This is a genomic window from Hymenobacter norwichensis DSM 15439 (assembly GCF_000420705.1).
Taxonomy (GTDB): domain Bacteria; phylum Bacteroidota; class Bacteroidia; order Cytophagales; family Hymenobacteraceae; genus Hymenobacter; species Hymenobacter norwichensis.
Window position 1 is genome coordinate 1 of sequence record NZ_ATVL01000001.1, and the last position, 105,963, is coordinate 105,963.

Below are 105,963 nucleotides of genomic sequence, written 5' to 3' on the forward strand. Positions count from 1 at the left end.
CGAGCTGGCTAGTGGGTTCTGCAACAGCCACGGTCCTTTGTAAAAGGCCAAGCTACCTTCTAAGCGGAGTTTGTATCATTACTTAAACGTCCGTTTAAAAAATGATACAAATCCAAAATTGAGTAGTTTTGCCCTGTCACCTTGTCAATCCCCTACCCCTCTCGCTGACTGATGCCAGACTACGTTGCCTACTACCGCGTGAGCACCGCCCGTCAGGGGCAGTCGGGATTAGGACTTGAAGCCCAACAGGCCGCAGTGCGTACCTTCCTCAAGTCAGAAGAGCAGATCTTGGGCGAGTACATTGAAATCGAGAGCGGCCGCAAGAACACGCGGCCGCAGCTGATCGCCGCCATGCAGGCGGCCAAGGATGCGGGCGCCGTGCTGCTCGTGGCTAAGCTCGACCGGCTGGCGCGCAACCTGGCGTTCCTTACCGCGCTCATGGAAAGTCGCGTCCGCTTCAAGGCCGTCGATATGCCGGCGGCCGATGAGTTTACCATTCACGTGCTCGGCGCCGTGGCCGAGAAAGAAGCCAAGGCCATCTCTACTCGGACCAAGGATGCGCTGACGGCCAAGAAGGCCCGCGGCTTTCAGTTAGGGACACCGGCGAATTTGACCGTGGAGGCGCGGGCCAAGGGGCTAGAGCAACGTCAGATGAACGCGCAGACCCATTTGGCCAACCGGCAAGCCGCCGAGCTGGCTCGCCTGTATCGGAGTATGCAGTGGGACTACCGGCGCATTGCCGCCCAGCTCACCACCTCGGGCTACCGCACCCGGCGGGGCTGTGCGTTTACGGCGGCCGGGGTCCGCCGGCTCCTGCTCGGGCGCTCGTCCGCGGCAACAGCAGTATCAATTTCGTCATAAGGTATTGTTGTACACTACACACCAGCGGTGCTTACTTCATAGAGCCGTAAGCCACCCGTAAAATCACTCACCTGTTCCTATTCGCGGACTTACTCCATCTGCTTCTTTTTTTCAGTAAAGCTGAAGCCACAGGGGAGCTTATATTACGCTTAAAACGGTATAAGAAGTGCTGTTACAAGAATTGTTGTAATCAAATTACCATTTTTGTTAGTTAAATACAACTAAATAAGTTAGCAAACGTTTACTTTGCGGTCCATCAACTGACCGTACTATGCATGATGTTCACGCAATCCGGGTGCCTGAGCCCGGTCCCAATCCTTCTCTGCTACCCCTGTTCAGCTATTTGGTACCAGCAGGTTTTCCCTCCCCAGCATCCGACCATTTGGAAGGATTATTCGATATGAATCGGCTGCTGTTCCGGCATCCTGACGCAACGTACATGTTGCGCGTTGGTGGGGAAAGCATGAGTGGCGCAGAAATTCATACCGGCGATTTACTGGCCGTGGATAAGCACTTAGAAGCCGACCACGGGCACATCGTAGTGGCCGTTGTACAAGGGGAATGCACGGTTAAGCGCCTCGTGCGGAAAGGACAAAGCTGGTGGCTGATGCCAGCCAATCCGGCCTTCAAGCCATACGAGATTACCGATACCGATGAATTGCGCATCTGGGGTGTAGTAACCCATGTTGTCCACGAGTTGCTGCCCGGCCGGCAGCAAGCACTCTTACACAGCATTGATTAGCGCGATGTTCGGACTGCTGGATTGCAACAATTTCTACGTCAGTTGCGAGCGGGTTTTCCAGCCGCGCTACGAGGGGCAGCCGGTGGTGGTGCTCTCAAATAATGATGGCAATTTGATCAGTAGGAGCGCCGAAGCCAAGGCGCTGGGGCTGAAAATGGGCGATCCCTATTTTCAGGTAAAAGATCTGCTGCACCAACACAATGTGAAGGTGTTTAGCTCGAACTATGCGCTCTACGGGGATATGAGCCGCCGCGTGATGTATCACCTGCAGCAAGTAGCACCAGCCGTGGAAATTTACTCGATTGACGAAGCCTTTCTAGACCTGGCGGGGATGGAAACCTATTTAGGAAGCCTGGATACCTACGCCCGCCAAGTTCGGGAGGGGGTGAAGGGCCGAACAGGTATCCCGACCTGCGTTGGAGTTGCGCCCACCAAGACGTTAGCCAAGCTGGCTAACCGCCTGGCCAAGAAAGAGGCGGCGCTGGGCGGGGTGCTCTATCTGGATTCGCCCGAACGACGGGCCTGGGCGCTGCGGCACGTACCAGTGGGGGACGTGTGGGGAGTGGGGCGGCAATATGCGGCGAAGCTGGCGGCGGCCGGGGTGGACTCCGCGGCCGACTTGGCCCGCGTGTCGGATGCCTGGGCGCGGAAGCACTTGGGCGGCGTGGTCGGGGCCCGGCTGGTGCAAGAGCTGCAAGGTCGGCCCTGCGCGGGTCTGCACCCGTCGGAAGATGGAACGCTCAGCCGCCAAAGCATCAGCTGCTCGCGCACCTTCGGCAAGGCCCTATCGGCCTTTGATGATGTACTCGCAGCGGTGGCGGCGTTCCTCTCGCGGGCGGCGGAAAAGCTGCGGGCGCAGGGAGAGATGGCGCATGTGCTGACGGTGTACCTCAGCAAAAACCGCTTTGCTGCGCACATGCTGCCGCCTTTTTCGCGGTCGGCTACGCTGACGCTCCCCATCGGGCCTACGGCGGATACGACGGTGCTGCTCAGCTATGCCCGCCTGCTGCTCGGGCGCCTATGGGAGAAGGGAACAGCTTACACTAAGGCTGGGGTGGTCCTCGATGGATTGGAGCCGCCTGGCACAGGCCAGCAGCTAGACTTGTTTGCGGCGGCCCCGGCAGTTATGCCCGTCGAGAAGCCTGCCCTCGTTACCAAGCGGCCAGCCTTGATGGCCAGCCTGGACACACTGAATCAACGTTTCGGCCGGGGTACAGTGCAAGTTGCTACGGCGGTTCCGGCAATTGGCCACACTGTTGCGATGAAAGGTAAAACCCCGCCTCCCTGGCAAGGGAAGGCACAATGGTGTTCCCCAGCCTTTACTACCCGATTAGAAGATCTGATGGTGGTGCATTAGGGAGCAGTAGCAAAGTCCCACTCAACAAGCAAGAAGTTAGCTGGCTGTAACTCCAACTGTAAGCTAGCTCCACCCCCAAGGCGCCGGCCCCGACTCTGAAGGTAGAACGCACAGAAGAGATTGAATCACAAAAGGGAAGAAAAGACCCGGCTCCAGTCTTTTTTATGGCATTTCAATTCGGCAAACAGAATAGTCTCCCCTTGCCAGCCGACTATATCCCAACAACCCGCGTAGGTGTTGCCGCTGCATCACTGCTTTACCACCCATTGCTGGCTCTGACTATCCTTTATCAGCTTAAAGCCTTGGTCTAGATACACCCTCTGCAAATGCTCCTCGAAAGTAGCATCTGCCGTTTTCTTCTTTTCCACCAACGTTTGGTAGACAGGTTGCAAATCTTCCAGGCGAAACCGAACAGCTTCTTTACCAGACTCAATAATTGCTGGCCGCTGCTGTCGACGCTCCTGCGCCTGCTGATACTCTGTCACCAGATGACGCTTAGTAATTGCCGTGAATATCGAGCCGGCCAAGCTCTTCACTTTACCAAGCCGGTGTTTTTCGCGTTGAACCTTTACAACGAACAGGACATAATCTGAATCTACCTTCCCTTCCTCTAGTAATTCTAGTATAGTAGCCAAGCTACTAGGAGCCAGTCCTACTTGATATAACACCTCCTGCCATCCGCTAAGAGGAGGCATGGCCGCCTCTATTGACAATGGGATCTGCTTGAAAAGAAAGCGGATCTGCGCTACGCTCTTACCCTGGCGAATTAGTTCGTACTCAAATGGTAAATCAGTTCGGCTTAATTCTTCCTGCGCCCGATCTAATACGCGCAACCGAAATAGAGGAAACTGCTTATACTGTCCATCCAGATTTAATAATCCTTTCAATTCCTCAACCCCCATTACCCGATTACCAAACGTAGAATACTCTTTTAGCAGCCAGTATATGCGGTAAGAATGCGGACTTTTTAGCTTTAACAACTGCACTACCTGTGCCTTCGTGAAGTTACGGTGCAATTGCAGCAAATAAGGCATTACTTCATCATTGAACCGCACTCGTAGTGCCCCCTCCTCCCCTCTGTACTTAGCATAAGCCATTAGTGGAATTTTATCGAAGTCAGGTGCCACATTACGGCGCTCTTTACGCTGGGAAAGAGTTGGCCGCTCAATATGTAGGATGCGGCTTACCAGTTGGTCACACATTCCCGCTACCTGCTGGTAATCTTTACTACTTGGTCGCCGACCTGACAGGGCAACAATCTCCGTGAGCGGGATACGCATCTCTCGAAACTCATTATCGTCTCGTCCAATCCTGGAGAGCATAGCCATAAACAGCCGCATTTCTACCGTGCTGAGATCAAACCGAGCATTTACTAGCGCGTTATGCTGGACAACAATCTTACCATTGGGTTCCTCAGGTGGGATGGCATCGAATAGGACAGTTTGCATTATCACGGGCTAGGTAGGAGGCGAAGATGCAAAAGAATAGCATCTATTACAAGCTGCATTTCTTGTAATAGAAAGAGCCTGTATAAAGACTTCGCCCTATACCTTGATTCGTGCTTTGGTAATAGCTATAAGGTATCCTTTATCCCTCACCACAACTCCCTTTTGCCTGTCATCGTGGTTTCTGTAATGGATCGTCGTGGTTTTTGTAATAGGTCTGTCGTGGTTTTTGTAATAGATCGTCGTGGTTTTTGTAATAGATCGTCGTGGTTTTTGTAATAGATGTGCCTTTCAAATCACTGTAATTCAAAAGGTTATGACGCCTGTAAACCTTATAAACCTTATAAAATAAGGAACAACCTCTTTAAAAGGGAACAATAGGTCGTTTTTTTTAAGATGTTAGCTATTAAGGGTAAGGCATAGGAGCCCACCTGTTAGCAACTCTTTATCAGAGAGTTTTGAAGAAGTGTTTAGGTTTAGGTTTTTGCGCGGCGCGGCTGTCGTGGTTTTTGTAATAGATGAATGCGCACTGTAGGCCTTCTTTGGTTGTATACCTATTACAAAAACCACGACACAGGCTACTCCCCTCCCCTCTTTGGCTTGGTTAGCGGGCCATCTATTACAAAAACCACGACAAGCAACATCATAGGCAGCTATAATCAGGTTTCTAGGACTGCATTCCATTGCTCCAGCGATAGCCGTCGTGGTTTTTGTAATAGATGCATTACTGCCTGAGTTAGAAGTGCAGAAAAGAACAAGTCCACTACTGCTAAGACGGCGCAAGTACGGTGTAGGGTTAATTAAACAGAAGCTCAAGCCCTATCAGCGAAAGATCCGTTACGCAAGCGGAAACCCAAAACAGACTATTGTAGCCTTAAACTTCTTTGCTACTAGCATCTGGGGAAGACCTTATTAGTGAGGTGCTATGCCGGACTTTGGTTACTTATCACCCTTTTGGCTGGCTTCCTAATCCTACTCCTACTCTGCCACTGCATGTTCGGAGTTGGTAGCATACTTACCTCATTAGCTAAGAGCGTCCTGATCTTTCTCGCGGTTATACTGATAGAAGAATAACTAATTCGGTTAATTATTTATTAGTAAGGACTTTATGGTGCATTTTATGAATGATTCAAAATTTTGCAATTGGATTAACAGGCAGGCCTTTGGACAGTGTAGTGTCTGTAATATCTGTAGTGCTTGTAGCACTTGTTGTAACGCGTATAATTGTAATGCAAGTAGCTTATGTATTGGAAGTAGTATTTGTAGTAGGTGTGTTATTTGTAGCAGCTGTAGTAAGACAACTACATTGTAATTTAAGTAGCGCATGTAGTATCTGTATTGCTACGTAACAAGTGTAGTAGATGTATTAATAGTAATAACAGTAGTGATAGTAACGGTAGTAACATGAGTACTAGCAGTAACGATAGTAGCAACTGTAGTAGTTGTAGTGAACTTTTATATATTGCAGCTCACAAAGCACACTCTCTGTGTAATCCTTACAATATGTCAACAGCCACTCAGGAGCGCTCTTGTCGCGTGATTGCTATTACCAACAACAAAGGGGGCGTCTGCAAAACGACTACTACGGTTGCAGTAGGCGCTCAGCTCTCTGAAATGGGATACAAGGTTTTGCTCGTCGACCTTGATCCACAAGCCAACCTGACCAAGCATTTAATAGATCCTAACGCTGAATTTGAGATTGTTTTACACACTGGGGATGTACTAGCTGGATCAGCAACTATGCAGGAAGCCATTTTGGCTTATAGCTCCAGTGTGGAACAGGCCGTTGACTATACACTGCATTTTGTACCGGCCTCTTATTTGATGGATACTTACGAGAGCGCGCTTCGAAAAAAGCCAGACATGCCCAATCTACTGCGCAAGGCCTTGCGACAGGTTCGTCCGCATTATGACTTTATCCTGCTCGATTGTCCTCCTCAAATGTCGACTTATACCTATGTCGCTCTTGTGGCTGCTGATGGATTCTTTGTGCCCTCAAAGCCCGCAACCTTTAGCTTTGATGGGATCAAAAATGTGTGTGAGGCGGCGGAAGGAGTACGGGATCAACTCAATCCTGGCCTGCAGTTTTTGGGGGTTGGTATAATGACGTATAATCCCAGAATTGCCAGTAACGCCGAAAAGCTGGCAGTTAGTCGTATTGAAGAGTACGTGAGTACTTCGTATGGGCCCAACTACATGTTAGGCAACGTCAGAGTAGACAAGACAATAGAAGACGCCCAGTCTAAAGGGCGCATCATCTCTGAAACTGGACTCGACACCCGGGTAGGCAGAGACTACCACGAACTGACAACTAAACTACTTGAAGTCCTCAACTAACCTTTTGTACGATGGCATCTGATAATAAGCTTTCCGCTCGCAAACAACCGATGACTCCGGTAGCAACACGTTCGGCTCCTACACGAGTCTTTTTCCCTCCTGTAGAGAAGGAATCAGATGAGCCTGATGCTAGTCAGGAAGCTCCATCACCAGCAGCACCTGCGCCAACCGTCGATAAAAGGGCAGTGGGGAAAACGAAAGAGCCCAAACCAGTTATGGTCCCTCGGGCAATTAGAATATCACCGGAAAACTTAGAAAGGCTGGCTAATATGCTCGATACTGCTCCTCGGCACGTAACCAAACAAGTGTTGATGGACTTCATCTTAACTGACTTCTTTATGAGAAGCCCGGAACTGCCGGAACAGCTTCGTAGAAAGGGTCGCTAACAGATAGGGTAGGGGAGGAGCACCCTCCCCATAGGGCCCACAGTGGATATGACCGCGCTACTTAGCTACGCCCACCTCCTGCTGGAGCGACTGTTAGAGAAGGGCACGGCCTACCAGAAGGCTGGGGTCATACTCGACAGTTTAGAGCCGCCCGGCACGGGTCAGCAGCTAGACTTGTTCGCTGCTGACCCTGCGGTCAAACTTATTGACAACCGGGCCCTCGACGCCTTGAATCAGCGTTTTGGGCGGGGCACGGTGCAGGTTGCCACGGAGGTTCCAGCCCATGTCTACGCCGTTGCGACGTAAGGTAAAACCCAGCCTCTCTGGCAAGAGACAGCCCCCGGCCTTTACTAGCCGATTCGAAGAGTTGATGGTGGTTCATTAGAAAGCATCGGCTGGCAGCGCTTCTTGGCCCTCCCCCGAAATTTCTTTCGTCATCTGCCTCTACCTACTGGTGGATGCATTGCCTCACCTTCTTCTGCCGTGTCAATGTCTACTACCGTCGGATGCCCCGCCGAATCGCTGGTTCCTGAGCTTCCTCTTTGGCTGGTGACGCACTTTGGTCCTTCATCGCTTCAGAGGTTGGTGCTACGGATAAGGCCTGGGGCTGCTTATTACCGCGCAGGCTCTCTTTGAGCTGGTCGTTCCAATCGTTGGCCCGCGGCTTAACCAAGTCCAGCTTCACACTCATGGGGTAGGATAGAATCAGAGCCCGGTTAAAGTACTCCAGCGCCTCCAGCCGTTTCGGAATATGAAACTTATAGCTGTTGTCGGCTTCCTTGGTAGCTAAGATAAACTCGCTTTGCAGCGTGTGAGTGGGCGGGGCCTTCGGGCCGGCCAACTGGTAATACCCCTCGGTCACCTCCTGGTTGTAGTTCTTGGCTTGCTGGTGCAGCTTACTGAAGTATTGCTCTTGGTCAGAGTGGATGCTTACAGTCAGCATACCGGGCAATGTGCGCTCGATGCCCATCGGCGTGGACACGTGGGCAAGCCCCGTAATCAATTTGGTGTCGTATACGTGGCCATCCACGTCATTGTCGAAGCCCAGCTTCACCGACTTTAGATTGTGGTCCGTGATGAGCCGCCGAATCTCGGCCACCTTGTTGTCGGTGAGCTGGCCCGACGTGGACGCATACATCGTATTGTTGGGCTGCTTCAACTGATAGTGCGAAAGGGCATCAATGGCGCTTTCCGTTATCACAAGGGTACTGGTCTTATGCGTGCTGTTCGAAAGCCATAAGGCCGATGAATTCAACGAATCAGCCGCCTGCCCCCGAAAGCCCTGAGCCTTGATTTCCAGCCCAACAATCTTATCGTTGTAAACCTGCGGAAAAGCCGTGTTGACGAACTCATACCGCTGGCCCGTCTTGCTGGTGCCTTCGTGCATGTGGTTCAGTACTCGCCCTTTGAAATAGTGATTTTCCAGTGTTTCATTGCTCAGGCCGCGGGCGTTCAGGTAGCGCGTGTCAGTGAGCGGGGCAGTCTTTCGCAGGAAGTCGGGCACGTACTGATCACCGCGCTGCACCGGGGCAATAGTCTGCTGCAACTGCGGACTAAACTTGCGCTCCTGCTCAGGCATATTCAGGAAGCGGCGGGCGTTGTCGATGACACTGGCCCAGACGCTCTTGCCATTGCTGGCTTGAATCCCCTCAATGCGTGGGTTCTCAATCCGGTTCTTCAGGAAGTCGATTACACTGCCCTTGTCGCGGTCGTCAGCCCGGTTGAAGTACAGGAAGTCGCCGGATGGAGCCTTGTAAATGATCACCTGATCGAGGTTGGCATTGCCCCGATAATCGAACACGTGAAACTTGCCTTTATCGAGCGTAGGCCCGCTTTTCTGGCGGTTGTGCTGATAGCCGAGCGTCAACACCAAATCGACCAGGTTCAAGTCTTTCTTGACCTGGCTGAAGTTCAGTTCGGGTTCACGTGGCGGCTGCATAAAAGAGGGGAATGTTAGCGTACGGCATTATTGCAAGGGTGTGTGTGCGTGGGTACTAAGGGCGGGGTACTCGGAAAAAGAAAATCAGCTTCCGAAGAACTCGGAAACTGATTTTCGTAAAGCTAACAAGATTACATTCTCATTCTGGGCCGGGGAGCTGCAACCTCTTCCTTGGGGGTTGCCTTTATGACTTGCTTAGGCGTCTCGTGAAACTTAGGCTGCTGGGTCAAAATGGTGCGCTTGATGGGATCTAGCTGCATCACCGCATCAAAGCTGCGGTTCTGGTGAACCATGTTCTCAATTCGCACTGGCCGCCCCTCCTGCAACTCTTTGCGCTGCTCAGGCTGAAGCGCCACGCCGTGCAGTATCTTAGGTATCTCCAAACCCTTGCTGGGCACGGCCACCACCTTGTTCATCTCCTTGTCGACTGCCAGATAAGCAGCCTGCCCGTTCGCCCCCTTGGTGAGCACCACGCCGCCTTTCTCCAACTGCTCTTTCATCACCGGCGTAATCTCCTGGCCCTGGATCTGCTTAGGGATTTGCAGCTGGTGCTTCGGTAAGTCGAAGTGCAGACTAGCTACGCCCTGGGTGTCGCGGGTCATCACGAGTTTAGCCGGAAAGGAAACCGGCTCGCCCTCTTGGTTGCGAATCGAGAACGACGGAATCAAGTCGGTTTTCTTTCCATCCAGTAACTTTTGCAACTGACCGGTCTTTTCCAGTTCCGCCGCCTGCACACCCATTTTAGCCAGCAAGTCAAACGGAATATCCTCCCGCACAAAGCGTTTGGGTTGGGCACGATTACGTAGGCTTTGCTCGGCCAACGCCTGGGCCTGAGCCTTCAGTGCGGGGCTCAGCAAGGAAGCTACTTTCTCCTGCACGGCAGGCGTGGGCGTCAGATCGAGAACGGGCTTAGTGGCTGCCGGCGTGCCGGTGGCTGGGGCCACCTGCTGCGCGGGGGCGCTGGGGTGCTGGCTGGGACGGTGCACGTTGCCGGCCGTGTCGGTCAATTCGAGCTGGCCTTTCTTCACCACTTCCCAGCCGTCTGCCGTCTGCTTCATCTGGCCCGGCTCCGCCAATCCAACCTTGGCAATCTTCAGCCCACCGGTCGGCATCTGGTAGTCGAAAAACTTCTCCAGCGACTTCATGCCGTCGCCAATCAAGCGGGCTTGGTTCACCTGGGGGTTTACTCCAAAACGACCATCAGCTGTGATACCCACGTTTAGGGCGTCCATGGGGCTGGCCACCGCCTTGCGCTTTTCAATGACGCCGGTATCAGGCGTGGGGGCGTACTGGGTGAACTGAAGCGCCGGTGCCGGTGCGGGCTTGTCGGCCTGGCTCGACTGCTGCGCCACCGTAACCTGCTGCACCACGGCGGCGGGCTTCTCGGCGGGTGCCTGCACTGCGGCGGCCGGCTGAGCAGCGGGCGCGGGCTGCTGGGCACGAGCAGCGGAAGCGGCCGATTCCAACACGATGCTGGGGTCCCGCTTCTCGACGGGCTTGGCTCCTGCCTTCTGCGCCATGCTGAAGTTCTCAGCAAAGTTGCTGACGAAACTTACCACCACCCCATTGCGAATGGTGATGTTGAGCAGGCCCGCCCCATCCAGGGCTTGGCCGGCCTTCCGTAGGTTCTGGGCCTGCGGCATTTTCTTCAGCTCCGGGTCTTTCTCAATAACATCCCAGATGTTCTTGAGTACGTTGCTTACCGACTCTCCTTTCAGTGCGTCGGGCTGTTGTTGTGGCTGGGTGCCGACGGCTACCCCAATCACTTTGGCCGCCTGCTCGAGCTGCGTGGCCTCCACTATCTTCCCTCGCTTGCGCATGGCATCGGCTACCGGCTGCGCGTTTTTAATGAATTCATCCCGCGTTTCATCGACATTGATCGGGGTACTCTTCTTCGGAGCCGGGGCTAGCCCTACGGCTTGGGGAACTGGCTGTTCTCCAGCACTGGTTTTGGGTTCGGTTTGCTCAGACATATCGCTGTTAGTTAATGAGTTATACCGTCTGCCCCCACCGTGGGGCCAGCTTTAACAAATATAACAATTCACCGACGCGATATTGGTATTTGTAATATTTACTTTAAAAATAACAGATTATCTTACAAAATAATTTTTGTAATGGTTTATCCATCCAACGCTTTTACCATTGCAGTTACCTCTCTATCAATACCTTGTCTAAGGTTATGCACCTGATCAAGCACCGCTTGCATGTCTACGGTTTTTATTTCCTCTCCTAACCGCACCTTCGACAGGTTCTTATTGTCCTCCAAAATGATCCAATGCAGATTGTAGCCCCGGCGGTAGAAGAAAAGCAGATAAGCAATAAAGATCTCGGTACCGCCCGCCCCACTGCGTTCCATTGTACCAACCTGGTTGAGGGTAAGGCCCGTTTCCTCGGCCACCATTGCTATCGTCCACTTCTTCTCCCCGGGGCGGGCCAGCTCGTCCCGCAGGGCGGCCAGCCGCCGACCAATCAGCTCTTTATTCATTTTGCCTTTGCCGTTTAGTTTTGATTAAGTGTTGCAAGTTGGTATCACTCGCAATCCTATCCAATTCCTTCTTGATAATGCCGGCAACGTCAGCCTTGATAGCCTTGTAGTTATCGCGGATAACCTGCTCAGTATTATCCTCTCCGGTCGCTGTATCCACGAAACTGGTGATATCAGGAATATCTTCGTAAGTCGCCTCTTCCTTGGCGGTTTTGGCAATATCCACGACGATTTCAGCGTGAAACACCTTCTGGCTAATCACCTCCCCAAAGTTGTCGGCGACAGCTCCTACGAAGGTGCCTTGCGTCAGACTAGAAATCTTACTGGCTGGAATCATGCTGTCGAGTTGGGTGGAAATGCTGCTGCTCGTGTCGCGGCTGTTGACGCTCAGGCTCTGCCGCTTTTGCAGGATGCGGCCGAATCGCTTGCTTAGCATCTCAGCACTGTCGCCCGTTACCTGCCCCGAAATCACGGTGCCAAATAATTCCTGCAAGGTGGTGGATTCGGCCTTGCCATACTGCTGGTCGAGTTGGGCCTTGGTTTGAATGCCGAGGCAGGTGGAAACCTTATTGCTGCGCGCGGTAGCAATCAGATCCTCTAGGCCCTTGAAATAGATGGTCGGCAACTCATCGACAATAACCGATGATTTAAGCTTGCCTTTCCGGTTGATGAGCTTAATAATGCGAGCATTATAGAGCCCCAGCGCGGCCCCGTAAATACCTTTGCGGTCGGGGTTGTTGGCAACGCACAGCACCTTGGGCGCCTCGGGGTTGTTGAGATCGAGCGTAAAATCACTGCCACTCATCACCCAATACAGGGCCGGGGAAGCCAGGCGGGCCAAGCCGATACGGGCGCTAGCAATCTGCCCTTCCAGCTGGTCCATTGCCCCACCTTCAAAAGCTGACACGAACGGCTTGGCGTAGTTCTCCAACTCGTCATACGACAGCAGAATGGGAAACATCTCTTCGTACTCGCGCCCCAAAAACTCGATGACGTGGGGGAAGGTGCAATACTTGCCCTGCTCGTAGAGCTTAAGAAACCAGATGATGGACGCCACGAAGTTGATTGGCGACTCGACGAAGAAATCCCCCTGTTTCTGAATCCACGTCCGGTTCAGGTTCAGCATGATGGTAGAAGCCGATTCCGTGGCGTCGGCAATATCCGTCATCATAGCGGGCATGAGCGGGTTGCAGCGGTGGCTTTTGCCGGGGTTGTCAAAGTTGATGACGTAGAACTGCACCGGGTTTTTATACTTGTCCTGGTGCTTCATCAATTCGTTATAGGCTAGGCGGCTCAGGTCGGGAAACTTGTAGTCATAGACATACATAGCAAAGCCTTTCGAGAGGTGCTGCTTGATGAACTGGTTGATGACGGCAAACGACTTGCCCGAGCCGGGCGTGCCGTAGACCACCGTGGCCCGAAAGGGATTGACGATGTTGACCCAGCCCTGGCGCTGCTTGCCCTTCAGCTGGTAGCGGGTGGGCAGGTTCACCGAAAACTCGTTTTCCATTTTGCGCTCTTCCTGGGGAAACGTCTCGTTTTCCAGATTGAAAATGTCGCCCATCAGGTTCACCTTCAGCATCCGGCTAATGGAGTTGCCGGCGCTCAGCATCAGCAGAAACCCGACGAAGATGGCCCCACCATACAGGGCCGTGAGCATGGCCAGCGAGTAGGGCAAGTCCAGCAGCAGCGCACTACCAAAGAATAAGGTCAACCCCAGCACCAGACTTACTATAATGGGCGTCCACTTCTGCCCCTCCTTGGGCTTGCCTTTTGTTCCTAAGCACGAAAGCCCTAGGAATACCACTGCTGCTAGCTTCGTCACGTAGGGGGCGTGAAATAGGGCGGTTTTGGTGGTAAACTTGGTCAGTATCTTACCCGACCAGGCCGCTGTCAAGTGCTGCTCGGTAAAGAAGCCGTAGCAGTAGTAATACACGTGCAACAGTAAAAGAAACACGCTGATCAGGCGCATAAAGTCCATAATCTTCTTGAGTCCTCTTTCGTCTTCCATGATGCATTAAGTAAGGGTGGGGGAATGATTTTTATGTAACTGGCGGGCCTTAGAGCCTCGGCCGACGTCGGCGCCGACGTACTTCGTTCTCGTTGCGCTCGGCATCATCGGCGCCGCCACCGAGGTCGGCCGGGCCGCTTTTATCCTGTACACTTATCAGACTTGGTGCACCGTCGCCGGCACTGGCCAGCGCCGGGCCTGCGGCACGGCTACCACCTCGCAGGCCTGCGCCGGGCTGGTCGCTGGTGCGCAGGGCCTCGCGGCCGTAAGGGCTGAAGTGGTCGCGCAGCTGCTTGGCCTTGATACCCACGTCGGTTCCCTTCACGCTGGTTTCCTGATAGCGAAAGCTGGTGCCCACGAGCACGCCCTTGCCATCGCGCTTCAACACCACTTCTATCTGCTGTTCTTTGAGGCGGGCGGTCAGCTGGTCGAGGGACCTAATGTTGCCGTCCTGCATGGCAGCTGTAAGCTGCTCGCGCACATAATTGCGAGTGCCTTCCTTTTGGGGGGCGAGGTCGCGGGTGCTTTGCCGGCGCTCGGGCAAGGGCTTCATGCCCAGCTGCTCCCGAATCTGGCGGGTGGCCTTCACGTTCCGCACGTAGTTCTGATCACTGCGCAGGGCTGCCCCACCGTCAATGGGCACGCGGTTGATGTAGATGTGAATGTGCGGGTGGTCCTTATCCTTGTGCTCATAGACCGCGACCTGGTGGCGCTCGAGGCTGGCGCCCATCAGCTCACAATAGAGCTTGGCCGCCTCGACCTTTTGCACCTTGCTTACCTGCTCACCTGGGGCCCACGATAAGACCGTGTGCCATACCGGCAACTGAATGCGGCTGCTCATCTCGGCCACGGCCCGCATTTCCGCCGCCATCCCGGCCACGTCTTGGCTACCCATGTTAGCTATACTTAGTAGCTCAGCTTGCTTGTTGGTGCGGTCAGAACGCAGGCCCGCCCCGTACTCCAGCGCGCCGCTGAAGTCATTTCCGGTAACCGTTTTGGCTATCATTTGAGCGTTTCTAGTAGCCGGGAAAGCAGTTCGTTCAGCGTCTGCGCGCTGGTGCTAGTGAGTTTGCCCGCGTTGGCTAGGCGGGTGAGTTGGTTCAGATTGCTGCCAGTGGCGGCCAGTATACGCCGGAAATCGGGCGGAATCTTGCTGGTAATCTTGCGGCCCAGCGCGGCCCGACGCATGAACTCGCCGGTCTTTAGCCCCGCTTCCGCCGCCTTTTCCTCCACTAATTTTTTGTCCGCAGTGGAGATGCGGATGTTGATATGCTGGTCCTTTTGGCTTTGATCGTCGCCCTCTGGCGTCAGCCCTGGTAATGCTTCTACTTCCATTTCTGCTTCAGCTTATGGTCGTCTGACAAGACAAAGGGGAAATAGCTTGCGTCAATTTCCCCGGTGTCTTTGTGCGCACTTCCCCGCAGGGATTGTGCGCACAAAGACATGGCTTGCTGAACAACATTGAACATATGGGAAAGCTAATTCTATGAGACAAAGCTCTCTTGGAAAAACAATACTTCTCGACAAGCTAAACAAGTAGCTTAATACCGCTACTTGACCGGATTCCGACTGTACACTACCCCTATTCAAAGTCTGATAGATTGATAGTCTGATAAATATTTAGTCTGATGGATTGATAAATATTTAGTCTGATAGATTGATAAGTGACTAAACAGATAGTTGAACATTCATTTAAATAGTTGCCTAACTACATAGTGCTTTAAACTACTATCATAATATGCATTTACATGTTCAATCATTTCCAAAACTAACAAACGAAACAGATAAATAAATTGACTTTTTTACTTTTAAATAAATTTATATTGGTTTATCCAACCACACTTATAAATTTGTAATCAGCGAAAGAGTTACAAGAGTTCTTTGCTAAGTGCTGCCGGTTGTCGCGTTCCCTCTCCACTACTTTCCTCTCCCTCGTATGAGCACCACCAAGTATATCTCGATCTCATCCCAGAAGGGGGGCGTGGGCAAAACGACCATCAACATCCTGGCCGCCTCTATCTTTCACTTCCTGGGCAAGGAGAAAGTAGCCGTCATCGACTGCGACTATCCGCAGCACTCCTTGGAAGGATTGCGCAATAAGGAATTGGCCCAGCTTCAGGCCGACCCCGTCAAAGCCGCTGAATTTCAGGTCCTCAACATGCAGTCGTACCCTATCGTGGATTGCACGGTAAAAGAGGCCCTGGACGTGGCGAAGGAAATGGACGGGCAATTCGACCTAGTGTTCATCGACACGCCGGGCACTATCAACGTCCCGGGCCTGCTGGAGCTGTGGAAGCAGTTAGACTATGTGTTCATGCCCCTGGAAGCCGACGTGTTAAGTGTCGAGGCTACGATACCCTTTGCCGGGGCCTTGGAAACCTTCGTGATCGGCAAGCCCGGTAGTCGGCTAAAGCAGTACTACGCCTTTTGGAACAAGCACATCAAGAGCGAAAAGCAGGACTTCTACAACAAGACGGAAGAGCTCTTCGCCCAGCAGAACATTCCCTTCCTGAAGAGTCGCCTGGAGCATAGTGTGAACTACAAAAAGGAAGGCATGCGCTCGACCATGTTCCCCCTATCCAAGGAGTTTATGCGCTTGGGTATCACTGGACTGATCCAGGAAATATCGCAGATCATCTTTGCCGATAAAGTTCTGGCAAAGGCTACTGCATCCACCGAGGCAAGCAAGGCCCTTTAATCTTCTACTCCTATGGCCAAGTCTGCTGCCACCGACGTGAATGCCTTTGTGAGCTCGTTTTCGCGTACTCGCCCAACTACCCCAGCTGCTGCTCCTGAAGCCGCCCCTGAAGCTGATTCTTCACCTGAGCCCGAAACTTCTATGCAAGCTCTACCCGCATCCGAACCTGCTACCGAAACACCTCCAGCGGCGCTCAGCCTGAAAGTCGAGCGTACGGAAGAGCCTGTACAAAAGGGAAGAAAAGAGACGGCCCCAGCTGCTCCGGCCGGCCAGATCGACTACGCCGAAACCTTCCTCTATCGGGGACGCGAGAAGAAGATTAAGGCAGTCTATATCACCGAGGATGCCCACCGCACACTAAGCGCTATCATCTCGGCCAGCGACGGTACCGGCCTGGCTGATCTACTCGCCAATATCATTACCCATCACTTTGAAACCTATGGCCCTGACATCCGCAGCTTCATAGCGGAGCAGGAGAGGAAGAATAAGAAGCGCCTGCTGATTTAATCTTTTCCCATTTCCTAAGTCACTGATTCACATATCCCTAAAAAAGGTATGTCGACTACTGCTTTGCCTTATCCTTTCACCCTACACTTAATACCGACATGTTTAAAATGATCACGTGGCCGCAGTACTTAGGTGCCGTGGCGGTCCTGCTCGTCCTGTACTATGCATACGTGGGCGTGGTGTACTACCGGGCAGAATTACTCGGCCTAGTAGCCGGCAAGAAGGGCAAAGCAGTAGCTGGTGACCAGGCTTTCAACCCCGGCCCTACCTCCCTGCTCAATCGCGGGCCCTTGATTCCAAAAGCGGCGGCCGTCGTTATTCCCGCTGCCGCTGCTGCCGCCGCCATCCCAGCTGCGCCGGCAGTAGATACCACCGGCTCAGATGTGGCCACTGATAACGAGGAAGACGAGCAGGAGCAAGCGCCAGGAGAAGAAACCGGTACTGAAGCATCCATTGAAGCCCCCAATGAGGCCGACCAGGAAGCTCAACCAGAAGCCAGCGAAGAAACCGACGAACAACCTGAACCAAACAAAGGAAACAACTTTTGCAACAAAGAAAATTCTTTTGTTGAAAATTCTGTTAATTTTACGGATGCCGAATCAGAGCAAATGAGCCATGGTGTGCAAGATGGGGAACAAGAGTCGGCAGAAGAGTTTGAAGAGGATTTTACGGTCGGGGTTGCTCAGCTCAACAACATCTTTGACCGGGCCGCAGATGGAGAGTTAACGCAAGAACAACTTGTAAAAGAAGTGCCCGAGCTGGAGAACACCGACGTGTTGATGGCATTCTACAAAACCAGCACCAAGAGCGCTCAACAACTAACTGCTGCAACATATGCCCATGTTGCCGAGCCTGCCCTGAACTAACGTTTTTAGTAGCTTTTTTTCAACTTTCCCTTTCACTCATTTTATCCTTTTCCCAAACTTTTACCGCCATGTTTAACAAACGCCAAGCCCTCAAAACTCGTCGTTCCCTGATCAATAAAGCCCAGGCCCTGTGCACGGCGCTGGTCGTACTGGCCACCGCTACCGCTTCGCTCGCTCAGGGCAACGGCGCTGCGGGTATCCAGGAAGCCACCACCCAGGTGACGAGCTACTTTGATCCGGCTACTACTCTCATCTATGCCATCGGGGCCGTTGTCGGTCTGGTGGGTGCCGTGAAAGTGTTCAGCAAGTGGAACTCCGGCGACCAGGACACGCAGAAAACTGCGATGAGCTGGTTCGGCAGCTGCATCTTCCTGGTGGTCGTGGCCACCGTTCTGCGCGCCTTCTTCCTGTAAGGCCATGAGCCACTACCCGCTGAATAAGGGCGTCAACAAGCCCGTCGAATTCAAGGGACTAGTGGGCTCGCGGTACATCTTTATGCTACTCGGTGGACTCGGCGGCGTGTTCTTGGGCTATATCGTCCTGCACGTCGCCGGCGTCAGTTCCTACCTAACGTTGCCGCTGGCCATTGGTAGTGCTTTCTGCTGGGTTACCCGGGTATTCAGTCTGAGTGCCAAATATGGAGAGCACGGGGCCATGAAGCAGCAAGCCAAGGGTCGGCAACCCAAGCGCATTGTAAACCGCAACCCTCGCCTGTTTAAGAACCTGAAACGATGAGCCAGATCCTCCTACCTTCCGCCACTCTCGAAGACAAGCAGCCGATTTACGCGGTCGAGGACGGTTGCATTATCAGCAAGAATGGGGATGTAACCGTCGCTTACCGCCTGGAGCTGCCCGAAATCTTCACGCTGGCCCAGCATGATTACGAGGCGCTGCACTCGGCCGAAGTGAAAGCGCTACGCCTACTGCCCAACCATACAGGAGTGCACAAACAGGATTGGTTTGTTGAGGATAAGTACACGGCCTCCTTTGAGGACGACCGTTCGATGCTCTCGCAGGCCTACGAGCGGCATTTCAACGAGCGGCCGTTTCTCAACCATTACTGCTACCTGTTCATCACCAAGACGCCCAGCAGCCGGGAAAACTGGAATAGCCTGTCTACCCTGCTGTCGCGCTCGAAGATCGTCCCCAAAGAGATGATGGACGAGAAGCTATTGAGCAGCTTCTTCAACGCCGTGGGGCAATTTGTGCGGGTGCTGTCGGATGCCGGCATTGGGTTCACCCAGCTGACGGATGATGATCTGGCCGGCACCGATGAAAAAACCGGGCTGCTGGAAAAGTACCTCTCGCTCAACATGAGCGACGTGGCACCTATGAGCGACCTCGATTTTACCAACGGCCTGAAGGTGGGCAACAAAATGTGCCACTGCTACTCGCTGGGTAACCTCGATGACTTGCCGATGGCCTTAACCACCAGCGCGCGCCACAGCAACCTGAGCACCGACTACACCAACTTCTTTGTGGGCTTTTCCTCGCAAGTCGGCCTGAGCCTCAACTGCAACCACATCTACAATCAGTATGTGTTTATTGATGACCAGGCCAAGACGCTGAAGAACTTCGAGAAGAAGCGCGACAACCTGAATGCGCTGTCGCTCTACTCGCGTCAGAATGCCATCAATAAGGAGTTCTACGACCGCTACCTGAACGAAGCGGTTTCCGAGCAAAAGCTTTCCGTACGGGCTCATGCCAACGTTTTTGCCTGGACGGAGCACGAAGCCGATCTAAAGGAGCTGCGGGAGCAAACGGGTGGGGCTATCAGCAAGATGGGCTGCAAGGCGCGGGAAAACACCGTGGATATCGGGGCGCTGTTCTGGGCGGGCATACCGGGCAACGCCGGCGACTTCCCCAGTGAGGAAACCTTCTACACATTTGCCGAGCCGGCCTGCTGCCTGTGGAATGTGGAAACCAACTACCGCAACTCCAGCAGCCCGTTCGGCATTAAGCTTTCCGACCGCATCACTGGCAAGCCGGTGCACGTGGACATTTCCGATGAGCCGCGCAAAAAGGGCATCATTGCCAACCGTAACAAGTTCGTGCTGGGTGGTTCGGGTTCGGGCAAATCGTTTTTCACCAACGGCATGGTGCGGCAGTACCACGAGCAAGGGTCGCATGTGCTGATTGTCGATACGGGTAATAGCTACAAGGGCCTCTGCGAGCTGCGCAAGGGGGTGTACTTCACTTACGAGGAAAAGAACCCCATCAGCTTCAACCCCTTTTTTGTAGTGGGAGAACCAGACGTGGAAAAGCGTCTGAGCCTGCATAACCTGCTGGTGATGCTCTGGAAGCGGGAAAACGAGAATGTATCCCAATCCGAGTTCGTTTCCATCTCGACGGCCCTTACGCAGTATTACCAGTATTTGGCGGCTGACTCCAGCATTCGGGCCAGCTTCAACACGTTCTACGAATTCCTGCAGGGGCCTTTCACCGCCTATCTGGCCACGGAGAAAGTACGGGAGCAGGACTTTGACATGCTCAACTTCCTGTACGTGCTGAAGCCCTACTACAAAGGGGGCGAATACGATTACCTGCTCAACTCCGACAAGCAGCTCAACCTTACCCAGGAGTCGTTCATCGTTTTTGAAATCGACAACATCAAAGACCACCCGATTCTGTTCCCGGTGGTCACGCTGGTGATCATGGACACCTTCCTGCAGAAGATGCGCACCCTCAAAGGGGTGCGGAAGATGATCCTGATTGAGGAAGCCTGGAAAGCCATTGCGACGCCGGCCATGGCCGAGTACTTGAAGTACCTGTTCAAAACGGTACGTAAGTTTCAGGGGGAAGCTATTGTCGTAACGCAGGAAGTGAAAGATATTCTCGACAACCCGGTGGTCAAGGATACCATTATCACCCAGTCCGATTGCATGATCCTGCTGGATTTGCGCAAGTTCATGGGCAAGTTCAACGAGATTCAAGAGGTGCTGGCCCTGTCGGAAAAGCAAAAGGCGTTGGTGCTCAGCATCAATCAGGATCGGCGCCCCAACGTCCGCTACAACGAGGTCTACATTGGCCTTGGTACTACGATGGCCACGGTGTACGGCGTGGAAGTGTCGAAGGAAGAGTATGTTACTTACACCACGGAAGAAGTCGAGAAGAAGATTCTCTTCAACAAAGTGGAATCGGGTATGAGCATCGAAACCGCTATTCAGGCGTACGCTCAGGAGCTACGCGAAGCTGGGTAACACCAGGCGGCGCAACTATCACTGTCACTAACCACCCCACCCACTATGAAAACGACCGCTTTGTTCCTCCTAGCCAGCCTGGCCCTCTCTTCCTGCGGGGAAGATGCGGCCTCGAAAAAGCTGGCGGCTGATACCGAGGCCCGCGTGACGGCTTCCATTCAGCAGCTGCTCGTGCAGGCCGGCGACAAGGCGGGCACGACTTCCTACGTGCAGGTAGTTCACAACTGGTATCAGAGTGATGTGCCGAACCTGATCAAGCTCAATCCGAAGACGGAAAGCATTTATCAGACGCATGCGACCATCCTGCAGGAAGTAGCCAGCAACGAACCCAAGCTGGTGCAGCATCCGGTGGTGACGCCGGCGCAGGCTGAAGGCATCCGGGCCAAGTACAAGCAGCTGGTCGATGAAAGCGCCGCCCGGGTGCAGGAACTCTCGGCCCTGGCCACGAGTGAAACCACCATGAGCGAGGCCGAACAGCTGAAGTACGTTTCCGACCTGGCCGACAAGCAGACGCATCACCTGGCGTTGGTGCGCTACTACTCCAAGAAAACAGCTTCCACCCTGGCGCGCAAGCAGCAGGATGCGACCAACAAGCGCCTTATACGCAACATGTGGGGGGTTTAGCCCCGTTTCCTAACCAAGTCCACTAAACACTTTTAGGATATGAAAAAGACACAGTTTTTCCTGTGTGTGGCCGCGCTTTGCCTTGTTGGTAAGCCTTCCGCCCAGGCACAAGCCATCGTTTCTGCCCCGGTTCTGGAGGGGACCAACTTCATTCAGACCGGGTTGCAGGCTACGCTAAAGGCCCTCAACACCACCGCGAATAAGCTGGTGAATAATGGAGTAGTCGAGCAGGTGCTGACTAAGGGATTCACCGAGAAGAACATGCTGCTGGCCAAGAATTGGTACGACGGCTTGATGCAAGTCAGCAACACCATCCGCACCTACCGGCGCGTGCAGCACATTTTCGAGCGCCAGACGGCCATCATCACCATCTATTCGAATTACATCGGCAAGTTTCGAGCTGACCCTAACCTGACGCCGGCGCAAGTACAAGGCATGGTGCGGGGCTACACCACTCTGATTCAGGAGTCGGCTTCCTACCTGGATGATCTGACGGCTATTGTTTCGCCGCTGAAGTCGAAAATGACCGATGCCGAACGCATGGAGCTGATTGATGCGCTCGACGACAAGGTGACCCATCAATACGACCTCGTATCCTACTTCACCCGCCGCAACATGGCTATTTCCATGCAGCAGAATAAGGCCCAGAAGGATATGCTGCTCATCAAGCAACTCTACGGCCTAGCCAACTAACGATGAAAAAGCTACTCTGCTTTCTAGCTCTCGGGGGCCTGGCCCTAGTCGCGTTGCCGGCGCGGGCTCAGTTCGTGGTCACCATGCCCATTGCCGAAAAGCAAGCCACTAAGCAGGCGACCCACCAAGGCTTTCTGACCACGCTTCGTGCTTTGGGTAATACCATCGTCAAGAAAGGCACCAACACGCAGGCGGTCATCAAGCAGCTGACCAACCAGACGGCTGAAATGCACGACGAATGGTACAGCAGCCTGCTCAAAATTAACGGGGTAGTGCGCGACTATCGGCGGGTGCAAAACATCTGGACCTACCAAAGCCGGATTATGAGCCTCTACACGCAGAATATGAGCACCCTGCGGCAAAACCAATACCTGACGCCTACCCAGATTCAGGGCATGGTGCGGGGCTACACCGTGCTACTGGCCGACAACGTGGGCCTGCTCGATGATTTGACCGTCATCCTGACTCCTAACGGGGCGAAGATGACCGATGCTCAGCGGCTGAAGTTCATCAACAAGATTTCCGATAAGGTCGAGCATCAGTATGCGCTCGTGGCCTACTTCACCAAGCGCAACCAGGCTATTGCCAGCAAGCAAAGCAGAGAGGCCTTGGATCGTCAACTCCTTAAACAGCTCTACGGGCTCTCCAACTAACTACAGCTATGTCTCTGCTTTCTATTCTACTTCAGGTATCCATTCCGGTTGAATCACTCAACCAGCTGCTCGACAACCTCTACGAGGAAATGTTGCCCCTGTGCTCCGACATGATCAACATTGGCCGCGCGCTGGGGGGCCTGGGCGCCCTGGTATTTATTGCCAGTAAGGTATGGCGTAGCATCGCCGCCGCGGAGCCGATTGATGTATTCCCGCTGCTTCGGCCCTTCGCCATCGGCCTCGTGATTGCCTTGTTCCCCTCGATGCTGCTCATCCTGAATGGCGTGCTGGGGGGCATCTCCAACGCCACCAACTCGGTCGTGCGGGTGCAGAACCAGAACATCATTCAGCTACGGGACCGCAAAGCGGAGCTGCTGGCGGCCCGACCCGAAAACGCGGTCTATGAAAACGATGAAGCATTTGACAAGGAACTGGAAAGCAAAGATGTACTCGACTTCGGCGGGCGGGCAGCGCTCTACTTCGACCGCATGAGCTACGATGTGCAGAAAAACTTCCGCGAGTGGATGCGCAATGCCCTGGAGCTGGCCCACCACTCAGCCGCGCTGGTCATCAACACTATTCGCACCTTCTTTCTGATCATCCTCTCCATTATTGGCCCCATCAGCTTCGGCTTTGCCATCTGGCCCGGCTTCGAGGGCACGCTGACCAACTGGCTTTCGCGCTACATCAACACCTTTTTGTGGTTGCCGGTGGCCAACATCTTCGGGGCTATCATCGCCAAGATTCAGGTGATGATGCTCAACCTAGACATTCAGCAGATTCGCTCAGGGGGCGACCTGGAAGCAGCCGATATGGGCTACATGATCTTCCTCGTCATTGCCATCTGCGGCTACTTCACTGTGCCCTCGGTCGCGGGCTGGATTGTGGCCGCTAGTGGCATGGACAGGATTACCCGCTCTTTCACCAGCGTCGGCGGTGGGGCGGCCTCGGGTGCTGCCAGTCTTGCCGGTGGTGCTGCGGGCCAAGTGGCCGGCCGCGCGGCGAACGTGGCAGGCGCTATGATTTCGGATGCGCGCAACAACACGGTACCGGGCACGGTGGGCAATCAGGGCTACAAAAACACAGCAGCTTAATCTACTACGACTATGTTTCGATCCCTCAAAAACATTGATTCCGCTTACCAGCAAACGAAAACGCTGGCTTTGCTTTTCATGCTGCTGTGCTTCTCAGTGGCCGCCTACGCCGTGTACTCGGCTCGGCAAACGGCTGCTGCTGCCCAGGGCCGCATCTACGTGCTTGACCAAGGCAACCTGCTGGCGGCCGTCTCGCACAACGTGAAGGAAAACCGCCCGGTGGAAGCCAAGGATCACGTCAAGCGCTTTCACGAGTTCTTCTTCACCCTCGACCCCGACGGCAAGGCTATTGAATACAACGTGAGCCAGTCGCTGTTTCTGGCCGATGAGAGCGCCAAGCGGGCGTATGAGAACCTGAAGGAGAGCGGCTACTACAACAACCTGATTCAGGCCAACATCAGCCAGAATATCAAGGTCGATAGTGTAAGCATCAATGCTGCCTCCTATCCCTACTATGCCAAGTGCTACGCGCACCAGCAGATTATTCGGGCCTCGTCGGTTACCAGCCGCCTGCTGATCTCCGAGTGCTACCTGCGCGACGTGTCGCGCTCGAGCAATAACCCGCATGGTTTCCTGATGGAAAAGTGGCGGGTGATCCAAAACAACGACTTGCGCACCGAGCGCCGCTAACCCCTACCGTTATGGCAACCCCTTCCAAACAATCGCAGGAATTCCTCAACAAGCGCCGGTTGATGGCCTTCATTCCAGTACCGGGCGTTATCTGCCTCACCCTGCTTTTCTACCTGGGCGGTGGGGGCAAAGGTGTGGCTTCGGCCACAGCCACGGCGGGGCCGGGTGCTACCGGCATCAACACCACACTTCCCGAGGCGGGCAAAACCGCGCTGTACGAGGATAAGATGGAGGCTTACAAAGCGCCGCATGACAGCACGCAACGTGATAACCGACTCGCCTTTACAACGGTCGGGGAAGTTGCTGAGTCGACGGATGCAGCTGCTGCCGTCGCCCCTGGGGCAGCCAGCACCACGGCCGCACCTGGTGGGCTCAATTACGCGGTGCAACCGGGACAGTCGCCCCAACGCTACGACCCCAACACCGACCCCAATGTGACGGCCGTGCAAAGCCGCATGCAGCACCTTCAGCAGCAGCAGCGGGCACCTCAGCCCTCCTATCGTTCGAGCGGGGGCTATGCCAGCGACGGTGGGTACAGCAGCAGCGGCTACGCCAACCCGACTGCCTACACGCCGGCGTCCTCGAGCAAGGATGTTGAGCTAGACCAAACCATCAAAGAGCTGGATGATTTGCGCAAGCAGTATGAGAAGCGGTTGCAGGCCCTGAGCACGCCCACGGCCACGGTCGCGGCACCAGCTGCGGCGCCGCCATCGGTGGCCACGAGTGCAGCGGCCACCAAGCAGAAAGGCATGAGTGTGGTCACCGAAGTACAGCAGTCGGTGGTTACCAGTCTGGGTAGTCGCGCCGGCATGGGTACGCCCGTAGTGGTAGTGAATTCGGGCAACGCCTTTCACGGCCTGGGGGAAACGACCAACGGCCAGATGAACTCGGTACCGGCCGTCATTCATGATGACGTGATTGTAAGCCAGGGTTCGACGGTGAAGATGCGCCTGCTCTCGGATGTGCAGCTGGAGGGGCGGCTTATCCCGCGCAACAGCTTCCTGTATGGCACCTGCGACGTGTCGGGTAACCGCCTCACTATCGAAGCTACGTCGGTGCAGTTTCAAAACAGTGTGCTACTGCTGAGCCTGAAAGCCTACGATATGGACGGTGGGGAAGGACTGAGCATACCGGGCTCAGTGAATCGGGACGCGGCCAAGCAGGGCATGGCCAACGGAACCAGCTCGGCCGACCTGCTCACCATGTCACCCAGCCTGGGCGCCCAAGCGGCCGGCATTGCCTTGCAGACCGGCAAAGCACTGGCCGGCAAGAAAATTAAGCTGGTGAAAATTCACCTCAAAGCCAACTACAAACTGCTGTTGAAATCATGAGACTGCACCCCACTCTTGTCCGCCTCGGCTTATTCGCCCTGTCGATATCGGCCCTGCCTGCTACGGCCCAAAAGTCTATCGCTACTCGCCGGTCGATGACCTCGGCTCAGCTGCTGGGTAACTTCTCGCCACCGGCACCCAGCGCCCCAGCTGCGGCACCGGCACCCATGCCGAAGATGCTCAGCCTCGGGGAACAGAACTACATCGGCTCGTATCACCTGGGCGTTGGTTTCCAGAAAACCACCCACCTGATTTTCCCTTACGCCGTGACCTACGTTGACCTGGGCAATTCGGGCATTATTGCCGACAAAGCGCAGGGGGCGGAAAACATCGTCAAGCTCAAGGCCAATCGGCAAAGCTTTCCCCAAACCAACATGACGGTGGTAACGGCCGATGGGCGGCTGTATTCCTTCCTGATCGATTATGAGCAAGACCCACGTGTTCTGAACTACAACCTGACCACCGGTGCCGGCGACGCCTCGCCCGTTATGCCGATGGCCATGTTCTCCAATCTGAGCATGACCCAGACCGAGATGGAAAACTACTCGCGTATCGTCCTCAAGAAAAAGAAGATGCTGCGCACCAAAGAGGTGAAGGATGATATTACCCTGGCCCTGCAAGGCATGTACACCAAGGATGATATGTTCTTTCTGCCCCTCTACATGTTCAACAAGTCCAATATTAACTACGACGTGGACTTTGTGAAATTCTACATCCGGGATAAGAAGCTGGCGAAACGCACGGCAATTCAGGAATCGGAGTTGGCCCCGTTGTTCGTTTACAATTCCACCCAGACTACTATTCCCGGCCCGGGTGGCATGGACCAGGTGTACGTACTCCGAAAATTCACTATTCCCGATGACAAGAACCTGGTGGTGGAGATGTTCGAGCGCGGCGGGGGCCGGCACCTCACTTTCAACGTGACCAACGAAGATATTCTGAAGGCCCGCAAACTAAAACGCTAAGCTACTGGCGCCGCGGTGCAACACGTGGTGCTGTAGTTGGGCAAGGGTATAGCACGTTGCTATACCCTTCTTCGTTTCCAGGTGGCACCAATATTGTAGGATTTCGTATGTTAGCTACGAGAATGAAGGCTACTCGTGGCAGCGTTATCTATTCTAGCTTTCGCTTTATCCCTACCACTATGCGCAAGTTCCTGATCATTGTGGCCTTGGCCATCTTTCTTTATAGCCCTTATGGACCCAGCTGGGGACAGTTTGCGGTAAACGCTGCCATCGTGCTGAGCATCTTCAGCTTTCTCGGCAAGCACCAACCCAAGCACCGGTACCACGACGAACACGAAGAGTACCACTAGACCCTTATGTTCTCGACTTTCGACCCTTTGCTATTTGTGCGGATCGTGGGTAGCTCCTTTGTAGGCGGCTACCTGGTTTGCCTGATGTTCAAAGAGATATTCGGCTACAACGTCGGCCGTCGCAAAGGCCCAAAACCTTGATGCAACCGTGCATTTTATTTATACAAAAGCCCCAACGCGCATTGCATTGGGGCTTTTTGTTGATGTAATTCTACATTAAAAACTGTTTACTCAATCTGAAGCCAGGTGCGACAAGTCATGCAGTTGGTGCACCGCATCTTGAGTTCGGTTACGCTGCCGTGAATGCTTAACACTTCTTCATGCGTGTGCAGGGTTTCGTCCTGGCAAGTCACGCAGTTGAGCAGCTCAGCGTTGCTGATCATTTCTTCTAGGAAATCCAGTTGGTCGGCTTGCATAGTGCGGTGGGGTAGCGAGGTAAGCAAGATATCAAATTGGCCAGATATGGGTTCCGCAATGGGTCGCGCCGCCCAGTGCCTTAACTTCTGATTTCCCTCTTTTCCCGTCCTGCCCGCTGGCCTTGCTATTTGGCCGCTGTAGTCTTCGCTCGGGTTGGGGTGTATTCTTTCCCGTTCGGAGGTCTGATCGTTCAATACGTGTCAGCCTTGCGTCAAATTCGCCCGTTCTCGCTTCGTTGGCCCGGCCCATCATCCCTCTAAAAGCTATTTTTTGATTCGCTTCTCTGTGGTCGTAAGAGGGTATTCTTAATCTTCTCCTTTTCTATCTTAGTAGGAGTAGGTGAACGAAAACCTACAAGTGGGGGAATGAAAACCTACACACACAGGGAACGAAAACCTACAGTGGAGAATGAAAACCTACAGCTTGGTGAACCAAAAGATACAGGCGGTGAATAAAAACCTACAGGATGGTGAATGAAAAGATACAGTATATAAAAGCATAAAAAAGACCATCCCGCATATAGCAAAATGGACTTTTTAATACCTTATAAAACAGCCTTGTTGTACTCAGGAATGCAGTTTTTCGGTAAGCTTCAGTACTTGCTGCTGTCCCTGTTGCCGCGCCTGATTCTGCCGCTGTTGCTCGGTGGCTAGGCGCTGCTGCTCGGCCTCCTGCTCACGCTGGCCAGCCTTCTTGGTTAGGATAACTTGGTAGGCTGCTGGGCGCGTACCATCAGGCAGCCGCCGCACGGCGCCAGCATCCACTTTCTCAATACGAGCCGTGAAGGGTATACTGCCCAAAGTACAAACCCGCTCTAAGTATCCCCGTAGCAGGCTGGCGGCTTTCTTGGCCGGCGTCTTAACGAAGCCCGCTATTTCCATCAGCTCCGAAAAGTTCTCGGTGAATTCGTTCTTGCCTTTGTTGTCGGCGCTGCACCACAGGCCCCAGGCATACCGCATGCGCAGATACAGGAAGCGGCCGACGGTCCAGCTGCTGCCCTGCTTGGCATGGTCGGTGCCGGTCGTGCGTAGGCTCACGTAATCCGGGATGGTGATGAGCTGACTCAGGAAGTGATTGTTCTGCACGAAGTCGGGGTTGATTTCCACCGTATAGCGCACAAACGCCCGACTGCTGCGCACAATCTCCAACCCACGGAATACCTTCAGCGAGCTAAGCTTGTAGCGCTCTTGGCGCCGCTGATCGACGACGCGATACTCCTTGTCGGTATACGCAATTGAGTTGGTTGACATACTGAACATCGTCGCATCGAGGATGCAACGGCCGTAGTCTTTGCGCAGCTTTTCTTTGTAGGCAAAGATAGCCTCCCCACCTGGCGTGAGGGGCTTGAGAACACTAGTCCGACGTTGAGCAAACAGCCGATAGAAGTCCGCTGCGTGGAAAGTGATGCTGGGCGCTGGTATCAGCAGATCCAGCCGCTCCCGAAAGTTGGGAACAAACGACTCCTTGGCGGCCCACACAAGCAGGTCAATGGCCAAGCTACCGTAGGGCCCAAATTGCAGGACCTCGTGCGGGTATCTGCATATATTAGAATCCAAGTAGATTTTCTCTACATTTGCCATGCGAATATTATTTCATTAATGGCAAGCTTCGGTTGCACGAAGCCTGCCGTTTCCGACGGGAGCCCTTGGTTGCACAGGGGCTCCCGTTGTGTTTACACTCATGTGAGCAACTAGTTCCGAAAGGTAGCCAATCCCCCCACATTGTTTCTATTTAGGAACAGTATTTTCACCGCAAAGAATAGACTTTATAAGTCAGCCCTACTCCTGAGCCTTGGGCTTACGTGGGGAATACTTGCGGCCGATAACCTGCTCCGGTATCTGATTTAGCTGCTCTATTACTTCTTTATTGCGGCTTACCTCAGCCAACACAATCTTGATCACCTGTTCGACTGGGCGCTTGATCATCTTCGCCACACCCATCATCTCGGCCACAGTCAACAAGGATGGATCAGCCTCTTTACGCTTCAGCACCCCGAAGCCGACGCCCATCACCTTCATGAAGTCTCGGTCAGTGAATTGATCTCTTTCCCTTATCAATTGGCTGAAGGTCTGTGGGGTGTCGTTATTTTTCATCAGTGCTAACATTTCAGGCGAAAGTAGCGGAAGCGCCTCAGCATTAAAACTGCGGGTCGGCCTCGGGCTGTGAAGCCGGCGCCGGGGCCTCACCCAACCACACCACCTCCGGGCGTGGCTCAGGCGAATAATAGAGGCCAAAATTACTGTGCACGTTGGAGACGCCGTTTTTGGCATTGCGCGCGGAAAGCATCGTTTTATACACCTCGTAGCTCAGCTAGGCGGCCTGGCGCTCTAGGTGGCCGTCGATGTAGCCGACGCCCAGGCTGTGGCCCCAGCCGTGCAGCTCGGGCCACACCAGCTTGCGGAAGGGCAGCAAGGTTTCCTCTATCTGCTCCACGTCCACGTTTAGCATCCGCTGCGAGCTATCGAGGCTGGCGGGCAACCGGTCTGTCTGGCCCCAAAGGAAGCGACCGTAAAACTCCAGCGCCTCCGTTACAATGGCGGCATACTTGTCAGAAAGAGTAAGTTGGCAGGGCATTTGGGCTTAGGGAAGAAATTAAAACTAGCTATACCAGATATTTGAGGCTAGTCAGGTAAATACCCATTTAGCAATGATGAATACAGAGAAAAACAAAATTGAAAAAGCAGTAGAAGACGGTTTAAGTAAGCCTGCCTTTGACTTGACACAGGATTATGCCGAACTAGGCTTAGATAGCTTTCTCGATAACCCAGCTCTAAAGGAATTACCTCTTGTGAAATCTATTGTCGGCGTTGTTCGGGGCGGAATGGCAATCCGGGAAATATGGCTGGCAAAAAAGCTACTGACCTTTCTAAGTGAGTTTCACAATGGAAAACTTACAGAGGAAAGGAAGCAGGAATTTCTAACCAAATTCAGGGAAGACACAAAGTATCGAGTCTCAGTAGTCGAGCATGTTGTTGTGCTCAATGACCGCTTTATCAGCGTGGAGAAGTCCAAGATACTAGCCAACTTGTTTCAAGCTCACATTAATGGAAAGTTCGTCTGGGAAGCATTCTGCCAATTATCAGAGTGTTTAGATACCCTGCACACTAGGGCTTTTGCCGTCCTTCACAATTCAGCTAACTCAGATGATCCTTTCCATTTTAAAACTCATGATTACGACGTAGATGGAGGGGGGGTGCTGTTTAGCGCTGGTCTTTGTATCGTTCATGGCAATCATTATAGTGTCAATGCATATGGACAGTACTTGTACTATTATGGCATTAAAGGCGACATTGACTTTACCTTTCCAAAACAAGAATCAAACTAAAGGGAAGAAAAAGGGCGGCACCGGCAAACCCCGGCCACTGCATGAGCAAGGCCGGGGCCGCGGTACTGGCCGCTACTTGCGGGCGCGAAGGGTTACAGGGTCGTACTCCTTGGCTAGTTGCTCCTGTGCGGCTTCTGCTAGGCCAGCGGTAAGCACTTCCCTGTTGAGCAGCCGCACTACCTTGTCTTGATAGTTGTCGAACTCGTAGCTCAGGTTGTAGTGAACCACGACGAACAGCAGCAGCCGCGAAAGCTCGGCTTCGGTGGGCGCTACCTGCATGGCTTGCTCTCGAATCAGCCGCTTTTCCTCGCCATAGGCGTGGGTTTTCTGCTCCGGCTTCTGCCAGCCCCATTCTTTTACCAATGCCGCAAACAAGCGAGGTTCCTCAGCTCCTTGCCGGTTGCGTTGCAGCTGGTCGGCAATCAACTCGGCCAGAAAGATGCGGCGGGCCTCGGCTCCGGCCTCATCGGTCCCACCCAGCAGCGCGGCGGCGCGTTGGGCAATCACGAGCTTGGTTGCTTCGTGGGTCAGGCGCTTGCGGCGGCTCTCCTTGTTCTGCTCCCCCCGGCTCTTTTCGGACTTGGCTGGGCCAATGAGCAAGATTCGCACGGCTTTCCCCTGCTGCGGTCCATCGACGTACACCCCGAACTCAACTCCTTTTTTCTTCTTGGTGAGTTCATAGCGGCCCATTGGCAGGGCACCGGCTGGCGCGTTGTAGGTGCTGCTGGATATGCGGCGGGCGGGCTGCTCCGGCGTACTGTTCTCGGCTAGGGCTTGCTCGGTGCGCAGGGTGAGCTTCTTGCCCCAGCAAGCATTATCTAGGCAGGTATCTTTGGCCGTAACCTCCTGCATAAATAGCAACGACTGGCAGCTGCTGCGCTTGGGGCAAGCAGTGCAGGCCCCGGCGACAGGGTACAACGTGGCATCTTCCAAATCCCACGGCGCACTATTCAGCACCCGCATTTCACTGTTCAGCCAGTTCTTTACCGATAGTTCGGTAATCTGCTGGTACCGGTACTGCTGGGCCTTCTCGGTGTGCATTCGCTGCTGCACCGAATGAGGCCAGCGGGCCAATTCTTCGGCGGCGCTCAGGGTCATTTTATTGCTCCGTAGCGCTTCCATCCACACCGGCAACAACTCGCTAATGGCGCGGCGCTGCGCCACCCACAGCAGAGGCTTGCCTAGTCGGCTGGCAATTTCTTGATAGCTGGCCCCGTTGGCGCTCAGGCGGGCCACGGCCACCGCTTCGTCGGCGGGGTGGGGGTTCTCGCGTTGCAGGTTCTCAATCAGGCGGGCTTCCTCGGCTTGCTGCTCGGACATTTCCCGAACGTTGGCCAGGATGGTAGGCAGCTCGGCCAACTCGTGGGCAGCATAGCGGCGGGCACCGGCCACGAGGGCCAAGTACTTGCCCTCTAGCGGCTCCACCAGCGGGCGCACGGTAATGGGCTGAATCAAGCCCGACTGCTTGATGCTCTCGGCCAACTCGGCCAAGCCCTCGGCACTCATGGCGGTTCGGTAGTTGCCGCCGATGTAAATATGGGCCAGCGGGACGTGGCGCAACTCCACCCCCAGCAGGGGCATAGAATCGGCGGTAAAATCAGGGGAAATAGTGATGGGTTGGGCGCTCATGACAAACAGTAAAAAGAGTGGGGTTGCAGTCTCCTTGTGCTTTGCTGTGCCCTACTGGCACCGGATAGACTGGCCTATCCGGTGCTTTCGGGAAGCCGGGTTAGGCGGCTTTCATGTTCGATTCTTCCAGTTGCGACTGTACCACGGGCTGATCCGTTGGTTCGTTGGGGCTCTGACCTAGTATCAGATTGAGCGCCTTCTGCGCGTGGCTGGCCGCTTTCACCAGCAGCGTTTTATCTCCTTTGAGCTTGCCCAACCAGAATTGCAGGTAAGCGGCTGTATTGTCGTCGGTGGCTTCGGGGCTGATACCTGCGGCACCACAGAGAAAAGCGGCTCCCATTTCGGCGGTCAGTTCCTCGCGGGCGTATCCTTCGGCTCCTTTCACGGCCATGTTTTCGGCTAGGTCGGGGCGGTTCAGGCGGCAGCGGTGGCCGGTGGCGTGGGTCAGTTCGTGAAAAAGCGTCTGGTAATAGAGTTCAGCCGTGCGGAAGCTGCCGAAAGCGGGCATATTCACGGAGTCCGTAGTGGGCACATAGTAGGCGTTCTGGTCCATGTGGGTAATGCGGGGGCGCTCGGCCCAACCCATCACGATAGCCTCAGCCGCTTCTATTGGCTCATGGATGGCGGGGGCGGCTTGCGGCAAAACCAGGTTCACGCCTTCCACATCGGCAATGTTGAACACAGTGGAATAGCTGGCGAACGGTATGCGCTTGGTTTCCCCTTCGGGCGCTTCCTTCTCAATTACATTGTAGAAGATGATGGGAAAGCCCTTCGCGCCTTGGCGAATGTGCCCGCCTAGCTGCTTGGCTTGGCGGAAAGTCATAAACAGCGGCATTCCGTCACAGAGGAAGTGGAGCAAGAAGGCGTTGATGCCGGTGTACACGTGGCCGCTGACGTAGTTGCGGGGTGCGCCGAACGTGTGCCAAGGCTTCTGCCACGGAATCTGCCCGCCTTCCATCTTTTCCAAGATGCGGTCGGTAATGATCTGGTAAGCATCGGCTTTTGCAGTGCCGGTACTTGGGGTGATGTTGCGAATATTTTTCACTGTACTAGGGCTTTAGAAAAGGGCTTTGTTGCTCTTTCTATACCCTAAAGATACCAACTTTGTTTCTAAATAGAAACAAAGTTGGTATCTTTTTTCATCTTTTCTTAACTAAAAACAGTGTTTCTGGCACGATAAAGGTGTTTTTCTTCCCTTTAGTTATTCTCTTCAAGTAACCTATTTAGCATTCTCGCTTTACGTTTTCAAGTTCTTGCTATGAGTGCTTAGCAGTATACATAACCGCAACACTTATTTCTACTCTCCAATAAGATTGGCAGTTGTAAACGGTTATCTATCATAGTTGCTTGTATTCTTATCATAGATTCAGCAATTGCATTCAGAAGTAACCAAAGAGAAAACTGAAAACTGATGGCGATGCTTCTCATTTCCTGCTTTCATTTGATTTCTAGCTAAGCCTACGCCCCTTAAAAGGCTAATGATCTGAGTTTAATCTTTGGCAACACGTTGTCAGAAAAACCAGTCCTTGGTGCGGCCTCGATTCGCCGCGTAAACTCTGTTTACGGGCCGGCCTAACTACGTTTTCTCTACTGTGATAAAGGTACCGGCACCGCACAAACGTCTTAATCTTTAGGATAGTAGCTTCAGTTACTACGTTCGACAGCACATGACCAAGGCCCTCCATTAAAAAGATTTGGAACAGGAGGCATAGTGTCAGGTGGCCTAGCAGCACAGTCAAAGCGGTAGGGTAGTTGTATTAGGTCATACCTTGCTTACATCACCGTTTTCATGATCGCTAGCTAAGCTTCCTCTTATACTATTATCTCTTTATCCTCGGTGACTAATAGAATTCTGGATGGCGATTAGGAACAAGAATAACCCAGCATTAATACGAGTACTATAAAATTAGAATAATTCAATATCACAACAGAAAAATAAGTTAACACATATATCTAAGTATTAGGTTTTGAATATTCATTTACATACCTATGTACTCTTTCCAAGAATTTATATTCTTACTGGGAAGAAAGTATAAAATTTTCACTGCAATATCCTTATTCATATATAATCCTGCTGCGATGAATCTAGATGCGTTGTTAACCTGCTTTAGCAAGCTTCCTTTAACGACCTCGTAAGGCTGCGCCCCTGCTTTGGGGTCAAGTACTTTGCTCTCACCTATTGCTATCAACTGCTCAAGGTAAAGCAAGTGCGCTTCATCTATGAGCAGTAAAGCAACTAGCCTAGTGACTACGAGGGCTACCAGATAATACCTACAGCCTTAGGTCCGGTCCCCCCTGATGCAGGATGCGCTGAGCATCCTTCCCCTTCACTTCCTCTGATCGAGTCCGCGCCACTGACTGCGCTAAGCACCTAGCCCTTAGCAGTTCATGGCCGCACTAGGTTACCGGCACCCCTCACTCGCAGCAAACTCCTAGATACTCACCTTCCATTACCCCAGCAATTTCCACTTTTAACCCCAGTAATTATGCAACACCTTGACTCCTCGCCGGACGTACCCGTCTGCGGCGCCCCCATCGTTATAGTAAGTGCTATTACAGCGCCGCAATGCGTAGTGTCGAGTCGGTTTTGGGCGTTTGCCCGACTGATGGCCATCGTCCTTTTGACGGCGCTGCCTATGCTGGCGCACGCCGAGCACTTTACGGCGCCGATCTCTGACTTTGACCATGTCGGTATGGGAACCTTTACGGGCAACTATACCCAATCTACTACTGACCATCCGTGGTTCATCTTCAATGCCAATGCTGGCAACACGGTAACGATCAACGTCACCTCTTCTTTCACTGGAGGCTTTGGCTCTGGCAGCTACACGTGGCTTTATCGAGCGCCGGATGGATGCGCCGAAATTGGTGACTTCGCTGACAACAACACCTTGCAGCTCGTGCAAACAGCCGGCAATGGTGCCAATAACTATACGTTGACGTACACCGTCCCGGCCACCGGCCAATTTGCCGTCCAGTTGGATTCCTGGCTAGGTGGCAGCGGCGCCTATACGGTGACGCTATCCGGTTCCACGGCGACCACGGTGCTTTGTTCGACGCTCATACCTACCTTATCTACTTCTCCCCTGGCTACGGGTCCGTTTTGTGCCGGTCAAGCTTTGGCCGTTCCGTTTACCGTGAGCGGCCCGTTTGCGGCGGGTAACGTCTTCTCGGCGCAACTTTCCAACGCGGCGGGCAGCTTTGCCTCGCCGGTGACCATCGGCACGCTGACTGGAACGGGTTCGGGCACTATTGCCGCTACGATTCCGGCAGGCACGCCAGCAGGTACTGGCTATCGCATCCGAGTAGTAGGCAGTACCCCTGCCGTAACGGGTACTGATAACGGAAGTAATCTAACCATCAACGCGGCCCCGGTGCTGACGCTGCCCGCCAGTCAGACGGTGGCAGCCACCACAGGACAATGTAGCGCCAGCGTGGCTTTTGCCGCCTCGGCCACTAATCAGGCTTCGATCGTTTACACGCTGGGCGGCACACCCATCACTTCCCCCTACACTTTCCCAGTAGGCACCTCTACCGTTACCGTTCGGGCCACCAACAACTGCGGCACGGCCACGGGCACCTTCACGGTGACGGTGCAGGATCGGCAGGCCCCGACGGTGCGGGCTGCGGGCTTCCAGACGGCGCTGGTGAACGGCACCCGTACGATTGAGGCCGCCGACGTAGATGGTGGCAGCTTCGACAACTGCGGTATTGTCTCGCTGAGCATCAGCCCGCGCACCTTCACCTGTGCCAACATTGGCCCCAATCAAGTCACGCTCACCGTTACCGACAACTCGGGTAACGTGGCCACGCAGACGGTGACCGTCATCATCGTTGACAACACGGCCCCAGTGGTGTTGGCCGCCGGGTTGCAAATCAACCTGATCAACGGCACGCGCACGATTGAAGCAGCCGATGTTGACTACGGCAGCTATGACGACTGCGGCAGCATCGTGTCGCTCACGCTGAGCAAAACCACCTTTACCTGTGCCAATGTGGGCCCCAACCAGGTCACGCTGACCGTGCGTGACAACTCGGGCAACACGGCCTCGCAAACCGTGACCGTACTAGTAGTCGATAACACGGCCCCAGTGGTAGTGGCCGCGGGCTTCCAAACCACGCTGATCAACGGTACGCGCACCATTGAGGCCGCGGACGTGGACGGGGGTAGCTACGACGATTGTGGCTCGATTGCCTCGTTGAGCATCAGCCCACGCACCTTTACCTGCGCCAACGTCGGCCCTAACCAGGTCACGCTGACCGTACGCGATAATGCCGGTAACGTAGCCACGCAGACCGTGACCGTCATGATCCTGGCCGATGCTACCTGCACCAACAGCGTGGCCAGCCGTAGCAACTCAGCCAGCGCGAACCTGAGCAATGAGAGCCAGCTACAGGCGTACCCGAACCCGATCACCGATCAGGCTATGGTGTCGTTCCGTCCCACGCAGGCCGGCAAAGCGCAAATCAAGGTCTACAACCAGTTGGGAGTAGTAGTGGCCACCCTGTATGATGGAGCAGTGGAAGGCAACCGGCTTTACAGCGTGACCCTGAATGGGCAGCCGCTCGCCAGTGGGGTCTACAACTGCCAGCTCATCACCAACGGCAAGGTGACCAATCAGCGCCTGCTCGTCAGCAAGTAAGTAGCGCGTAGTACCCGTCTTGCTTCGCAACCGCCGGCCCGGTCATTCAGGCTTGAGGGACTTGTCTTACTAAGCGGAAGGTAAAGCCGAGTGCTTTAGCAAGACCCATCTATAATGAACGGGGGACGTAGCTTGGCTACGTCCCCCGTTTGTGCGTTTGTGCATTTGCTCATATAAGCAAAATTTTAGAAGGAGTGGCGTAAAACAGGAGCAAGGTTCTCCCTCAGTTAAAGGCAAAACGATTCTCTATTTCCACACCTGCTGAGCTTAACTCATAAAGAACTTTTGTCGGATAAACTTGGTAAAGGTGATAGCTGGCAATTCTCGGTTGTCGCTACCTTTGCCCGTAATGCGTCTGTCTGCTCTGTTTTTTGCCTTGTACTTCGCGTGCCTCTCGTGCCTAGCCTGTGCCGACGAGGTTCCCGTGTGCCAGGATCAGACGCAAACTACCATCGCCGCCTCGTCGCACTCGGACTGTGGAGCCGATGCCCTAGGTGACTGGTGCTCGCCGCTGTGCCAGTGTCACTGCTGTGGTGGGGCCGTTGTTCCGCTGGCGCCGTTGCCGGTGCTCGCACAAACCCCACCTCACGTATGGGGTTCGGTTAGCCGGCCCGCGCAACTCGTGGTCGCGGCACCAACTCGTGCTCCCGGGGCTATCTGGCAACCGCCGCGGGCCTAACCTTTCCCTTGTTTTCCTGCTGACCACCCCACCGGGCGGCCTGCTTTCCTAGGGAGCAGCCTTGCCCGGTTTGCCAACGCGTGGCGTTGCGCTTAGGGTGCGTCCTGGCCACGCCGTTCCCGCTTGTACCAGCCGGAACCGCCTCGCCGCAGGGTTTTCACGGAAGTGTTAGACCTAACCCCTACCAGCGGATGTTCGACCGGCTGATCTATTTTTCCATTCACAACAAGCTCATCATCGGGCTGCTGACCCTGGCCTTGATTGCCTGGGGCAGCTACTCGCTCAGTCGGCTACCCATTGACGCGGTACCCGACATCACCACCAACCAGGTCGTCGTGTACACGGTGGCCCCCTCGCTGGCCGCCAGCGACATCGAGCGCCTCGTCTCCTTTCCCGTCGAGCAAAGCGTGGCCACCATTCCCGGCCGCGAGGAAGTGCGCTCGTTCTCGCGCTTCGGCCTCTCGGTGGTGACCATCGTCTTCGAGGACAAAATTGACATTTACTGGGCCCGCCAGCAAGTAGGCGAACGCCTACGGGAAGCCGAAAGCCAGATTCCCGCCAGTATTGGCCGGCCGGAAATGGCTCCGGTCAGCACCGGCTTAGGCGAAGTGTATCAGTACCTCGTGCGGGCCAAGCCCGGCTACGAGAAGAAGTATGATGCTCGCGAGCTGCGCACCATTCAGGACTGGATCGTGCGGCGTCAGCTACTCGGCACGCCCGGCGTAGCCGACGTGGCCAGCTTCGGTGGCCAGCTCAAGCAGTACGAAATCCGGCTGGACCCCACCCGCTTACGCTCGCTTGGTATCACCATTGACCAGGTCTACCAGGCCGTCTCGCGCAATAACCAGAATGCGGGCGGCGCTTACCTCGACCAGAAGCCCACCGCCTACTTTATCCGCACCGAAGGCCTAGCCGAGAATGCCGCCGACCTGGGCAACATCGTCGTGCGCAGCACCCAAAGTGGTATGCCCGTGCTGGTACGTGACGTGGCCGACGTGCGCCTGGGCTCGGCCGTGCGCTACGGGGCCATGACCCGCAACGCGGAGGGCGAAGTCACCGGTGGTCTGGTGCTCATGCTCAAGGGCGCTAATGCCAACGAAGTCATTCAAGCCGTGAAGGAGCGCATGGCCACCGTGCGCAAGTCCTTGCCCGAAGGCGTCACTATCGACGTGTACCTGGACCGCTCCGACCTGGTTGGTCGGGCCATTAGCACGGTCACCAAAAACCTGGTCGAAGGAGCGCTGATTGTGATTTTCGTGTTGGTGCTGTTTCTCGGCAATTGGCGGGCCGGGCTGGTCGTAGCCTCGGTCATCCCGTTGGCCATGCTCTTTGCTATCAGCATGATGCGTCTGTTCGGTGTGTCGGGCAACCTGCTCTCACTCGGGGCGATTGACTTCGGGCTCGTCGTGGATGGGGCCGTCATCATCGTCGAGGCCATCGTGCACCGCCTACACGGCGGGCAGTTGCGTGTACCTGGGGGCCACCTCAACACAGCGCAGATGAACGAGGAAACCTATCACGCGGCCAGCAAGATCCGCTCCTCGGCCGCCTTTGGTGAAATCATCATCCTCATCGTGTACCTGCCCCTGCTGGCCCTAGCCGGCATTGAAGGCAAGATGTTCCGGCCCATGGCCGAAACCGTGGCTTTTGCCATCATCGGCGCCTTTATTCTGAGTTTGACCTACGTACCCATGATGTCGGCGCTGGCCTTGAGCCGCGACACCGAAACCAAGCGCACGTTCTCGGACCGGATGATGAGCTGGCTGGAAGCCCGCTACCGGCCGGTGCTGGAATGGGCGCTGCGCCGTAAAACGGTGGTGTTGGTGGCGGCCGTGGCCTTATTGGGGGGCGCACTGCTGCTGTTTCGGACCTTGGGCGGGGAGTTCATTCCGCAACTGGCCGAGGGGGACTTCGCTATCGAGATGCGTACGCTTACGGGCTCGTCGCTGAGCTACACGGTCGACAAAAGCCAGGAAGCAGCCGCCATCCTCACCAAACAGTTTCCGGAAGTCAAGGAGGTGGTGGCCAAAATCGGGGCCGCGGAAATTCCTACCGACCCCATGCCGGTGGAAGCGGCCGACGTAATGGTGATTCTGGAAAAAGACCAGAGCAAATGGACCTCGGCCCGCACGCAGGAGGAGTTGGCCGAGAAGATGGCCGAAGCATTGGAAGTGATTCCCGGCGTCACCTTTGGCTTCCAGCAGCCCATTCAAATGCGCTTCAATGAGCTCATTTCCGGCGCCAAGCAGGACGTGGTGCTTAAAATCTATGGCGAAGACCTGGAGCAGCTGGCTGACTATGCGCAGCGGGCGGCCCGCCTGGTGCGACAGGTGGAAGGCGCCGAGGACGTGTACGTGGAACAGGTGACCGGCCTGCCCCAAATCGTGGTCAAGCTGGATCGTAACCGCTTGGCCCGGTTCGGGCTCAACGCCGACGACGTGAACCGCACCGTACAGACCGCTTTTGCCGGGCAGAGTGCCGGGCAGCTTTTCGAGCAGGAGCGCCGCTTCGACGTGGTGTTACGCCTAGCGCCCGAGCTGCGGCAGAACATCAATCAGGTGCGCCAATTGCTGGTCGCTACGCCGGCCGGTGAGCAGATTCCCTTGGAGCAAGTCGCCACCGTGGACTTGCAGGAAGGCCCCAACCAGATTCAGCGTGATGACGCCAAGCGACGCATTTCGGTGGCCTTCAACGTGCGGGGCCGGGACGTGGAAAGCATCGTGCAGGAGTTGCAAGGCAAGATGGACCAGCAGTTGAAGCTGGCTCCCGGCTACTACACCACCTACGGCGGGCAGTTCGAGAACCTGCGCCAGGCCACCGAGCGTCTGAGCATTGCCGTGCCGGTGGCGCTGCTGCTCATCTTCGTGCTCCTGTTCTTCACCTTTAAGTCGCTGAAGCAATCGATCATGATTTTCACGGCCATTCCGCTTTCGGCCATCGGCGGGGTGCTGGCCCTATGGCTGCGCGGCATGCCGTTTAGCATCTCGGCGGGAGTGGGTTTCATTGCTCTGTTCGGGGTGGCCGTACTCAACGGCATCGTGCTGATTGGCTACTTCAACCAGCTCAAGGAGGAAGGCCACACCGACCTCTACCAACGCATTTTGGAAGGCACGCAGGTGCGGTTACGGCCGGTGCTGATGACGGCCACCGTCGCCTCGTTGGGCTTTTTGCCGATGGCGCTGAGTACCTCGGCCGGAGCGGAAGTGCAGCGGCCCCTGGCCACGGTCGTCATTGGCGGGCTGGTCACGGCCACCCTACTTACGCTGCTCGTGCTGCCGGTGCTTTACGCCCTGTCGGAGCGCGCTGCTACCGCCAAGGGTGAAGATCAGCCCCAACGGACGGCAACCCTGCCGGTTGCCAGTGGGCTGCTCCTGCTACTTGGGGGGCTACTCCTTGCCACCCCGGTCCGGGCGCAGGGCTCCCTGACGGCGACGCAGGCCGTGGGGCAGGCGCTACAAGCCAATGGTACCGTGCAGGCGGCCCGCAGTGCGTTGGAAGCACAGCAGGCCTTACGGCGGACCGCGCGCGATGTAGGTCGCACCACCATCCTGGGGACCTATGGGCAAGTGAATTCCCCTCTGTCCGACAACGTGTTCAGCATTGGGCAAACGCTGGCCTTACCGGGCTACTACAAAGCGCAGGCGGGACTGAGTCAGGCGCAGATTCAGGGTCGCGAGCAGCAACTCGCCCAGGTACAAGCGGAGTTGCGTCGGCAGGTGCGGCTAAGCTATGAGCAGGCCGTGCATGCCCGGCACCGGCTGCGCATGTTGCGGGGCCAGGACAGCATTTACGCCGAGTTTTTGCGCTCGGCGCAGCTGCGCTTCAAAACGGGGGAAGTCGCCCGGCTCGAACCCGCCAACGCCCTGTTGGCGCAGGGCGAAACGCAAACCCTGCTAACTGAGGCCCGAACGGATTATGCCATCGCCCAACGGCAACTGCAAGCCTTGCTGCAAGCCCCGCAACTGGTGGCCATTGCCGACAGCACCTTGCGCCTCTTGCCTTACCCAACTGCCTCCTCGGATACCACGGTGCTGGCTTCCACGCCCCAGGCCCGGGTGCTACAACAGCAAGTAGTGGAGCGACAGGCGCAAACGCGGGTGGAGCAGGCGGCCGGCTTGCCACAGGTGACGGTGGGCTACACCAATCAGTCCCTCCGGGGCACGTACGAAGTGGATGGGCAGGCCACTACCTACGGGACCGGTGACCGGTTCCAGAGCGTGCAGGCCGGCGTGGCCATCCCCCTGCTGCGCGGCCCGCAGAAGGCCCGCGTACAGGCGGCTCGGTTGCAGGAGCAGGCAGCTGCCACTACCTACCAGCGCTACCGGGCGGAAGTAGCCGCCCAACTCGATGAGCTCCGTTTGCGCCTGCAAGAGCAGCAGCGGCGGGTACAGTTCTACGAGCAGACCGGCTTGCCGCAGGCCGAGGTCATTGTCCGGCTTAGCCAGCGCGCTTACAAGGCGGGTGAAACCACCTACTCCGAGCTTCTGCTCAACCTGGAACGCGCCCTACGGGTGCGCACCACTTATCTCGACGCCGTGCTGGCGCACAACCAGACCACCATCGAGTTGGAGTACCTGCTAGGTACCCCGGCGCAGTAACCCTCTCTTTTCGACGTATTTACCATGTATAAGATTGTATCATTCGTGCTGCTGCTGGGCCTGAGCGTGCCCTTTGGCTGCACTTCCGATAAACCAGAAACGGCCGCAGCAGATGCCGAAGGCCGGGAAACCGCCACTCAGGAAGGCGAAGAAGCAGAAGAGGCAACCGACCTGGTTACCCTCTCGCCAGCGCAGCAGCAGGTGGCGGGCATCCAGACCGGTCAGCTGACGAACCGGCCGATGGGCGCGGGCCTGGCCGTCACCGGCACGCTGGACGTGCCGCCGGAAAGCGCCGTCTCCATCACGGCCCCGCTGGGAGGCTTCGTGGACAACACCGAACTGCTGCAAGGTACGCGGGTGCGCAAAGGCGAAGTGCTAGCCACCATCCGCAATCCCGAGTTCGTGACCCTGCAGCAGGAGTACCTGGAAACCCGCGCCCGCCTCGAATACGCCCGAACCGAGCTGGCCCGGCAGAAAGAGCTGTACGAGCAGGAGGTAGCCCCCCAAAAGAACTATCAGCGGGCCCAAGCCGATTACAATGCGTTGCGCGTGCAAACCAACGCGTTGGCGGCCCGGCTGCGCTTGGCGAACCTGCCGGTAGGGGGCAAGCTTGTTACGACGGCCAGCATTCGGGCTCCCCGAGCGGGTTTTGTGCGAACCGTGAACGTAACGGTCGGCCAGGCAGTGACGCCTACGGATGCCCTGTTTGAAATCGTGGACCCCGAGCACTTGCACGTCGAGTTGACCGTCTTCGAGCGCGACGTGGCGCGGGTGCAGAAAAACCAGCTGATTCGCTTCACCCTGGCCAGCGACTCGACCGGCTCCCGCCGCGAGCGGACGGCCCGCGTGTATCTGATTGGGCGGGCTATTGGGCAAGACCGCACGGTACGCGTACACGGCCATTTAGATCAGGAAAACGATCCGGCCCTGTTGCCGGGCCTCTACGTGCGGGCCCTGATTGAAACCGGCCGCACGGAGGTGCCCGCCCTGCCCGATGCGGCGCTGGTGCGCTTCGAGGGTAAGAGCTACGTCTACGCCGTGGAAGCGCCCGGCCGCTACCGCATGGTGCCCGTAACCCTAGGCCGCAGCGAAGACAACTTCACCGAAGTCACGCTGCCCGAAACGGTGCCCGCTACAACCACCTTCGTAACAGGGGCTGCTTACTCGTTGCTGGCCAAGATGAAAAACGCCGAGGAAGAAGAATAGCCGCTTACAGGAAGTTCCTGATTTCCTCAGTTAACAAAAGACCCTCAATGGCTTACCTACAGACCCTAGGTGTATTTGTGTTGGCCGGCCTCTGTGAAATCGGGGGCGGCTATTTGGTGTGGCAGTGGCTGAAGGCGGATCGCCCGGGCTGGATGGGGCTAGCAGGAGCAATCCTGCTCGTGCTCTACGGCTGGGTGGCCACTTGGCAGCCCACTTCCTTCGGCAAAACCTACGCCGTCTACGGGGGCATTTTCGTGGTCATGTCCATTGCCTGGGCCTGGTACTTCGATGGCTTCTGGCCGGATCGGTTTGATGTACTGGGCGGCGCTATCGTGCTGCTTGGACTGGGGGTCGTGCTGTTCTGGCCCCGCGCCTAATTTCTCTAGTCGCTCTCCTTACACCCCTGCGCTTGGCCGTTTACTGGCTCAACCGGGCCTCTGCGCAACCGCTACACTACTCTCATTATGGCTCATCCCCAAGAAGATACGCTTATTGCCAAGCAGATCACGCCCACCGCTATGCGCCTGCTGGTACTGGAAGTGCTGCAACAGCAGCCGGCGGCATTGAGTCTGGCTGACGTGGAGCAACTGCTCGGCCACGCCGACCGCATCACGGTGCACCGCACGCTGAAAACTTTCACCGATAAGGGGCTGGTGCATCGCATTGAGGACGGCAGCGGGGCGGTAAAGTTCGCCTTATGCGAGCCGGGTTGCACGCCGGAGCAGCACCAGGACCTGCACGTACACTTCTTCTGCACCCGGTGCCGCGAAACCAGCTGCCTGCCTACCGTGGCCGTACCGACCATTCCCCTGCCGGGCGCGTTTCAGGTGCAGGAAACCAGTTTAGTGATGAAGGGCCTCTGTGAACGCTGCGCTATCACCTCCTGAAACAATGCAATACCATTGCATCGCCCTACGAGGGAAGTTTGCTTTCTCGTACGAGCGGTGTGTTACCCATCCCTGCCTGCCCATGGTTGAATTGCTTACCGGTGCCCTTGTGCTGAGTTTACTTCACGCGCTCATTCCCAACCACTGGGCGCCCGTACTCGCTATTGCCCGGGCCGAACGGTGGCCGTTGCGGCGAGCGGTGGGGGTTACGCTGGTCGCCGGCATGGCCCACGTGCTAAGCACGGTAGCCCTGGGCCTGGCGCTGGGGTGGCTGGGCTGGCGCCTATCGGCCCGCTTCGAGCAAGTGGCTGGCTGGGCCGCGCCGCTGCTCCTCATTATGGCGGGGCTGCTGTACGCCTTTTCCGGACCCGGTCATGCCCACCCGGACCCCCGACCGATAAGCCGCCGAGGGCCGCGTCGGCGGGTGGTACTCGGCCTGGCCGCTACCATGTTCCTGGCTCCATGTCTAGAAATTCAGACCTTCTTTCTGGCCGCCGGCACCCACGGCCCCGCCGCCTTGGCCCTGCTAATGACTGTATACCTGCTGGTTACAGTTACGGCTATGTGTGCGCTGGTGGCGCTGGCCCATCGCAGCTTACGCCGACTGAATCTGGATGGGCTGGCCGCCCATGAACGCCAGCTGACCGGCGCCGTGCTCGTACTGGTGGGAATGGCTGGCTTTTTCCTGGACTGGTAGCCGCCTGCTACCATTATTCTCTCTTTTCCCTTTGACTTCACTTCTTTGCCTTATGCCTGATCCTTCATCCCCGAACACCAACGAAGAGTTGAACACCGCCAAGCAGGTGCAGCTAGAAAACGTGGGCGCCCTCAGCCGGGAGCAGCTTACGCCCGAAGCCGCGACCGAGCCGCAGGGCCACGACGTGGCTGGGCATGACCATGCTCCAGCAGCGGATACCACCCCGGATGCGCACGCTGGCCATACGCACGCCGAGGGAGAGGACGACGACCACGACCACGGACCGGCGGGGGCCAACCCCTATTTCTGGCCGGGCGTGAGCTTGGCGCTGCTGCTGGGCGGTATTGCACTGGATTACTTCGACGTCGCTTTCTTCACCGGTCCGATCCGTCTGGTTTGGTACGGCCTCGCCTTTCTGCTGGTCGGCTGGAAAGTGATTCGCTCGGCCGTTCAAAGCATTCCTTCAGGCAACATCTTCAATGAGTTCCTGCTCATGAGTTTGGCCACCATTGGGGCCTTTGCTATCGGCGAGTACCCTGAGGGCGTGGCCGTGATGCTGTTTTACACGGTGGGCGAGCTGTTCCAGGATGCGGCCGTGAATCGGGCCAAGCGCAGCATTCGGGCCTTGCTCGAAATTCAAGCCACAGAGGTCACGGTGGTGCGGGATGGGCAAAGCCTGGTGCTCGACCCCAAGCAGGTACAGATCGGGGACGTGATGGAGGTCCGGCCCGGCGAGAAAGTAGCCCTGGACGGGACACTGCAAGCCGCCGCCGCTTCGTTTAACACGGCCGCTCTTACGGGCGAATCGGCTCCGCAAACCAAACAGCCGGGCGAGGCTGTGCTAGCCGGCATGATCAACTTGGAAACCCTGGCCCGCGTCACGGTCACCGCAGCCTTCGCCGATACCAAGCTCTCCAAGATTCTGGCTATGGTGCAGGACGCGGTGGGACGCAAGGCCAAGACCCAGCAGTTCATCACGCGCTTCGCCAAGATTTACACGCCCATCGTGGTGGGTCTGGCGGTACTGCTGGTGCTGGTGCCCTACTTTATGGTAGACGACTACGTATTCCGCACCTGGCTCTACCGGGCTCTGGTCTTTCTGGTGATTTCCTGCCCCTGCGCGCTGGTTATCAGCATTCCGCTGGGCTACTTCGGGGGCATCGGTGCAGCTTCCAAGGCAGGCATCCTGTTCAAAGGCTCCAATTTCCTGGATGTGCTGCGCGAAATCAACACGGTGGTGATGGATAAGACCGGCACGCTCACCCAAGGGGTGTTTGCCGTGCAACAGGTGCAGCCGGCGCCCGGCACTGACCCAGCGCAGTTGCTGCAACTGGTGGGAGCATTGGAAACCAAGTCCACGCACCCCATTGCCAAAGCGGTGGTAACGCATGTTGGAGCGGCCGTAACAGGCGTGCTCGTGGAAGGGGTGGAAGAAATTGCCGGCCACGGCCTGCGCGGCCGGGTAGCGGGCAAAGATGTACTGGCTGGTAATACCAAGCTGCTCACCAAGTTTAACGTGGCCTATCCGGCCGTCGTGGATCAGGTAGCAGACAGCATTGTAGTGGCCGCTATTGATGGCCAGTATGCGGGCTACCTTACGGTAGCGGATGCTCCCAAGGAAGACGCGGCTCGGGCCGTGCAAGAGCTGAAAGCGGATGGCATTACCAAGCTCGTGATGCTCTCGGGCGACAAGGACAGCATTACGCAACGAGTGGCGAAAGAGCTCGGCATCGATGAGGCCCACGGCGGGCTGCTACCCGAAGACAAGGCCCGCTACGTGCAGCAGTACCTCAGTGAAGGGCGCAAACTAGCGTTTGTGGGCGATGGGGTAAATGATGCCCCAGTGGTAGCGCTGGCCGACGTGGGCATTGCCATGGGCGGGCTGGGCTCAGACGCCACCATTGAAACGGCCGACGTCGTCATCCAAACCGACCACCCGAGCAAGATTGCCACCGCCCGCCGTATTGCCCGGGCCACGCATACCGTAGTGTGGCAGAACATCTGGCTGGCCTTCGGGGTGAAAGCCATTGTGTTGGCCTTGGGGGCTGGCGGGCTGGCCACGATGTGGGAAGCGGTGTTTGCCGATGTTGGGGTAGCTCTGCTGGCCATTCTGAACGCGGTACGCATCCAGCGGATGAAGTTTTAAAGGGTTGGGAGGGCTGGTTGGCTCGCTGGTGCTTCCGCTTCTTTTCTCCCGCTGCTAGGCAGTGGTTCCACCACAGCTGGAGCCACTGCCGGCCGTGCAGCCGTAGCAGTGTTGGTTGATGACCACTGCCCGCTGGGCGAGTGCGGCGGCATCGAAGTCACGGATATGCTGCACGGGACTAGCCACGTTGAGCTCCAGCATCTGGTTGAAGTCGCAGTCGTAGAGCAAGCCGTCCCAACTCACGGAAATCGTGTTGCGGCACATCACGCCGGCCGCCGCCACGGGGTTGAACGCGTTGACCAGCTTTTCCATGTAGCCCGCGTAGTTGCCCGACTCCAGCAGGAAGTCCAGGTAGCGGCTCACGGGAATGTTGGTGATGGCAAACAACTCATTGAACACAATACCGAAGTCCTTGTGCAGGGCCCGTTTGAATTGGTCCTGCAAGCCTTTCTGCGCGCCGGGCAGAAACGCGCCGTTGGGATTATACACCAAGTTCAACGTCAGCCCCGAGCCTGGCTGCCCGTAGCCCACCGCGTTCAGCATCTTCAGCGCCTTAATGGAATCGTCGAACACACCGTCACCGCGCTGACGATCGGTGGTTTTGGCATTGTAGAAGGGCAAGGAGCTAACCACCTCCACGTTGTGCGCCCGGAAAAACTCGGGCAGGTCGTGGTACTTCTTGTTGGCCACGATGATGGTCAGGTTGCAGCGCACGATGATGTGGCGGCCCAGCGCGTGCAGCTGCGCCACAAACCAGCGGAAATCCGGGTTCATCTCCGGGGCGCCGCCCGTTAAATCCACCGTCGCAATATCAGTTCCCGCCAGCGCGTCGAGGCAGAGCTGCATCGTTTCGCGGGTCATGATTTCCTTCCGGTCGGGCCCGGCATCTACGTGGCAGTGCTTGCAGACCTGGTTGCACATCTTGCCCACGTTGATTTGCAGCACCGTGGCGGCCATGGGGCGCAAAGGAAACAGCCCGGCGGCGCGCATTTTCTCGTGAAACGGCGGCAGATGGGCTCCCTCCGCTTGTTCGGTGCGCAGCACCGTTAGCTGAAAGGCGGCGTCCGCTAGGTGGTGGCCCGTGGCCTTGAGTGATTTCATCAGAGGAGGTAGTGATAGCAGCCAGCGCGTGAACCAGACGTACGGCAATGCGTACCGGCACGGATTAGCTTGGGTGGTTATTCATAGAAGTGACGGAGGCGCCGGATGGTTGTCTGCACAATCCAGTCCCCCAGCCGAGGCAGGTAGGTGTGCACCAGCACAATGAGCTTGCCCAAAGCCGAGATGACGGTGCGCGACCGGCGCCGGCGGATGTGGCCAAGGATCAGATGCGCCACTTCGGTTTGGCTTTTCTGCCAGCGCGGGGGACGGTGCGCGATGGGCACGGGCTCTCCCGTGGCGCTGAGCACCCGCTTTTCGGGGTCGTTTTGGGTGAAGCCGATGTGCACCACCCCGAAGTGAATGCCGGTGTGGGCCAGCTCCATGCGCAGGGTGTGCGCCAGGTTGGCCACGGCCGCTTTGCCCGCGCAGTAGGCCGAACCGCTGGGCATGCCGTTCAGGGCCGAGATGGAGGAAATGAAGGTCACGCTGCCCCGGGTCTGGGTTAGGTGCGGCAGCGCGGCTTTCAGTGGGTACACCGTCCCGTAGACGTTGCTGTCAAGTACCTGGCGGAACACTTCCGGCTGCATGTCGGCAAAATAGGCCCGCTGCGAGATGCTGGCGTTGGTGACCAGAATATCCAGTTGCCCAAAGACTTGGATAGCCGTGGCTACCAGCTGCTCACAAGCGGCGTAGTTGGTCACATCGGCCACGCAGCTGGCCACGGCAAAGCCAGCCGCCTCCAAGTCCCGCCGGGTTTGCTCCAGGCGCTCGGGCTGGCGGCCGTTGAGCACGACGGCCGCTCCTTGCTGGCACAGCGCCCGGGCCGTTTCCCGGCCAATGCCCGATTCGGAGCCCGTTACCAGCGCGACTTTACCAGCAAACGGCCCGTTACCCGGCAGCAGGGGCTGCCGCATCGTCGGTGAAGCAGCAGGCTCCGTCTGGGGCCCGACGAGGGAGGGCTGCGGGGGGGCGTCAAACATAGTGATGGTCTTTAAACCAGTGGAACGCTTCGGTGATGGCCTGTTCAAGCTCGGTTTGGGGCAAACCCAGTTCCGTGCGCGCTTTTTGCACGCTGAAGTAGTGCCCATCACCAGCCACGGCCATCATGGCGGAATTAAGCTGTGCGGGGCGGCCCGTCAGCCGCGCCTGCCCATCGCAAGCGGCACCGTACAGGCGGGCCAGCGGTGCCGGTATGGGCCAGGCGGGCGGGCGCACGCCCATCCGCCTGGCCATTAGCCCGAAGGCTTCCCGGTAGCTTAAGTTCTGGTTGCCGAGAATGTAGGACTCCCCCATGCGGCCTTGGGTTAGCGCGTTGACCGTGGCCACGGCCACATCGCGGACGTGCACGTAGTTTTTGCCCCCCGTCGGATAGCCCGGCAGCTTCTGTTGGTAGAGTTCCAGCAACAGGGCGTTGGAAGTGGGCTTGGCATCGCCGGGTCCCAGCATAAAGGTGGGATGCACCAGCACGGCCGGCAGCTGCCACTCGGTTACGGCCTGCAGCACCCGGTTGGTGGCCGCCCGCTTGCTGTCCATGTAGTCCAGCCCGTAGCGCTGCCCGGCATAGGGCCGGTTTTCGTCGCCGGGGTGCTGGCGGCTGCCGAAGCCAAAAACGTTGGCCGTGCCCACGTACACGAAGCGGTTAACTTCCGCCTGCCGGGCCAGGTGCAGCACGGCCTCTGTACCACCCAGGTTCGCGGCCCACACGGCCGGGTTACGCGCCGGGTTCACTTCCGCCCGGGCCGCGGCGTGCACGATGGCCCCACAGCCCTCAGCCAGCCCCACCAGCGAAGCCGGCTGGCATAAATCACCCGTACGCACCTCGACGCCCAGTGAGGCCAGGGGCGGGAGGGCAGAAGTAACTGCCGCCCGACCGGGCCGCACCAGTGCCCGCACGGCATAGCCTCGGTGCAGCAGTTCCTGCACGAGGTGGCGGCCCAGAAAGCCGCCGGCACCAGTCACCAGGACGGGCTTTTCCATCAGCGGTAGTTGAGCAAGGCCTTGTAAGTGCGGGCAATGCGCGGAGGCGGTACCTTGAGAAAAAACAGCGAAAAGGCCGTCAGATTGGCCAGCTGCACGCGCAGCCAGGAGTTGGTTTCGTACTTGCGGGCCGACACGACCACGTCCTGCGGGACAATCAGAAAACGGGCCCGCTGTCGGATGCGGCGGATGATATCAAAATCCTCCATGATGCAGTAGTGCTCATCAAAGCCCCCGAGCTCGTCGAACAAGTCGCGGGTGATAAACAGCGTTTGGTCGCCCCCGCGGCTCATGATGCCCTCGAAGCGGGTGCCGTAGCTGTTCAGGCGCAGCAGCGGGTGCGATGAGTCGAAGCGGAAGCGGTAGCAGCCGGCCGGGTAACCATCGTGCACGGCCTGCCGGACGGTGGTGGCGTAACCGGGGTGAATGCCCACGTCGGCGTGCACGAAGTAGAGAATGTCGCCCGTAGCGTGGCGGGCGCCGTGGTTCATCTGGCCCGCCCGCCCAGGCTTCGGCGACTGCAGTACCGTGGCCCCCGCGCGGCGGGCGGCCTCGGCGGTGCCGTCCTTGCTGCCGGCGTCGACCACGAGGATTTCCAGGGCGTGGCCCGGATGGTGATGGCGCAACTCCTGCACCAAGCGGCCGATGTTATCGGCTTCGTTGTAGGTTGGAATGATAACGCTCAGCAGCATCGGGTGAGGGGGTAGACGAGAGAATAGTCGAGTTACAAATAAGGAATTTAAAAAGCTTCCCCGATGGTGATGTACAACCCACTGGATTGCCGGCCAAGGCCGTAATCGAGCCGCAGGTTCAGCTGGTCGCGGCGGTTCACCGTGAAGCGTAAGCCCGCTCCGTACGCCGCTTTGGGCGCGTTCAGGCGCAGCACCCGCTGCTCGTCGCCCAGCGCGCCCACCCCGCCAAACACCACCGCCCCCAGCCGCCGGTACACCGGTAGACGCAGCTCGGTTTGCAGCACGGCCGCGTTTTGGTCGCGGTAGCGGCCTTCGTAATAGCCGCGCAGGCGCTTGGTGCCGCCCAGCAGGGAGAGGGCATTAAAGGGCGCAATACCCGCCGTGTAGCTAACAAAGTAATTCACGGCCAGCACCGTGCGTGGGGCCAAGCGGTGATAGGAAGACACATCGGCCGAGAGGCGACTGAAGCGCGTCGTGCCTGCGGACGCGGCCGCGCGGTTGCGGTGCCAGTACGCGACGTCGGCAACCACGCCCCGGGTGGGAAAGAACACCTGGTTGCGGGCGTCAAAAAACAAACCCAGCCCGCCGCCCGTCAGCCGGCTGCCGCGGCCACCCGGCACGGCACCGCTGCTGAGCAGGCCATTGGGCGCGGTGCTGGTCACGTCGTAGTCTTCGAGCTGGTAACGCACGCCGGCGTAGAGCTTGCCGTGTCGCCAGTCCGGGACAATGCGCCGGAAAGCATTGAGGCGGATGCGCGGAAAGTTGACCTGGTAGAGTTCCTTGGGTACGCCTCGTTCTCCCACGCCGAAGAAGTAGTAGCTATAGCGGTAGTAGCCGGCCTCGCCGTAAGCATAGTAGCGGTTATGATCGTAGAACACCTGAAAGGGCAGGTACACGAGCAACTGCCGGTTCTGAGTGTAGGCCACGCCGAAGGTGAGCTGCGAGGGCCGGGCGGTGCTGTCACCCGCGTCGCGGCGAAAGCGCACCGTGGCCGTCGCCGCTGCCCCGAACGCCAGCCGGGTTTCGGGCGTGTAGTAGACCAACGGCAGCGGAAACACCGCCACGCGCTTCGGCAGCACGGTGTCGGGCGGGGACGACCAGCAGGAAAGGCCGAGCAGTGAGGGAATCAGGAGCATACGGCAGGCAAGGTATGTATACCGTACGCACTAGTTGGGGGCGGAAGATTTACCGGGCGTCAATCTTCTTGGCAGCGGCTTGCCGTATATGCCAGCTCAACCGTACCTTTCCCTATGCGCAGAATCTTCCTGGCCGTGTTGCTATTGAGTGCCGTAAGCACGGGAGTGGTGGCCTTTATCGCTCCCAAACCGGGCCCTCTGCGAACCGGGACGGCGGCCCCCGTTGATCACGCTGCCTACGACCGGCTGCTGAAAAAGTACGTCACCGAGAAAGGACTCGTCAATTACAAAGCGTGGAAAACGGACCCGCAGGAGCTGAACCAGTACCTGGACCAGCTGAGCAAGAATCCGCCGGCGGCTAATTGGAGCAAGTCCGAGCAAATGGCGTACTGGATCAACGCCTACAATGCTTACACCATTCGCCTGATTCTCAACCACTACCCAGTCAAGAGCATCAAGGACATCGGCTCCAAAATCAAAATTCCGTTCGTGACCACGCCGTGGGCGGCGGAGTTTTTCAGCATCGGTGGCAAGAAGATGAGCCTGGACGACATCGAGCACGGCACTCTGCGAAAGAAGTACGACGACCCGCGGATTCACTTTGCCTTGGTGTGCGCCTCTATTTCCTGTCCCCGCCTGCGCAACGAAGCCTACACAGCCGACAAACTGGACCGCCAGCTCGACGAGCAGGGCCGCGACTTCCTCAATAATCCGGGCAAAAACAAAGTGAGCCAGCAAAGCGCCCAGCTCTCCAAATACTTTGACTGGTACAAAGGCGACTGGAGTAAGAACGGGCAGTCGGTGGCTAAATGGGTCAACAGGTACTCGGCCACCAAGATGAATCCGGACGCGAAGGTGAGCTACCTCGACTACAACTGGAACCTGAACCAGCAATAAACCGCCCGCTGCCGCGGCCCCACGTTCTTCACTTGCCATGACGATAAGGCCGCGGTGACTACTCTGTTCCCATCACCCGATGCCCGGCGGGCTTGCTGCCTGCCGGGCATTTTGCTACCTAGTATGCGTGCCTTCTGGTTGATCGTCCCCGCATTGCTTGGGAGCAGCTGCCTGCTGCTTGCGCCGGCGTGGGCGCAACGCCCGGCCCCGGTCGAGGTACGTCACTATACTATTGAGGTAGCCGGCCTGCGCGTGGGCTCCATGACGGCTACCCGTCACTCCCTGAATGCTGCCGAGGTGCGCTACACCCTGGTCAGTGACGTGCAGGTCAACTTCCTGGTGTATCACCTGAAGGTGTATTACAAAGTCATCAACCAGGTCCACAGCGGCCAGTTACTGCTTTCCACGGTGGAAGCGCACACCAACCAGGGCGACTTTGCCTCCCGTACGGAGTGGAAGGGGGACCATTACGACATCGTGGCCGACCAGTACAAGCACCACTATCGGGGCACCCTGCGCCAACCCATCCGGTATACGGTAACCGATATGTTCTTTGGGGCACCCGTCGGGCAAGCGCACGCCTACGGCGAATATTTTGGCGACTACTTCACGCTTGGCTCCACATCGGCCAGCACCTACCAAGCCCACCGCGCCGGGCGGGAAGACGAATACCACTATGCCGATGGGCAGCTAACTACCATTATCAAGAAGAACCCACTGAAAAACTTTATCATCCGGCGGCAGCCATAGTTGGGCATTATGCCCGCCAAAAGCCCCGTATCGGCGGGTTAAAGCGGTAAGGACGCTGGCAAAAGCACCCACGACAAGCAAAAAAATCTTCATGTCGTAAACATGCGTCATATTATGCCGTATATTTACGACATGATTCCTGTTGCATCACCACCTGCTATGTCGTACAGCCCAGCTACACCCGTTCATCCCCTATTGCCCATCATCCTGGAACGGGTACTGCGCACGGAATGCTTGGTGCTGGAAGGGCTGCGGCTACAGACCCAGGGCAGTTACAATGGCTTGCCCGGCGGCGGTGGGGAGCAGCGGTTGAAAGCGGCCGAACAACGCGCCTACCAGCGGGCTGAAACCCTGCTCGCTAACTTGTTGGCGGCTACCGGAGTACCGACTGCTACTTCTGACACTCTTTCTTCCCCTGATGACCTACGCTAAAACCGCCGCCTTCACCCAGGAGCAACAGCAATTAGCCCGCGTGGCCAAGGCCCTGGCGCACCCGGCGCGGGTGGCCATCATTCAACTGCTGGCGTCCAAGCAAACCTGCATCTCCGGCGACATTGCGGCCGAACTACCACTCTCGCGCACGACGGTCTTCCAGCATCTGCAGGAGTTGAAAGCCCTGGACTTGATTCGTGGTGAAATCGAAGGGCTCACGGTCTGCTACTGCCTCAATACCGAGTTGCTCCAACAGGTTTACCAGCAGTTCACCGCCTTTTTCATCGAAGCCACGAGCGGGGCCGTCTGCGGCCCGGATGATGCCTGCGCCTGCTAATCTTATTCTCGCTTTACCCCTCACTTTTTCCGAAGCAACGTCATGAAGATTTCTGAAATCAAGCAGGCCCTGACCGAAGTGGAAGCCATCACCTTTCGCTTGCCCACGGGCGAGCACCTGCCGGCTCATTTCCACGTCACGGAGGTAGGGTTGGTAAGCAAGCACTTCATCGATTGTGGGGGCGTGGAGCGCCGGGAAACGGTGGCTAACTTCCAGCTCTGGGAAGCGGGCGACTACGATCACCGCCTGGCGCCCCAGAAATTCCTGCACATCCTTAACCTCTCCGAGAAGATTCTCGGCAGCGAGGACCTGGACATTGAAGTGGAATACCAGCAGGCGACTATCGGCAAGTTCGGCTTGACCCGTGAAGGCAATGACTTCGTGTTGACGGCCAAGCAGACGGCCTGCCTGGCGCAAGACGCGTGTGGCATCCCGGACAAAGAGTTTGCTTTACCCCAGCTGCAAATAGCAGGCTGCACCCCAGGTGGCGGGTGCTGCTAAACCCTGTGTACAACGGCGCCCCCTCTGTGGGAGCGCCGTTTTGCTTGCTGCCTCTCTAACTCTTCTCTCTCGTCCTGATGACCATTGCCTTTTTCTCCGACGTGCACGGTAACCTGCCGGCCCTGGAAGCGGTGCTAACTGATATGGAGCAGCGCCAGCCAGACATGATTTTCTGCTTGGGTGACTTGGTGGGCTATGCCCCCTGGCCCAACGAAGTAGTGAACGAAGTGCGACGTCGGGGTATCCCCACGTTGGCCGGCAACTACGACCAGGGCATTGGCCTGGCCAGTGAGAACTGTGGCTGCGCCTACAAGACGGACGGGGAGAAAGACTTGGGTGCCCAAAGCATTGCCTACACCAATCACATCATGGGAGCCGATGAGCGGCGTTACCTGCGCTACTTACCGAAGCACATGCGCCTGGAGTTTCAGGAGGAGCCCTGCACGCTAAGCTTGCTGATGGTGCACGGCTCACCTCGTAAAATCAACGAGTACCTGTTTGAGGACCGGCCTGAAGCCAGCTTTCTACGGGTGTTGCAGGACGCCAGCGCCGACATTCTGCTCTTTGGCCACACACACAAGCCCTACCACCGCACGTTCGCCTACGAGCACGAAGGCGAAACCCGCTACCGCCACGCGCTCAACATCGGCTCGGTGGGCAAGCCCAAGGATGGCGACCCGCGGGCGGCCTATCAATTGCTGCACTTGGATGAACATACCACGCTGACGGACCCCACCAGCGTACGTTCCGAACTGGTGCGGGTGGCATACGACGTGGAGAAAGCCGCGCGGGCAGTGGAAGCTTCGCCACTGCCTAATGAGTATGCCGACATGCTGCGCAACGCTTACTGAGTACCGTTGACTCTTCCCACGCTGTCATGAAATACCTGCCCTTCCTTGTATTGGTGCTGGCCGGTGCGGCCCTAACGACGCAGTCGGCCGTCAACAACCAGCTACGGGGGAGCCTGCACAGCGTGCTGTGGGCCGTGCTGGCCTCTTACCTGGTGGGCACACTGGCCGCCGCGATGGTGCTGGGTTATAGCCAGACCCCGCCGCCGAGCCTGGCTGCAATGAGCGAGGTGAAATGGTATCAGTGGACAGGTGGGGCGCTGGGGATGGTGTACATCGCCGCCATTGTCTTCTCGCTGCAACGGGTCGGCGCGGCCTCCCTCTTCGCCTTGGTCGTCACCGGGCAACTGCTCACCGCGCTGCTTTTCGACCAACTGGGGCTCTTTGGTCTTACGCGCCATCCGCTCTCCCTAAGCCGGCTGGCCGGGGCTGTGCTATTGGTGGCCGGGGCCTATCTACTCAACCGCAACTAACTTTTTATCTTTTCACCTTTCACTGTTCCGCGCTCATGCCGCTGCAACCTCTAACCGCTGCGCACTGGCCCCACGTGCGTGCTATTTACGAGCAAGGCATTGCCACGGGCAACGCCACCTTCACCACCACGGCCCCGAGTTGGGAAGCGTGGGATGGGAGCCACCTCGCGCACAGTCGGTTGGTGGCAGTAGAAGCTACTGGTGGCCACGACGAGCAGGTGCTGGGCTGGGCGGCTCTCTCTCCCGTATCGAGTCGTTGTGTGTACGGGGGCGTGGCTGAAGTGAGCGTGTACGTGGCTGGCGCAGCCCGTGGACGCGGCGTGGGGCGGCAGTTGCTGGCCGCGCTCGTAGCCGAGTCAGAAGCCAACGGTATCTGGACGTTGCAAGCGGGCATCTTCCCCGAAAACACCACCAGTATCCGTATTCACGTGGGCGCAGGATTTCGGGAGGTCGGTCGGCGCGAGCGGATTGGCCAGTTGCACGGCGTGTGGCGGGATACTCTTCTGCTGGAGCATCGCAGTGCCGTGGTAGGCGTTTCGCCCGCATCGGCTTCTGTTCACCTTCCTGCCCCCACTTCGCTAGATGGCAACAACTAACGCATCCGCCCCGCTCACAGTGCCAGCTCCCGCTGCGCTGGCCGAGAAGAAACTATCGGGCCTGGACCGGGGCCTGACACTCTGGATCTTCCTGGCCATGGCGCTGGGCGTAGCCCTGGGCTACTTCCTGCCGGGCATCAACGACGCGGTGAACTACTTCTCCGTGGGCACCGTGAACGTGCTGCTGGCCGTGGGCCTGATTTTGATGATGTACCCGCCGCTAGCGAAGGTGAAGTACGAGCAGCTGCCCACGGTCTTTCAGAACACGCGCATCATTGGCCTCTCGCTCTTCTTAAACTGGATTCTGGGGCCGCTGCTCATGTTCTTTTTGGCCATCTGGCTCTTGCCTGACAAGCCGGAGTACATGATGGGCCTGATCCTCATTGGTATCGCCCGCTGCATTGCCATGGTGCTGGTCTGGAACGACTTGGCCGATGGCAGTCGTGAGTACGCAGCCGGGCTGGTAGCGCTCAATTCCATCTTTCAGGTGCTGTTTTACTCGGTGCTGGCCTGGCTCTTTATCACGGTGCTGCCGCCCTATTTCGGGCTAAAGGGCTACGCCGTCAACATTGGCATCGGGGACATTGCCCAGAGCGTGCTTATCTACCTGGGCATTCCCTTTGCGGCGGGCTTTCTTTCCCGCACGTTGCTCCGCCGCCTCAAGGGGAACGAGTGGTACGATACGGTTTTCATTCCCGCTATCAGTCCCATCACCCTGATTGCTTTGCTGCTCACGATCGTCGTCATGTTCAGTCTGAAGGGCGAAACCATCGTGCAAGTGCCGCTGGACGTGCTGCGCATTGCCCTGCCGCTGGCCATTTATTTCGCCGTGATGTTCGTGCTCAGCTTTGCCGCCGGCAAATGGCTGGGGGCCGACTACGCCGAGAATGCCAGCATTGCCTTCACGGCGACGGGCAACAATTTCGAGCTGGCTATTGCCGTAGCCATCGGCGTATTCGGGCTGAACTCGGGGCAGGCCTTTGCGGGCGTTATTGGCCCGCTGATCGAAGTGCCCGCCCTCATCGCCCTCGTGAATCTTGCGTTCTGGTTTCGCCGCCGTTGGTACGGTGGCAAGTCAGTGGCTTCAGTTGCCTAACTCTTCCGGACCGGCTGCTTCGGGCAATGCGAACTAGGTAAACTTACCAGGAAGTTTTCATGTGGCGGGAGGTGGTGAGGTTAAAGTAAGGTGAGGGCAACTAGCAGCAGCCGCAGGCACCTTCGCCCTGCTCCTGGATGGGCGGGCATGGCACAGACCCATAGGAGCAGTACACACAGCAGTCACCAGCCAACGGCTTGAGGACGGTATGGCAACTGGTGCAGTCGTAGAAATACTGGCACGCGTCGGTAGGCATCTGTTCTGCTTGCGCGTGGTTACACACTGGGCACGTCAATACAGAGGTGAGCAGAGGGGATTTAGGTTCGAGCGTGCGCATAAGGCAGCGGGAAGTTAGTTTGTGGCCAGCACCCGATAACCGGTGCCATTAATAGCTTGCGCGACCTGAGCAGCGGCGCTTTGAGATGCGTCAAACCGGACCTGCGCCGTACCTTGTGCATAGGAGACGCTTACCGTCTGCACCCCCGGCAACTGCTGCACCGCGTGCTCGACATGTTTGGCGCAGGCGTCGCAGGTCATCCCCCCAATGCGGTAATTGGCGGTTTGCCAGACCGGCACCGCTGTACTCGTGGCCACTGGCGCGGGCGCGGCTGGTGCCGGGTACAACTTCGCCCCGTAGTAAGGAAAGGCCAGCAGTAGCACTGCCAGCATTGTGACCACACCCAGAAACCCTTTGGATTGCAGAAGCGATGGTTTTGCGGCTACCGCGCAACCACAGGCATCGGCGCTTGGCGCGGGTTTGAGCTGTTGATACCACGCAAAGCCAAGCGCGCCCACGGTCAGCGCCACCGAATAGGGCCGCAGGGGTTCGAGCCAGGCGAAAGCCGACGCCACGCCGCCCAGGCCTGCCAGGACGGCCAGCAGCGGCGTAATGCAACACAGTGACGCGGCCAGGGCCGCTACTAGGCCAGCCCCAAGCAGGGATTTGTTGGAAGCAGACGAAGGATTCATAGAGTTGATTGAAGGGAGGGGGTAGCCGTTAAACCCATCAGCAGCGGTTGTAGAACAGGCAAATGCGGTTGACTGAGCGCATAAAACACCGTCTGCCCGACCTTGTGGGCGTGCAGCACGCCCCCATCTTTGAGCTTACGCAGGTGCTGCGAAACGGCAGAAACGGTCATTTGCAGCACGTCGGCGATGTCGCACACACAGAGCTGCTGTTCCTGAGCCAGCAGAAACAAGATTTTTAGCCGCACTTCATTGCCCGCCAAAGCCAGCAGCGAAGCCAAGGACTGAAGGGCAGGTTCGACCTGGACCAAACGCCTCTGACACTGCTCGATATGAGTTGTGTCGGCATACACCCGGATGCAATCAGTTGCTTTTTTAGACATGGTTGGATAAAGGTACTACTTGCGCATTTAAGCAAGTGCTAAAATAAGTTTCAAGGGGAGGCTAACGCGATAGAATGATAAACCATTCGTGGCTGTGTTGCTTTACCGACCGACCAACGAAAAACGCCCAGCAAAGCCGGGCGTTAAACCGAAAAGACAAAAGAGCGCCTTATTTGACTGCGCAACAAGCGGGTGCGCCCACCGTGCAAGCCGCTGTACCAGCTTGTGCGCAATTTTCAATCATAGGGCACGCAGAAGTCCCTTTCATTGAACAGTCACCACCCGTAGGAGCTGGGCTGGTAAAGCTAAACAGCGTGCTGCCGGACAGGAGTGCTGCAGCGCCAAACATCATCATCTTGATTTTCATCGCTATACTGGGTTATGAGAGCTCACTGATACGGCAGTAAGGAAAAACAACTAACCCCGGTCCGTACACCAGGAAGTAAGTTCAGAAAGGACTACGCTTTCTCGGCCTTGAAGCCTGCGTCTTCCACGAGGGCCACCACTTGGTCGTCAGTCAACTCGCCAGTTACGGTCAAAACCTTATTGGGATTGGTCGTATCCACCTGCCAGGACTGAATGGCTTTCTCACCGTTTAAAGTAGGCGTAACCGCTTTGATGCAGCCCCCGCAGTTGATATTGGTTTTAAATTGGAGCGTTTTCATGGAAATCGAAAGTAAAAGCGCCCATTGCGGGCTGATTTAACATACTAACACCCAAAATTAGGCGCCCGTGCACCGCGACGGGTACAGAATTGCGCTAGGGGCTTGCATGATTTCCCAACCACTGAAACGGCAACTGCCCATTGGCACCTATACCAATGGGCAGTTGCCATTAGGTGAAAGCCAGCTAAGCGGTTACCCCCTGGCGGCAGGCCTCTTCACAGCGACGGCACGCCTCGGCGCACGCACGGCAGTGCTCCATGTGCGCGCCATGCTGTTCGCATTCGTCGCCGCAGGCTTTGCAGATCTCGGCGCACTCGCGCAGCAAGTGCTCGGCGTGTTCCGAGCCCCGGGCGACCAGACGGGCCGTCAATGCACAAACATCGGCGCAGTCGCGGTCCAAGCTGATGCAGCGGACCATCATCTTCACGTCGTCTTCCTGCAGGCAGGCAGTTGCACAGTGCTCACAGGCGGCAATACAGGCATTGAGGGCGTCGAGCAGGCTTTGATTTTGCTGGTGCATGGCAAGGGAATTAAGTGAATACTAGGCGAGAAACTTTTCTTAACAGTATACCCTGCTGGCCGACGCTGGTTTTATACCTGAGACGGTAGGATTTGCATCATTTGGCTGCACCCCCTAACGTGCGTCGCCGCTTGCGGTAGGTGGAGGGCGAACAGGCTGCTAGGCGCCGGAATTGCCCGGAAAAGTGCGCTAGGCTGCTGTACCCCAGTTGTCGGGCAATCAGGCCCACCCCAAGCGTGGACGAAGCCAGCAGTTCTTGCGCGTAGGCTTGGCGCTCCCGGACGATGTAGCCCGCCAGTGAGTCGCCCGTCACCAAGTGGGCGTAGGCCGCGCTCAGCTGCGTGACGGGCATCCCCAGTTCCTGGGCCACGGCCGCCGGATAGGCTCGGTGCCGCAATCCTGGGGGCTGGCGTAGCAACTGGTGCACGGTCACCTGCACCCGGCCTAGCAGCGTCTGGTGCACGGATTCCAGCAACGCAAACCCGGCCACCTTTAATGCCGACCGCAGGCGCGGCCAATCAATCTGCTCGGCCGCGGTCGCTACCGTCGCGGCCCCTAACCGCACCTCCAGTACTTTGAAGCCCAATTGCTCCAACTCCTGCCGCACCACTCGCATGCAGCGCGCACAGACGATGTGCTTGATGTAAAGCACAGTGGTTGGCGGCGCAGGTTCAGAAAGCAGCAGCATCAGCCGGCAGACTTAAGGTAGATACCTGCCGGGTTGCCAGCGCTCGGTACAGTCCAGCCTACTATGCAGCAGAAAGTACACGGTCCACACGCATGTACGCGCCAGCAGCAGCAGGTATGTGTACCCCCCAATTGCCCAGCAAAGGTGAAAGGAGTGGAAGTTGATGCTGCAACGCTCCGGATTCTAAAAGGCGTGGCCCACAGCCGATCTAAATTCAGCAGCTGGACCCGGTGCCAGGGGAGCAAATAAAATGCTAGCGCCGCGAGGTTATGCAGAAGGGCGTACCGCATTGCCTAGCGGGTAGGCAGCACCGGATTCAAATCCGAGGGCGGCGTGAGGGGTTGCGCATCCAGCTCCTGCGGGTGCGCATCCAGGCCGGTTTCCTGGTGGGCGGCAAAGTATTGCGCCAAGGCTTTTTCGCCTACCAGCCAGAATACGACGGGCGTGACGATGATGTCCAGAAACGTGGACGAGAGCAGCCCCCCCAGAATCACGGTGGCCACTGGGTAGAGGATTTCCTTGCCCGGCGCATCCTTGGCCAGCGTAAGGGGCACCAAGGCCAGCGCCGCCACCAGCGCTGTCATCAGCACCGGCACCAGACGCTCCAGCGAGCCGCGCACAATCATCTTGGCACCGAACACTTCGCCTTCGTGCTCCACCAAGTGGATGTAGTGGGAAATCATCATGATGCCGTTGCGCGAGGCGATGCCGGTCAGGGTAATGAAGCCCACGAGCGAGGCTATACTGAAGGTGCCGCCCGTCAGTAATACCGCCACCACCGAGCCAATCAGCGCCAGCGGGATGTTGAGCATGATCTGGCCCACCATGTAGCTGGACTTGAAGTGCGAGTACAAGACCAGGAAGATGCCGGCCAGCGAAAACAAACTCAGCCAGAGAATCTTCTGCGAAGCCGACTGCTGGCTCTCGAACTGGCCACCATAGGTCAGGTAATAGCCGGCGGGCAGCTTCACCTGCTGACTGATCTTCTGCTGAATCTCTTTCACCGTGGAGCCCAAATCGCGCTCGGCCACGTTCAGCGAGATGGTAATGCGGCGCTGCGTGTTCTCGTGGTTGACGGTGTTCGGGCCCGGCTCGTAGATGATGTCAGCCACTTCACTGACCGGAATCAGAGCCCCCGAGGACGTTTCAATTCGCGTCTGCCCAATGGCGGCGATGTCGTTACGCTGCTCTTCGGGCAGCTTCACAATCAAGTCGAAGCGCTTCTGCCCGTCGAGCATCTGCGAGACGACGGCCCCTTGAAACAGGGTTTCCAGGTCGCGCACCACTTCGCCCCGCTCCATGCCGTAGGCCCGCAACGCCTGGTCGCGGGGGCGCACCAGCAGCTGGGGAATCTGCACCTGTTTTTCCACTTGCAAGTCCACCACGCCCGGCACCGTAGCCGCCGCACTGCGAATCTCATTGGCATAGCGGCGCAGCTCCAGCAAATCATTGCCGAACACCTTAATGGCGACCTGCGCCCGCACGCCCGAGAGTAAGTGGTCGAGGCGGTGTGAGATGGGCTGCCCAATGTTCACGTTCACCCCGGTAATCAGACTCAGCTTCTCGCGCATATCAGCCAGAATCTCGTCGCGGCTGCGCATGGTCTTGCCTTCCTTCTCCAACTCTTCCTCGGTTTTGAAGGCCACTTCGATTTCCGAGTTGTTGACCGATTCGGCGTGCTCATCGAGTTCGGCGCGGCCCGTACGGCGGGCGGTGTAGGCCACCTCCGGAATCTTAAGCATCTGCTGCTCGCCGAGGGTGCCCAGCCGGTTGCTCTCCGTCAGCGATGTGCCGGCCGGGGCTGAGAAGTTCACGGTCAGCGAGCCCTCGTTGAAGGGCGGCAGAAACTCGGTACCGAAGAAGGGCACCAGGGCGCCCGCCAGCACAAACAGCAGGCCGGTGGTGGCCAGCACCACTTTGGGGTGCCGCAGCCCCCAATCCAGTAACCGCGTGTCCTTGAGCTTCAGCCAGCGCACCAGTGGGCCGTCAGTTTCGGCGTGGTTGATCTGCTTCATCTTGGGCAGCAGGTAGTAGCAGAGTACCGGCGTGACCGTTAACGACACGAACAGCGAGGCCACGATGCTGGTGATGTAAGCAATGCCCAAAGGCGCGAAAATGCGCCCTTCCATGCCTTCCAGCGCAAACAGGGGCAGGAATACCAGCACCACGATGATGGTGGCGTACACGATGGAATTGCGCACCTCCGAGGAGGCCGAGTAGATTACTTGCAGCACGGGCCGGGGCTGGGGCAGGTGCCGGTTTTCCCGTAGTCGCCGGTACACGTTTTCCACGTCCACGATGGCGTCATCAACCAACTCCCCGATGGCAATGGCCAAGCCGCCCAAGGTCATGGTGTTGATGCTGATGCCCGCGACGCGGAACACCAAGGCCGTTACCAGCAAGGACAAGGGAATGGCGACCAGCGAGATAAAGGTAGTGCGCACGTTGAGCAGGAAGGCAAACAGCACAATCACCACCAGAATGGCCCCGTCGCGTAACGCTTCCTCGACGTTGGTAATACTGGATTCGATAAACTCGGACTGCTTGAACAGCCGCGTGTTCACCTGCACGTCCTTGGGCAAGGACGGTTTGAGCTCCACCAGCGCTTTTTCCACGGCTTCGGTCAAACCCACCGTAGCGGCGCCCGGCTGCTTTTCAATGCTCAGAATGACGGCCGGCTGGCCGTTCACACTCCCGTCGCCGCGCTTGAAGCGGGCCCCAAACTCCACCTTGGCAATGTCGGCCACCCGGATGGGGGACTGCTCGCGGTAGCCCACCACGATGTTCTCGATGTCGGCCACCGAGCGCAGCCGGCCCAGGTTGCGGATGAGCACCTCCGAGCCGTTGCGGTCGAAGAAGTTGCCGGTGGTATTCAGGTTGGATTGGCGCAAGGCCTCTTCCACTTGATTCACCGTCAGCCCCGTGGCGTTGAGGCGGGGCATGTCCAGCAGCACCTGGTACTGCAGGTTATCGCCGCCAATGGGAATTACCTGGGCTACGCCGGGAATGGAAAGCAACCGCTGGCGCACGGTGTAGTTGGCCAGGGTGCGTAAATCGGCGGCATTAGTTTGCGGACCACCCGAGAGGCCGACGAGCATGATCTGACCCATCACCGAGGAAATCGGCCCCAGTACTGGGGTAATGCCGGTGGGCAACTGCTCGCCGACGGTTTGCAGCTTCTCACTGACTATCTGGCGAGCCGTGAAAATATCGGTGCCATAGTCGAACTCCACGAACACCATGCCTAGGCCAATAGCCGAGTTCGAGCGCACGGCCGATACGCCGGTGGCCCCGTTCAGGGCCGTTTCAACGGGCAGCGTTACCAGGGCTTCCACTTCCTCGGGGGCCATGCCCGGCGATTCGAGGAACACAGTTACGCGGGGCCGGTCCAGGTCGGGCAGCACGTCCACCGGCAACTGGCGGGCCGTGTAGGTACCGGCAATCAAAAGCCCAACGGCAAAGGTCAGCATCAGCAGGCGGTTTTGCAGGGCAAAGCGAATGATCTTATCAAGCATCGTCGGAAAAGAAAAACAGACGGCGGGCAAGCCGCGGCTGATCAGGTTCTGTTAGTGCCCCAAATAGAAAGCGAGGGCAACGAGAAAAGCACGCATAGCAAGGAGAGCGGCCAAGGTTACTGGTTGAGGTAGATGGACTTGAGTTGGTAGGTCCCCGTGGTTACCACCCGGTCATTTTCGTTGACCTCGCCCTGTAAGAGCACCGTTTGCTCGCCGTTGATGGCGCCCGGCTGCACGTAGCGAATCTTGAAGCGTTCGGGCTCAGTATGCACAAATACCACGGGCTTGCCGTTCAGGTCGGTCACGGCCGAAGACGGCACTACCAGTTGCTTTTCTCCCCTGCCGCTTTCACCCACCACCTGCACGTTCACGGCTTGCCCGGCGCGGTAGGCGGTACTGCCAGCGGCATCGAGTTCCAGAATCAGTTGGCGGGCCTGGTTGACTGGGTTGACTACATTGCTGAAGACGACCAGGCGGGCCGGAGCGCCGGGCTGGCCCTGCAGGCCTTCCACCCGAAACTCGGCACCCGGCGTGATCTTGCTCAGGTCCTGCGCGAACACCTGGGCTTCCACCCGCAGCTTGCCGGGATTGAGCACCCGAAACAGTTCGTCGCCCTGGTTGACTTGCTGGCCCACCGCTAAGTTGAACACGTCCACCGTGCCGCTGATAGGCGAGGTGATGCTGACGCGGCGCTGCTGGGCCTGCCCGTTGTAGATGCTGGCATTCTGGCGGGCCTGCCGCAAGCGCAACTCGGCAGCTACTACGTCCTTGCGGGCGGCGATGTCGGCGATGCTTTGCAGGCGGGCGTAGTCCTGCTGGGCGGCCCGCAGCTCGGCCTGGGCGTTGGCCCGCTCGGTGCTGAGGCCAATCTGCTGGGTGGCATCCAGCGTCTGCTCGATGACGGCCAGCGTCTGCCCGGCTCGCACTGCCTGTCCGACTTGCGCGACGAGGCGCACGATGCGTCCTGTTTGGGGCACTACCACCCGGCCTTCGCCCCCGGCCGCCGCCGAAACGGTGCCGTAGAGCGTCGCCCGGCTGTACGTGGTAGAGTAGGCCGCCAACCGGGTACCTACCTCGAACAGGAACTGACTTTCCTTGGGCAGCAACACCTCATCGGTCAGGGCAACACCCGTGTTGGCTTGGGCGGTGCCCCCGTGGTCTTCGCCCCCGTGGGCCAGCACGGCGGCGGGGGGGGGCAGCAGTACGGCCAGCGTCAGGCCGGCCGCTGCCGTGGCAGCGAGCAGTTTATGCTTGGTTTTCATAGACAACGGGAGTAGGAGTGGAAACGGGCACCGGGGATTGACGACGGCGGCGGAGCAGCAGGGCCGTCAGGGCCACGCCCAGGGCAAAGGCGCCGAGCAGCGCCAGAATGGCTTTCCAGGAAGAAAACAGAGCGGGTGCGGCCGGCGCGGGCGTAGCCGCTACGGGCAGCTTGGCTCCTACCTTGATGCCGTCGAGCAGCAGCAGGTCGGCCTTTTCCCCGGCCACCACATTAAGGGCGAAGCTGTAGGCTTTATTGGCCGGAAACTGCCCTTCCACCAGATACACCCCGGGCTCCTGTTCGGTCACCACCCATTTCAGCGCGGCGTCTTCCGGGTTGGTTAACGTCAGCTTGGCTCCTTTGATCGGCGCGTTGGTGGCGTAATCCGACAAAAACAGGCGCAGGTCGGCCGGCTGGCCGCCTTGTAGCGGCTCGTAGCGCAGCAGCACCTCGAACTGTTCCGAGAGGGCGGCCACCGAGAACGAGGTAGCCCCGGCCGGCGTGGCCGCCTGGGCGCCGTCCCCGTGGTCTTCGCCGCCGTGGGCCCAGGCGGGGACGCTTAGCAGCAGCCCGAGCAGTAGCATTAGTAGCTGTTTCATGTTATTCACCCCGCAGGTAGTTTAGTTCGACCAGTGCCTGCCGGTAATCCCGAATGGTGGTCAGGTAGGTATTCTGAATGGTAAAGGCCTGGTTCAGGCTCTGAATCAAGACCAGGTAGCTGATTTCGCCGGCCCGAAACAAGCGCTGCGACTGGCTGATAATGGCCTGCGCCTGGGGCACGCCGGTTTGTTCGTAGTAGGCCAGCGAGGTGGAAAACTTGCGCGTGTCGGCCAGCGCCTGCTGGTACTGGGTACCCAGTTCCAGGCGCTGGGTTTGCAGTTGGTAACCGGCCGCCTGCGAGCGGGCCGTGGCCGCTTGCAGCTGGGAGCGGTAGGTCCAAAACCAAATGGGTACTGACACGCCGAACTGAAAGCGGTACTTGACAGCCGAGTTCTCAAATGCTTGATTCTGATAGCCCACCGTCAGCGCGGGCGTCCGACGGGCCCGCACCAGGCTGATGCCCGACTGACTCAGCGCCACGTTTTGGGTGGCGTACGCCAGGGTGGGGCTACGCACCAGGGCGGCACTGTCTTCGGCCGGCAAGCTGCCCAGCAGCGCGGCGCCCGTTTGGGCCAGCTCCGGGCCACTCCGGCGCAGGTCCGTGCTGGTAGCCAGCAGGGTCGGGGTACCAAGCAGCAAGCCTAACCGGCGCTGGGCGGTACGCAAGTCCTCGGTGGCTTGCTGTAGTTGCACGGTGACCTGCCGGGCCTCGGCGTCGGTGCTGATGCGCTGCAGGGACGTGACTTCCCCCGCCGCGAACAGCCGTTCGGTGGCTACCCGCAGGGCCTGATATAAGCTGTCCTGGTAGGTAAGCTGCCGCACCTGCGCCTCCGCGAACTGTAAGCTCAAGTACGCCAAGCGAGTGTCGCGCAGCACGCTGGCCCGGCTCACCTCGCGGTTACGCTCGGCCAGTGTGAGCCCGGCCTGGGCCACCTGGCGCTGGCGCCGGTACACGTTGGGTAGGTCAATGGTCTGCACCACGCCCGGCGCCCACATTTCGCCGGTAGGGGCCGAGAACAGGAAATCCGGATTCGCCGGGGCAAAGGAACCCCGCTTCAGGGCCAGCTGCTCGCTGATTTCCTGCTCGGCCTGCCGCAGGCGGGGATGGCGCCGCAGGGCCCGTGCTTCGGCGCTGTCGAGTTCAAGCACCGTCGTTTGGGCCCACGCCGGAGCCGTACTGGCCAGCAGCAGCACGAGCAGCAGCCACCTACTCTTTGCTTTTAGGTCACGATACGTCATACTATCAAGTTAAATCTTGCCCGAAGGGCCATCCCGGTTACCGCCAGGGGCGGCCCGGGGCCAAGCGAGCGGGCCCAGCGGGTACCGGGCCCGCCCAATTGATCGGCACTTAGGTGTTTTTCACGAGCGCCATTCCGCATTTGGGGCAGCTGCCGGGCTTATCACTGGCACTGCCTTCACACTGCATGGAGCAGTTGTAAGCGGCGCCAACCGCTTTGGCGGGCTTCACTTTGCTGGCATCCAGCTTTTCAAAGCGGGCGCTCAGCGACTGGCCTTTGGCTTTCACGCTCACGATGGCCGTGCGCAGCGTCGTGCCGGCGGGGAGCGTCGCTACCAAATGGTCGCCGCTGGGGGTCAGGGTGGCCGTGCTGCTTTTACCAGTACTCGTCAGCAGCATCACGGTGCCTGCCGTCCCCGTTGGGGCAACCGTGGCTTCCTTGGCATCAAGCAGATAGATATGCAGGGCACCGGCCTGCTGCACCAGCTCCAGGTGGTAAGCTCCTGCCGTGCGCACGATGCCCCCGTGCGGGGAGTTATGGGCGTGGTTTTCACCGGCAGCTTGGTGGCCATGAGCGGCACCGGATTTGGCACCATGCTGGTGCTGGGCGGCGAGGGAGAAGGGCGCGGCCAGTAGCGCGGCGGCTAATAAAAGAGAGGAGAATTTCATGGAAGGAAAGCGTTTGTAAGAAAAGAAGAGGGCATAGCCAACCGGCTTACATTTTGTCGCCGTTTTTGGCGTGCCAGTCTTTGAACTGCTGGATTTCTTTCTGCTGGGCGTCGATCATTTGCTGCGCCATCTCTTTGAGCTTGGTGTCCTTGCCGTGGGCTAGTTCCGCCTGGGCCATGTCTACTGCGCTCTGGTGGTGCACCATCATCAACATGTTGAAATTCATATCCGGGTCGGCCACCGGTTTGGGCATGTTTGTCATCATGCTCTCCATCGACGCCTTCATTTTGCTGGTAAAGGGGTCAGCCGGGTCCTGTGGCTTGTAGTTGGTCGGCGCGTTATCGAGGCGGGTTGCCACAGCTTCGAGTTCGGCGATTTCCTTTTGCTGATCCACCTTGATCTTCTCGGCCATTGCCCGCATGGTAGCGTCCTTACCGTCGCGCAGCTCGATGTCGGCCATGGCCACGGCACCCCGGTGGTGCTCCAGCATGTGGTGGGCAAAGTCATGGTCGGTGTTGCCCTTGGGCTTGGACGCCTCCATCTTTTGCATCATCTCGTTCATCGACGTCATCAGCGGCGAGGTACTGGCGGCCCCGGCCGCGTCGTGCCCCATGGCCGAGTGGTCCATGCCCGCCATCTCGTCGGCGCCGGCCGTTTCGGGAGTGGTGGATTCGGTGGCAGTTGCCGTTGACTCCGTGGCTTTATCACTGTTGCAGCTGGCGAGCAGCAGCATACCCGAGCTCAGGGCAGAGAGGAAGAAAGCAGACTTTTTCATGACGATGCTTGAGGTAAAGGAGTACTAGGGAATGCGTGTAGGGGAAGGCTAGGCTTTCACGTTGATGGTGAAGTCGCCAGTGTGGATCTTGCCGTCGTGGTTGAACTGCAGGAACACGCGGTAGAGGCCGGGCTTCTCGAAGTTGGTGTTGAAGCCAATGTTGGGGCCTTTGTCGGCTTGGTCGTTGGGGTGCACGTGCAGGTACTGCTCGGTGTCCTCGCTGATGACGACCACGTGGCCGAGGGCGCCGAGGTAGTTATCAAGGTTGGTGACCGGCTGGCCACCCTTGGTGATGTTGATTTTCATGCCCAGCAGTTGGCCTACCGTCAGCGGCTTGTCGAAGGAAAGGGTCGCTTGGTAGCCATCCTTATCCCACTGCATGTCGTCGTTTTTGAACTTGACGGGCGTGTAGGCCGCGCCCTTTACCGTGAGTGGCTGCCGGCCTAGCTGGTGGCCGGAGCCCGCGGGGGTGTAGTCCTGGAACAGCACGTAGTCGCCCCCTTTGGGGAAGGTATACTGTACTTTATAGTCGCCCTGGGCCGTGTACTCGGGGTGCTCGTGGTAAAACTGACCCAGGTCTTTGCTGACAATGATGAGGTGAATCTTCTTTTCGTGCACGACGGCCAGCGGCACGGGGGCCGACTCGTTGCCCGTTTCGCGGGGGGTGAACGCCAGGGTGGTAGGCTGCCCGGCCGTAACTTCCATCGGGGTGGGCACCAGCTTCATCTCGTAGGTTTTGCCGTTGGCCACCTTATCGTTGTGTTCGAGCTTCATGCCGCACTTGGGACACTTTTCCCCTTCTTTGGTGCTGGTAACCTCGGGGTGCATCGGACAGGCGTAGGTGTGACCGCCACTGTGGTCGGCAGTGCCCTCGGCCGGGCCGTTGGTGGGCGTGGTGACGGTGTTGGTGGCGCTGCTCGATTCGGAGTCCGACGAGCAGCCGGTAGCGGAGAGCATGCCGGCCAGAGCCAGCAGCGAAAGCGGTATGCGGTACATAAGGAGGAAAAAGGGGTGAAGACAGCGGCGCTTAGGAAAGCTGCCGGAGACGAGGATGCTCGCTTAGGCCTGCCACTGCTGCCAGAGCACGAAGCCCAGCGCGGCGACTACCACGGCGTAGAGCAGGTAGGAAAGCAGGCGGCGTAGCGGCCCGCGGGGGGCGGGAGCGCCGGCCTGCTCGCAACAACTCTTCATGGTTGAAAAAGCAAAGCCAAAAAACAAAAGGGAAAAAGAGGGCGACTGAGCGCCAGGCGGACATGCCAAAGCAAAGGCTCGCCCCGGACATAGCGCTGCTATGTCCGGGGCGAGCCTGGAGCACGTCAAATAATCAGACCGTTAAGGACTGAATGAAAATGCGGATGTCCGGAATTTTGGGCGGCAGGTGCTCGCCGGGCACCAGCACGACGGCGTGGGTACGGTCCCACTGACCGGCAGCCGGCCGGAAATAGAAGTCACTGGCAGCGGGCAGCAGAGCCGGCGCGAGCGTCAGCAACTGCTTCTCGGCCGGTGGCGTCAGCGACTTGAGAATAGTTGCTGAGTTATCCTTGCAGCAGTCGTGCTTGCCCGTCGGCTTGGAATCGTGCTTGCCATGGGCGCCCTTGCCTTTGGCAGGGTCCTGCTTGGCTGTCGTCTTGTTGTGGCCGTGGCAGCCGGGGTGGTCGGGCTTCTTACCTACCGAGGCCTTCGCAACTGGTGCTGTCAGTACCGGATTCATGGTCGCGCACCAGCACTGACCGACGAACACATTGACGAAGACGAGCAGGAAGCTCGTCGCCAACAGGCGTCGGAAAGGAAACAGGCTACGGAACATGACAGGTAGTAGGAAAGCGCAAAAGTAGTCTTCTCTCTAAAAAAAAAGGCTACCTCTTTACCTGAATCATGGAAAAAGAGTTTGTAGCAAACACAGTTCTAATCAACAAAACCATTAAAAACAGCTTAATGCGTGTGTCTAAGCTGTTTTTAAATAAAATAGCAAGTATGTGACGCTGTGCACGCCGCAAAATTATGCAAGTCTTAGGCTTGATTTTATAAGTTTTATGGCTGACTAAATGGGAGGAAGGTTAAAGCGGTCGGCACTTAAGTTAAACTGGTCAGCAGCCCACCGGTACTTGCTATAAAAACTAGTGCTCGGTCCTGCGCTCAGTCCATTCACAATGATATTTCGCAAAGAGTCATACTGGATCGAGGCATAACCTTCACCAGAACCGAAATGGATATCATAATCAGTAAAGTAGTCAAGATAATAAACACCTGGGCTCAATTCTTTGCAGCTTTCGGCCAAGTTCAAAACCTCGTCCTCGCCATGTTCCTCGTTGCCCGTAGAAGGGTGTTTTTTCGCTAGATCATACATATCTTGATCAAACTTGATTATCGGGAGTTTTTCGGCCGCTTCGGTTTGATACGCTCGCACAAAAGCTTCCCCGAACATCAATGAACCTTTATGGTACATCTTACCAACTGTAATAGCCCCACGGCATAAAAAGCCATGCCGAATTAGCGTATGGATAGCATATGCGCAGTCGAAGATCATCGCTCTTATCCCTCCTCTCTCTTCGGCTAGGCGAGATATAATCAGACTATCTGATACTTGAATAGTTTGCGTGTCTATCCTCAAAGCTTTTTTGCCTGACTCGCTGTCCCCATCCATAGGATCATTAAACGATTCTTGCAATTCAGTTAAGGCATCATGAATGACGTTGAAGGCCGCTTGGTTAGTATAACTTTCCTGCAACTTGTTTTTAAAGCCTAAGATGTCAATGAAAGCAACGACACGTGTCTCGTAGCGGAATGTGGTATTTAGGTTAGCCAATATTGAAAAGAGAGTGATTTAGAAAAGGTCCTATTGGTGCAAGTGACTAAAGAATACAAAGATAAGGGGCGAGCTTACCGCCGTCAAATTATGCAAGTCTAGAGAAGGATTACGTACTAACTCTGGGCGACTAGGGCCGTTCCTTTGTAGAGTATTTCTAAGCTGTTGCTATCCTGATGAATGGTTCAGAAACAGCGTATTGCATACCCTTCTCATGGAACCAACCACTAAAACCGAGACCCTCGACATCGAAGGCATGACGTGCGCCTCGTGCGCCTCCTTCGTCGAAAAGTCGCTGACCCGCACGCCCGGCGTGCAACGGGCTGTGGTCAACTTTGCGACCGAGAAAGCGACCGTTGACTACGTACCGACCCAAGCCAGCCCGGCCAGTTTGAAAGAAGCCGTGGTCAACGCGGGCTACGGCGTAGTCGAACGCGCCCCCGACACGAGTGCCGCCGACCGCCAAGCGGAAATCGACCAGCAAAAAGCACTGGCCTACCAGAAGCTCAAGCGTCGCTTCTCCGTGGCCGTCGTGCTAGCCCTTATCATCATGCCCCTGAGCATGCTCATGCTCTGGCCGGCGATGATGGCACGCGTAAACATGCAGGCACTTAACTACGTGCTGCTGCTGCTCACGCTGCCGGTGTTGCTCTACAGCGGCCGTGAGTTCTACGTGTCCGCCTGGAACGGCTTCAAGCACCGCGCCGCCAACATGGATACGTTGATTGCCGTGGGTACCGGCGCCGCATTTCTCTACAGCTTGGCTGCCACCGTGGTGCCGGACTTCTTCACCCGGCGCGGGCTCATGCCGGAAGTATACTACGACACCACGGCCACCATCATTGCGCTGATTCTGCTGGGCAAGGTGCTGGAGTTGCGGGCCAAAACCCAAACCTCCGCCGCCATCCGCACTCTGATGGGCTTGCAGGCCAAAACCGCCCGGGTGGTGCGCCCCGGCGGGCAGGAAGTGGACGTGCCCATCGAACAGGTGCAACTCGGTGACCTTATCGTGGTGCGCCCCGGCGAAAAGGTGGCCACCGACGGCCTCATTGAGGCCGGCCACTCCGCCGTGGACGAGGCCATGCTTACGGGCGAAAGCCTACCCGTAGAAAAGAAAGAAGGCGACCCCGTGTTCGGGGCCACGCTCAACAAGACGGGGTCCTTTCGCTTCCGCGTCACCAAAGTGGGCGCCGACACTATGCTTTCGCAGATCGTGAAGCTGGTGGAAGACGCGCAGGGCAGCCGCGCCCCTATTCAGCGGCTGGCCGACAAAGTCAGCGCCATCTTTGTGCCCACGGTGGTTGTCATTGCCATCCTGACGTTCGTGCTCTGGTTTGATCTGGCACCGGTGGAAGCGCGCTTGCCGCTGGCTTTGGTCAATTTCGTGGCCGTGCTCATCATTGCCTGCCCCTGCGCGCTGGGCCTAGCTACCCCGACCGCCATTATGGTCAGCACCGGCAAAGGCGCCGAGCATGGGGTGCTGGTGCGCAACGCAGAAGCCTTGGAGAAGGCCTATCAGGTGAACACGGTGCTGCTCGACAAAACCGGTACCATTACCCGCGGGGAGCCCGCCGTAACCGACTTTATACCCGGGAAAGGGCAGTCCGTGGGGCAATTGCTGCCCGTAGTGGCCGCCGTCGAACGGCAATCCGAACACCCCCTGGCCGAAGCCGTAGTGCGCTACGCCGATGCTCATCAAGCATACAGCTTGCCAGCCACCAACTTTCGAGCAGTGGAGGGAAAAGGGGCCGCCGCTCATGTCAATGGCCAAGTAGTGCTAATTGGTAACTTCCGCCTGCTGGAAGAGGCGGGCGTGAGCCTGGCCCCCACCTTGCGACGTCAGGCCGACGAGTTGCTGGCTCAAGCTAAAACGGTGCTTTACGTTGCCGTGGACGGGCAGGCAGCGGGCGTGCTCGGGGTGGCCGACACCATCCGCGAAACGTCAGCAGCCGCTATTCAGCAGTTGCAACGCCTGGGTATCGAGGTGGTCATGATGACCGGCGACAATCCGCAAACGGCCGCGCAGGTGGCTGGGCAAGTCGGCATCAAGCGGTATTTCGCCGAGGTGCTGCCCCAGGACAAAGCCAGCAAGGTGAAGGAACTGCAGGCGGAGGGCCGGGTAGTGGCCATGGTCGGCGACGGCATCAACGACGCCCCTGCCCTGGCGCAGGCCGACATTGGGCTGGCCATGGGCGGCGGTACCGACGTGGCCATGGAAGCGGCGGGTATCACGCTGATGCGCTCGGATTTGCAGGGCGTGGTGACGGCCATTGCTCTATCCCGCCAAACGATTCGTACCATCAAGCAAAACCTGTTTTTCGCCTTCATCTACAACACGCTCGGCATTCCCGTAGCGGCCGGGCTGCTCTATCCCTTCTTCGGGCTGCTACTATCCCCCATGCTGGCGGCTGGCGCGATGGCTCTGAGCTCGGTGTCGGTGCTCACCAACTCGCTGCGTTTGCGCGGCTTCACTCCCCTTAAGAACTAAATAGTCATGGATACCGCCGAAATCATTGTTACGCTGAGCGGCCTGGGGTTGGCCGCGTTCGTGGTGTGGTACTTTTTCTTTTCCGCCCGGCAAACGGCTAGTGCCGTTTCGTCTTCCAGCGGCGTGCAGGAAGTGGATATCACCGTCAAGGGGGGCTACTCGCCCGACGTGATTGAAGTGGAGCGCGGTAAGCCCGTGCAGCTTAGCTTCTATCGCGACGAGGAGAACAGTTGCTCGGAAGAGTTGCTGATGCCCGACTTCAGTATTCGCCGCGACCTGCCTGCCTTCAAGACCACGCTGGTGGAGCTTCTACCCGACAAGCCGGGCCGGTTTGAGTTTACCTGCGGCATGGGCATGCTGCGCGGCAGTCTGGTCGTCAAATAACAACTTTCGGCAATGATCCACGACGTGAGCCTGACCCACACCCTACCCGCACCCGGCGCCTACCGGTTGCTCATTAAAAATATGGTCTGCCCCCAATGCATCCGGGTGGTCCGGGAAGATCTTGCGGCCCTGGGCTTGCAGGTGCATCACGTCGCGCTGGGGGAAGCGGACGTAACCACCCCTGACGGGACCGCCCCCGATTGGGAAGCGGTGCGCACCCGCTTGCTAGACGCGGGCTTTGCGCTGCTCGAAGACCCGAAGGCACAGTTGGTGGAGCAAATCAAGACCCTGCTGGTGACGCTGATTCACTACCCTCCGCCTGGGCCGCGGCTGCTCAATTACTCCGCTTATCTGGAGGAGCACCTGAGCCGCGATTACCACCACCTCTCGCACCTGTTTTCCTCCCACGAAGGACTGACCATCGAGAAGTTTATCATCCGGCAGAAGGTGGAGCGGGCCAAGGAGTTGATTGGCTACGGCGAGTTGAGTGTCACGGAAGTAGCCGAACAGTTAGGCTACAGCAGCTTAGCGCACCTCTCGCGGCAGTTTCGGCAAGTAACAGGCCTGACGCCCACCGAATTTCAGAAGCTCGGACCGGCCAGCCTCGCCCGGCGGAGCTTGGATTCGTTGATCTGAACCGCAAAGTTATGCAAGTGAAGGGGCCTGCACTGTAAGTCTCATGTTAGGGCTTACTTGTCAGCCCGGTTGTTTTGGTAGCAATCGGGCGCTGCTTATTTCATGGAAATGGCGACCGTTGTAGCTGTTCCCTTAACTGTGAACTTGCAGTCGTCGAAGGTGGGGATCCGAAAGCGTGGCTTCACATTATTGGACAAGGCGAAGGGCTCCGTTGGAATGCCCACCATGTTGCGGTCCACTAGGTCGTTTTCATTCAGATCCTGGGTTAAGGCAATAGCCCACTCCCCGGGCGGCAGCTGAATGGGGTACACCACTTTGGTGCGTCCGGCGGGCTTGACGTACTTGAGCAGGGTGTAGTGGTTGCGGACCAGAAAATTGGCCTTCACGTTGTAAAAGTACAGCTTGAGCGTGGCCTTATCGGACACCAAGTTGGTAACCACCACGTTGACAGCCGTCGTTTCCACCGGGGGTGTACCCGGTGAACTCAAGGGCCAGAAAACGGAGGTTGCAAGCCAGGCTAGCGCAGAAAAGGTCATCGCAAGAAGTTGAAGGTGAGGGCAGGTCGTTACGCAAGGGTGCCTGCTAGGCGGGCATACAGGGGGCCTACCGTTTTAGTTCGGTTAATCCAGTGAGTAAGGAGCCGCCAGCGAAATTATGCAAGGCTGGCACGGCAAGCTGTAAATCCTGGTCTCCAGCCAGCCGTTTTGGTAAACAGTTACTCCACTTCAACTACGACCGATGAACAAGCTTTTTCGCTTTCCCCTGCTGGCGCTCGCGCTGGCCTTTACTACGCTAACTACTTCCTGCGACAAGGATGAGGATGGGCTGGAGCTGCAGGCACACGACGACAACGTGTTTATGCGCCAGATGCACGCGATGATGACGCAGATGCAAGCGATGCCCAAGACTCAGGATCCCGATAACGACTTCGCCATGATGATGAAGATGCACCATCAAGGTGCCATCACCATGAGCCAGGAAGAGCTACGAAGTGGTTCTAATGCGGAGATGAAAGCTATGGCGCAGCAGATTATCGACAAGCAGCAGGCTGAAATCAGGATACTGGATGCCTTCCTGAGCAGACACCCGCCGCAGCAGCCCGCCGTGCCGGCGTTCAACATGAAGCAAATGGAGAGCATGGAGCGTATGATGCAAGCCAATGACTTGCGGCCTCTTACCGGCGACATCGACTTCGATTTTGCGCAGCTCATGGTCGATCACCACCGCAGCGCCATGGAGAACTCGCAGGCCGAAATAGAATACGGCCGCACCACGGCAATGAAAAACCTAGCCCACAGCATCATTGACGAGCAAGGCATGGAAATCCAGATGCTACAGGAGTGGCTGCTAGAACATAAGAAGTACTAATCATTACCTAAATGAACAGAAAAGGCGGCTCGTTGAGCCGCCTTTTCTGTTTTACACCAGACGCTTAGCTCCTGAGAGCACATTGCCTGCACGTTGCACAGTCGTCCGACTATGAACGATACCAAGCAATGCAATAGCGTGAAAAGGGGTTGCCTATCAGCTACCTAATCGTTTCATCGTCTTTGCCAGTACGTAAAGCAGTAGAAGGCATCGGTTTATCAATCAGGCACCACTTGAGTGACACCCAATCCGTAGAGTTACCCAAACTTGGTAGGCGGGATGCTAACTGCAGCCAGCAAGTCACCTTATTGGGCTGCTCTGGATAGCATGTTGCCGCTCGACGGAATAATTCGTCAAGCTCATGGTTGAGCACAGGCATAGTAGAGATGGCTTCAGCTAAGCAGTCAGATACTATGCAATCGTGGTTTTGGAGTTAAAAGGTTGCCTGTCGCATAATTATGCAAGCAGTAGACGTAAGCGTATAAATGCCTACCGTGGTGCTGGCCCGTTTTCCATTTTATGTCCCTACTGCAAGGGTTGGAATCTTCTTTAGCGAGTAGGTTTGCTGTTCATTAGCTCAGCAGACTCGCCATTGGCAAGGATGAGCCATAAAACCGATTACGCTATGAAGCAGCCAAATTGGCGCCGTTGGTGGCAGCCCATTCTGTACGTTCTGCTACCGGTTACGCTGTATGCGACGGGCTTGCATACCGAAGTAATCGGGCGGGTGCAACAACTGGGGCTGGCGACGGGACTGTTTCGGCGCACGGCTTCACTGCCCACCGCCCCCGTACCCAAAGCGGATTATTCCTTGCAGTTGCGCACCCTAGACGGAAATACCGTTTCCTTGGCCCAGCTACAAGGCAAAGTAATTGTGCTAAACCTGTGGGCCACGTGGTGCCCACCCTGCGTAGCCGAAATGACAGGACTGCAGAAGCTATATGGGAAGACGCAGAGCGACAACATTGCGCTGGTGCTCCTCTCCGTAGATGAGAATCCAGAGAAGGTTCGCCGCTTCATTGCCCGCCGGGGATTCACGATGCCCATCTATACTCTAGCAAGTGACCTGCCAGCCGTGTTCGACACGGAGTCTATTCCTACTACCTTCCTTATTGCCCCCAACGGGGACATTATAGACCGCCACGAAGGGCTGGGTGATTACGACAACCCTCAAATGCTGCGCTTTCTACAACGGCTTGCTCGATAGAGCACAGCAAGCCTATCCTATTCATTATTAAAACTTAACGTATTATACATCAATTTTTTATGCACATAAATGCAAAGTTTTCTGTGCAAAAAACTTTGCATTTAACGAGAAGTAATCATCTTTATGGCTGTTATCAGCTCAAATGAATCGCTCTCGAACGTCCCCTACCCAGCTGCGCTTACTCCGGCACCTTCGCCAACAGGCGGCCGGACAGATCGTGCGTTACGAGGATTTCGCGGACCTAGGCTTTTCCGTATCTGCCCTGGCGTCGGCTCTTTCACGCTTAACCCAGTCGGGTCAAGTGCAACGGGTAGGTAAAGGACAGTATCGAGTGGCACCGGCGGGCCGCTTCGGCCCCGTACCTCCCAGCGAGCAACAGTTGGTGCAGTCCAGCCTGCGTCGGACAACCCGCGACAACCAGACCTATCCAACCGGGAATGCGGTTTTCAACCAGTTGGGCTTGACCACGCAGGTGGCGGCAGAAATCGAGATTGCGACTCCGCGCCGCAAAGAGCCCCAGCGCATTGGCCACGTGCGCATTCGCTTTGTACCCAGCCAGGGCGACGTAAAGCCTGATGAAGTAGAAGTGCGCCAGTTGCTTGACGCCTTGCGCCGACTCAAGCGGCTACCAGCCAGTGAGCCAGCTGCCGTACTCCAACAGCTGAGCCGAAAGATAGCTGCGTTGTCGGCCTCTGATAAGCAAAAGCTGGTGCGCGTCGCCAAGCATTATAATCCGGCTACCCGGGCGCTAACCGGCGCCTTGCTGGAAGGGTTGCAAGAGCCCAAACTGGCGGCGCACCTAGCCAAAACCCTGAATTCTTTAACCCGGTACCGCCTCGGCTTATCCGCTCAGGCTTTGCCCAACCGTGACGCGTGGCGAATCCAATGACCTTACACCAAGACCCCGTCGCGTTTCGCGAAGCGGTACTGGGCACTGCCGCCACCTTGGGCTTGCGGCAGGACTTGATTGAGAAAGACTACTGGCCTTGGTTAAAAGTTTGGTACAAAGGTTAAACGGGCGGGGCCGCAGGAGACTCCCAGTCGAAGGCAAAAAGGGCCTCCAAATCGAAGGGGAGTGAATCTTTTAGGGCGTCGTCCGAGAAATCGAACTCGCCGTTCAGATTGATGTGCTGCCAGCTCGCCCGTGAGCTGGCAGTACATCAATCTGCCACGGACTAGCGCTCGGCCGCCGGGGCATGAAGCAGCTACTGGTTGGGACAAAGGCAATTCCAACAGACGATTACGTTCTGCACCAGCCGTTTGCAAGGGCCTGCTTGCGTGGGTGGTCGCATGCCCGCCGTCGCCCGCTCATGGATACTCTCGCGGCCATACCCAGCCAGCGCGGCGAAGAGGCCCAAGACCGCCCGCCCGGCCGGGGTGGCCGTATCGATGCCTAGGTCCAGAGCGACGAAGCGGACCTGCCGGGCGTGCAGAGCGGCCACCACCTACATGATGTGGGTGCTGTTGCGGCCCAGCCGGTTCAGGCGGGCTAAAGTCACCGTGTCCCCGGCACGCAACGTGGCCAGCCGCTCGGTGAGCACCGGGCGCTGTGAGCGTGCCGCTGATTTTTTCCCAAATCAGGCGGTCTACGCCCGCGACCTTTAGTTGTCCATATCAAAATGTCACATCTGCGTACTTTGCCGCCATGTCCGATTTCCGTCTGCGCGTATTTGCCGCTGTGGCCCGGCACCTGAGCCTGACCAAGGCCGGCCAGGAGCTGTTTGTGAGCCAGCCGGCCGTTACCAAGCACATCCGGGAGCTGGAAGCACAGTACGGCCAGCGCCTGCTGGAGCGGCGCGGCAACCGCGTGACCCTCACCGAGGCCGGCCGCCTGCTGCACGCCCACGCCGATGCCGCCGCCGCCGCTCAGCAGCAGCTGGAGGACCAGCTGCTGGCCCTGCGCGACCCCGACGAGGCCGCCGGCCGCCTGCGCCTGGGGGCCAGCACCACGCTGGCCCAGTACGTGCTGCCGGGCCTGCTGCCCGCCTTCCAGGCCCGCTACCCGCAGGTGCAGCTCTCGTTTCTGAACGCCAACTCCGAGCGCATTGCCGAGGCCCTGCTGCGCGGCGAGCTGGACCTAGGCTTCGTGGAGGGCCGCACCAAGAGCCACGACCTGCACTACGAGCTGCTGCTGCCCGACGAGCTGGTGGCCGTGCGCCGCGCCACACCCGGCGGCCCGCCCGCCGCCCCGCTGCCCCTGGCCGAGGCGCTGGCCCACCCGCTGGTGCTGCGCGAGCGGGGCTCGGGCACGCTGGAAATCCTCGAATTTGCCCTGCGGGCGCAGCACATCAAGCTCAGCGCCCTGCCCGTGGCCATTTACCTGGACAATACGGAGGCCATCAAGCGCTACCTCGAAGCCGCGCCCACCGCCCTGGGCTTCGTGTCGCGCCGGGCCCTGGACCGCGAGCTGGCGGCCGGGCTGCTCGAAATCGTGCCCATTGCCGGGCTGCACTTGGCCCGGCAGTTCGAGGCGGTATCGGTGCAGGGACAGGTGCTGGCCCGGCCGGCGCAGCGCTTCCTGAGCTTCGTGCAGGGGCAGCTGAAGGGGGGCAAATAAAAAATGGTGATGCTGGATAACTATTCGGTATCCGCTGAAAGCACCACTTTATGAGCAGCTTACGTACCATTGCAGCGTAGTGCGGACCGGGTGGTTCGCCCATCTTCACCCGACTTACTTATACTCATGGAAAACACTCCGCAGCCCGCCCCAACCGATGCGCAACCCGCCGCCGAACCGGCCGCCCACGATGGCACCCCGCACTACGGCGACTTCGGCCACCCCGCCGACCCCACCGCGCCCCGCCACTACCAGGCCCCGACCAACGACTGCTCGAACGACAACCCCGACGAGTTCAGCGAATTTCGCGGCAAAAATGCCTCAGCCACCGAGCAATACTGCCTACCCGGTGCTATTGCTGACCCAAATTTGCAGCGCGGGCACGTCGAGCAAAACCAGCACCCCGAAGCCATTGCCGCAGCCGAGGGGGGCAGCGACGCCGAAGAGCGCGCCGCCTACGCCCTCGACGACCCGCGCTACGCTGGCGGCGACGTATTCGATTTGAAGGACGAGCAAACCGGCTTCTAAGCCCTCAGGCCAGTAGTTCATCCGTCCAGCGGCCGGCTCGTACACCACGAGCCGGCCGCTGGCGTTTCCAGCCCTCGCGGCGGCCGGCTTGGCCACGCAAAACGGACGCGCCACCCTGGCTCGGCCCGGGCAATCAATAACCTTTGGTTATGCAGGATAATACTATTGGATAATCCAATCGGTGGGCAACGCCGTATATTTGCCTCAGAAACAAACCCCTCCCGCTCATGGCCCTCCCAGTTCAGCCCACGCCGCTTCAAGCTTCCACCCCGCTGCCCGCCCCTGCCCCGGCCGGGGAAACCGCCGCCCCCGAATTCAACGAAACCACCGGCTTCTTCCGCCACCTGCACACGCCCCGGGTGGTGTTCGGGCAGGACTTCACCTTGAAGCAGGTGGTGTTCGTGCTGTTCTTCGTGTTCTGCCTCACGCCCTGGGCCTCGCCGCCCATTGCCCTGGCGCTGGGCCTGCTGCTGGCCCAAACCATCGGCAACCCCTTCACCACGCAAACCAAGCAGGCCACGGCCAAGCTGCTCCAGTTCTCGGTTATCGGGCTGGGCTTTGGCATGAATGCCCACGCGGCGGTGCAGGCCGGCAAGGAGGGCATCATTTTCACGGTGGTGTCCATCTTCGGCACGCTGCTGCTGGGCCTGGTGGTGGGCCGGTGGCTGGGGCTGGGCAAGCACGTGGTGCATTTGATTTCGTGCGGCACCGCTATTTGCGGCGGCTCGGCCATCGCGGCCATCGGACCGGTGCTGCGGGCCAAGGACGAGGAAATGTCGGTGGCGCTGGGCACGGTGTTCGTGCTCAATGCCGTGGCCCTATTCGCCTTCCCGCCCATCGGCCACGCCCTGGCCATGACGCAGAACCAGTTCGGCCTGTGGTGCGCCATTGCCATCCACGACACCTCTTCGGTGGTGGGGGCGGCGGCGGCCTACGGCAACCAGGCCCTGGAAGTGGCCACCACCGTGAAGCTGGCCCGCGCCCTCTGGATTATCCCAATTTCCATCGGCACGGCCATGCTATTCAAGCAGAAGGGCGTGAAGGTGAAAATTCCCTACTTCATCTTTGGTTTCATCGCCGCCATGCTGGTCAACACCTTTATTCCCGCCGCCAAGCCCCTGGGCCCGGTGATGGTGAACCTGGCCAAAATCGGCCTCACGGTGACGCTGTTCTTTATCGGCGCGGGCCTCTCGGCCAAGGTGGTGCGCTCGGTGGGAATAAAGCCCTACGTGCTGGGCATTCTGCTCTGGGTAGTGATTTCGACCGGCTCGCTCTACGTGATTCTGCACACGGTCTAGCCGCCTGAACGGGGCAGAGCGGCCGAATGGTAGCGCTTGCTTTGCCCGATTTAACTAATTGACTGTCTGCATTCCGCAAAACAAGTTGTTTTGCGCGCTGGCTGGCCATTGCCGCCTGTTTCACCTCTCTCCTTGGCCTCATGGAAATCACTCCCGACCCCTCGCCTCGGCTGCAGCCGGAAGACAAGCAGGCCTTCATCAAAATCGCTGGCCTGCTGACCTGGGTGATTGCCCTGATGGTGCTGGTAGTAGCCGTGACGGCCTACATCGTCGTCTTCAACCCCAAAACGCCCGACCTGCTGGCCGATGCCCCGGCCACGACGGCCGCCGCTGCGAGTGGGCCTGCGGCGGGCTTGCCTGACGTTGCCGGGGGGGCTGTGGGGAGCAAAACCAACTTCTTCCAGCCCGCCCGCTTCGTGCTCGACAGCGTGAAGCCCGACCCGGAGGGCCAGCTCATCCGCTACGGCCACGAGCTGATTGCCCACACCGCCCACTACCTCGGCCCGCAAGTGGCCAACCCGGCCCTGCGGCTGGCCGGCAGCAACCTGGCCTGCCAGAACTGCCACCTGCAGGCCGGCCAGAAGGCGTTTTCGGCCCCCTACGTGGGCATCTGGGGCATTTACCCCACCTACAAAGGGCGCGAGGATGCCATCAGCACCCTGGAGGACCGCATCAATGGGTGCATGACGCGCAGCCTCAACGGCCGGCCCCTGCCGGTGGACGGCAAGGAGATGAAGGCCATCATCACCTACATGAAATGGCTGGGCCGCCAGGTGCCAGTGGGGGAGAAGGTGAAGGGCCAGGGTTTTGTTAAGTTCACCATGCCCAACCGCGAGGCGAATCTCGGGCAGGGCAAAATCGTCTTCGCCCAGCAGTGCACCAGCTGCCACGGAGCCAATGGCCAGGGCCGCCTCAACGGCACGCTGGCCGCCGATGGCTACCAGTACCCGCCGCTGTGGGGGCCCGACAGCTACAACGACGGGGCCGGCATGCACCGCCTGCAAACGGCGGCCCGCTTTATCAAGGCCAACATGCCTTTCGGCGCCACGGCCGAGCACAGCATCCTCACCGATGACGCCGCCTACGACGTGGCGGCCTACATCAACTCGCTGCCCCGCCCGCGCATGGCCCACCTGGAAAAGGACTACCCCAACCTGAAAAAGAAGCCCGCCGACTGCCCTTACCCGCCTTACGCCGACCGGTTTACGCAGCACCAGCACCAGTTTGGTCCCTACGCGGCGATGGAAGCGGGCAAAAAGGGCGGCGAGTAGCCCCGCACCGATTTCCAGTTTCACCCCTTTCGTTTTCACCGCGCTGCTTCGGTGGTGCCCTTTCCCCAGTTGCCATGAAACACCTGCTGCTGACCGCCGCGCTGCTCGCCGGCCTCACCCTCTCGGCCCGCGCCCAGACGCCCGCCACCCGCAACGCCACCGCCATGCATGACCGCGAAGCTTTTCAAAAAGGTGCCTTCCAAGGGGCCACGGCCGACCAGGCCCAGTACCATGTCATCTACCAGCTCGACAGCGACGACCCCAAGCTCATCCAGCAGACGCTGCGTAACATCGGCAACGCGCTGGAGGACAGCCGGCTTAAAGGCAAGCTCACCGTGGAGCTGATTGCCTTCGGCGGGGGCACCACGCTCTACCGCAAGGACCAGCCCTACGAGGCCCAGCTCACGGCCCTCAAGCAGAAAGGCGTGATTCTGGCCCAGTGCCTGAACACGCTGAAGGAAAGGAAAATGAGCAAGGACGAGCTGCTGCCGCTGATTTCCTACGTGCCCAGCGGCAACGGCGAGCTTATTATCCGGCAGGCCCAGGGCTGGTCGCTGGTGCATCCGTAGCGCCGGGCTCTCCGCTGCTTTTGTGCTTTTCTCCGCTTTCCTTACCCAACCCCATGAAACCCCTTCCGCACCTGCTGCTGGCGCTGGCACTGGCCGCCCCGGCCGCCCTTTTCGCCCAGACCATGCCTATCCAAAAGCCCACGCCGCCCGAGCCGGCCCACCGCTTTGACCCGCCCTGGAACGCGCCGTTTCAGGCTGGAGTGCCCTTCACGGTGCCGGGCATCGACAACGCGCCCGACCTCTACGGCGACGTGGTGGACCCGCAGTTGGTGGTGTTTTTCGGGGGCAACCAGTTCATGGTGCTCGATGATTTGCTGAAGGAGTTCCGCAAGGCCCACCCCGAGTACGTGCGCATTTTCGTGGAAACGCTGCCGCCCGGCATCCTGGCTAAGCAGATTACGCAGGGCAGCCTGGTAGTAGGCAACCTGCGCATCGAGCTGAAGCCCGACGTGTACGCGGCCGGCAAAAACCGCATGGATATGACGCCGGAGTGGTTTGCCCGCACCACCAGCTACGCCCAGAACCGGCTGGCCATCCTCGTGCGCCAGGGCAACCCCAAGAAGGTGACCAGCCTGCGCGATTTGGGCCGGCCCGAGGTGCGCGTGAGCATGCCTAACCCCGAATGGGAAGGCATCGGCAAGCGCATCGAGGAATCGTACGAGAAGGCCGGGGGCGCGGCCTTGAAAACGGCCGTGATGACGACCAAAGTGAAAGCCGGCAGCACTTACCTGACCCAGATTCACCACCGCCAGTCGCCCCTGCGGGTGCTCTACGACCAGTCCGACGCGGCCCCGGTGTGGTACACGGAGGCCTTTTATCAGAAAATGCTGGGCCACCCGGTGGAAAGCGTGGCCATCCCGGCCAAGGAAAACATCATGGCCAACTACGTGGCCGGGGTGATGAAAGCCGCGCCCCACGCCAAGGCCGCCGAAGACTTTGTGGCCTTCCTTAACAGCCCAGACGGGCAGGCCGTGTACCAGAAATACGGCTTTTTGCCGCCCGTTAAGTAACGCGCTAATACCCATGAAAACATCCCCGCTTACCCGGCTCCGCCGCTTCGCTCTATTGCTCATGTCTCCTGCTCTGCTCGCGGCCGCGCCGGCCGCCGCCCAAACCCTGCACGTGTACGGCCCCGGCGGCCCGGCCACGGCCATGAAGGAATGCGCCGCCGCCTTCACCAAACAAACCGGCCTGGACGTGGCCGTCACGGCCGGCCCCGAGCCCAAGTGGCTGGCCCAGGCGCAGCAGGACGCCGACCTGGTGTACGGCGGGGCCGAGTACATGCTCACCCAAACGGCGCTGGCCCACCCCGGCTTTATCGACGAAGCCAGCCGCACCAGCCTCTACGCCCGGGAGTCGGCGGTGCTGGTGCGCCCCGGCAACCCGCTGCACATCAAGCGGCTCGAAGACCTGGCCCGGCCCGGCGTGCGCCTGCTCGACGTGAACGGGGCCGGCCAGATGGGCATGACCGAGGACATGGCCCGCAGCAGCGCCCTCATCAGCAACCTGCAGCACAACACCAAAACGTCGGTCAAAACCAGCGCCGAGGCCGTGGACCTCTGGCAGCAAAAGCCCCAGGACTACGACGCCTGGATAACCTATGCCTCCTGGCAGCCGCGCCTGCCCGGCTCGGCCCTCGTGCGCCTGCCCCGCGACCAGCGCGTGAGTCGGGGCACGCCCATTGCCCTCACCCAGCGCACCACGCAGGCCGCCGCGGCCCGGCAGTTCGTGGCCTTTCTGCAGTCGGCCGACGGGCACGCCATTTTCCGCCGCAACGGCTGGGAATAGGCCGGGCGTTGGCGGCCGGAAAGCAAACACGAAGAACGTCCTGCTTCGGCTGCGCTCAGCAGGACGGGCAAATGGCTCTTGGTTTTCACTATTCCACCTTGCTTTCCCGCATTCGCATGGCTATTCCTTCGCTTCCGATGCCGGTGCCTAGCACCCCGTTGCCCGCCGCCCCCCCGGCCGACCACGAAACGCCGCACTGGCTGTTTCGCTACGTATTCAGCCAGGACCCCAAGACCATTGCCAAACAGTACCTGCTTACGGGCATGGCCTGGGCTCTGGTGGCGGGCACGCTTTCCACGCTGTTTCGCTTGCAGCTGGGCTAACAAAGCAAGTTTGAAAATACGGGCCGCCGTACCTGCGGCAACCGCTTCTCCATCATCCAAACCCCATGACCCGTCTCGCTCAACTCCCCGGCCTGCTCGCCCTGACCGGCCTGCTGCTCACCGCCATCAACCCACCGGGTCACGGCCAGGAAGGCGGCAAAATGCTCAAAAAAGAAGGCAAAACCGACGACAAGTTGCTGCGCGAAAACCGCCGCATGATGCGCGACGGCCGCGTGAACCACGGCCAAAGCCTGAGCAAAGAGCCCAAGCTCGTTCGGGAGGAAGACCGGCTGGACCATCGCCAGGCCCCCGCCCCGCGCAAAACCCGGCGGGCGGGCGGTTCGCCGCGCTAGCCGATGGCCCAGTCTTCGTCCCACGCACCGCCCCTGGCCTACACTGAAGTAGCGGGCCAGAGCCTGCGCCGCATCGAGTCACTCAGCGACGGCGTGTTTTCCATCGCCATGACCCTGCTCGTGCTCAACCTGCGGGTGCCGGCCGCCGCCCTCGTGCGCACCGAGGCCGACGTGGGACCGGCCCTGCGGGCGCTGCTGCCCAGCATCGGGGGCTACGTGCTGGGGTTTCTCTCGCTGGGCATTTTCTGGGTGTGCCAGAGCACGCAGTTCACCTACCTGGCGCGCAGCGACCGCCGGCTGGCCTGGTGGCACATTGCCTTTCTGCTGGTGGTGGGGCTGCTGCCCTTTTCCACGGCGTTTCTCACCACCCATTTTCCCCTGCGCGGGGCCGTGCTGGTGTACTGGGCCAACCTGCTGCTGCTGGGCGGGGCGTTGCTGGGCAGCTACCGCTACGCCCAGCGCCACGGACTGCTGCGGCCCGAGCACGCGGCCGTGGGCCGGGCCCTGGTGCGCCGCCTGGGCCTGATGCAGGTGCAGTACGCGGCAGCGGCGGGCCTGTGCTTGCTCAGCGTGCCGGCCGGGGCGGGGCTGCTGCTGCTGGTGCAGCTTAACTACGCGTTGGGCCTGGTGGCCGACCGCTGGCTGGGCGACTGAAGAACCCATCGGGGCCAAATGGTGCCGCGTGGGTGGCCGTATACTCCCCCATTGCCTGTCCTATTTCCTTTCTGCTCCCTCCCATGAAAAAACACCCCCGCCTGTACCTGGGCCTGCTGGCCGGCGTGGTCGCCATCACCGCCAATACTCTGGGGCTGAAAGCGGCCCCGCTGATGGCCGTCAACGCCGAAAGCGGTGGCCTGCTCAAGCTTGTACTGCTGCATACCACGCCGGTGTTGCCGGCCGGGGGGCTGCCCGAGGGCTTCAAGCTGCTGTTTCATTACCTCACGGGGCTGGGCATGGTGGGGCTGTACGTGCTGGTGTTCGAACCCCGGCTGCCGGACAATGGCTGGGTAAAAGGCGGCCTGTTTTCGCTGCTGCCCTGGGTCCTCAACGGCTTCGTGGTGCTGCCGCTGCTGGGGCAGGGCTTGGCGGGCGGGCACGTGCTGACGGCCGGCGGCATGGCGTACTTTTTTGTTGCCAACGCGGTGTTCGGGCTGGTGCTGGGCGGGCTGTATGCGTACCTGCGCCAGCAGCAGGAGGCGGCAGGGGTCTAGCAGCGCTGGTTTCCGTAAGCGTTTGCTAGTTAAATTTCCGCTCTTCTCGGCGCGCATTTCCGTCCTGCCCCACTATTTAAGTCTGGTCATGAAAATCACCAAGTACATCCATTCCTGCCTGCTGTTTGAGCTGGATGGCCAACAAATTCTCTTCGACCCCGGCAAGTTTTCCTTCAACGAAGGCCTGGTGCAACCGGAGGTTTTTAAGGACGTCTCGGTCGTCCTCATTACCCACGACCACCCCGACCACCTTGATGTGGTGGCGCTAAAGAAAATCGTGGCCCTGCACCAGGCCGTCATCATTTCCAATCGTGAAGTGGCGGCCGAATTGAAAAAGCACGGCCTGGCCGTGCAAATCCACGAGGAAGGCCCCCTGGAGTTGGGCGCGTTTCAGCTGCACGCCCTGCCGGTGCAGCACGAGGCCATTCTCGACAGCCCCTTGCCACAGATGACAGCCTGGCTGGTGAATGGCAAGGTGCTGAACCCGGCCGACTCTTTTGCCCATAATCTGCTCCCCTTCGCGGGCGTGGAGCTGCTCATTCTGCCCATCACCGCGCCTTTTCTCACGGAGCTCGTGGTGGCCGATTTCGCCCTGAAAATGCGACCGCAGCAGATTCTGCCAGTGCACGACGGCTACATCAAGCCCTTCTTCGTGCAGCAGCGCTACGAGAACTACGGGCCGTACTTTGAGAAGCACGGCATCACGTTTCACCGGCTGGCCGAACCGGGCGCGGCCATTACCCTCACGTAGCCCACCCCCATGCCGCTTACCCCCACCAACCCCCTCACCCTGTCGGACCGGCTGGCCCTGCAACGGACCCGGCTGGCCAATGAGCGGACCTTGCTCACCTACGTGCGCACCAGCCTGGCACTGGTGGGCTTCGGGTTGGCGCTCCTTCAATTTCACCCCGAGCGGGGCGGCCGGTTGGGGTACTCCGCGCTGGCCGTGGCGGGATTGGTGCTGGCGGTAGGGCTGCTGCGCTTTCGGGCGCACCGCCGGGAGCTGGCGACCTGCCAGCTCCCGGCTGGCGGCGGTAGTTGAGCAACAAACACCCCCGGTGCTACCCGAGGCAAAAGCGTTTGCACCCATAAAAAAGGCCCCTGATGCGTCATGCACCAGGGGCCTTTTTGGTCAGCAGCCGGCTTACGGCTGCGTGAGCGTGACCGCGCCGGCCGGGTTCTTGTCGCCGAGCACCACCACGGCAAAGCGCCCCGCCAGCCGCAGCCGAATCTGGTAGTAGGCGTTGACTTCGACCGCGCCCTCGGCATCGGTTTTGAAGGCGATAACCGGCTCCGGGGCCACCAGCGCGGTTTTATTGTCCGATAAGTATAAGGTGTAGTTCGTGTTCGGGGCCAGCCGCTTGAGAGCCAGAATCAACTCGTCCACGTCTTCTACCGGCCGGATAACGGCCACGCCGCCTACCCCGGGTACCGGCTGCGTACCGACGGGTACCAGGCGCAGGTTAACGGGCGCGACTGGCACAAAGGCTTCCAGGTTGCCGGTGCCGGGACTGCCACCGCCGGCCTTCACCACGTAAATGATGGCGTTCGGGTCTTGGCCACTGGGAGTTTCGCTCAGCTTGGTATTGGTTTTGGTATCGATGCTCACCAGCGCGTCACCGTATTCCAGGCCTACGTACACCTTGCTGCCGTCGCCATTGGGCCACACGCCGTGCGGATTGGGGCCCACCGGAATGGTGGCCACCAACTGGCGTTGGCGGGTGTATACCTTCACCGCGTTTTCGCCGCCCACGGTTACGTAGGCGAAGTCGCCGGCCGCCGCGCCGCTGAAGCGGGTGCCACCGCCGGGGCCGGCCAGGTTCACGTGGTTGGTGCCAGGGCCGGTGTCAATCACGCCCTCCACGGCGTAGGTCTGGGCATTCACCACCGTCACCTTGCCCACGTCCTTGTGCGTAAGCCATACCTGCTGGCCGTCGGCCGTTACGGCCAGGTTAGGGGAAAACTTGCTCACCACCGGTACGCGCGCTATTACTTCGCGGGTTTTCACATCCACCACATCCAGCTCGGCCGTGAAGGAGTGGTCCACGAAGGCCACCTTGCCGTCAGGCCGGAACACCACCATGCCGGGGCCCGGCGCAGTCTTGATGTTTTTCACGGCCTGCATTTTCTCCACGTCAATCACCGTTACGTAGTCGGCCCCGCGTACCGTCACCCAAAACTGCTTGCCGTCGGGCGTGAAAAAGCCCTCGTGGGGATTACGGTCCACATACACGGTGTTCTTAATGGCGTTGGTGGCCAGGTCGATGAACACCACCGCGTTGGTAAGGGTAGCAATGACGCCCAGCGTCTTGCCGTCGGGCGAGACGCCCATGCCGTGCACGTTGGTTTCCCGGTCGTAGAGCGGGCTCAGGAACTGGGGCCGCCCTTTACCCAGGCGAATCACGCCCAGCAGCCGGTTGGTGTTCGGGTCATGCACCGACACCGTGTTCGACGACTGGTCGGACGTGTACACCCGGTCGCTGGCGCTGGGCGCTTGAGGGCCGGGGTCGGCCGGCACTACCATGTCGGGCTGGGCGTCCTCATCGTTATTTTTCGAGCAAGCCCCGAGCAGCAGGGTGGCCGCAAGGACCAAAGTGGAGAAGTTAGTAATGCGCATGGAAGAATAAAATGGAGTGGAAGGGACGCTAAAAAACGAAGGCTGGCTCGTCGTGAAACGAGCCAGCCTTCGGACCGTTGCGGGGCTACGGCCTAAAATTCAGTGCCTTAGCGCGGGGCCGGGGTCAGCAGCTGGCCGTTGGCCACGGGGCTGATTTGCACGACTTGCGTGGTGCTGCCGGTTTTGCCCGCCGCGTCGGTTACGGCGGCTTTGATGGTGACGCTGGTTTTGCCGCCCAGCTGCAGGGTGCCTCCCACGCTCCAGCCGAAGGTGGTGCGCACGAAGCCGCTCGGGTCCAGCTCGCTGCCGGCCGTGTTGAAGACCGGGGCTAGGTTGCCGCCGGCCGGAATCACGTTGCCGTTGGGCTGGAGCAGGGGCACGTCGAAGGTGACTTTCAGGCCCGGCACGTAGCGGTTCACGCCGGCGTTGGATTGCGTCTTGTCTTCAATCGTGCCGCGGTCAGCGGCGGGCTTGCCAAAGGCACCGTCCCCGTTTTCGGCCACGTTGATGCCGTTGCGCGACTTATCGAGCGCCGACACCTGGATGAAAAACAGCGCGCCGCTGGTGGGCGGGGCCGGCAGCACGCCCGCCGTCTGGATGCCGGGGCTGACGCTGCTGGGCGTGCGCGGGGCAATCATGGTCACCGTGGGGCCGTCGGGGTTGTCCACCGTGCCGTAGGTGATGAGTTTGGGGGCGGGCGTCAGGGCCTCACCGCTGAAGGCCCCGTTGGGTCCGGGGCCTACTTTCAGCAAGCGGGTGGCGGTGACCTTGCGGCCAGCGCGGTCCGTTACCGAAGTAGTCAGCGTGCAGCTGGTAGTACCGGCCGCCACCGACTCCAGCACGTGCCAGCTCACCCAGGTAGTCACGCCGGGGCCGGGCGTGTCGTCGGTGCCGGCGATGTTGAAGAGCGAGGCCAGGTTGGTACCCTTCGGGATGGTGCCGCCGTCGGGCTTAATCAGGTCCACGTCGAGGCTGGCCGCGAAGCCGGGCAGGTTCACGTTGGGCTGGCCTAGGGCGGCAGTGTTGCGGATGTTGAGGCTTTCCTTGGTGGGGATGGTGACCGTGTCCTTGGTCACGATTTCCAGGTTGATGGCGAAGCCCGTGCCGTTGTAGTCGGCCGTGGTGGCGTTGCCCTGCCGCCCGCCGAGCATGATGGTCGCGCCCTCCACCGGCGAGACGATGTTGAGCACCGGTGGCGCGCTGGTGTCGCCGATGGCTTCGTTGTCCTTCTTGCAGCCGCCGAGCAGCAGCGCACACGCCGCCACCGGCAGCAGAAACCGCTTGAGCGACTGCGCCCGCGAGCTGATGCCAGTGTGTTGATTGAAAATGGATTGCATGTTGTAGGGTTGTGGTTACAAGTGAATTCAGTTTAGATTAGCTCGGCATTGCAGCAGGAATGGTTGTCCCGGCGGCCATGAATGGCCTTTGGGTGGGCGTCCAAAGGCGGACTATTCGGCCACCAAAACGGGTTCGCTGTCAGCGGCTTTGGGCGCCACGATTACCCGCGAAAACGTTTTGCCGGATGTATTCAAATCCCCGCCCGCGATGCGCTGCACCGGCCCTAGCGCCTGGCCCATGGCCCCGCCTTTGGCGTCGGTGCGCACGGTGGTCAGGGCGTAGTCACGGGGGTAGGGTGCCTTGGTGCCGCTGGTCAGGAAGATGTCGTAGTCGGTGTTGGGCGTCAGGCCGCGCAGGGCGAAAGTGGCCAAATCCACCAGCCCTTCCGAGCGCAGCGTCATGGTGCCGGTGGCGGGGCCGGGCGTGGGCGGCTTCAGGGTGCGGACGATGGCGGGCTGGTCCACCAGCTGCCGGCCCAGGCCGGTGGCGCCGGCCGCGCCGGCCGGCACGGCGTTGGGCACGTACATCAGGGCCATCGGGGCCTGCCCGACTTTTATTTTGGCCAGCACTTTATTGCTCGCGGTGCTGATGGCCACGGCCGAGTCGCCGTTTTCCAGGCCCACGTACACCCGGCTGCCATCGCCCGAGGGCCAGATGCCGTGCGGCAGCGCCCCCACCGGAATGGTGGCCAGCTGCCGGAAGCCGGGGGCGCGGCTGTACACCTTCACCACGTCCTCGCCGCCCACCGTCACGTAGGCCAGCTTGCCGGCGGCCACGTCCACCGTGGCCACGTGGTTGGAGATGGGGCCGGTCGTCAGCACGCCGCTGATGGTGAGCGTCTTGGTATCCAGCACCGACACCTTGCCCACGTCCTTGTGCGTGAACCAGATTTGCTGGCCGTCCCGGGTAGGGAAGATATTGGGCGAGAAGGGGCTCACCACGGGGACCTTTTTGATGACTTTGTAGGTGGCCACGTCCACCACCGCCAGCTCGGGCGAAAAGCTGGAACACACGAAGGCGCGCTGGCCGTCGGGGCTGAAGGCAATCTGGCCGGGGCCGTTGGGCACGGGCACGCGGCGGGTTTCGCGCAGCGTGGCCACGTCGATGACGGAGAGGTAGTCCTCGCCGCGCACCGTTATCCAGGCCTCCTTGCCGTCGGGCCGGAACGTAGCTTCGTGCGGGGCGCGGCCCACGTACACGCTGCCCCGGATGGCATTCGTAGCCGTCTCGATGAAAGTGACGTTATTGGAGCCCACCGACACCACGGCCAGCAATTTGTGGTCGGGCGAAGCGCCCAGGCCGTGCACCAGCGCCTGCCCTTTGTAGAGCGCCGACAGCAAATCGGGCTGCGGCTTGCCCAGCACAATCTGGCCCAGCAGCTGGTTGTCGGCGGGGTCGATGACCGAAACGGTGTTGGAAATCTGGTCGGCGGTGTACACCCGGTCGCGGTGGCTCACGGCCTGGGCCGCAGCGGCGCTGGTAATAAGCAGCAGGCCGGGGAGAAGGGGAAATTTCATTTGGGATTGGGGAAAAGAACGTCATGCTGAGCATGTGGCGCATCAAGCCAGGAGCGCAGCCGTAGTCGAAGCATGACGGTTCTGATTGATTGGGCGCTATTTGCCAGAACTCTGGCTCGCCACCGGATGCTGCTTCAGCCAGGCGGCCATCTGCTGAATCTCGACCTGCTGCTCGGCGATGATGCTTTGGGCGAGGCGGCGCAGGGCCGGGTCTTTGCCGTATAGCAGTTGCAGGCGGGCCATGTCCACGGCACCCTGGTGGTGGGGCAGCATCATGGCCGCGAAGCTGGCGTCGATGTCGTTGGGGTTGGCGCCGGTCATGCGGCGCATGCCCTCGTCCATCACCACCATCACCGAATCCATGCCGTGCTGGAAGGCGGCGACCGGGGTGCCCGGGGCGGCCATGCCGTGGTTCATGTGCATGCCGGCCATCCCGGCCATGCCCGGCATCGGTTTCGTGCCCGCCGGGTTATGTTGGGCGTGGGCTGTCAGGGCTCCGATGAAGGTGAGTGCTAGTAAAAAGAGGAAGGGTTTGGTCATGTCGTGCGCCGTTGCCACCTCATGAGCGGGGGGCTGGTGCGCTAACGGGCAACTCCAGAAGATGAACGCCCGACACGGGCCAACTGGACCTATTCCGGGGTGAACCGGCCTTTTGCGGCCCGGCCCGGCTCAGGCGAAGCGCTTGAGCAGCTGCTGCACCCCGGCGCTGTAGCTGCGCGAGGAGGTGACGTGCTGCCCGTTGGCCATGCGAAACAGGTACTCGCCGTGCGACCAATGCTTAAAATCCACGATGTGGGCCGGGTTGACGATGCACGAGCGGTGAATGCGCAGGAACACGGCCGGGTCGAGCCGCTCGGCCAGCTGGCCCAGGGCCGTGCGCAGCGGGTAGTGCCTGCCGGCCGCGTGCAGCAGCACGCCGTTGCCGGTGGCTTCGAAGTAGCACACCTCGGCGGCCGGCACGAAGAAGCTGCGCTCGGGCAGCTTCACCAGAAACTGGTCCTGATAGTCGGGCACAGGCGGGGCGGTCCAGCTGTGCAGCAGGGCCGCCAGCGCGGGGCCGGGGGCCGGGCTTTGGCGCAGCAGCAACTGCGGCGGCAGCCGGCCCACGCAGTCGGCAAACCGGTCGGGGTCCAGCGGTTTGAGCAGGTAATCGACGGCGTGCAGGGCGAAGGCCTGCACCGCGTACTGGTCGTAGGCCGTCACGAACACCACCAGCGGGAGCGGCTGGCCGGCCGCCTGCAGCCGCCGCAGCACCTGCACGCCATCAAGGTCAGGCAGCTGCACATCAAGGAAAACGACGTCGTATGCGCCGGTGTGCAGGGCGGTGAGGGCCTCGGTGCCGTTGGCGGCTTCGCCCGTTACGGCCAGCGCCGGAAAATCGGCCAACAGTTCGCGCAGCAGGCTGCGCGCCAGGGGCTCGTCGTCGACCAGCAGCGTGCGGATGGGGCTCATGCGGGCTCTGGGGTAACGCCGGCCACCGCCCGCCGGAACGGGATGGACAAGCGCAGGCAGTAGCCGCACGCCGGGGCCGACTCCACCGCCAGGGCATAGTCCGGGCCGTAGAGCGTGGCCAGCCGGCTTTCCAGGTTGCGCAGGCCGATGCCCCGCGCGGCGGTGTCGGCCGCGCCCCGGCCGTTGTCCTGCACTTGCAGCAGCAGCCGGTCGCCCTGTTTTTCGGCCCGCACGGCCAGCTCGCCGGCCCCGGCGCGGGGCGCCAGGCCGTGGCGCACGGCGTTTTCCACCACTGGCTGCAGTAGCAGGGCGGGCAGCAGCGCCCCTTCGGTATCGGGGGCAATATTGTAGCGCACGGCCAGCCGGTCAGGGAAGCGGGTTTGCTCGATTTCCAAGTAGAGCCGGGTGAGGCGCAGCTCCTGTTCCAGGGTCACTTCCTGCTCGTCGGTACCTTCCAGCACCAGCCGCAGAAACTGGCTGAGCTGGGCCAGCATGCGCCGGGCGGCCTTCACGTCCTGGCTCATCAGGGCCGAGACGGCGTTCATGGAATTGAAGAGAAAGTGCGGCTGGAGCTGCATTTTCAGGGCCTGCAGCTGGGCCTGCACCAGCTGGGTTTCGAGCTGGGCGGCCCGCACCCGGCCTTCGCGGTACCGCTCGCGGTACTGCACGGCGTAGGCGATGCAGAGCAGCATCCAGTAAATGGGCACCCAGCTGTTGGCGTTGGCCACGACCTCGGCGAGGGAAACCCGGCCCGGCACGGCCCCGCTGCCGTGCATCACGGCGGCGTACACGAGGCGGTAAGCAAGCGTGAGGACGTAGCTGGCCGCCGCGTGGGCCAGCAGGTGCCGCAGCCGGTGGCGGCTCTCGAGGAGGTTGAAGCGGGCCGCCAGGGCAAACACCACCGGCGTGAGCAGCCCCCAAATCAGGCCGTGCAGCAGGCGCCCGCCCAGGGCCTCGCGCCAGTCGGTGGGCGTACCGGCCGAGAGGTTCTGCACGAAAATCAGCAGCACCATGAACCCGCTGAACAGCAGCCACGCCAGGGCAATGGTGGCGCCGCTCACCAGGGGCGGGGTCTTCTGCGGCGTTTTCAAGGGCCCTGCGGTCGTGCTCATGCGCTTTAAAGGTAGCGAAACCCACCGCCACCGCGCCGTCCTGGCATTCAGAATGGCCTTTTTGGCGGGCCAATGGGCCTTCGGGCCGGTATTGGGCGAGCTCGATTACCCCGCCGGGGCTAAGCGCACGGGAAGTTTGTGAAAAAGGTTAGCCGTAGCAGGCGCGGGCCTCCCACCGAGAGTCAGACAATTCTCACTAGCCTGTTTAACCTTTGTACCAAACTTTTAACCAAGGCCACTACTGGGTCACCTGGGTGCTCCGCAACCTGGCAGATTCCGCCATTGCGGGCGAGGTTGTCTTCAAAGGAGGCACGTCCCTGTCCAAGGCCTTCAAGCTGATTGAACGGTTTTCCGAGGACATCGACCTAGCGGTGCTACTGCAAGGACGCACGCACAGCCAGGTACGGGCGCTGATCCGCGAGGTGCATAAAGCCGCCGTGGCCGCCGACCGTCCCGATGCACTGGCCGAAGTGGTTGACCTGGGCAGCAAAATGGGTAAGAACCGGCGCGTACACCACCGATACGACCGGTTGTTCATGGAAGATAGCCCAGTGGCCACGGAGCACATCCTGGGGTTGCGTTAGTAAATGGACAAAGAATTACGATAAGCATATAAATACTTGATTAACAATGGCTTTTAAATAGCGCTTAGATGCCTGCCTCTGCTGCTTGCCTGGGTAAAGAGAGCTACCTACCTTGCTCATCGCCTCGCGTGACGCACAGGACAGGGAGCACGAAAACGAGGGATTTCGGGTACCAGCTACTGCTCATCTGCTCGGGACTGTCGGCCCGACAAAACCTGGTACCCAAAACCCGTAGCGGTAATCAAAGTACCCACTACCCCCTTTTTATAGCTTTCTGGTACCCTGAACCGAGTTCACTAACCAGTGAGCCGGACGGGCTACGCTTGGCCAATTGCTTCGCTCAAGCTGAACTTCCTGCGCTTGAAGTCGAAAGCCGTTTTTCCCTGCTTACTACCTTATCGTAATCCTTTGTCCGATTACTAACGCAACCCCTACCTGTGGCGGGCAGGAAGACCTGAGCGGCCTGCTCGCGCAACCGCAGCTTCCAGCGGCTGATTTGCGCCACAGTTAACTGATAGCGCGTGGCCAGTTCAGCCAGTGGCTGCCGCTCCGTCAGAGCCGCTAAGGCCACCTTCGCTATGAACTCAGCGGTTAAGCGGCGACGGGCGCGTTTTGGGGTCATGGCGTGGACTAAGATAGCCCGCCTGAACTGTCCAAACTTTGGGGAGTACTACACAACTCAACTATAAGTCCATAGTATCAATCAATTAAAATAAGTATTATCAAAAGTTAATCTATATATATACAAAGTATTTACTATAATTATCATATATTCTTCCATCCACATAATCACAAACTCTTATGCTCAATTTTACAAGGTATTCGCATTCGCTCAAGAAATCCACAACTTGGCAATCGTGGTTAATGGTATTTGGTGTGGGAACTCTGAGTTTAACTGTTGACCAAGCTGCTGCACAGTTTCATGCTAACAAAGAGGGTAGGACACCTTACCCACAAGAAAAGATAAGACTGATTGCCAAAGAGGTTCGAGCTGATGGATGGATCGTATTCAAGGACAATCTGAAGGACAAGCCTCAGGAGATCGCCAGTAAACACAAAGAAGCATTGGGCCTGGGTTCTACAGATGAGTTGAAATCCACTTAAAGTCTCACGGATGAGTTAAATATTACACGGTATCGCTATACTCAGCACCATGCCGGGGTGCCAATAGAAGGAGCCGATTTTAGCATATATGCCAAAGAAGGGCATGCTTCACATGCAACTGGCCGTCTAGTACAGGTACTTGGTGCTAGTCAAAAACCTGCTATTACTGAAAGTCAAGCTTTTGCAATAGCCTTGCGTAACGTTCCCGCCACCCTCTATGCATGGCAAGATCAGTGGCGTGAAGAGCAATTACGCCTCGAAAAGCATAATCCATCTGCCACTAGCCTTCCTAAAGGAGAACTCCTGTATGCTTTGACTACAAACGATGCAGATGCTCCTGATGCTATACACCGGCTGGCCTATCGTTTTGACATTAGGCGGCTCACACCAGAAGCCCATGAGGCTGTATATGTAGATGCACTTACTGGGCGTCTGCTACGTGTTATGTCTTTAATTGCTAATAGCAGCTGTCAGTTTGGTAACCAAGTGAACACTTGGTACAATGGAAATAACATCTTAGGTACATGGTGGGATAGTTCCCGCAACCGATATCAACTTAAAGACTATTGCCGTACCTCATATATTTTAACAAAATATAGCGACGGTAACGGGTCCAGCGATTGGGATAATCAGAACAGCTATTACATAGAGGCGAGTGGCAGCGAGGGCTCTCCTCAGAACACTAATTGGAATTGGGATTTCAAAGCGAGGTCTGCTGCTTCCGCCCATTTCGGCATGCAAACTGCGCACTATTACTTTAAAACCACATTTAATCGCAATGGAGCGTATGGCGATGGGCGTGAATTAAGAGTTTTAGTGAATAACTATCGCAACAACGCTTTCTATGACATGTACAACGGGAATGATTACATTACTGTAGGACGCAACTACGATTTTGGACCAGCAGACGAACGTAGCTTTGCAGAACTAGATGTTATGGCCCATGAATTCACTCATGGTGTTGTGAGAGGCTCAGCCAATCTACAGTTGTCAGGTGAATCCTTCGCCTTGAACGAATCATTTGCTGATATTTTTGGCGAGATGACTGAGCGTTTACATACAGGACAACACAACTGGACTGTACTACAAGGGATTGGAGTTCCAAGGGTTATGGCTGAGGAAGAAGGGCCATCTTTTGCTGGTTTAAACCAGCCTGCTCAAATATATCAAGGACGTGGCTGGGACTTTGTCAGAGCCGAACCCCACCAGAATGGAGGAGTTCAGAATCGCTGGTTTTATTTTCTTTCCGTTGGGACTGGACCGCGTGATTTTAATGTAACCGTAAACGGAATAGGTGAGGAAAAAGCGCAACGTATTGCTTATCGTAGCCTTACCCGTTATCTAAACTCGACTTCCGACTATAACCACGCGCGGGTCTCTGCTATTCAAGCTGCCACTGACATATATGGGGCATGTTCGGCTGAAGTTACCGCAACTACTAATGCATGGGCCGCGGTAGGACTAGGTGCTGCGGCCCCAGAGTTCTGCGCCGCAGAAATCACCGGTCAACGGCGGTTTTGCACGGAGGATGGCACAAGTGTGTATAACGAATATCGGGTTCAAGCCTCCCCAGGAGCTACCAAAACTTGGTCGAATAGCAATGGATTGTTCGATTTTTCGCCCCTCGGACAAACTGACTATACCGTTTTATCCCAGGTTCCTGATTATGACGAGGAAACTACGCTTAGCGTTTATATTGAGTTCCCTGCTAATCCGTCGGCGAATGTCTGGCGTAACTTGACAATCAACACTGAGCAATGTAGGGTTCAATGCAGAATATGCCCTGAAGAAGCTCAAAGAGCATTATCAGTTGATGAATCGACCAAGCAGGGTATGACACTCTATCCTAATCCAGCTGATAGGTCCATAACAGTAGATTTTACCTCAGCATCAGTTTCCGCTAGGACATTAAATGTCAGCGATATGTTAGGACGAGTGCTTTACACCCAACAAGTGCCAATTGGGCAAAAATCCGTTTTGCTTGATGTGTTTCAACTGCCAGCGGGCTCATTTATTTTATCGGTTTCTACACCTAAGGGCACGCTTACTAAACGTTTCCTTATCAGCCGCTAAGATCTTACTGCTGTAACATTCACCTTAGAAAGTTAGAAAGCCTGTTAGAAATAAATTTCTGACAGGCTTTCTACATAGGTCGTACAACTTTTTTAGCCTATTTGGGCTCTTCTTATCAGTATTCACCAAATAAAAATTCAACCATGATGAAATATCTCTGCTGTTTGGCAACAACACTTTTTCTCTTGAGTTGTAAAGAAAAAGCTGCTACCCCTAATCTAAATGCTGCTTTCAACCAAGACTTTAAACTCCGTTACGCACAAAGCGCTGGTTTGCCCGATCAAGATAAGCCAGAATTAACTGTTACCGTAGACGATGTTCAGGATAACCGCTGCCCCCCCTGTTCCTTACCAGGTATGGCAAAAACTGTCCTGAGTGTGCGTGATCAACAGGGAAGTAATCAGACAACCACACTGTGCTTAGGCTGCGGCACCGCATTAAATGACTCCGTAGTCGTGTTAGCCAATAGTAGACGCTACGTTCTCACACTGCGCCAGATAACACCCGTGCCAGTATCGGCATCTGATGCATCAATGAAAAAAGAAGATAAGCAAGTCACACTTTTTGTCAAGCGGTGAAAATCCATCTGTGGCGGCAACTGTTGAGTTGCCTTGTCCTGCTTATTCTACACATTGTTGATTCGCGCACGTACGCTCAACTAGCTGCCTCTCAATGGTACTTTGGCCAGCAAGCTGGGTTGGATTTCCGCTTCTTACCTCCTACCCCTCTCACGAATGGACAGCTAAATACTGCAGAAGGCTGTAGCAGTCGAGCTGACAGTGTAGGGAATTTGTTGTTCTATACGGATGGGATTACTGTATGGAATCGGCTCCACCAAGTCATGGTTGGCGGAACTGGATTAACGGGAAGCTCATCGACCAGCCAATACATAATTGTAGCTCAACCAGGCAATAGCTACTTATACTATATATTCTCTCCATCTGAATATACGCAGTCTGCTGGGTTTCGATATGCTGTTGTAGATATGCGATCGCAAAATGGGTTAGGTGAGGTACTTATTCGGAACCAATTACTCCAGGCTTCTTCCACAGAACGAGTAGCCGCAGCATTACATGCCAACAGGCGCGACGTGTGGGTTATAGGCCACGAACGAAATTCAGATCAATTTTATGCGTATTTGCTGTCGGCCCAAGGACTAAGCTTACAACCAGTAAGAAGCCGTGACGGATTCGTGCATCAGTCGGTTCAAGTGATTGGACAACTTAAGGTTTCCCCCACGGGTCGTAAACTTGCTTTGGCGGCATCAACCATTAATCCTCAACAAACACAAGGTATACCTAGTGTGGAATTACTGGATTTTGATCCTGCCACCGGCCGAATTACCAACCCCGTAATTCTGCCACCAGCTCGCATCACTAGTTACGGGGTAGAGTTCTCCCCTGACGGCTCTAAGCTCTATGTTACGGACCCACTGTGGGGGGGGCTTTTTCAATACGATTTAACCAGCCCTAATGTAGCGTCCTCGGTGGTGCAAATCCCTGCTCCTGGCTCAGGGTCAAAAAGTGGGTTGCAGCTTGCACCTGATGGGCGAATCTACTTGGCTCATACGAACCTCTCAGCCCAGTTTTTAGGCGTTATTTCGGATCCGAATCGCTTAGGGGCAGCGTGTGCTTATGTTGACCAAGGGATAAGCTTGGGAGGGCGCCGTGCTACACAGGGGCTACCCTCTTTTATGGCGCAGGACCTGTGGAATTTCACGGTACTTGGTGCTTGTCAGCGTCATCCAGTACGCTTTACTTTTCCTGCCTTTTACGGTGCTGATTCGGTGCGTTGGGATTTTGGTGATTCCACCCCCATTCTCTCCGCATCAGCCTCAATGACCGCAACGCATATCTATCAAAACCCCGGGCGATACCTCGTATCACTAACATTGTATTCTTCTGGTGGCCAACCTTATACATTGCGTCGCTACGTTGATATAGCTCCTTTGCCCAGAGTAAATTTGGGACGCGATACAGCCCTGTGTCCAGGTAACACGCTCTTGCTGACACCTACTGTAGCGGGAATAACTAGTTACCGCTGGCAGGATAATTCTACTGCAGCCACGTTCATGGCGCAACAACCTGGCTGGTATTGGGTGGATGTGACCAGTGCTGCTGGCTGCACCGCCCGTGACTCGTTATTCATCACTCGTGCCCTACAACCCCAAATCCAACTCGGTATGGATACAGTGGTCTGTATAGGTCAGACACTAACCTTACGTCCACGCCTAGTGCAGGCAGGGGTACGCTATCGGTGGCAGGATGGGTCCACCGCTGCAACACTAACTATCAACCAACCAGGTCTATACTGGGTGGAAGGCACGAATGCATTGGGGTGTAGCCAACGGGATTCACTGCGCGTTTATTATTTAACACCGCCCACAATCCATCTAGGCCAAGACACGGCTCTGTGTCAAAATTCAGAAAAAGCCTTTGTACTGGATGCTACACTGCCTGGTGTACGCTACCGTTGGTCGGATGGCTCTACCAACGCTACCTTCACACCGCCTCAATCAGGAACTTATTGGGTGACCGTGTCCACGGCTTTTTGTAGTGCAACTGATACGATTCGGCTACAGATATATGATTGCCGTCAAGCTGTGTTTGTCCCCAATATTATCACGCCAAACGGTGACGGCAAAAACGATGAATTAAAAATTATTGGTCTCGATCAAGGGACATGGGTGTTAAATATATACAATCGCTGGGGTAAGGAAGTTTATCAGGCGTCTGATTATCAGCACTCTTGGAATGCGGCTAATTTGCCTGGTGGCGTCTACTTCTACCGGTTGCGAGAAATCAAAACCGGCCAACAGGTCAAAGGCTGGATTGATGTGATACGGTAAATTACCAAGTCGTCTGTAAGTCGGTGATGAGATGTGGCTTAGTGAGGTAGAAGAACTCATGTGCAGCCTAGCTTTAGCAAAAGATGTGAATGTATATTGCTAAAGCTAGATAAATTAAACAAAACCCCGTGGGCAAAATGACCACGGGGTTTCCAGACAAGATGTTCCCTAAGCTGCTACTTCTGATTGGTTGTTTTCTTGCCACTGTCCCGCGCAAGTGATTGTAAAACCAAACAGAATAGATACTATAGCAGCATAAGAAGCAGGGATGAACTGTAAAAATCTTCCCTTTTTAGGTAAGCATTCGAGCGCGAAACAAAGCAATTTGCGATGCATCGAGCAGAGAAAATTCTACTTCGAATTGGTTGTCTTTCTTGATCCGTTTCGCCTTCAGATCAAATCCCATGGAGACAATGATCTGCTGCACTAAATGGGGCATAGGGCGAGTGAGCCGCCCATTTTTAAGATTGACTACCATCGAGTAGTTAAGGTGTCGTTCATGAGCCCACGGTTTCAACTCGCCGTGCATAAAGGAGTTCAAGTGGTGTTGTACGTAAGATAGGCCCTCCTCATAAGAGAAGGTAATGCCTGGATTTGGGGCGGCCATGGAGGCCGGTACCGAATGGGACATAGGAGCAGGAGCAAAAGGTGTGGTAGCATAATGGACAGTGACAGAAGGCTTATAATATACATGAAACTGCATAAATCCACCATTAGCCTGAGAAAGTGTAGCTGAAACAGACAGCGAACAGCCATGACTTGTGTTGTCTATGACTGGAAAACTGAATTCTGTTGTGGGCTTCTAGTTGAAAGTGAGGTGGTCTAACTATGCCGCACAGAGTTGGGACGCAGTTTGAAAATGGGTTTCGAAGTGATTGGGGGTGAGGTAGCCGAGGGCAGAATGCCGCCGTTCAGCATTGTAATAGGCGATGTAGTGGCTGATTTCTAGGCGCGCTTCGCTCAGGTTGCGGAAGCTGCCGCCGGCGAGTAGTTCGGTTTTGAGCCGACTCCAAAAAGACTCGGCGTGCGCATTATCGTAGCAGTTACCCCGCCGGCTCATACTTTGCACCGCCTCGTGGCGGGTGAGTAAGGCCTTGAAGGTGGTCGCCGAGTACTGGCTGCCTTGGTCAGAGTGGACCAGTAAGCCAGCGGGCGGTTGACGCACGGCCAGAGCGCGTCGCAGGGCCTCGCTAACCAGGTCTTCGGGCATGGATTCGCGCACGTCCCAACCCAAGATTTTACGGGAGTAGCGGTCGAGCCACGTGGCCAGGTACAACCAGCCGCCGCCCTGCTGAGGCAAGTAAGTGATGTCGCCCACCCACACCTGGTTGGGCGCCGTGGGCGCGGGCTGGCCCAGCAGCCGGTTAGGGGCGGCGCGCACGTTCGGGTCAGAATCCGTTGTGCGGGGTACAAACGAGCGCGGCTGTTGAGCCCGCAGGCCGGCGGCTGCCAACGTGCGCCGGATGCGCCAGCGGCCCACGACGTGCCCTTGGGCGTGTAACTCGGCCCGCAAGCGGCGGGTGCCGTAGCGCGCCGAATGCCAGTTAAATTCCTGGCGCACGGCTACTTGCCAAGCCGGTTCGAGCGCCGGTTTTTGTCGCCGCTGCCACGCGTAGTACGCGCTCGGCCCTACGCGCAGCACAGCGCTGGCGCACGGGCACTTGGGTCCGCCGTTGCGCGATGTAGTGATAAGTACTCACCGGGGTGGCTGGCTGAAGATGGCCAAGGCTTTTTTAAAATATCGAGCTCTTGCTCGGCTCGTTTAAGTTGGGCCCGCAACTGGCGCACTTCCGGATCGCGGGCCACTTCCACGCTGCCTACTTCGGCCACAAGTTGGGCCTGCTGCCAGCGGTAGAGCAGCTTGGGGCTGATGCCTACTTGCTGGGCGGCGGCCTGCGTACTGCGGCTCTCACTAGCCAGACGCAGGGCTTCCGCTTTGAAAGCATCATCGTATTTGCGCCGTTTGTCCGGCGTGGATTTGCTGCTTTTTGCGCTCATGACTCAGGAAATATACGTCCTGTTTCTGTGCGGCTTAACTAGACCACCTCACCTGTTACGTCCTCTCCGGTTGACAGGCCCGTAACCCTCTGGCTTACTCTGCAACCCGTGCAGTACTTTAATTTTTCGGACACGTTTGTGGCGGGCGAACGCCGAGCCAAAACCCAGGTAGCGGGGAACTCTATTGCCGTGGAATTGCTCCTGCGTGCCCATTTACGACACAACCGCTATATCGAGCTGGGCTATGCTACGGGTGGCTTGGGCGCGTGTACAGTCGATCTAATTGATGAAATAGGACGCTCCATGTCTTGGGTTTTTCTGACGGAGTATGTTCCACTACGGGTCGGGCAATATTCCCCGCTCGGAAAGGGACCTTTCTATCTGTCGCCGTCCCTTGGATTACTCTACGTACACACTAAAATCCGCGATTCAGACTACTTGGAAACCTACCAATATGCCCGTAACCCGCCTGAGTTCATTACGGAACAGCTGCTAAGTTTTGAGCGCAATCATTTCCTCAATTATGAGGCCGGGTTAACTGGGGGCGTACGCCTCCGGCGCTGGGAGGTATCAATGGCAGGCCGCTATTGCAACTCGTTTAGTCAGCAGTATGTGGGGCAAGTAAGCATTAACTACACGCAAGACCAAATGGCACAGCCACAGATGGTATCGAAGAATAGGTTACAAGCTTGGTCACTAACCGCAGGCGTAAGCTATCAACTCAGAAAGTAGCGTCTGTCGGCTGGTTTCCTCTGTTGGGTCGACGAGGTGAAAAGACTCCGTAACATTTCTTGAACGGACGTGGCTGTTGCAGAACTCAGTAGGCTCCTGTTACGGGAAGGCCTCTACGAGCCAAACCGAGCTAGAAAGGTTAGCAAACGTGCCATTTACCTCTGTTTTATCTGCTACCCCATCCTGTTAACGAGCTGGCTAGTGGGTTCTGCAACAGCCACGGTCCTTTGTAAAAGGCCAAGCTACCTTCTAAGCGGAGTTTGTATCATTACTTAAACGTCCGTT

General features: G+C 57.9%; 107 protein-coding genes and 3 pseudogenes. 63 read left to right on the forward strand and 47 right to left on the reverse strand.

Features of this window, described 5'->3' with window-relative positions:
* Window positions 1–171 precede the first annotated feature (171 nt).
* The 3 genes from G536_RS25440 to G536_RS0100015 all read left to right on the forward strand — a co-directional run bounded on the left by G536_RS25440 (window position 172) and on the right by G536_RS0100015 (window position 2,960).
* Complete coding sequence (locus G536_RS25440) at window positions 172–861, forward strand: recombinase family protein (protein ID WP_022821533.1); 690 nt, start codon at window positions 172–174, stop codon at window positions 859–861.
* A 271-nt stretch (window positions 862–1,132) separates the two neighbouring features.
* The gene (locus G536_RS0100010) at window positions 1,133–1,603 is read left to right on the forward strand and encodes a LexA family protein (protein ID WP_033369420.1); all 471 of its coding nucleotides are present in this window, start codon (window positions 1,133–1,135) and stop codon (window positions 1,601–1,603) included.
* 4 nt (window positions 1,604–1,607) lie between these two features.
* Window positions 1,608–2,960: a Y-family DNA polymerase gene (locus G536_RS0100015; protein WP_033369422.1), complete on the forward strand. Its 1,353-nt coding sequence runs from the start codon at window positions 1,608–1,610 to the stop codon at window positions 2,958–2,960.
* A gap of 248 nt (window positions 2,961–3,208) precedes the next feature.
* Here G536_RS0100015 and G536_RS0100020 read toward each other — a convergent pair whose 3' ends face one another.
* Window positions 3,209–4,408 (reverse strand): replication initiation protein, encoded by a 1,200-nt coding sequence (locus tag G536_RS0100020; protein WP_022821536.1) that lies wholly within the window; start codon window positions 4,406–4,408, stop codon window positions 3,209–3,211.
* Window positions 4,409–5,908: 1,500 nt separating this feature from the next.
* Here G536_RS0100020 and G536_RS30055 point away from each other — a divergent pair.
* Together G536_RS30055 and G536_RS0100030 are read left to right on the forward strand one after the other, a co-directional pair.
* A complete protein-coding gene (locus G536_RS30055) occupies window positions 5,909–6,742 on the forward strand; it encodes a ParA family protein (protein ID WP_022821537.1) in 834 nt (277 codons plus the stop codon).
* Between the two features lie 434 nt (window positions 6,743–7,176).
* Window positions 7,177–7,434 carry a DUF4113 domain-containing protein gene (locus G536_RS0100030; protein WP_022821538.1) on the forward strand — a complete coding sequence of 86 codons (258 nt, stop codon included), beginning with the start codon at window positions 7,177–7,179 and terminating at the stop codon, window positions 7,432–7,434.
* A gap of 190 nt (window positions 7,435–7,624) precedes the next feature.
* Here G536_RS0100030 and G536_RS0100035 read toward each other — a convergent pair whose 3' ends face one another.
* The 6 genes from G536_RS0100035 to G536_RS25455 form a co-directional block, all read right to left on the reverse strand.
* On the reverse strand, window positions 7,625–9,067 hold the full coding sequence (locus G536_RS0100035; protein ID WP_022821539.1) for a toprim domain-containing protein: 1,443 nt from the start codon (window positions 9,065–9,067) through the stop codon (window positions 7,625–7,627).
* Between the two features lie 131 nt (window positions 9,068–9,198).
* Window positions 9,199–11,040, reverse strand: coding sequence for a DUF4099 domain-containing protein (locus G536_RS0100040; protein ID WP_022821540.1), 1,842 nt, complete (start codon window positions 11,038–11,040; stop codon window positions 9,199–9,201).
* Window positions 11,041–11,186: 146 nt separating this feature from the next.
* Complete coding sequence (locus G536_RS0100045) at window positions 11,187–11,552, reverse strand: hypothetical protein (RefSeq protein WP_022821541.1); 366 nt, start codon at window positions 11,550–11,552, stop codon at window positions 11,187–11,189.
* Complete coding sequence (gene mobC, locus G536_RS0100050; RefSeq protein WP_022821542.1) at window positions 11,545–13,563, reverse strand: conjugal transfer protein MobC; 2,019 nt, start codon at window positions 13,561–13,563, stop codon at window positions 11,545–11,547. Before mobC ends, G536_RS0100045 begins: the two co-directional genes overlap by 8 nt.
* A 49-nt stretch (window positions 13,564–13,612) precedes the next feature.
* Window positions 13,613–14,569 (reverse strand): relaxase/mobilization nuclease domain-containing protein, encoded by a 957-nt coding sequence (locus tag G536_RS25450; RefSeq protein ID WP_022821543.1) that lies wholly within the window; start codon window positions 14,567–14,569, stop codon window positions 13,613–13,615.
* Window positions 14,566–14,898: a plasmid mobilization protein gene (locus G536_RS25455; protein ID WP_022821544.1), complete on the reverse strand. Its 333-nt coding sequence runs from the start codon at window positions 14,896–14,898 to the stop codon at window positions 14,566–14,568. Before G536_RS25455 ends, G536_RS25450 begins: the two co-directional genes overlap by 4 nt.
* Window positions 14,899–15,499: 601 nt before the next feature.
* Here G536_RS25455 and G536_RS0100070 point away from each other — a divergent pair.
* The 14 genes from G536_RS0100070 (at window position 15,500) to G536_RS0100135 (ending at window position 27,174) form a co-directional block, all read left to right on the forward strand.
* Complete coding sequence (locus G536_RS0100070; protein ID WP_022821546.1) at window positions 15,500–16,261, forward strand: ParA family protein; 762 nt, start codon at window positions 15,500–15,502, stop codon at window positions 16,259–16,261.
* Between the two features lie 12 nt (window positions 16,262–16,273).
* Complete coding sequence (locus G536_RS0100075; protein WP_022821547.1) at window positions 16,274–16,768, forward strand: DUF3408 domain-containing protein; 495 nt, start codon at window positions 16,274–16,276, stop codon at window positions 16,766–16,768.
* Window positions 16,769–16,866: 98 nt separating this feature from the next.
* Complete coding sequence (locus tag G536_RS25460) at window positions 16,867–17,634, forward strand: hypothetical protein (protein ID WP_022821548.1); 768 nt, start codon at window positions 16,867–16,869, stop codon at window positions 17,632–17,634.
* 68 nt (window positions 17,635–17,702) lie between these two features.
* Entirely contained in the window at window positions 17,703–18,047 is a 345-nt protein-coding gene (locus G536_RS0100085) for a DUF4134 domain-containing protein (RefSeq protein WP_022821549.1), read from the forward strand.
* A 4-nt stretch (window positions 18,048–18,051) separates the two neighbouring features.
* Entirely contained in the window at window positions 18,052–18,369 is a 318-nt protein-coding gene (locus G536_RS0100090) for a DUF4133 domain-containing protein (protein WP_022821550.1), read from the forward strand.
* Entirely contained in the window at window positions 18,366–20,834 is a 2,469-nt protein-coding gene (locus tag G536_RS0100095) for a TraG family conjugative transposon ATPase (protein WP_022821551.1), read from the forward strand. The genes G536_RS0100090 and G536_RS0100095 overlap by 4 nt, the downstream gene beginning before the upstream one ends.
* Window positions 20,835–20,879: 45 nt before the next feature.
* Window positions 20,880–21,458, forward strand: coding sequence for a hypothetical protein (locus G536_RS0100100; RefSeq protein ID WP_022821552.1), 579 nt, complete (start codon window positions 20,880–20,882; stop codon window positions 21,456–21,458).
* A 39-nt stretch (window positions 21,459–21,497) separates the two neighbouring features.
* Window positions 21,498–22,151, forward strand: coding sequence for a hypothetical protein (locus G536_RS0100105; protein ID WP_022821553.1), 654 nt, complete (start codon window positions 21,498–21,500; stop codon window positions 22,149–22,151).
* A 2-nt stretch (window positions 22,152–22,153) separates the two neighbouring features.
* Window positions 22,154–22,804: a hypothetical protein gene (locus G536_RS0100110; RefSeq protein ID WP_022821554.1), complete on the forward strand. Its 651-nt coding sequence runs from the start codon at window positions 22,154–22,156 to the stop codon at window positions 22,802–22,804.
* An 8-nt stretch (window positions 22,805–22,812) separates the two neighbouring features.
* Window positions 22,813–23,898, forward strand: coding sequence for a conjugative transposon protein TraJ (gene traJ / locus G536_RS25465; protein WP_022821555.1), 1,086 nt, complete (start codon window positions 22,813–22,815; stop codon window positions 23,896–23,898).
* 12 nt (window positions 23,899–23,910) lie between these two features.
* Window positions 23,911–24,528: a conjugative transposon protein TraK gene (gene traK / locus G536_RS0100120; protein WP_022821556.1), complete on the forward strand. Its 618-nt coding sequence runs from the start codon at window positions 23,911–23,913 to the stop codon at window positions 24,526–24,528.
* A gap of 11 nt (window positions 24,529–24,539) precedes the next feature.
* Entirely contained in the window at window positions 24,540–25,859 is a 1,320-nt protein-coding gene (gene traM / locus G536_RS0100125; RefSeq protein WP_022821557.1) for a conjugative transposon protein TraM, read from the forward strand.
* Window positions 25,856–26,824 (forward strand): conjugative transposon protein TraN, encoded by a 969-nt coding sequence (gene traN, locus G536_RS25470; RefSeq protein ID WP_084708425.1) that lies wholly within the window; start codon window positions 25,856–25,858, stop codon window positions 26,822–26,824. The genes traM and traN overlap by 4 nt, the downstream gene beginning before the upstream one ends.
* Before the next feature lie 179 nt (window positions 26,825–27,003).
* Window positions 27,004–27,174 (forward strand): hypothetical protein, encoded by a 171-nt coding sequence (locus tag G536_RS0100135; RefSeq protein WP_157530230.1) that lies wholly within the window; start codon window positions 27,004–27,006, stop codon window positions 27,172–27,174.
* A 227-nt stretch (window positions 27,175–27,401) separates the two neighbouring features.
* Here the strand turns inward: G536_RS0100135 and G536_RS0100140 are convergent, their stop codons facing one another.
* The 5 genes from G536_RS0100140 to G536_RS0100160 all read right to left on the reverse strand — a co-directional run bounded on the left by G536_RS0100140 (window position 27,402) and on the right by G536_RS0100160 (window position 30,165).
* Entirely contained in the window at window positions 27,402–27,590 is a 189-nt protein-coding gene (locus G536_RS0100140) for a hypothetical protein (protein WP_022821560.1), read from the reverse strand.
* A 567-nt stretch (window positions 27,591–28,157) separates the two neighbouring features.
* Complete coding sequence (locus G536_RS0100145; RefSeq protein ID WP_033369423.1) at window positions 28,158–29,087, reverse strand: hypothetical protein; 930 nt, start codon at window positions 29,085–29,087, stop codon at window positions 28,158–28,160.
* A gap of 282 nt (window positions 29,088–29,369) precedes the next feature.
* The gene (locus G536_RS0100150; protein WP_169515015.1) at window positions 29,370–29,684 is read right to left on the reverse strand and encodes a hypothetical protein; all 315 of its coding nucleotides are present in this window, start codon (window positions 29,682–29,684) and stop codon (window positions 29,370–29,372) included.
* A 43-nt stretch (window positions 29,685–29,727) separates the two neighbouring features.
* Window positions 29,728–29,877, reverse strand: coding sequence for a hypothetical protein (locus tag G536_RS31920; protein ID WP_022821563.1), 150 nt, complete (start codon window positions 29,875–29,877; stop codon window positions 29,728–29,730).
* A gap of 24 nt (window positions 29,878–29,901) precedes the next feature.
* On the reverse strand, window positions 29,902–30,165 hold the full coding sequence (locus G536_RS0100160; protein ID WP_022821564.1) for a hypothetical protein: 264 nt from the start codon (window positions 30,163–30,165) through the stop codon (window positions 29,902–29,904).
* A 73-nt stretch (window positions 30,166–30,238) separates the two neighbouring features.
* Between G536_RS0100160 and G536_RS0100165 the strand changes: the two genes are divergently transcribed.
* Window positions 30,239–30,916 carry a hypothetical protein gene (locus tag G536_RS0100165; RefSeq protein WP_022821565.1) on the forward strand — a complete coding sequence of 226 codons (678 nt, stop codon included), beginning with the start codon at window positions 30,239–30,241 and terminating at the stop codon, window positions 30,914–30,916.
* Window positions 30,917–30,988: 72 nt separating this feature from the next.
* Here the strand turns inward: G536_RS0100165 and G536_RS0100170 are convergent, their stop codons facing one another.
* Both G536_RS0100170 and G536_RS25475 read right to left on the reverse strand, forming a co-directional pair.
* The gene (locus G536_RS0100170; RefSeq protein ID WP_022821566.1) at window positions 30,989–32,545 is read right to left on the reverse strand and encodes a ParB/RepB/Spo0J family partition protein; all 1,557 of its coding nucleotides are present in this window, start codon (window positions 32,543–32,545) and stop codon (window positions 30,989–30,991) included.
* Window positions 32,546–32,645: 100 nt separating this feature from the next.
* Window positions 32,646–33,590, reverse strand: a complete 945-nt coding sequence (locus tag G536_RS25475) for an ArdC family protein (protein WP_022821567.1) — start codon at window positions 33,588–33,590, stop codon at window positions 32,646–32,648.
* Between the two features lie 1,441 nt (window positions 33,591–35,031).
* Between G536_RS25475 and G536_RS25480 the strand changes: the two genes are divergently transcribed.
* The 8 genes from G536_RS25480 to G536_RS0100215 all read left to right on the forward strand — a co-directional run bounded on the left by G536_RS25480 (window position 35,032) and on the right by G536_RS0100215 (window position 47,401).
* Complete coding sequence (locus G536_RS25480; RefSeq protein ID WP_033369424.1) at window positions 35,032–37,188, forward strand: T9SS type A sorting domain-containing protein; 2,157 nt, start codon at window positions 35,032–35,034, stop codon at window positions 37,186–37,188.
* A 349-nt stretch (window positions 37,189–37,537) separates the two neighbouring features.
* Window positions 37,538–37,867 carry a DUF6660 family protein gene (locus G536_RS31925; RefSeq protein WP_157530232.1) on the forward strand — a complete coding sequence of 110 codons (330 nt, stop codon included), beginning with the start codon at window positions 37,538–37,540 and terminating at the stop codon, window positions 37,865–37,867.
* A gap of 191 nt (window positions 37,868–38,058) precedes the next feature.
* Entirely contained in the window at window positions 38,059–42,465 is a 4,407-nt protein-coding gene (locus G536_RS0100190) for a CusA/CzcA family heavy metal efflux RND transporter (RefSeq protein ID WP_022821570.1), read from the forward strand.
* Between the two features lie 24 nt (window positions 42,466–42,489).
* Window positions 42,490–43,671, forward strand: a complete 1,182-nt coding sequence (locus tag G536_RS25485) for an efflux RND transporter periplasmic adaptor subunit (protein ID WP_022821571.1) — start codon at window positions 42,490–42,492, stop codon at window positions 43,669–43,671.
* A 47-nt stretch (window positions 43,672–43,718) separates the two neighbouring features.
* The gene (locus tag G536_RS0100200; RefSeq protein ID WP_022821572.1) at window positions 43,719–44,048 is read left to right on the forward strand and encodes a YnfA family protein; all 330 of its coding nucleotides are present in this window, start codon (window positions 43,719–43,721) and stop codon (window positions 44,046–44,048) included.
* A gap of 87 nt (window positions 44,049–44,135) precedes the next feature.
* Window positions 44,136–44,558, forward strand: a complete 423-nt coding sequence (locus tag G536_RS0100205; RefSeq protein WP_022821573.1) for a Fur family transcriptional regulator — start codon at window positions 44,136–44,138, stop codon at window positions 44,556–44,558.
* Between the two features lie 82 nt (window positions 44,559–44,640).
* Window positions 44,641–45,255 (forward strand): hypothetical protein, encoded by a 615-nt coding sequence (locus G536_RS0100210; protein ID WP_022821574.1) that lies wholly within the window; start codon window positions 44,641–44,643, stop codon window positions 45,253–45,255.
* Between the two features lie 52 nt (window positions 45,256–45,307).
* Complete coding sequence (locus tag G536_RS0100215; RefSeq protein WP_022821575.1) at window positions 45,308–47,401, forward strand: heavy metal translocating P-type ATPase; 2,094 nt, start codon at window positions 45,308–45,310, stop codon at window positions 47,399–47,401.
* A gap of 54 nt (window positions 47,402–47,455) precedes the next feature.
* Here G536_RS0100215 and arsS read toward each other — a convergent pair whose 3' ends face one another.
* The 5 genes from arsS to G536_RS0100240 all read right to left on the reverse strand — a co-directional run bounded on the left by arsS (window position 47,456) and on the right by G536_RS0100240 (window position 52,307).
* Window positions 47,456–48,502: an arsenosugar biosynthesis radical SAM (seleno)protein ArsS gene (gene arsS / locus G536_RS0100220; protein WP_022821576.1), complete on the reverse strand. Its 1,047-nt coding sequence runs from the start codon at window positions 48,500–48,502 to the stop codon at window positions 47,456–47,458.
* Window positions 48,503–48,579: 77 nt separating this feature from the next.
* Complete coding sequence (locus tag G536_RS0100225; RefSeq protein WP_033369425.1) at window positions 48,580–49,482, reverse strand: SDR family oxidoreductase; 903 nt, start codon at window positions 49,480–49,482, stop codon at window positions 48,580–48,582.
* Window positions 49,475–50,479 (reverse strand): NAD-dependent epimerase/dehydratase family protein, encoded by a 1,005-nt coding sequence (locus tag G536_RS0100230; RefSeq protein WP_022821578.1) that lies wholly within the window; start codon window positions 50,477–50,479, stop codon window positions 49,475–49,477. Before G536_RS0100230 ends, G536_RS0100225 begins: the two co-directional genes overlap by 8 nt.
* Entirely contained in the window at window positions 50,479–51,171 is a 693-nt protein-coding gene (locus G536_RS0100235) for a TIGR04283 family arsenosugar biosynthesis glycosyltransferase (protein ID WP_022821579.1), read from the reverse strand. Before G536_RS0100235 ends, G536_RS0100230 begins: the two co-directional genes overlap by 1 nt.
* A gap of 47 nt (window positions 51,172–51,218) precedes the next feature.
* On the reverse strand, window positions 51,219–52,307 hold the full coding sequence (locus G536_RS0100240) for a BamA/TamA family outer membrane protein (protein ID WP_022821580.1): 1,089 nt from the start codon (window positions 52,305–52,307) through the stop codon (window positions 51,219–51,221).
* A gap of 114 nt (window positions 52,308–52,421) precedes the next feature.
* Here G536_RS0100240 and G536_RS0100245 point away from each other — a divergent pair, with 114 nt between their 5' ends.
* From G536_RS0100245 to arsB, 9 genes are all read left to right on the forward strand, one after another.
* Complete coding sequence (locus tag G536_RS0100245; RefSeq protein ID WP_022821581.1) at window positions 52,422–53,204, forward strand: DUF547 domain-containing protein; 783 nt, start codon at window positions 52,422–52,424, stop codon at window positions 53,202–53,204.
* A 123-nt stretch (window positions 53,205–53,327) separates the two neighbouring features.
* Window positions 53,328–53,954, forward strand: a complete 627-nt coding sequence (locus G536_RS25490; protein ID WP_022821582.1) for a DUF6134 family protein — start codon at window positions 53,328–53,330, stop codon at window positions 53,952–53,954.
* A gap of 114 nt (window positions 53,955–54,068) precedes the next feature.
* Window positions 54,069–54,386 carry a hypothetical protein gene (locus G536_RS0100255; RefSeq protein WP_169515016.1) on the forward strand — a complete coding sequence of 106 codons (318 nt, stop codon included), beginning with the start codon at window positions 54,069–54,071 and terminating at the stop codon, window positions 54,384–54,386.
* Window positions 54,373–54,723, forward strand: coding sequence for an ArsR/SmtB family transcription factor (locus G536_RS25495; RefSeq protein WP_022821584.1), 351 nt, complete (start codon window positions 54,373–54,375; stop codon window positions 54,721–54,723). The genes G536_RS0100255 and G536_RS25495 overlap by 14 nt, the downstream gene beginning before the upstream one ends.
* Before the next feature lie 42 nt (window positions 54,724–54,765).
* Window positions 54,766–55,224 (forward strand): DUF6428 family protein, encoded by a 459-nt coding sequence (locus G536_RS0100265; RefSeq protein ID WP_022821585.1) that lies wholly within the window; start codon window positions 54,766–54,768, stop codon window positions 55,222–55,224.
* A gap of 77 nt (window positions 55,225–55,301) precedes the next feature.
* Window positions 55,302–56,075, forward strand: a complete 774-nt coding sequence (locus G536_RS0100270) for a metallophosphoesterase family protein (protein ID WP_022821586.1) — start codon at window positions 55,302–55,304, stop codon at window positions 56,073–56,075.
* Between the two features lie 26 nt (window positions 56,076–56,101).
* Window positions 56,102–56,545 carry a DMT family transporter gene (locus G536_RS0100275; RefSeq protein ID WP_022821587.1) on the forward strand — a complete coding sequence of 148 codons (444 nt, stop codon included), beginning with the start codon at window positions 56,102–56,104 and terminating at the stop codon, window positions 56,543–56,545.
* A gap of 35 nt (window positions 56,546–56,580) precedes the next feature.
* Window positions 56,581–57,141 (forward strand): GNAT family N-acetyltransferase, encoded by a 561-nt coding sequence (locus tag G536_RS25500; RefSeq protein ID WP_022821588.1) that lies wholly within the window; start codon window positions 56,581–56,583, stop codon window positions 57,139–57,141.
* Window positions 57,128–58,237, forward strand: a complete 1,110-nt coding sequence (gene arsB / locus G536_RS0100285) for an ACR3 family arsenite efflux transporter (RefSeq protein WP_051166804.1) — start codon at window positions 57,128–57,130, stop codon at window positions 58,235–58,237. The genes G536_RS25500 and arsB overlap by 14 nt, the downstream gene beginning before the upstream one ends.
* Before the next feature lie 100 nt (window positions 58,238–58,337).
* On the opposite strand, the gene G536_RS32645 is transcribed toward arsB, so the two are convergent.
* From G536_RS32645 to G536_RS0100365, 17 genes and pseudogenes are all read right to left on the reverse strand, one after another.
* Entirely contained in the window at window positions 58,338–58,574 is a 237-nt protein-coding gene (locus tag G536_RS32645) for a GDCCVxC domain-containing (seleno)protein (RefSeq protein WP_071837639.1), read from the reverse strand.
* 14 nt (window positions 58,575–58,588) lie between these two features.
* Window positions 58,589–59,206 carry a mercuric transport protein MerTP gene (gene merTP, locus G536_RS0100290; protein ID WP_022821590.1) on the reverse strand — a complete coding sequence of 206 codons (618 nt, stop codon included), beginning with the start codon at window positions 59,204–59,206 and terminating at the stop codon, window positions 58,589–58,591.
* Entirely contained in the window at window positions 59,203–59,586 is a 384-nt protein-coding gene (locus tag G536_RS0100295) for an ArsR/SmtB family transcription factor (protein ID WP_022821591.1), read from the reverse strand. The genes merTP and G536_RS0100295 overlap by 4 nt, the downstream gene beginning before the upstream one ends.
* 458 nt (window positions 59,587–60,044) lie before the next feature.
* On the reverse strand, window positions 60,045–60,251 hold the full coding sequence (locus G536_RS0100300; RefSeq protein ID WP_022821592.1) for a heavy-metal-associated domain-containing protein: 207 nt from the start codon (window positions 60,249–60,251) through the stop codon (window positions 60,045–60,047).
* A gap of 184 nt (window positions 60,252–60,435) precedes the next feature.
* On the reverse strand, window positions 60,436–60,771 hold the full coding sequence (locus tag G536_RS31270) for a four-helix bundle copper-binding protein (protein ID WP_071837640.1): 336 nt from the start codon (window positions 60,769–60,771) through the stop codon (window positions 60,436–60,438).
* A 97-nt stretch (window positions 60,772–60,868) separates the two neighbouring features.
* Window positions 60,869–61,459, reverse strand: coding sequence for a helix-turn-helix domain-containing protein (locus G536_RS0100310; RefSeq protein ID WP_022821594.1), 591 nt, complete (start codon window positions 61,457–61,459; stop codon window positions 60,869–60,871).
* Window positions 61,460–61,471: 12 nt separating this feature from the next.
* Window positions 61,472–61,630, reverse strand: a pseudogene (locus G536_RS33005) (DUF6122 family protein); the annotation flags it as partial.
* Window positions 61,631–61,752: 122 nt separating this feature from the next.
* Complete coding sequence (locus tag G536_RS0100315; protein WP_022821595.1) at window positions 61,753–64,974, reverse strand: efflux RND transporter permease subunit; 3,222 nt, start codon at window positions 64,972–64,974, stop codon at window positions 61,753–61,755.
* Between the two features lie 116 nt (window positions 64,975–65,090).
* Window positions 65,091–66,236 carry an efflux RND transporter periplasmic adaptor subunit gene (locus G536_RS0100320; protein ID WP_022821596.1) on the reverse strand — a complete coding sequence of 382 codons (1,146 nt, stop codon included), beginning with the start codon at window positions 66,234–66,236 and terminating at the stop codon, window positions 65,091–65,093.
* Window positions 66,220–66,834: a hypothetical protein gene (locus G536_RS30060; RefSeq protein WP_051166805.1), complete on the reverse strand. Its 615-nt coding sequence runs from the start codon at window positions 66,832–66,834 to the stop codon at window positions 66,220–66,222. Before G536_RS30060 ends, G536_RS0100320 begins: the two co-directional genes overlap by 17 nt.
* 1 nt (window position 66,835) lies before the next feature.
* Window positions 66,836–68,074 carry a TolC family protein gene (locus G536_RS0100330; RefSeq protein ID WP_084708426.1) on the reverse strand — a complete coding sequence of 413 codons (1,239 nt, stop codon included), beginning with the start codon at window positions 68,072–68,074 and terminating at the stop codon, window positions 66,836–66,838.
* 109 nt (window positions 68,075–68,183) lie between these two features.
* A complete protein-coding gene (locus G536_RS0100335; RefSeq protein WP_157530236.1) occupies window positions 68,184–68,741 on the reverse strand; it encodes a heavy metal-binding domain-containing protein in 558 nt (185 codons plus the stop codon).
* Window positions 68,742–68,787: 46 nt separating this feature from the next.
* Window positions 68,788–69,516, reverse strand: a complete 729-nt coding sequence (locus G536_RS25510; RefSeq protein WP_022821601.1) for a DUF305 domain-containing protein — start codon at window positions 69,514–69,516, stop codon at window positions 68,788–68,790.
* A 48-nt stretch (window positions 69,517–69,564) separates the two neighbouring features.
* Window positions 69,565–70,512 (reverse strand): heavy metal-binding domain-containing protein, encoded by a 948-nt coding sequence (locus G536_RS30065; RefSeq protein ID WP_022821602.1) that lies wholly within the window; start codon window positions 70,510–70,512, stop codon window positions 69,565–69,567.
* Window positions 70,513–70,575: 63 nt separating this feature from the next.
* Complete coding sequence (locus G536_RS32845) at window positions 70,576–70,707, reverse strand: hypothetical protein (RefSeq protein WP_022821603.1); 132 nt, start codon at window positions 70,705–70,707, stop codon at window positions 70,576–70,578.
* Between the two features lie 133 nt (window positions 70,708–70,840).
* Entirely contained in the window at window positions 70,841–71,227 is a 387-nt protein-coding gene (locus tag G536_RS0100360; protein WP_022821604.1) for a hypothetical protein, read from the reverse strand.
* 330 nt (window positions 71,228–71,557) lie between these two features.
* On the reverse strand, window positions 71,558–72,322 hold the full coding sequence (locus G536_RS0100365) for a hypothetical protein (RefSeq protein ID WP_022821605.1): 765 nt from the start codon (window positions 72,320–72,322) through the stop codon (window positions 71,558–71,560).
* A 214-nt stretch (window positions 72,323–72,536) separates the two neighbouring features.
* On the opposite strand from G536_RS0100365, the gene G536_RS0100370 reads away from it, so the two are divergent.
* The 3 genes from G536_RS0100370 to G536_RS0100380 are packed head-to-tail and all read left to right on the forward strand — an operon-like array spanning window position 72,537 to window position 75,830.
* On the forward strand, window positions 72,537–74,810 hold the full coding sequence (locus G536_RS0100370; protein ID WP_022821606.1) for a heavy metal translocating P-type ATPase: 2,274 nt from the start codon (window positions 72,537–72,539) through the stop codon (window positions 74,808–74,810).
* Between the two features lie 6 nt (window positions 74,811–74,816).
* On the forward strand, window positions 74,817–75,194 hold the full coding sequence (locus G536_RS0100375; protein ID WP_022821607.1) for a cupredoxin domain-containing protein: 378 nt from the start codon (window positions 74,817–74,819) through the stop codon (window positions 75,192–75,194).
* A gap of 12 nt (window positions 75,195–75,206) precedes the next feature.
* The gene (locus G536_RS0100380) at window positions 75,207–75,830 is read left to right on the forward strand and encodes a helix-turn-helix domain-containing protein (protein ID WP_022821608.1); all 624 of its coding nucleotides are present in this window, start codon (window positions 75,207–75,209) and stop codon (window positions 75,828–75,830) included.
* A 95-nt stretch (window positions 75,831–75,925) separates the two neighbouring features.
* On the opposite strand, the gene G536_RS30070 is transcribed toward G536_RS0100380, so the two are convergent.
* Window positions 75,926–76,294, reverse strand: coding sequence for a DUF2141 domain-containing protein (locus G536_RS30070; protein WP_169515017.1), 369 nt, complete (start codon window positions 76,292–76,294; stop codon window positions 75,926–75,928).
* Between the two features lie 274 nt (window positions 76,295–76,568).
* On the opposite strand from G536_RS30070, the gene G536_RS0100390 reads away from it, so the two are divergent.
* The 3 genes from G536_RS0100390 (at window position 76,569) to G536_RS0100400 (ending at window position 79,294) form a co-directional block, all read left to right on the forward strand.
* Window positions 76,569–77,198 (forward strand): DUF305 domain-containing protein, encoded by a 630-nt coding sequence (locus G536_RS0100390; RefSeq protein ID WP_022821610.1) that lies wholly within the window; start codon window positions 76,569–76,571, stop codon window positions 77,196–77,198.
* Window positions 77,199–77,823: 625 nt separating this feature from the next.
* Entirely contained in the window at window positions 77,824–78,405 is a 582-nt protein-coding gene (locus G536_RS0100395) for a TlpA family protein disulfide reductase (protein ID WP_026879710.1), read from the forward strand.
* 142 nt (window positions 78,406–78,547) lie between these two features.
* The gene (locus G536_RS0100400) at window positions 78,548–79,294 is read left to right on the forward strand and encodes a type IV toxin-antitoxin system AbiEi family antitoxin domain-containing protein (protein WP_022821612.1); all 747 of its coding nucleotides are present in this window, start codon (window positions 78,548–78,550) and stop codon (window positions 79,292–79,294) included.
* 316 nt (window positions 79,295–79,610) lie between these two features.
* Here G536_RS0100400 and G536_RS33010 read toward each other — a convergent pair.
* Window positions 79,611–79,946 (reverse strand): annotated as a pseudogene (locus G536_RS33010) (recombinase family protein).
* Between the two features lie 104 nt (window positions 79,947–80,050).
* Between G536_RS33010 and G536_RS0100420 the strand changes: the two are divergent.
* The 13 genes from G536_RS0100420 (at window position 80,051) to G536_RS25530 (ending at window position 89,345) form a co-directional block, all read left to right on the forward strand.
* Window positions 80,051–80,962: a LysR substrate-binding domain-containing protein gene (locus G536_RS0100420; protein WP_022821614.1), complete on the forward strand. Its 912-nt coding sequence runs from the start codon at window positions 80,051–80,053 to the stop codon at window positions 80,960–80,962.
* Between the two features lie 126 nt (window positions 80,963–81,088).
* Window positions 81,089–81,490: a hypothetical protein gene (locus tag G536_RS0100425; RefSeq protein WP_022821615.1), complete on the forward strand. Its 402-nt coding sequence runs from the start codon at window positions 81,089–81,091 to the stop codon at window positions 81,488–81,490.
* 227 nt (window positions 81,491–81,717) lie between these two features.
* Window positions 81,718–82,788 carry a YeiH family protein gene (locus G536_RS0100430; protein ID WP_019949223.1) on the forward strand — a complete coding sequence of 357 codons (1,071 nt, stop codon included), beginning with the start codon at window positions 81,718–81,720 and terminating at the stop codon, window positions 82,786–82,788.
* A gap of 140 nt (window positions 82,789–82,928) precedes the next feature.
* Window positions 82,929–84,059 carry a c-type cytochrome gene (locus G536_RS0100435; protein WP_022821616.1) on the forward strand — a complete coding sequence of 377 codons (1,131 nt, stop codon included), beginning with the start codon at window positions 82,929–82,931 and terminating at the stop codon, window positions 84,057–84,059.
* Between the two features lie 74 nt (window positions 84,060–84,133).
* Window positions 84,134–84,628, forward strand: a complete 495-nt coding sequence (locus G536_RS0100440) for a DsrE family protein (RefSeq protein WP_019949221.1) — start codon at window positions 84,134–84,136, stop codon at window positions 84,626–84,628.
* 53 nt (window positions 84,629–84,681) lie between these two features.
* Window positions 84,682–85,638 (forward strand): molybdate ABC transporter substrate-binding protein, encoded by a 957-nt coding sequence (locus G536_RS0100445; protein ID WP_019949220.1) that lies wholly within the window; start codon window positions 84,682–84,684, stop codon window positions 85,636–85,638.
* Window positions 85,639–85,699: 61 nt separating this feature from the next.
* The gene (locus tag G536_RS0100450; protein ID WP_019949219.1) at window positions 85,700–86,416 is read left to right on the forward strand and encodes a substrate-binding domain-containing protein; all 717 of its coding nucleotides are present in this window, start codon (window positions 85,700–85,702) and stop codon (window positions 86,414–86,416) included.
* Window positions 86,417–86,532: 116 nt separating this feature from the next.
* On the forward strand, window positions 86,533–86,739 hold the full coding sequence (locus G536_RS0100455; RefSeq protein ID WP_073112413.1) for a hypothetical protein: 207 nt from the start codon (window positions 86,533–86,535) through the stop codon (window positions 86,737–86,739).
* Window positions 86,740–86,804: 65 nt separating this feature from the next.
* The gene (locus tag G536_RS0100460; RefSeq protein WP_019949217.1) at window positions 86,805–87,092 is read left to right on the forward strand and encodes a hypothetical protein; all 288 of its coding nucleotides are present in this window, start codon (window positions 86,805–86,807) and stop codon (window positions 87,090–87,092) included.
* Between the two features lie 3 nt (window positions 87,093–87,095).
* Complete coding sequence (locus G536_RS0100465) at window positions 87,096–87,746, forward strand: TMEM175 family protein (RefSeq protein WP_019949216.1); 651 nt, start codon at window positions 87,096–87,098, stop codon at window positions 87,744–87,746.
* Window positions 87,747–87,829: 83 nt separating this feature from the next.
* On the forward strand, window positions 87,830–88,303 hold the full coding sequence (locus tag G536_RS0100470) for a hypothetical protein (RefSeq protein WP_022821619.1): 474 nt from the start codon (window positions 87,830–87,832) through the stop codon (window positions 88,301–88,303).
* Between the two features lie 88 nt (window positions 88,304–88,391).
* Window positions 88,392–89,054, forward strand: coding sequence for an MBL fold metallo-hydrolase (locus G536_RS0100475; RefSeq protein ID WP_022821620.1), 663 nt, complete (start codon window positions 88,392–88,394; stop codon window positions 89,052–89,054).
* Window positions 89,055–89,063: 9 nt separating this feature from the next.
* Complete coding sequence (locus G536_RS25530) at window positions 89,064–89,345, forward strand: YidH family protein (RefSeq protein ID WP_022821621.1); 282 nt, start codon at window positions 89,064–89,066, stop codon at window positions 89,343–89,345.
* A gap of 102 nt (window positions 89,346–89,447) precedes the next feature.
* Here G536_RS25530 and G536_RS0100485 read toward each other — a convergent pair whose 3' ends face one another.
* The 6 genes from G536_RS0100485 to G536_RS25540 all read right to left on the reverse strand — a co-directional run bounded on the left by G536_RS0100485 (window position 89,448) and on the right by G536_RS25540 (window position 96,339).
* Window positions 89,448–90,920, reverse strand: coding sequence for a YncE family protein (locus tag G536_RS0100485; RefSeq protein ID WP_022821622.1), 1,473 nt, complete (start codon window positions 90,918–90,920; stop codon window positions 89,448–89,450).
* A gap of 107 nt (window positions 90,921–91,027) precedes the next feature.
* Entirely contained in the window at window positions 91,028–92,257 is a 1,230-nt protein-coding gene (locus G536_RS0100490; RefSeq protein WP_022821623.1) for a hypothetical protein, read from the reverse strand.
* A 111-nt stretch (window positions 92,258–92,368) separates the two neighbouring features.
* On the reverse strand, window positions 92,369–93,775 hold the full coding sequence (locus G536_RS0100495) for a YncE family protein (protein ID WP_022821624.1): 1,407 nt from the start codon (window positions 93,773–93,775) through the stop codon (window positions 92,369–92,371).
* A gap of 96 nt (window positions 93,776–93,871) precedes the next feature.
* Entirely contained in the window at window positions 93,872–94,315 is a 444-nt protein-coding gene (locus G536_RS25535; protein ID WP_051166806.1) for a DUF305 domain-containing protein, read from the reverse strand.
* A gap of 129 nt (window positions 94,316–94,444) precedes the next feature.
* Window positions 94,445–95,227, reverse strand: a complete 783-nt coding sequence (locus G536_RS0100505) for a LytR/AlgR family response regulator transcription factor (RefSeq protein ID WP_022821626.1) — start codon at window positions 95,225–95,227, stop codon at window positions 94,445–94,447.
* On the reverse strand, window positions 95,224–96,339 hold the full coding sequence (locus G536_RS25540) for a sensor histidine kinase (RefSeq protein ID WP_022821627.1): 1,116 nt from the start codon (window positions 96,337–96,339) through the stop codon (window positions 95,224–95,226). The genes G536_RS0100505 and G536_RS25540 overlap by 4 nt, the downstream gene beginning before the upstream one ends.
* Before the next feature lie 212 nt (window positions 96,340–96,551).
* Here G536_RS25540 and G536_RS32650 point away from each other — a divergent pair, with 212 nt between their 5' ends.
* The 6 genes and pseudogenes from G536_RS32650 to G536_RS31705 all read left to right on the forward strand — a co-directional run bounded on the left by G536_RS32650 (window position 96,552) and on the right by G536_RS31705 (window position 102,948).
* Window positions 96,552–96,923: a nucleotidyl transferase AbiEii/AbiGii toxin family protein gene (locus G536_RS32650; protein ID WP_022821629.1), complete on the forward strand. Its 372-nt coding sequence runs from the start codon at window positions 96,552–96,554 to the stop codon at window positions 96,921–96,923.
* Between the two features lie 801 nt (window positions 96,924–97,724).
* On the forward strand, window positions 97,725–98,027 hold the full coding sequence (locus G536_RS0100525) for a hypothetical protein (RefSeq protein ID WP_157530238.1): 303 nt from the start codon (window positions 97,725–97,727) through the stop codon (window positions 98,025–98,027).
* A gap of 18 nt (window positions 98,028–98,045) precedes the next feature.
* Window positions 98,046–98,141, forward strand: a pseudogene (locus G536_RS32940) (hypothetical protein); the annotation flags it as partial.
* Between the two features lie 330 nt (window positions 98,142–98,471).
* A complete protein-coding gene (locus tag G536_RS32945) occupies window positions 98,472–100,100 on the forward strand; it encodes a M4 family metallopeptidase (RefSeq protein WP_022821631.1) in 1,629 nt (542 codons plus the stop codon).
* Window positions 100,101–100,243: 143 nt separating this feature from the next.
* Window positions 100,244–100,678, forward strand: coding sequence for a hypothetical protein (locus G536_RS31930; protein WP_157530242.1), 435 nt, complete (start codon window positions 100,244–100,246; stop codon window positions 100,676–100,678).
* Window positions 100,675–102,948 carry a T9SS type B sorting domain-containing protein gene (locus G536_RS31705; RefSeq protein WP_157530244.1) on the forward strand — a complete coding sequence of 758 codons (2,274 nt, stop codon included), beginning with the start codon at window positions 100,675–100,677 and terminating at the stop codon, window positions 102,946–102,948. The genes G536_RS31930 and G536_RS31705 overlap by 4 nt, the downstream gene beginning before the upstream one ends.
* Window positions 102,949–103,240: 292 nt before the next feature.
* On the opposite strand, the gene G536_RS0100540 is transcribed toward G536_RS31705, so the two are convergent.
* The 3 genes from G536_RS0100540 to G536_RS25550 all read right to left on the reverse strand — a co-directional run bounded on the left by G536_RS0100540 (window position 103,241) and on the right by G536_RS25550 (window position 104,946).
* Window positions 103,241–103,579: a hypothetical protein gene (locus tag G536_RS0100540; RefSeq protein WP_157530246.1), complete on the reverse strand. Its 339-nt coding sequence runs from the start codon at window positions 103,577–103,579 to the stop codon at window positions 103,241–103,243.
* Between the two features lie 195 nt (window positions 103,580–103,774).
* Window positions 103,775–104,590, reverse strand: a complete 816-nt coding sequence (locus G536_RS25545; protein WP_022821634.1) for an IS3 family transposase — start codon at window positions 104,588–104,590, stop codon at window positions 103,775–103,777.
* Window positions 104,578–104,946 (reverse strand): transposase, encoded by a 369-nt coding sequence (locus G536_RS25550; RefSeq protein WP_022821635.1) that lies wholly within the window; start codon window positions 104,944–104,946, stop codon window positions 104,578–104,580. The genes G536_RS25545 and G536_RS25550 overlap by 13 nt, the downstream gene beginning before the upstream one ends.
* Before the next feature lie 108 nt (window positions 104,947–105,054).
* Here G536_RS25550 and G536_RS0100555 point away from each other — a divergent pair, with 108 nt between their 5' ends.
* On the forward strand, window positions 105,055–105,678 hold the full coding sequence (locus G536_RS0100555) for a hypothetical protein (RefSeq protein ID WP_022821636.1): 624 nt from the start codon (window positions 105,055–105,057) through the stop codon (window positions 105,676–105,678).
* The last annotated feature ends 285 nt before the right edge of the window (window positions 105,679–105,963 follow it).

Coding starts and splice junctions, on each gene's coding strand:
- G536_RS25450 (WP_022821543.1), bottom strand. CDS start 14,569: ATGATAGCCAAAACGGTTACCGGAAATGACTTCAGCGGCGCGCTGGAG.
- G536_RS0100275 (WP_022821587.1), top strand. CDS start 56,102: ATGAAATACCTGCCCTTCCTTGTATTGGTGCTGGCCGGTGCGGCCCTA.
- G536_RS31925 (WP_157530232.1), top strand. CDS start 37,538: ATGCGTCTGTCTGCTCTGTTTTTTGCCTTGTACTTCGCGTGCCTCTCG.
- G536_RS0100270 (WP_022821586.1), top strand. CDS start 55,302: ATGACCATTGCCTTTTTCTCCGACGTGCACGGTAACCTGCCGGCCCTG.
- G536_RS25500 (WP_022821588.1), top strand. CDS start 56,581: ATGCCGCTGCAACCTCTAACCGCTGCGCACTGGCCCCACGTGCGTGCT.
- G536_RS0100475 (WP_022821620.1), top strand. CDS start 88,392: ATGAAAATCACCAAGTACATCCATTCCTGCCTGCTGTTTGAGCTGGAT.
- G536_RS0100110 (WP_022821554.1), top strand. CDS start 22,154: ATGAAAAAGCTACTCTGCTTTCTAGCTCTCGGGGGCCTGGCCCTAGTC.
- G536_RS0100075 (WP_022821547.1), top strand. CDS start 16,274: ATGGCCAAGTCTGCTGCCACCGACGTGAATGCCTTTGTGAGCTCGTTT.
- G536_RS25460 (WP_022821548.1), top strand. CDS start 16,867: ATGTTTAAAATGATCACGTGGCCGCAGTACTTAGGTGCCGTGGCGGTC.
- G536_RS0100390 (WP_022821610.1), top strand. CDS start 76,569: ATGAACAAGCTTTTTCGCTTTCCCCTGCTGGCGCTCGCGCTGGCCTTT.
- traJ (WP_022821555.1), top strand. CDS start 22,813: ATGTCTCTGCTTTCTATTCTACTTCAGGTATCCATTCCGGTTGAATCA.
- G536_RS0100020 (WP_022821536.1), bottom strand. CDS start 4,408: ATGCAAACTGTCCTATTCGATGCCATCCCACCTGAGGAACCCAATGGT.
- G536_RS0100015 (WP_033369422.1), top strand. CDS start 1,608: ATGTTCGGACTGCTGGATTGCAACAATTTCTACGTCAGTTGCGAGCGG.
- arsB (WP_051166804.1), top strand. CDS start 57,128: ATGGCAACAACTAACGCATCCGCCCCGCTCACAGTGCCAGCTCCCGCT.
- G536_RS25480 (WP_033369424.1), top strand. CDS start 35,032: ATGCAACACCTTGACTCCTCGCCGGACGTACCCGTCTGCGGCGCCCCC.
- G536_RS0100330 (WP_084708426.1), bottom strand. CDS start 68,074: ATGACGTATCGTGACCTAAAAGCAAAGAGTAGGTGGCTGCTGCTCGTG.
- G536_RS0100360 (WP_022821604.1), bottom strand. CDS start 71,227: ATGAATCCGGTACTGACAGCACCAGTTGCGAAGGCCTCGGTAGGTAAG.
- G536_RS0100375 (WP_022821607.1), top strand. CDS start 74,817: ATGGATACCGCCGAAATCATTGTTACGCTGAGCGGCCTGGGGTTGGCC.
- G536_RS0100335 (WP_157530236.1), bottom strand. CDS start 68,741: ATGAAATTCTCCTCTCTTTTATTAGCCGCCGCGCTACTGGCCGCGCCC.
- G536_RS0100470 (WP_022821619.1), top strand. CDS start 87,830: ATGAAAAAACACCCCCGCCTGTACCTGGGCCTGCTGGCCGGCGTGGTC.
- G536_RS0100090 (WP_022821550.1), top strand. CDS start 18,052: ATGAGCCACTACCCGCTGAATAAGGGCGTCAACAAGCCCGTCGAATTC.
- G536_RS31930 (WP_157530242.1), top strand. CDS start 100,244: ATGATGAAATATCTCTGCTGTTTGGCAACAACACTTTTTCTCTTGAGT.
- G536_RS0100160 (WP_022821564.1), bottom strand. CDS start 30,165: ATGCCCTGCCAACTTACTCTTTCTGACAAGTATGCCGCCATTGTAACG.
- G536_RS0100380 (WP_022821608.1), top strand. CDS start 75,207: ATGATCCACGACGTGAGCCTGACCCACACCCTACCCGCACCCGGCGCC.
- G536_RS0100235 (WP_022821579.1), bottom strand. CDS start 51,171: ATGCTGCTGAGCGTTATCATTCCAACCTACAACGAAGCCGATAACATC.
- G536_RS0100135 (WP_157530230.1), top strand. CDS start 27,004: ATGCGCAAGTTCCTGATCATTGTGGCCTTGGCCATCTTTCTTTATAGC.
- G536_RS0100225 (WP_033369425.1), bottom strand. CDS start 49,482: ATGTTTGACGCCCCCCCGCAGCCCTCCCTCGTCGGGCCCCAGACGGAG.
- G536_RS32845 (WP_022821603.1), bottom strand. CDS start 70,707: ATGAAGAGTTGTTGCGAGCAGGCCGGCGCTCCCGCCCCCCGCGGGCCG.
- G536_RS0100465 (WP_019949216.1), top strand. CDS start 87,096: ATGGCCCAGTCTTCGTCCCACGCACCGCCCCTGGCCTACACTGAAGTA.
- G536_RS25550 (WP_022821635.1), bottom strand. CDS start 104,946: ATGAGCGCAAAAAGCAGCAAATCCACGCCGGACAAACGGCGCAAATAC.
- mobC (WP_022821542.1), bottom strand. CDS start 13,563: ATGGAAGACGAAAGAGGACTCAAGAAGATTATGGACTTTATGCGCCTG.
- G536_RS0100400 (WP_022821612.1), top strand. CDS start 78,548: ATGAATCGCTCTCGAACGTCCCCTACCCAGCTGCGCTTACTCCGGCAC.
- G536_RS25490 (WP_022821582.1), top strand. CDS start 53,328: ATGCGTGCCTTCTGGTTGATCGTCCCCGCATTGCTTGGGAGCAGCTGC.
- G536_RS0100420 (WP_022821614.1), top strand. CDS start 80,051: ATGTCCGATTTCCGTCTGCGCGTATTTGCCGCTGTGGCCCGGCACCTG.
- G536_RS0100085 (WP_022821549.1), top strand. CDS start 17,703: ATGTTTAACAAACGCCAAGCCCTCAAAACTCGTCGTTCCCTGATCAAT.
- traN (WP_084708425.1), top strand. CDS start 25,856: ATGAGACTGCACCCCACTCTTGTCCGCCTCGGCTTATTCGCCCTGTCG.
- G536_RS0100455 (WP_073112413.1), top strand. CDS start 86,533: ATGGCTATTCCTTCGCTTCCGATGCCGGTGCCTAGCACCCCGTTGCCC.
- G536_RS0100230 (WP_022821578.1), bottom strand. CDS start 50,479: ATGGAAAAGCCCGTCCTGGTGACTGGTGCCGGCGGCTTTCTGGGCCGC.
- G536_RS0100265 (WP_022821585.1), top strand. CDS start 54,766: ATGAAGATTTCTGAAATCAAGCAGGCCCTGACCGAAGTGGAAGCCATC.
- G536_RS0100490 (WP_022821623.1), bottom strand. CDS start 92,257: ATGCAATCCATTTTCAATCAACACACTGGCATCAGCTCGCGGGCGCAG.
- G536_RS0100395 (WP_026879710.1), top strand. CDS start 77,824: ATGAAGCAGCCAAATTGGCGCCGTTGGTGGCAGCCCATTCTGTACGTT.
- G536_RS0100440 (WP_019949221.1), top strand. CDS start 84,134: ATGAAACACCTGCTGCTGACCGCCGCGCTGCTCGCCGGCCTCACCCTC.
- G536_RS0100495 (WP_022821624.1), bottom strand. CDS start 93,775: ATGAAATTTCCCCTTCTCCCCGGCCTGCTGCTTATTACCAGCGCCGCT.
- G536_RS0100430 (WP_019949223.1), top strand. CDS start 81,718: ATGGCCCTCCCAGTTCAGCCCACGCCGCTTCAAGCTTCCACCCCGCTG.
- G536_RS0100140 (WP_022821560.1), bottom strand. CDS start 27,590: ATGCAAGCCGACCAACTGGATTTCCTAGAAGAAATGATCAGCAACGCT.
- G536_RS32945 (WP_022821631.1), top strand. CDS start 98,472: ATGTCTTTAATTGCTAATAGCAGCTGTCAGTTTGGTAACCAAGTGAAC.
- G536_RS0100320 (WP_022821596.1), bottom strand. CDS start 66,236: ATGAAAACCAAGCATAAACTGCTCGCTGCCACGGCAGCGGCCGGCCTG.
- G536_RS0100310 (WP_022821594.1), bottom strand. CDS start 61,459: ATGCTGCTGCTTTCTGAACCTGCGCCGCCAACCACTGTGCTTTACATC.
- G536_RS0100300 (WP_022821592.1), bottom strand. CDS start 60,251: ATGAAAACGCTCCAATTTAAAACCAATATCAACTGCGGGGGCTGCATC.
- G536_RS0100200 (WP_022821572.1), top strand. CDS start 43,719: ATGGCTTACCTACAGACCCTAGGTGTATTTGTGTTGGCCGGCCTCTGT.
- G536_RS0100165 (WP_022821565.1), top strand. CDS start 30,239: ATGATGAATACAGAGAAAAACAAAATTGAAAAAGCAGTAGAAGACGGT.
- merTP (WP_022821590.1), bottom strand. CDS start 59,206: ATGAATCCTTCGTCTGCTTCCAACAAATCCCTGCTTGGGGCTGGCCTA.
- G536_RS25455 (WP_022821544.1), bottom strand. CDS start 14,898: ATGGAAGTAGAAGCATTACCAGGGCTGACGCCAGAGGGCGACGATCAA.
- G536_RS0100435 (WP_022821616.1), top strand. CDS start 82,929: ATGGAAATCACTCCCGACCCCTCGCCTCGGCTGCAGCCGGAAGACAAG.
- G536_RS30065 (WP_022821602.1), bottom strand. CDS start 70,512: ATGTACCGCATACCGCTTTCGCTGCTGGCTCTGGCCGGCATGCTCTCC.
- G536_RS25535 (WP_051166806.1), bottom strand. CDS start 94,315: ATGACCAAACCCTTCCTCTTTTTACTAGCACTCACCTTCATCGGAGCC.
- G536_RS0100095 (WP_022821551.1), top strand. CDS start 18,366: ATGAGCCAGATCCTCCTACCTTCCGCCACTCTCGAAGACAAGCAGCCG.
- G536_RS0100210 (WP_022821574.1), top strand. CDS start 44,641: ATGGTTGAATTGCTTACCGGTGCCCTTGTGCTGAGTTTACTTCACGCG.
- G536_RS31920 (WP_022821563.1), bottom strand. CDS start 29,877: ATGCTTTCCGCGCGCAATGCCAAAAACGGCGTCTCCAACGTGCACAGT.
- G536_RS0100245 (WP_022821581.1), top strand. CDS start 52,422: ATGCGCAGAATCTTCCTGGCCGTGTTGCTATTGAGTGCCGTAAGCACG.
- G536_RS30060 (WP_051166805.1), bottom strand. CDS start 66,834: ATGAAACAGCTACTAATGCTACTGCTCGGGCTGCTGCTAAGCGTCCCC.
- G536_RS0100215 (WP_022821575.1), top strand. CDS start 45,308: ATGCCTGATCCTTCATCCCCGAACACCAACGAAGAGTTGAACACCGCC.
- G536_RS0100540 (WP_157530246.1), bottom strand. CDS start 103,579: ATGTCCCATTCGGTACCGGCCTCCATGGCCGCCCCAAATCCAGGCATT.
- G536_RS0100010 (WP_033369420.1), top strand. CDS start 1,133: ATGCATGATGTTCACGCAATCCGGGTGCCTGAGCCCGGTCCCAATCCT.
- G536_RS0100295 (WP_022821591.1), bottom strand. CDS start 59,586: ATGTCTAAAAAAGCAACTGATTGCATCCGGGTGTATGCCGACACAACT.
- G536_RS0100035 (WP_022821539.1), bottom strand. CDS start 9,067: ATGCAGCCGCCACGTGAACCCGAACTGAACTTCAGCCAGGTCAAGAAA.
- G536_RS0100485 (WP_022821622.1), bottom strand. CDS start 90,920: ATGCGCATTACTAACTTCTCCACTTTGGTCCTTGCGGCCACCCTGCTG.
- G536_RS32645 (WP_071837639.1), bottom strand. CDS start 58,574: ATGCGCACGCTCGAACCTAAATCCCCTCTGCTCACCTCTGTATTGACG.
- G536_RS25440 (WP_022821533.1), top strand. CDS start 172: ATGCCAGACTACGTTGCCTACTACCGCGTGAGCACCGCCCGTCAGGGG.
- G536_RS0100190 (WP_022821570.1), top strand. CDS start 38,059: ATGTTCGACCGGCTGATCTATTTTTCCATTCACAACAAGCTCATCATC.
- G536_RS0100425 (WP_022821615.1), top strand. CDS start 81,089: ATGGAAAACACTCCGCAGCCCGCCCCAACCGATGCGCAACCCGCCGCC.
- G536_RS0100255 (WP_169515016.1), top strand. CDS start 54,069: ATGCCGTATATTTACGACATGATTCCTGTTGCATCACCACCTGCTATG.
- G536_RS0100450 (WP_019949219.1), top strand. CDS start 85,700: ATGTCTCCTGCTCTGCTCGCGGCCGCGCCGGCCGCCGCCCAAACCCTG.
- G536_RS0100445 (WP_019949220.1), top strand. CDS start 84,682: ATGAAACCCCTTCCGCACCTGCTGCTGGCGCTGGCACTGGCCGCCCCG.
- G536_RS25495 (WP_022821584.1), top strand. CDS start 54,373: ATGACCTACGCTAAAACCGCCGCCTTCACCCAGGAGCAACAGCAATTA.
- G536_RS0100070 (WP_022821546.1), top strand. CDS start 15,500: ATGAGCACCACCAAGTATATCTCGATCTCATCCCAGAAGGGGGGCGTG.
- G536_RS0100170 (WP_022821566.1), bottom strand. CDS start 32,545: ATGAGCGCCCAACCCATCACTATTTCCCCTGATTTTACCGCCGATTCT.
- G536_RS25510 (WP_022821601.1), bottom strand. CDS start 69,516: ATGAAAAAGTCTGCTTTCTTCCTCTCTGCCCTGAGCTCGGGTATGCTG.
- G536_RS0100045 (WP_022821541.1), bottom strand. CDS start 11,552: ATGAATAAAGAGCTGATTGGTCGGCGGCTGGCCGCCCTGCGGGACGAG.
- G536_RS25530 (WP_022821621.1), top strand. CDS start 89,064: ATGCCGCTTACCCCCACCAACCCCCTCACCCTGTCGGACCGGCTGGCC.
- G536_RS31270 (WP_071837640.1), bottom strand. CDS start 60,771: ATGCACCAGCAAAATCAAAGCCTGCTCGACGCCCTCAATGCCTGTATT.
- G536_RS0100505 (WP_022821626.1), bottom strand. CDS start 95,227: ATGAGCCCCATCCGCACGCTGCTGGTCGACGACGAGCCCCTGGCGCGC.
- traM (WP_022821557.1), top strand. CDS start 24,540: ATGGCAACCCCTTCCAAACAATCGCAGGAATTCCTCAACAAGCGCCGG.
- G536_RS0100525 (WP_157530238.1), top strand. CDS start 97,725: ATGCTCAATTTTACAAGGTATTCGCATTCGCTCAAGAAATCCACAACT.
- G536_RS30055 (WP_022821537.1), top strand. CDS start 5,909: ATGTCAACAGCCACTCAGGAGCGCTCTTGTCGCGTGATTGCTATTACC.
- arsS (WP_022821576.1), bottom strand. CDS start 48,502: ATGAAATCACTCAAGGCCACGGGCCACCACCTAGCGGACGCCGCCTTT.
- G536_RS0100240 (WP_022821580.1), bottom strand. CDS start 52,307: ATGCTCCTGATTCCCTCACTGCTCGGCCTTTCCTGCTGGTCGTCCCCG.
- G536_RS25485 (WP_022821571.1), top strand. CDS start 42,490: ATGTATAAGATTGTATCATTCGTGCTGCTGCTGGGCCTGAGCGTGCCC.
- G536_RS0100105 (WP_022821553.1), top strand. CDS start 21,498: ATGAAAAAGACACAGTTTTTCCTGTGTGTGGCCGCGCTTTGCCTTGTT.
- G536_RS0100030 (WP_022821538.1), top strand. CDS start 7,177: ATGACCGCGCTACTTAGCTACGCCCACCTCCTGCTGGAGCGACTGTTA.
- G536_RS0100315 (WP_022821595.1), bottom strand. CDS start 64,974: ATGCTTGATAAGATCATTCGCTTTGCCCTGCAAAACCGCCTGCTGATG.
- traK (WP_022821556.1), top strand. CDS start 23,911: ATGTTTCGATCCCTCAAAAACATTGATTCCGCTTACCAGCAAACGAAA.
- G536_RS0100150 (WP_169515015.1), bottom strand. CDS start 29,684: ATGAAAAATAACGACACCCCACAGACCTTCAGCCAATTGATAAGGGAA.
- G536_RS0100205 (WP_022821573.1), top strand. CDS start 44,136: ATGGCTCATCCCCAAGAAGATACGCTTATTGCCAAGCAGATCACGCCC.
- G536_RS25540 (WP_022821627.1), bottom strand. CDS start 96,339: ATGAGCACGACCGCAGGGCCCTTGAAAACGCCGCAGAAGACCCCGCCC.
- G536_RS0100040 (WP_022821540.1), bottom strand. CDS start 11,040: ATGTCTGAGCAAACCGAACCCAAAACCAGTGCTGGAGAACAGCCAGTT.
- G536_RS0100370 (WP_022821606.1), top strand. CDS start 72,537: ATGGAACCAACCACTAAAACCGAGACCCTCGACATCGAAGGCATGACG.
- G536_RS0100100 (WP_022821552.1), top strand. CDS start 20,880: ATGAAAACGACCGCTTTGTTCCTCCTAGCCAGCCTGGCCCTCTCTTCC.
- G536_RS0100460 (WP_019949217.1), top strand. CDS start 86,805: ATGACCCGTCTCGCTCAACTCCCCGGCCTGCTCGCCCTGACCGGCCTG.